This window comes from Halorussus marinus (genome assembly GCF_004765795.1).
GTDB lineage: Archaea > Halobacteriota > Halobacteria > Halobacteriales > Haladaptataceae > Halorussus > Halorussus marinus.
Map to the genome: position 1 here is coordinate 108,458 of NZ_SBIV01000004.1, position 111,858 is coordinate 220,315.

A 111,858-nucleotide genomic window follows, 5' to 3' on the forward strand; every position below is an offset into this window, starting at 1 on the left:
GCGAGCGAACGGCACCGCGGGAGGGTCGCGGACGGCCGAAACCGCGTGGAGGGCCGATTCGGGGAGGCCGACGAGCCGACCTCCGTCTATGCAGTCACCCCGGGACCTGTTCAATACTATCCGCATACTACCGATAATATTGACTGTAAACTGACACCGAATAGTATCAATACTATCTATACTATCGTTCGGCCCGCGACCGAACGGCCAGCGGTGCTCACGACTGGGTGAGGACGTGGCGGAACGCCCGGAGCGCGTTCGCGCCGGTGTCGGTCAGCGTCACCTGCTTGCGACGACCGACCTCCTCGACCGCGATGTAGCCGTCCTCGAGTAGCGGTTCGATCACGTTCGCGTTCAGGAGCGCGAACTTCGCCTTGTCGTTGGCGGGGGCGTTCTCGGCGACGAACGACAGGTCCGCCTCCTCGGCGTGCTCGATGATGTCTTTCTTCTTGGCGGTGTACGCCTCGGTGTTCGCCTCGTCGAGGAACGCCATGACCGCCACCTGATCGGCGGTGGGCGACTCGATGGGATAGGACGGCAACGCCTCGTCGTCGCGGTAGCCGTAACTCTGGCGTTCCCCGCGGTCGGCGTAGGGGTAGCCCTCTGGGTGGACGTAGTAGGCGGTCGCGTCGGTGCACATACACGCCATCGCGGTCCCGACCGCCGAGAGCTTCGAGCCCGTCGAGACGTTGACCCGGACGATGTCGCCGCCGTGTTCGGCCACCAGCGTCGTCACCACGCCGAGCACGTCGTATATGTCGAAGAGGTCGACCGACCGCGATCGGACCGAGACCCCCAGATCGGCGAGTCGCTCGCGCACCTCGTCGTGGTACTCCGGCGCGTCGGTGCGGTCGTCGTGTTCGAGGAGGTAGAGGACGTCGACGTCGTACTTCTCGGCGGGACCGACGATCCGGTCGTCCTCGTAGCCCAGCGGCGCGACGTGGACCTCGTCGATGGTGTTCATGCGGGATTCGTCTTCGTTGGGACGGCCGCGACGCTTAAGCCTCGCTGTTTCGTCCGGCCCCGACCCCCGGTCACGCGATGTCGCGGCTGGTGTCGATCCGAACCGACTCGGCGAGCTCCAGCTTGATCGTCTCGGACAGCGCGCGCCCGCCGCGGAACTTCGGCACCGCCAGCCGGGTCTCGACGGTGTCGCCCGAGTACTCGGTGTGGAGCTGGAACACCACGTCGGCGACGTGCTCGGTCACGTCGCGGGCGTCGGGCACCGACCGGCCGTCGAGACAGTGGAGGATCGCGACGCTCCGGGTGTTCGCGAGGTGGTTGCGGAGGTCCGCGAGGAAGTTGCGGTAGCGGCTCGTCTCCTGGCGCTCCAGCAGGTCGACGGGGTCGACGACCAGATTCGAATCCTCCGAGAGCCGCCGGAACAGCCGCTGGGAGTGGTCAAGCGGCGCGTCGCCGGGGACGTGGCGCACGTCGGGCGAGCCGGTCGGGCCGGGCGTCCGTTCCAGGGTCTCGATCACGGCCGCCTCGTCGCGGTCCGTCGAGAGATAGAGGGTCGGGCGAGACGACGTGAACTCGTAGAGCAGGAGCTCGGCCTGACTCGCCGGAGGCGCCGAGAACGCGACGACGCTTCCGGCCGGGAGCCCGCCGTCGAGCTTCCGGTCCAGCACGTCGATGCCCGTCGAGAGCCGGCGTGACACGTACGTTCAGCCCGACGCGCACAGATCATAAGTATTTGGGCTGGAGCGCTGACACGAGCCGGTCGTGGGCCGCCCGGACGCCCGCGTCGTCGAGCGGGTCGGCGTCGGGTCGGCAGTCCACGGTCGGAACGACGCCAAGCACCTCGCAGTCGAGCAGATCCTCGACGCCCGGGGGCGCCCGGGGGTCGACGGCGTCCGACCCCGACTCGCCGGCCCGGGAGACGACCGCGCCCGCGATCGGCGTGTCGAGTTCCCGGGCCATCGCCGCGGTTTTGGCGGCGTCGCGCAGGCAGGCTGGCTCGGGCGTCGTCACCACGAGCGCGGCGTCGACGACCCGAAGCGGCGCGACCGCGTCGGGGCCGGCGCCCGCCGGCGAGTCGACCAGAACGGTCGAGGATTCGCCTCGCAACCGCGCGAGCTCGGTCGCGCCCGGCGCGTCGGCGGGCCGGGTCTCGATCCCGGTCTCGGCGGCCGGGAGCACGCTCACACCAGCGGGCACGCCGGGCGCGCTCGCGGCCCCCGCGACCAGCCCGGCGGGCCACCCCGCCGCCACCGCGTCGAGACAGGGCCGGCGGGCCACCTCGGCCATCGCGTGGAGGTCGGGCATCTCGCGGTCGGCGTCGACCGCGAGCACCGGCGCGCGCTGGCGGGCGAGCGCGCCCGCGAGTCCCAGCGTCGTGGTCGTCTTCCCGCATCCGCCCTTACCGCCGGCGACGGCTAACATGACGGGAGGTGGGCGCGGCTTCCGGTTTGAACGTTCGGGGGCGACTCCGGGGACGGTCGCCGCGTCCGCCGCCCCCGAGAGGCGGACGGACGCCCGACCCCGCGGCGATTCAACAGGCGCAGTAGTACTGCTGGGTGCCGAACTCGGTCTGGAGCAGTTGGTAGGCCGGTCCCGGGTCGGACGGGCGGTAGACGCCGGTCGTGAGGTCCTCGAGCGACTCGAACGCCCCGGAGGCGATCGCGAGCCACTCCTCGCGGCCCAGCACGTCCGCGAACCCCTCGTCGCTCCCGAGGAGCCGAAGGTAGTCGGCGAGATACGCCCACGTCGCGTCCCGAATTTCGTCGGGTTCGTAGGACTCGCCTACCTCGTCGGCGTAGGCCGCCAGCGGGAGGTTCGCGCCCGCCTGCACGGGCAGGGAGATCCACTTCCACGGCCGGGTGTTCACGTCGAGCAGAACGTACTCCTCGCGGTCGCCGTCGTAGACGAATTCGGCCTCGCTGATGCCGTAGTAGCCCGTCTCCTCTAGGACGGCGAGCGCGTTCTCCTCGACCTCGGGGGCGTCCGCGCGCTGGACGACGCAGGAGGTGCCGTACCCCAGCGGGTACCGGACCCGGGCGTTGCCGACGACGCTCACCGGAGCGCCCGACTCGGGGACGTAGGACGCCAGCGAGCAGTCCTCGCCACGCACCGCGGGGACCTTCTCCTGGGCCATCACCCGGATGCCGGCGTCGGCCGCGTTCTCGACCACGTCGAGAAACTCCGCGCGGTCGGCGACCTCGACGACGTTGGTGCCGACCGCCTCCTCGAACTTGCGTTTCAGGGCGGGCTTTACCACCAGCGGGAAGCCGAGCAGGTCGGCGGCCGTCTCGGCCGGGACGCTCTCGCGGGTGCTGGCGGCCCCGGCCGCGCCGCCGGTCTCGGCCGGGTCGGTCTCGGCGACTCGGTAGGTCTCGGGGTACGGGACCCCGAGGTCCTCGGCGACGCCGTACAGCGACTCCTTGTCGAGCACCGCGTTGACCGTCTCGCGGTCGGCGAACGGGAGCGCGACGCCGTCGGGGTCGCTCCGGGAGAGGGCGTGGACCCACTCGTCCATGCACCCGAACGCGACCGGCTCGTGGTCGAGTTCGGCCGCGAGCGCCTCGACGTCCTCGCGGAAGCCGTCCTCGTCGTCCAGCGGGTAGGTGACTCGGCCCGCGAAGTCGACCGCGTCGGAGTAGGGCGCGACCCCCTTCCCGTTGCGGTCGATGGCGATCACGGGCACGTCGCGGGTCTTGAGCGCCCGCGCGACGCTCAGCCCGGTGACGTGGGCGTTCGCGACGATCGCGGGCGGTCGGTCGAAGCTGGCGTCCGCGAGCGCGTCGCGGAGCCCCTCGAACGAGCGGAAGCTGTCTGCCATACCCGCCCTTGTCGCTTGTCGGGCTAAAAGACCGCCGAGTCGGCAAGCGACACCGCTACGTGTGACGTTTCGCTGTCGGGTACACTTTTAAAGCGGCAACGTAACCCGAATCCATGGACGAAATCATCGGTGATCCGGGACTGACGGACTTCGACGCACGAGCGGGGTTCGAGGCGGTCCGAGCGGCGGCGGACAGCGACCTGCGCGCGTTCGTCGAGTACGACGGCGAGTCGTACAACCCGGTGTTCATCGCCGAACGCGTCGTCGAGAAGCACGGGGACCCCGAGGAGGTGGGTGAGTTCGCCGACCGACTCCACTTCAACTACAAGCTCGATTTCGCCGAACGCGAGATGTACGAGGACCTCTACGAGCCCCTCGGAAGCATCACCGCCTTCGCGGTGTATCTCACCGACCAGACCATCGTCCGGTACGTCGACGAACGGGAGGGGATCTACGTCTCGGTCGACGGCGAGACCCACGCCGACGAGGTCATCGAGGCGCTGGCCGACGCGCTGGGAGACCGGCGATGACCGCGCCGGTCTCCGAGGAGATCCCGAACGCCAGCAACGTCCTCATGCTGGCGCCGTCGCTGACTCCCGAAGACGGCGATCTCCACCACGATCTGCTGGCCACCCGGACCCTCGCCGAGGAGAACGTTCTGATACTTACGTTCGGCCGGGCCGACCGCTGGATCAGGGAGTTCCGAACGAACTACGACGAAAACCCCAACGAGATCGCCATCATCCAGATCGACGAGACGCTTCGGCGCTCTCGTCCCCACCCCGACAACGTGTCGGTGCGGACGGTGAGCCCGACCGACCTCACGGGGGTCGGAATGGCGGTGAGCGACGTCATCGAGGACTGGGCCGATCGGGACGCCCAGACGGTCGTCTGCTTCGACTCGATCACCGACTTCCTGCAGTACGCCGATCGCTCGACGCTGTACCGGTTCCTCCGAGTCGTGACTCGCCGGTTCGACGCCGCCGGCGGGTTCGCACACTTCCACATGAACCCCCACGCCCACGACAGGCAGACGATCGCGACGCTCAAGTCACCGTTCGACGCCGTCGTCGAGGCGACCGACGCCGGCGACGTCTCGGTCACGACTCGCTACTAAGCGGGGATTCGGTCGACGACGGTGTCCTCGTCGACCACGAGGTTGTACGCCTCCTCGTCGTCGTTCCACAGCGCCAGCACCTGTTCGAACGACAGCAGGTCGCCGTAGTCGGCCGTTCGGAGGTCGGCGTTCAGCGCGGTCTCGTTGGTGAGCACCGCGAAGTGGTCGCTCGACTGACTGCCGTCCCCGATCTTGAACAGGGGGTTGCGGTCGCCCTCGGCGAGCGAGTGGCTGAGCTTCACCGCCACCAGATCGATGCGCTCGGTGACGTGGCGCTCCATCTCGGCCATCTTGGCCGACCAGTCGGAGTTGGCCTCGAACTCGATCCGGCGCCGCCCGTCGGGCCGGAGGATCGAGTAGGCGAACTGGACGTCGACGTTGACGAACTCGCCGGTCGCGCCCCCGGCCTCGTCGAGTCGGCGCTGGAACGTCGGCACGTCGAGGTCCGGCTTCACGTCGAACGACCACCCGCGGTCGGTGGGACGCTCGCCGGGCCAGAGCCGGAGGGTCGGCGAGTACACCGCGGCGCGGTCGGCGTCGTCCGCGACCGCGCGCTCGACGGTCCGGAGTCCGATCGCGGTCTCGCGGTCTGCGGGCTCGATCGCGAGGACCGCGCCGTCGGCCGCGAGCGCGTCGAGATACCGATCGACGACCGCCTCGGGGTCGCCGAGTTCGTTGAGCACGTTGGCGAACACGATCAGGTCGTAGGGCTCGCCGTCGCCGTCGGGGTCGAACGCCTCGGCGGTCTCCCGGAACACGGTCGGGTGGACGTTCCGCCCCGCGTCCGCGAGCAGGCGGTCGAAAACGTCGGCCGCCGGGCTGGGCTCGACCGCGTGGTACTCGACCAGCGCGTCGTCGGGCAGGTAGTCCCGAACCCCGAGCGCGGGGCCGCCGACGCCCGCCCCGACGTCCAGAATCCGGAGTCGTCGACCGAGCAGGCCGGTCTCGGCGAGCTCGTCGAGGACGTACTGGACGACCGCGTAGTTGTCCGGGAGGTGGTAGATCGCGTACGCGAGCGCCGCGTGCTCGTCGTACTCGACCGGCTCGTTCCGGAAGTACTCGTCTTTGAGCCGGCGGATCGACTCCCGGAGTCGGTCGCCCGACTCCCCGCGGTGCCAGTCGGGGCCGAACCGCTCGACCAGCAGGTCTTCGAGGTCGCGTCCCGCCGACTCCGGGAACGCCTCGACCCCGCGGAACGTCGGCCGGACGGGGTCCTCGCCCACCGGCTCGAACATGCCGTCCTCGCGCTCGACGAGGCCGAGATCGAACGCCTCCTCGCTGAGCGTCCGGCGGACGACCGCCGGGTGGGGCTGGCCGTCGACGTACTCGGAGACTTCCTCGGGATCGATCGGGCGGACGTTCCGGAGGTACTTGGCGTTCTCGCGGATCCGCTCGCGCTGTTGGGGGTTCATTCGTCGCCCTCCGGCGTCGCGTTCGCGCTCGCTTCGCGATACAGGTCGGCGAACGCCTCGGCGTCGGCGTCCGCGAGCCGCCGAGCGGCGTCGGCCACGTCGTCCGCGCCCTCGAACCTCGATTGGATCTCGGCGTACACGTCGGGGTCGTTGCCCGCGACCTGCCCGACGACGTCCGCGAGCGCCTCGAAGACGGGCGTCGTCAGCCCCTCCGGAACCTCGTCGGCCGCGAGCGCGAACGACAGGATCGCGGCGTGGGCGCTCGACTGGACGGTCGACATCGCCTCGTCGTGCTCCGCGGCCGTCGTCTCCACGAGGTCGTTGCCCGCCGCCCGCAGGTCGTCGAGGATCGCGTCGGTCGCGGGTCCGGGCGCGTCGGCGACCACGGCGACGTTCCCGGGGGCGTTGGCCGCCCCGAACAGCGGGTGGAGGCTGACCCGTTCGCGGTCGGGGGCGTGGTCGACCATCGCGGCTACCGGCCCGGCCATCGCGCCGGTCACGTCGAGCATCGCCGACGCGGCGCGGTCGGCGTGGTCGGCGATCGCCGACTCGGCGGCCGAGATGGGGACCGCCAGACAGACCGCTTCGAAGCGCTCGTCGGTCGAGAGTTCGACCGCGCGCCCGCCGACCGCCTCGGCGGCCGCCGTCGCGACCGCGGGGTCGGCGTCGGCGAACGCCACGTCGGCTTTCACCGTCTCGCCGAACCACCGACCCATCTCGCCAGCGCCGACCACGAGTACGTTCATCGGTAGCCGATAGCGACCGCGGTCTCAAAAGCAGTTCGCTCCTACAGCGGGCGGCTCATCTCCAGCTCGCCGAGTCCGGACTCGGTCACGGAGAACTCGGCTCGGCGGTAGAGGCTGACCGCCGGCCGGTTCCCGCGCCGGACCGACAGCCAGACTCGCTCGACGCCCGCCGCCTCGCCGCGGCCGAGTAGCGCCTGGAGGAGCGCGGTTCCGATCCCGGCCGACCGGTAGTCGGGGTGGACGAACAGCGCGAGTTCGTGGCCCGGCCCGCCGGCGAGCAGGACGCCGTGGCCGACCGCCCGACCGCCGTGGGTCGCGACGACGCCGATGCCGTCACAGATGGTATCGAGCCACTCGCGCCGGCGGTCGGGGTCGGCCGGCGGGATGCCCTGCGCCCGCCCTTCGATCCCGAACGCGTCGTACATCGCCGCCAGCGCCTCGCGGTCGCCATCGGTCGCTACGCGGCACTCGACGGTGCGGCCGGCCGCGTCGGTGATCGTCCGCGGCGGCGACCTGCGGAACTGCCGGGAGTCGGTCTCGTCGGCGTCGGCCGGCGCGTCGGGGTCGACGCCGGCGTCGACGTCGGCGTTCGCGCTCATCGGTCACCGCCCGACTGGAGCCGAAGCGGGTTCTGGACCGGTCGATCCGGGCTGTACGGGGCGAGACGGGGTGGGCGTCGTCCCATTGCGCTCGGGACGAGGACGCGACCCTGCTTAAAGATAATGATCTTTCATGATAAAACACCTTATACGCCCTTAGTTCCAGGGTGCGGCGTCCGGATCCACGATGCGTTCCTCGCGGTCGATGTCGTCGATGCGGTCGACGTCGTCGTCGTCGAGGTCGACGCCGAGGCTCAGCCAGTTCTCCCGGATGTGGTCCTCGCCGGCCGCCTTCGGGATCGCGGTCACGCCCTTCTCGCGGAGCCACGCGAGGCTGACCTGCGCGGGGGTCGCCTCGTGTTTCTCGGCGATCTCTTGAAGCACCTCGACGTCGTCGACCGCCCCGCGCGCGATCGGCGAGTACGCGACCAGTTCCACGTCGGCGTCGTCCTGCGCGCAGAACTGCTGAAGCTCGGTCTGGGCGAGCAAGGGGTGCATCTCGACCTGATTCGCGAAGATGGGCTCCTCGGAGACCTCGATCGCCTCCTCGAGCAGTTCGACGGTGAAGTTGCTCACGCCGATCTCCTCGATCAGGCCCTCCTCGCGGAGCTCCGCGAAGGCGTCGAGCGTGTCGGTGGCCTCGTAGTCCCCGGTCGGCCAGTGGACGTACAGCAGGTCGACGTAGTCGAGCCCGAGCCGATCGAGGCTCTCCTCGGCGTTGGTGAGCACCTGATCGTAGTCGAGGTTCTCGGGGCTGATCTTGGTCGCCACGAACAGCTCCTCGCGATCGACGTCGGCCTCGGCGATGGCGTCGCCCACCGCCTCCTCGTTGTGGTAGCCCTCCGCGGTGTCGACGTGTCGATACCCCGTTTCGAGGGCGGTCCGGACGCTCTCGACGCACTCGTCGTAGTCGTCCATGTCGTACGTGCCGAGCCCGAACATCGGCATCCCGTGAGTCGACGGCGCCTCGACGGCCTCGACTTCCTCGGGGATCTCGTCGGCCGCCGCACCGGCCTCGATCGTCTCCTCGCCTTCCTCGCTCTCCTCATCCTCCTCGCTCTCCTCCTCGCCGGTCCCGACGGCGTTTTTCGCCTCTCGAGTCACGTCCTCGACGTCGGGCCCAGAGGGCGCAAGCTCCCCGGAGCCGCCGTCTCGGCGCCGCCCGACGAGAAAGCCCGCGAGAAACGCCACCCCGAACGGGAGCAGTCGGCCGAGTAGGCCGCGTCCGTCGTCAGATTCGTCGTCCTCTCGGTCCCCGGTCTGGGTCTCTTCTCCGAACATACCCTCCGTTCGAGGAGGGCGTACTTCCCGATTGTGGCGGATCGGGGCCGAATCCGCCGGTTCCGGCCTCGACCCCCCTACTCGGCGACGAACTCGACGCCGAGGACCTCGAACCGCGCGCCGCCGTCGTCGCCCTCCGTGGCGTTGACCCGCCACCCGTGGGCGCTCGCGACCTGTTCGACGATGCTCATCCCGAAGCCAGTCCCCTCGTCTGCGGTCGAGTAGCCGGTCTCGAAGATCTGACTGGACTCCTCGCCGGGAAGGCCTCGACCGTCGTCCTCGACGTAGAAGCCCGCGTCGCCGGGGAGTTCGCCGACGGTGATCGTCACTCCCTGACCCCCGTGTTCCACGGCGTTCCTGAAGAGGTTCTCGAGCAGTTGCCCGAGGTGACTCTCGTCGGCGCGGATCGACCGTTCGGCCTCGACGACGACCGTCGCGTCCCGGGTCGCGACGTTTCCCCAGCACTCCTCGACCGCGGCGTCGAGCGCGACCGCATCCATCTCGACGGCGGACTCGCCGGCCTGCGCGATCGCCAGCAGGTCCCCGATCAGCTCCTCGATGCGCTCGTGGGCGCCCTCGACCTCGTCGAGGTGGTCGCTGTCGCACTCCTCGCGGGCCATCGCCAGCCGCCCCTGAGCGACGTTGAGCGGGTTGCGGAGGTCGTGGCTGAGGATGCTGGCGAATTCGTCGAGCCGGTCGTTCTTCCGGCGCAGTTCGCGCTCGCGGTCGAGTCGCCCGAGCGCCTTTTCGGTCTGGCTGACCAGTAGCTCGGCGAGTTCGAGGTCGGTCGCCCCGAAGCCGTCGGGGCGTTCCGAGACGAGCGCCAGCGCGCCCCGACCGTCGACTGGAACCGCGAGCGCCGAGCCGACGGCCGACTCGGAGTCGTCCGCGACGGCGCGGGCCGACTCGCCGGTCCGGTGGGCCTCCCGGGCCGCCTCGATCCCCGTGTGAGCGGCGTCGGCGCCGTCCGAACCGACGGTTCCCGACCCGGCGACCTGCGAGAGGCCGTCGTCCTCGGCGAGGTAGACCGCCGCCGCGTCGAACTCGAGGAGGCTCTCGGCCGCTCGGACGGTCCGGTCGCAGACCGCCTCGGGCGTCTCGCAGGTCAGGAGGTCGGTCGCGAACGCGCGATTCTCCTTGAGCCGGCGCTCGCGCTCCTTGCGAGCCGAGACGTCCCGGCCGGTCCCGACCAGCCCGGCGAGCTCGCCGTCGATGTCGGTCAGCCGCGAACCGGTGAACTCGTAGGGGATGCGATCGCCGCTCGCGGTCCGGAACTCGGCCTCGACGGTCGTCTCGCCCGTCGTCAGCGCGTCGTCGATAGCCTTGCGGATGCGGTCGCGCTCGTCCGGCGCAAAGAACTCGATGGCCGCCATGGTAGCGATCTCCTCGTCGTCGTACCCGGACACGCGCCGGAAGGTGTCGTTCCACCGCTCCATTCCGCCGTCGGTCCCGACGACGTAGTAAAGGTCGTCGATCGTGTCGAGCGCCTGATCGATGAAGGCCCGCTCTTCGCGGAGTTCGCGGGCGCGCTCGATGCTGTCGAGCGCCGTCGTCGCGTGGACCGCGACGATCCGAGCGAGCGACACGTCGGTCTCGTCGAACGCGCCGACTTCGCACGTCCCGATTATCAGGACGCCGCGGTCGCCGAGCGGCAGGATGATCTCGCTTCTGACCCGGGTCGAGTCGGCGGCGCGGCCGGGCGCGGTCGAAACGTCGTCGTAGACCCGGGGCTCGCCCGACTCGAAGACCTCCCCGGCGATGCTGTCGTCGGGGTCGAGCGCCGGCATCGACTCGCCGCCGGTGAGTTCGTTCGCGGTCTCCGACCACGCGACCGGCATCAGCCGGCCCGTCTCCTCGTCGTAGATGTGGACCGCGTTCGCCCGCATATCGAGGATGTCCCGGACGGCCTCGACCGCGACCTCGCCCACGTCGGCCTCCGTCTCGGCCGTCATGAAGATCTGGGCGGTCGAGTGGAGCTTCTCGATCGCCCGCTTGCGCTGGGCGTTCTCGGTGACGTCCCGAACGGTACAGACGAGCTTCCCGTTCGCGGTCGCCACGAGCGCGTGGTCCTCGACGAACGTGGTCCCGTCGGCCCGGAGCCCTGTCGTGGTGCCGTGCCAGTAGCCGTCCGCTTCGACCGCCGGGAGGATATCGTCTCTGGCGGCGTCAACGTCGTCCTCGACGTACAGCAGGTCCCAGTGCTCGCCGATCAGCTCGTCGGGCTCGTAGCCGTACAGGTCGGCGTACGCCTGATTGACGTAGGTGAACCGGCCGTCGTCGTCGAGGATGCTGATGCCCTCCCGGGCGGTCTCGATGGCGTCGAGGTGACGCCGGCGCTCGCGCTCGGCCCGGGTGCGGTCGACGGCGTTCCGGATCCGGTTGGCGAGGATCGCGTACTGGTCGGTCCCGGTCTCCTTCTGGAGGTAGTCGGTCACCCCCGCGGAGATGGCCTCGGAGGCGATCTCCTCGCTCCCCTTGCCCGTGAACAGCACGAACGGGACGTCCGGGTCGCGCTCGCGGACGGCTTCGAGGAACTCGATGCCGTTCCGGCCCGGCATGTCGTAGTCCGAGACGATGCAGTCGACGTCGGTGTCACCGAGCCGATCGAGGCCGGCGGCGGCGTCGGGTTCGGTGACGACGGAGAGACACTCGTCTTCGCGCTCCAGAAACCGCGCGACGAGCGCGGCGAAATCGGCGTCGTCGTCGACGTGTAACACCCGGACGGGGTCTTCGGAGTCACGCATGGTCGGTACTCGATTTTGAATATGCGTTAGACAGAAACGTGATAAGTCCCCGGGTCTCGTCGCGCGGCCCGTCGCTCACTCGGGTCGCAGACGGATCGGGTAGTCGGTCAGGTTCTCGTAGCCGTCCTCGGTCACGACCGCGAGGTCCTCGATCCGGACGCCGCCGACGGCCGGGTCGTACAGTCCCGGCTCGATGGTGACGACGTGACCCGGCCGGAGTTCGCCGCCCTCGGGCCCGATCCGCGGCTCCTCGTGGACGTCGAGCCCGATGCCGTGGCCGGTGCTGTGGATGAATCCGGTCTCGGCCGACGGGTCGCTCCGGAGAGTGTCGTAGCCCTTCGCCTCGAAGACGTCACAGACCGCGTCGTGGACCGCCGCGCCGGTCGCGCCGGGTTCGAGCGCGTCGAGGGCGGCCTCGAACGCCTCGCGGGTGTCCTCGAAGCGCCGCCACACCGCCTCGCTGGGCTCGCCGACGACGAACGTCCGGGTCATGTCGCCGTGGTACTTGGTCGCCTTGTCCCGCGGGAAGATGTCGATCACGATCGGCTCGCCGGCTTCGAGCGGTCCGCTCCCCCGGTCGTGGGGGTCCGCGCCGTCCGCCCCGCCCGCGACGATGGTCTCGTCGAGCGCACAGCCGTGGCGCAGGAGCGTGACCTCGATCTCCTCTTTGACGCGCTCGCTCGTGAGCGCCTCGCCGTCGCGGTACAGCAGGCCGTCCTCGACGGTCGCCGAGGCCAGCAGTTCCTCGGCGGCCGCCATCGCGGCCTCGTTGGCTCGCTGGGCGTCGTGGACGTTCTCGACCTCCGCGTCGGTCTTGGTCGCGCGGATCTCGGTCACCACGTCGGTGTCGAGCACCGTCACCTCGATCCCCGCTTCGCGGAGGTCGTCGGCGGTGCCGAGCGGGAACCGCTCGGGCGCCGCGACCGACTCGACCCCGCGATCGGCGAGGAAAGCCGCGACCGCGCGGTGTTTCGCCCCGGCTCGACCGTGCTCGTCCACGAGCGCCGGGTAGTCGTAGTCCGCGAGCCGAGCCACCTCGTCGGCCCGGCTCTCGGTCCTCGCGCGGCCGTACTCAAGCCCCGAGACGAGCAGTGCGGTCTCTTCGGGCGTGTACAGCGTGACGAACGGGTCGGGAGCGTCGAACCCCGAGAGGTACAGCTGGTCGGCCTCGTCCGAGTCGGCGTCGAGCAGGTAGCCGCCGGCGCCCGCGTCCGCGAGCGCGTCCGAGAGCGACGAGAAGTCGGGTGCCATACCAATCGCGTGTCGGGCGAGCGTCAAAACGCTACGGGTTTCGGCGCCGGCGCCGACACGGGCTCGGGGTCGGTGGTTGCCGACCGCTCGAATCGAAAGCTACTCGTCGGCGCCTTACGACGCCCCCGATCATGTCAGACACCGATCGGGACGGGCGGGCGCTCGAACTCGCGCTGGCGGTCGTGGGCCTCGTCGCAGTGCTCTATAGCCTCCTCATCGCGGCGCGACCGCTCGCCGGGGTGACCGTCGTCGCGTGGCTGTTCGGGGCGTACCTCGCGTGGCGGTCGTTCGGACTCGCGGTGCGGTTCGTCGTCGCCGTCGAGCGGATCGCCGACGCGATGGAAGCGCGGGCCGACGAGTAGCGACCGCCGCCGGCCACCAACAACTAACCCGACCGCCGGCGTACGCGGGGCCATGACCCTCACCGTCGGAGTTCTCGGCTACCGGTTCATGGGGAAGGCCCACGCGAACGCGATGGCGCGACTCCCGATGTTCTTCCCGGACGCCCCGGACGTCGAGCGGGGCGTCCTGATCGGCCGCGACGAGTCGGCCCTGCGGGCGGCCGCCGATCGGCTCGGCTTCGAGCGCACCGCGACCGACTGGCGCGAGGTGGTCGGGGAGGTCGACGCCTTCTACAACCTCGGGCCGAACCACGTCCACGCCGAGCCCTCTATCGCGGCGCTGGAGGCCGCCACTCCGGTGCTCTGCGAGAAACCCCTCGCGAACGACCTCGACGGCGCCGAGCGGATGGCGGCGGCCGCGGCCGACGCGGAGGTGCCGACCGCCGCCGCGTTCAACTACCGGTTCGTCCCGGCGCTCCGGTACGCGAAGAACCTGATCGAAGACGGCGAACTCGGCGAGATCAGACACTTCCGGGGACGATACCTCCAGGACTGGCTCGCCGACCCCGAGGCGCCGTGGTCGTGGCGCAACGACGAGGAGCTCGCGGGGAGCGGCGCGCTCGGTGATCTGGGCGCCCACACCGTCGATCTCGCGCGGTTTCTGGTCGGCGACGTCGAGCGCGTCTCGGGCCACCTCCGGACGTTCGTCGACGAGCGTCCGGTCGAGGACGAGGACGCCGGACCCGACGAGACCCGATCGGTCACGGTCGACGACGCCTACTCCGCGCAGGCCGAACTCGACGGCGGCGCGATGGCGACGTTCGAGGCCTCGCGGGTCGCCGAGGGCCACAAGAACGACCACACCGTCGAGGTCCACGGCTCGGAGGGGAGCCTGCGGTTCTCGCTCGAACGGCTGAACGAACTCGAAGTCCTGCGCGACGGGGCTCGGGGGTACGAAACCATTCTGATAACGGACGCCGAGGACCCCTACCTCGACCACTGGTGGCCGCCGGGACACGTCCTGGGGTGGGAACACACCTTCGTCCACGAGAACTACGCGTTCCTCTCGGCGGTCGCGAGCGCGGCGTCGGGGACCTCGCGGAGCGACGAGGCCGCCGACGCGTACCGCCCGAACTTCGCCGACGGCCTCGCGGTCCAGCGGACGCTGGCCGCGATCGAGGAGAGCCACGAGCGCGGCGAGTGGGTCGACGTCGACGCCGGTCGGTGAGTCAGAACTCCCGGACGCCCTCGTCGGTCACGACCGAATCGAGCAGGTCGGTCGGAGTCGCGTCGTAGGCGGGGTTCTCGACGTCGAAGCCCTCCGCGGGCTCTAAGAGGACCTCGCTTGGCGACCGGAAGTCGTTCTCGAACCGGAACCCCTCGCCGACCAGCTTCGCCGACGACCCGACGACCGTCACCGGCACGTCGACCTCGGCGGCGGTCGCGACCAGCGGGAACGTCCCGATCCGGTTGTAGAGGGTGTCGTCGACGATGCAGTCCATCCCGAGAAACACCCGATCGCACTCGGGCAGGTAGTGGCCACAGGCCCCGTCGACGACGAGATGGGTGTCGACCCGGTCGTACTCCCCGAGGACGCGAGCAGTCTTGCGACCCAGATACCGGGGTCGGGCCTCGGTGACGTAGACGTCGAGGTACGCGCCGTCGGCGACCGCGCGCTCGATCGACTCCAGCACGGTCGAAGAGTAGTCGTGGGTCAGGATCGTCATCCCGTCCTCGACGTACTCGACGGCGTTGCCGGCGGCCCGGCGCTTCGCGGTCTCGACCTGCTCGACCACGTCCTCGATCGCGTCCCGGAGCCGGCGCTTCGCGGCGTCGACCGACTCGGCGCCGTCGCCGACCATCGAGACGATGGCGCGCTGGGTCGTCACCAGCGAGGCGTGAGAGGGGTTCGCGCGCCGGAGCGCCGAGGAGTTGCGTTCGAGCGCGCGCTCGAACTCCTCGGCCGACGCGAACTCCCGATCGCAGAGCTCTTCGAGCGCGCGGGCGGCCTTCACGGCGACGACGGAGGAGCTGTGGGTCTGCATCTCGCGGATCTCCTCGACCGTCTCGTCTATCATATCTCGTACGTCTCCCCTCGGGAGGATAGGCTTTCCGGGACTGCTCGTCACGGCCCGAACCGACCGCGATGGCCGCCACGTTAAGTAGTCGCCGCCCCTACGTCCGCTCGATGCCAGATGTCCGGTACTACTGTCCGCGATGCGGGGCCCTCTGTGCCCTCGAACGCGACGCGTACCTCGCCGACAAGTGCGTGACGCCCGAACCGTTAGAGGGCTGGGAGTACGCCGGCGCGTACGAGGACTTCGAGGACGCGGACGGCGTCGAGATCGTCTGTGGCGGTCCCGAGACGAACGGCGAGGGGTGTGGCGGGGTGTACTACCTGAGCTTCGTCAAGTTCGAGGACGGCGAGGAACTCGACCCCCGCCGGGCCGCGGCGTTCCGGCCGCCGTCGCCGTCGATCGACGGCTCGGACTCCGAGAGCGGCCAGCGCTTCGACTTCGATCCCTGACCGAGACGGCGGGTCGCCGCCCGGAGCGAGCTAAATCAATTGACACGCCGAGAAACGGTTATTGTGGTTCGCGGTGAATCGCGTGCTATGACCGAAGAGGGAGGCACGTCGCCGCCGGACGCCGAGGACCCCATCGTTCACCGCGAGCTGTTCGAGGGCGAACGACCGGCGTCCGAGGAGGCCGCCGAGATCGAAGTCGCAGAGATCATCGCCGACCTCGAAGGGCGCGAACCGACCGACATCTCGGCGCTGTACGACACCATCGACCACCTCGTCGAACACCTCTTTTCGAACCCGCCGCCAATCGAGGCGCAGGCCGAACTGACGTTCACCTACGAGGGCTACCGGATCTGTCTCTTTCAGGACGGTCACGCCACGTTCATGAAAGTCTCCGAGTAGCCGGTCACCCCTTGATGTTACACACCGGGAAGGTCCGTGCGACCTTGTCGCCGATGCCAAGCGCGTCCGACACCCGGACGACTTCGTCGACGTCCTTGTAGACACCGGGCGCCTCCTCGGCGACCGTCGCGCCGCTCTGGGCCTTGACGTAGATGTGTTCCTGTTCGAGGTCGTCCTGTACGTCGCCGCCCCAGTAGTCCTGTTTGGCCTGCGTCCGGCTCATGGTTCGGCCCGCGCCGTGGGCGGTCGAGCCGAACGTGCGGTCCATCGACTCCTCGCCGCCCCGGAGGACGTAACTGCCCGCACCCATGCTTCCGGGGATGATGATAGGCTGGCCCACGTCGCGGTAGGCCTCCGGCACCTCGGGGTGGCCCGCGGGGAACGCCCGGGTCGCGCCCTTCCGGTGGACGTAGAGTTCCCGCTCCTCGGTGTCGGTGGCGTCGCCGCCCGACGCCGGACGACCGTCCGACCCGATCCCGACGGTGTGGGTCTCCTTCTTGGCGATGTTGTGGGCCACGTCGTACAGCAGATCCATCCCCAGCGTCTCCCAGTCGGCGTCGAAGACCTTCTCGAACACCTGCCGGGTCCGGTGGGTGATGAGCTGGCGGTTCACCCACGCGAAGTTGATCGCCGCGCACATCGCGCCGTAGTAGTCCTCGGCGAGCTGGCTCCCGGCGGGCGCGGCCGCCAGTTCCTTGTCGGGGAGCCGCGACAGCAGGCCGGCGTGGGCCTTCTCGATGTCCCGGAGATACTCGGTACAGACCTGATGGCCGAGCCCCCGGCTCCCGCAGTGGATCAGGACCACGATCTGACCCTCTTCGAGGCCGTAGGCGTCGGCCACCCCGTCGAGATAGGTGTCGGTCACGCGCTGGACTTCGAGGAAGTGGTTGCCCGACCCGAGACTGCCGAGCTGGTTCTTCCCGCGGTCTTTGGCCTTCTGGGGCACCTTCGCGGGATCGCTGTCGTACCGGACGCCCTCGTCCTCGCAGTGGGCGAGGTCCTCGCGGACGGCGTAGCCCTCTTCGAGCGCCCAGTCCAGCCCGCGGTCGAGGACCGCCTCGACGGTGTCGATGTCGCCCTCGACGATGCCGCCGCCGCCGAGCCCGGACGGGACGTTCGCGAACAGGGCGTCGACGAGTTCTTCCTCGCGGCCCCGCAGGTCGTCGTAGGTGAGGTCGGTCCGCACCATCCGGACGCCGCAGTTGATGTCGTAGCCGATCGCGCCCGGCGAGATACACCCCTCCTCGGCGTCGATGCCCGCCACGCCGCCGACCGGGAAGCCGTACCCCTGATGGCCGTCGGGCATGCAGATGGCGTGGTTTCGCACGCCCGGCAGGTGGGTGGCGTTTCGGAGCTGTTCGAGCGTCTTGTCCTCGGAGATCTCATCGAGCAGGGACTCGCTGGCGAGCACGCGGGCCGGAACGCCCATCTCGCCCGTCGCGGGGATCTCCCAGACGAACTCCCGAACCTTGTGGAGCGTCACGTCGCCGGCGTCGTAGGTGGTCATACTCCTCAGTTAGTCGTCGGGCCGGAATACGTTTCGCCATCGGTCTCGCGCGCCGACGAGTCGGGCCCACCCGGTCGCGAGCGACCGGACGATATCGGTCGGGATCAGAGGTCCCCGTCGGCGCGGACCGGCCGGCTCACACGTCGAAGACGACGTACGCGCGCCAGCCTCCGTCGGTCTCGGCCAGTTCCATCTCCGAGTACGTGACGGCCTTGACCTCGCGGGCCGAGACCGCCGAGAGCGGGACGCCGCGAGCGCTCGCGTCGGCGACCCACTCCCCGTCGGCCGCCCGGACCGTTACCTCGTTGTCGACGGGCAGGACGGCCCGGACGTCGCGCTGGTAGATGAGTTCGTCGAGGTAGTCGAACAGGAGCGCCTCGCGGGACTCGGCGCGGACCGACAGCTCGAACCGGTCGCCGGTCGCGGGCGGCGCCTCGCACATCGCGGCCGCGAGGCCGTCGCCGGCGGCGGCGAAGACCGCCCCGAGCGACTCGCCGGTCGCCTCGACCGCCACGTCCGCGGTGTGATCGCGGAGTCGGTAGCTCATACCCCGAGCGACGGACCGGGCGGGCAAAGTCGTTCGCCATTCGTCTCGGTCGCGTTCGGGTCGGTCGCGGGCGGTGGAATTATATTGACCACGAACATACCCGGAGCTAGTGAGCGTCAACGTCGATATCGAAATCGCCCGTCCCGGCGACGAGAGCTACGTCGAGGAGGCGTGGCAGCTCAAAGAGCGCATCCGGGACGGCGAAGACGTGCTCAAACAGCGCCGGGGGTTCTTCGTGGACGCCTACCGGCGCTCGACGGTCCATCTGGTGGTCTCTCGGGAGGGCGACGACGAGCGCCTGATGGGGTTCGCGGCGGTCCGGCGGGACGGTTACATCCTCTTTCTGGCGGTCGCACCCGAGTCCAGAGGCGAAGGCGTCGGCAAGCGACTGGTCGGTCGGGTCGCCGAGAACCACGACACGGTCACCTGCCACGCCCGCGCGTCGAACCAGAACGCGCTCGGGTTCTACGAGCATCTGGGGTTCGAGGTCGAGCGCCGCATCGACAACTACTACGAGGACGGCGGCGACGCCTACTACCTGAAACTCGGCCGGAGCGGCGGGCTGACCGAGAAGCTCTCGGAGTTCGTGCGGGGCTGACCGCCGGGCCTCGGCCCCGAAAGAACAAGCCTTTAATCGTCGGCTTGCCTCACTCGTAGCCGATGGAAGAGCGCACCCGAGCGTACCTCCGAGGCCGGTTTCGCGACCACTACCGCCGCGCCGAGGTGTCGGCGCCGCCGGCCCCGCAGGCCCGCGAGTGGGGGTACATCCCGTGGACCACCGGGCCGACCACGATGGTCCGCCACCAGTCGCTGCTGGAGCTCGGGGAGCTCTCGGACTTCCTCCGGCGCGAGCGCCCGCGCCACGTCTACTTCTCGGCCGGGCGCTACGACGACCCGGGCGCCGACGAGATGGACGACAAGGGGTGGCGCGGGTCGGACCTCGTGTTCGACATCGACGCCGACCACCTCCCGGGGGTCGACCCCCAGCGGGACGGCTACGGCGAGATGCTCGCGGCCGGAAAGGACGAGCTACTGGCTCTGCTGGACCTGCTGGAAGCCGACCTCGGCTTCGAAGACGTCACGGTCGTCTTCTCGGGCGGTCGGGGATACCACGCCCACGTCCGCGACGAGGGCGTCCGCGACCTCGACCGCGATCGGCGCCGGGAGATCGTCGACTACGTCCGGGGCGAGGGCGTCGACCTCGACGCGATCCAGCGCACGGAGATGGGCGGCACCGCGACCCGGAGGGTCCTCAAGACCGACGGCGGGTGGGGCCGGCGGGTCCACCGGCGACTGCTCGGCCTCGCCGACGACCTGCTCGCGATGGACGAAGCCGACGCGCTCGACCGGCTCCGGGAGTTCGACCGGATCGGCGAGGGCCGGGCGAAGACCATCCTCGGGGCGGTCTCTGAAGACTACGAGAAGCTGGCGAGCGGCAACATCGAGCGGGGCGGCCCCGGCATCCGTCAGCTCGCGAAGGTGATGACCGGCGAGGTCGTCGCCGACGAGTCGGCCGCGATCGACGAGCCGGTGACGACCGACGTCCGGCGGCTGATCCGACTGCCGGGGAGCCTCCACGGCGGGACCGGGTTCGAAGTGACGCCCATCCCCCGCGAGGAGGTCGAGGCGTTCGACCCGCTGGTCGATCCCATCCCGGAGACGTTCGTGGGCCACGACGTGACCGTCGAGGTCACCGACCCCGGCACGGTCGAACTCGACGGCGAAAGCTTTAGGCTCCCGGCGGGAGAGGTATCGGTCCCCGAATACGTGGCCGTGTTCCTGATGGCGCGCGGCCGGGCCGAGAAGGGTCGAGAATGAATCTGGACGAACTCCGCACGGTACAGAACAAAGAGCGTTCGAAAGACAGCCTCCAGCACCTGCGCGAGTCGTTCTACGCCGAGGTCGGCGAGTACATCGCCGACCTCAAGGCCGAACGCGAGCGCGCCGCCGAGCGCGCCGAGAGCCAGTTCGACGACCCGGAGGTCAACCGCCTCACCGACGAGATCCACACCGCCGAGGACGTCGTCGAAGCGGTATACGAGCGCCGGGTCGGGAAGGTAGTCAAGCGCGCGAGCCTCGCCGCCGCGGGGATGCCCGCCGACGAGGAGGGGCTGACCGCCGAGGAGCAAGAGCTGTTCACGTCGCTGGTCGAGGAGATCGAGGCCAACAAGGCCGAGGTGCTCGACATCCTCGCGGGCGAGAGCGACGCCGCACGGGCCTCGGCGGACGCCGACGCCTCGCCGGTCACCGACTCGACCCCTCACAGCGACCCCGCCGAGCCCGACGACGCCGACACCGAAACGGACGTGAGCGCCGCGGACCTGATGGGCGGGGGCTCGCCGGTCGACGACGAGCCGGCGAGCGCGGCGCCGACCGACGACTCCGACGGTGACGACCCGCGACCGGCCCCCGACGAGGCGGCCGCGGTCGCGGGCGCGCCCGACGGCCCGGAGGTGGACGCGCTCGACGACCGACAGGAGGCCGACAGCGACCCCGACGACTCCACGGACCCCACCGAGGGGCTCGACGACCGCACCACCGTCCGCATCACCCGCGACGTGGGCGAGATCTTCGGCGTCGACGAGCGCACCTACGAGCTCGCCAGCGAGGACGTGGTGACCCTGCCCGAGGAAAACGCGGGGCCGCTGGTCGAGCGCGGCGCGGCAGAGCGACTCACCGACGTTTTTTAGCGGGGTCCTCGCTCGCCACGCTCGCTCGAACCCCGCCAAAAACGTCGATGGAAACGCCTCGCGTCGCTCGGCGTCTATCGTGCAACTCAGACGATCTAGCACCCATACGTCCTATCCGATCGTTCTCAGAGTAGCAGTTGGGAAGTACAGAGCGTGGACTCACTGTTGTGCGTGACATCATCATCCGCGAGTCTCGAACCGGAACGAAGCCCTCGGACGACTCTCGATTTCAATCCGGTTGCAAACCGTCAGGCAGGGTTTTTCTTCAACTCTGTGCCGGACAAATTCTCCGTATTCGGCACGACCACCGCAAAGACATCTCGAATATGATAGAAGCGGCGTGGTACGTTCGCGTTTCGAATTCACCAAACAAGGCAAGACAGCCCCGCCTTTGAATTTAGAGGCTTTGTTGGATTCCTATCTTCAGAGACAGCTCTACCTGAAATAGCCGGCCGATGAGAACTGCCCCTTGGCCGCCGATGATCCGACCACTTCAGAATACTAAGTACATACTACTGGCTTTGTTGAAGTCCTCAGCAGTTGATAGTTTTACACCCCAATTGCTCAGTACAGAGGGTCGTCTATCGTGGGTCAAACATATAGTAGACGATTACCGTCGTAACTCCCATCATCACTGCGTGGATGGCGGTCACTCCCTGAAACAGCAGACTCCCAGCGAATACCCCGAAGAAGCTCGCAATACCAACTGCGATGGCAAATTTTAGTCGGGGGAGATCTTCGACCCACGCTTCAAACTGGTAGTATGATTGTAGCGCCATCGCCGTGATGTTGTTTGAACAGTAGCGTATAAAATCGTATGCTGATACAGGTCGGATCAACAAGCCGTTTCAGGCGAAGATATATCTGAAGAATAGGATTTCAACAGAGCCATACTACTAGCTACTGGTAGCGCTCGGCGATGCTTCCTGCCGTCGTACACCGTAATCCGCCGCGAGCGAACGGAGTGAGCGCGGACCAAGGAGCCCTCGAAGTCACGCGCCGGAGGCGCGTGACTGAGGGGGTGACAACGTGTTTTTCATGAAAGTTTTCCAAGGGAGGGCGCGTTTATGCGCCCGACCGCTGGAAACGTTTCATTGGAACGTCCGACCCAGCTGGTCCTGTTCGGTCTCGGGCTCGGCGGTGTCGAACTGCTCTTCGATTTCCTCGTAGCGCTCTTTGGTCTCCTCGGTCACGCTCGGGGTGACCTCGGTGAGCGCCTGCTCGAAGTGTTCCTTGCTGACCCGGACGTTCCCGACGCTGTCGCCGATGTCCTCGGGATCGACGCTGTGGATGAACTCCCGGGACGCGGCCATCGAGGCCTCGCGGGCGACCGCCTCGATGTCGGCGCCGACGTAGCCCTCGGTCTCGGCCGCGAGCCGATCGAGGTCGACGTCGTCGGCCACCGGCTTCTCGCGGGTGTGGACCTCGAAGATCGCCTTCCGGGCGTCCTCGTCGGGCACCGGGACGTGGACGTGCCGATCGAGCCGACCCGGGCGCAACAGCGCCGAGTCGATCAGGTCCGGCCGGTTCGAGGTCGCGATCACGACCACGTCTTCGAGCTCTTCGAGGCCGTCGAGCTCCGTCAGGAGCTGGGAGACCACGCGTTCGCCGACCTGCGAGCCCCCGCCCTGTCCGGAGCCGCGCTCGGTGGCGATCGAGTCGATCTCGTCGAAGAACACCACGGTCGGGGCGTTCTCCCGGGCCTTGCTGAACACCTCGCGGACGCCCTTCTCGGACTCGCCGACCCACTTGCTGAGGAGTTCGGGGCCCTTGATCGAGATGAAGTTGCTGTCGGCCTCGTTGGCGACGGCCTTCGCCATCAGGGTCTTGCCCGTGCCCGGCGGGCCGTACATCAGCACGCCCTTGGCGGCCTGCATGTCGAGTTCTTCGAACACTTCGGGGTACTCGAGGGGCCACTGGATGGTCTCGCGGAGGCGCTCTTTGGTGTCTTCTAGACCGCCGACCTGATCCCACGAGACGTCGGGGACCTCGACGAACACCTCGCGGAGCGCGGAGGGCTCGATGCCCTTCAGCGCCTCCTTGAAGTCGCGCTCGGTGACCTGGAGCGAGTCGAGCACGTCGGCGGAGATCTCGTCGGATTCGAGGTCGATCTCCGGCCGGATCCGCCGGAGCGCGTTCATCGCCGACTCCTTGGCGAGGTTCTCGAGGTCGGCGCCGACGAAGCCGTGGGTGTTGTCGGCGTACTCCTCGAGGTCGATGCCCTCCGCGAGGGGCATCCCGCGGGTGTGGACCTGCATGATCTCGAGGCGGCCGTCCCGGTCCGGGACGCCGATCTCGATCTCGCGGTCGAACCGACCCGGGCGCCGCAGGGCGGGGTCGACCGCGTCGATCCGGTTGGTCGCCGCGATCACGGTGACGTCGCCGCGGGATTCGAGCCCGTCCATCAGCGACAGGAGCTGGGCGACCACGCGGCGCTCGACGTCGCCGCCGGCGTCCTCGCGCTTGGGCGCGATGGAGTCGAGCTCGTCGATGAACACGATCGCCGGGGCGTTCTCCTCGGCGTCCTCGAACACCTCGCGGAGCTTCTCCTCGGACTCCCCGTAGTACTTGCTCATGATCTCGGGGCCCGAGATGGTCTGGAAGTGGGCGTCGATCTCGTTGGCGACCGCCTTCGCCATCAGGGTCTTGCCCGTGCCCGGCGGGCCGTGGAGCACCACGCCCTTCGGGGGCTCGATGCCGAGCCGCTGGAACAGCTCGGGATGGCGCATCGGGAGCTCGATCATCTCCCGGACCTGTTCGAGTTCGCCCTCGAGGCCGCCGATGTCCTCGTAGGTCACGCTCGGGGTGCCCTCCCCGCCGGCGCCCCCGGCCGCCCCGACCTCCTCGGCGGGACGTTCGCTGACGTTGATCTCCGTCGAGTCGGTCACGACGACCGTCCCCTCTGGGTCGGTGTTCGCGACCTTCAGGGGAATCGACTGGCCCGATCCCATCCCCATCAGCCCGAAGCCGAACGGGACGTTCTGGCCCTGCGTGATGGCCTGTCCGCTCAGCTTGTCGCGGATGTGGGGCGCGATGTTCCCGCGGATCTGGAGGTTCTGCGGGAGCGCGATGGTGACCGAGTTGGCCGGCTTCACGTCGGCGGGTTCGATCGTGACCTTGTCGTCGATACCGACGCCAGCCTCTTGGCGGAGCTGGCCGTCGATCCGGACGACGCCGCGACCCTCGTCTTCGGGGTAGCCGGGCCAGACCCGGGCGACCGCCCGGCCCTGCCCGCGGCCCTCGATGACCACGTAGTCGCCGTTCTCGACGCCGAGCTCCTGCATCGAGCGCCGATCGACGGCCGCGAGCCCGCGGCCGGCGTCTTTCTGCTTCAGCGGCTTTACTGTGAGCTTCATTGTTCCACCTCGATACTGAGGACGCCGTTGGTGATAAACACTTCCGCCCCGCTGTCGGGGAGGTCGAATTCGAACTGCCCGGACGCCTCGTCGTCGTCCACGACGACGATGGCCACGTCGTCGAGCACGTCGACTGCGGCGTCTCCGTCGACGCCGAGGTCGACCGCCAGCACCGCCTCGTCGCCGTACTGGTAGTGGCGGGCGAACACGTCCTCCCGTTCCGAGATACGTTTCAGTGACATCTTGATTCCTAACTCAAGGTTAGTGCCACTAATATATAAATGTTTCTCCGACGAATCGCAGTAAGGCGCCGGTCCGTCCGAACAATCCTCGAATTGCGGTTCCGGCGCGACTCCGACCGGAGGTTTTTGTCCTCCGCACGCGAACGCAAACGCATGCAACACGTCACCCACCACGGGCGGACGACCGGCTACCGGGTCGCGGACCGCGGCGGCGACGGCTCGCCGCTCCTCTTGGTCCACGGCTCGGGCGGGACCCACGAGGTCTGGAAGGGCCAACTCGCCCGGCTCTCGGGCGAGCGCCCGATCGCCGCCCTCGACCTCGGGGGCCACGGCGAGTCCGAGGACTTCGACGCCGACGCCGGGTGGGAGACGCTCTCGGCCTACGTCGACGACGTGGCCGCGGTCGCCGACGCGGTCGGCCCGGCGGCGCTGGTCGGCAACTCGCTTGGCGGTGCGGTGGCGCTCCAGTACGCGATCGGGCGCGACCACGACCTCGCCGCGTTAGCGCTCGCGGGCACCGGCGCGAAGCTCCCGGTCCTCTCGGACCTGCTCGAGTGGCTCGACTCGGACTTCGAGCGCGCGGTCGAGTTCCTCCACGGCGAGGACCGACTGTTCCACGACGCCGACTCGGAGTACGTCGATCTCTCGACGGCGGCGATGCACGGGGTCGGTCGTCGGGTCACCGCCCGGGACTTCCTGACCTGCCACGAGTTCGACGTCCGGGACCGACTCGGCGACATCGCGGTGCCGGCGCTCGCGGTCGTCGGCGAGCACGACAAGCTGACCCCGCCGGAGTACCACGAGCGACTCGCGGCCGAGATCCCCGACGGCCGGTACCGCGAGATCGACGACGCCGCTCACCTCGCCATGCTGGAACGACCCGCGGCGTTCAACGACGCGCTCCGCGAGTTTCTGGCCGACGAGGACGTCTGACCGCGGCCGGCCCCGCGTCGTCGCGTTCCCGTCACCGACAACGGTAAAAACGGACGGCGTGTAACGCGAACGATGACCGACACAGCCGAGTTGGGCGACGGCGGCGGCGAGGGCTCGGTCCGCGTGGTCGGGACCGCCCACGTCTCCGCCGACAGCGTCGCGGAGGTCCGGGAGGTCGTCGAGACCGACCGCCCCGACGTGGTCGCGGTCGAACTCGACGAGGGCCGCTACCGCCAGATGCAGGGGGAAGTCGCCGACGACATCGAACCCTCCGACCTGCTCGGCGGCAACACCGTCTTCCAGTTCATCGCCTACTGGATGCTGTCGTACGTCCAGACTCGGATGGGCGACCAGTTCGACATCGAGCCCGGCGCGGACATGGAGGCGGCGATCGAGGCCGCCGAGCGCGTCGGAAGCGAAGTGGCGCTGGTCGACCGTGACATCCAGACCACCATCCAGCGGTTCTGGGCCCGGCTGTCGTTCACCGAGAAGCTCCGGATGGTGTGGGAGCTGTGTCTCGCGATGATCGGGTTCGGCGGGGGCGAGGAGGCCGAGGAGTTCGACGTCGAGGAGCTCACCGACGGCGACGTGGTGACCGCGATGATGGAGGAGTTCCGCCAGTTCTCGCCGGGCGGCGCCGAGGCGCTCATCGACGAACGCGACGCCTTCATCGCCCACCGTCTCGTGGCGCTCCGGGAGGCGGGCCACGAGGTGGTCGCGGTGGTCGGGGCGGGCCACCAGCAAGGCATCGAGAACTACCTCCTGAACCCCGAGACGCTCCCGCCGATGGACGACCTCGTCGGGACCGCCTCCGGTCGGCGGTTCTCGCTGTTCAAGGCGTTTGGCTACCTCGTGGCGATCGGATTCGTCTCGTTTTTCGTCCTGCTTTTCATGGCCGGCGTCCGACAGGGGTTCCTCCTCGAAGTGTTCGCGGCGTGGTTCCTGTTCAACGGCGTGATCTCGTTCAGTCTGGCGAAGGTCGCCGGCGCCCACTGGTCGAGCGCGGGCGTCGGCGGCGCGGTGGCGTGGCTGACCAGCATCAACCCCCTGCTCGCGCCGGGGTGGTTCGCCGGCTACGTCGAACTCAGACACCTCTCGGTCAACGTCGGGGACATCGCGACGCTCAACGAGCTCATGAGCGACGAGCAGACGCCGATCCGCGACCTGCTGGGCCAGATGCTCGACGTCCCGCTGTTCCGGCTGATCGCCATCGTGGCGATGACCAACGTCGGGAGCATGATCGCGACCGTCCTGTTCCCGCTGGTGGTGTTGCCGATGCTGAGCACGCAGGTCGGCGGGATGGCCGAAGTGACCCAGCTGATGGTCGAGGGCGCGCGAAACAGCGCCGACCTGATCGTCCGGACGTTCACATGAACATCCGATTCAGCGGCCGGGAAGTGCGCGACCTGCTCGTGGCGTGGGCCGCGTTAGGGCTGGCGTTCACGTTCTTCTTCGAGGGACCCGGCATCGTCCGAGCGCCCTCGGCGATGGCGGGCGCGCTCGTGTTGAGCCTCGTTACGGCGGGAGTTGGCTTTCTGCTCCACGAACTCGCCCACAAGGTCACCGCGATCCGATTCGGGCAGGTCGCGGAGTTCCGGGCCGACTACGGCATGCTGTTTCTCGCGGTCGCCGGCGGGCTCGCGGGCTTTCTGTTCGCCGCGCCCGGCGCGGTCTACCACCGCGGTCGGGCGACCCACCGGGAGAACGGCCTCATCGCGCTCGCCGGGCCGCTGACCAACGTGGCGCTCGGCCTGCTGTTCGTCCCGGTGCTGTTCGCCGGGCCTCTCGTCGGGGCGTTCGCCGTCGAACTCGGCCGGCTCGGGGTCGCGGTCAACTTCCTGCTGGCGGGGTTCAACATGATCCCGTTCGGCCCCCTCGACGGCAACACGGTCAAAGAGTGGAGCCTGTCTGGGTTCCTCGCGGCCGGCGTCCCCTGCTTCGGGCTCGCGCTCGCGGCGCTGTTCCTGTTCTGAGCCGGGTTACCCGGCCTGCAACACGATCTCCTCGGCGGTGCTCTCTTCGATCGCGGCCTCCTGAAACGTGTAGTCGGCGGCGTCCTCGTCGCCCCAGTCGAGGTACCGCTTCACGCGGTCGTAGTCGCCCGCGTCGGGATCGACGTGCGCGACTCCCTGATCGACCTTCCGTACGACCCCGAGCAGTTCGCCGTCCGGTCCGACCACGCGCTTGCCCTCGTCGTCCTGGGTCAGCGTCGGTTCCATGGCGGTACCGCGACGGCGAGCGCCAAGAGTACTGTGGGCCCAGACTGGGAGGACTCGACGGGGCGGTCCGCAAGCGGTGGAACTTTACTCGCGCGCCCCGGCCCCTCGACCATGAGCGACGACGAGCAACTCACCTACGCGGACGCCGGGGTGGACATCGAGGCCAGCGAGGCCGCGACCGCCGCGCTGGTCGGCGCGGTCGGCGACATCGACGAGAGCGAGTACGCCGGACTGCTCGACATCGGCGACCGGTATCTCGCCCTGGCGACCGACGGCGTCGGCACCAAACTCCTGGTGGCCGAGGCGCTCGGCGACTACTCCACCGTGGGGATCGACTGCATCGCGATGAACGTCAACGACCTCGTGGCGTCGGGGGTCGAACCGGTCGCGTTCGTCGACTACCTCGCGGTCGACGAGCCCGACGAGGGCTTCTCCGAGCAGGTCGGCGAGGGACTCTCGGCGGGGGCCGAGACGGCGGGAGTCGCGCTCGTCGGCGGCGAGACCGCGGTGATGCCCGAGGTGATCGAGGGCCTCGACCTCGCGGGAGCGTGCGCGGGGCTCGCGCCCAAAGACGCCGTCTTCCCCGGCGAGGCCGCGGTCGGCGACGCGATCGTCGGCTTTCCCTCCAGCGGCATCCACTCGAACGGGCTCACCCTCGCTCGGGAGGCCGCCACGCGCGAGCACGACTACGACGACCCGTTCCCGCTCGACCCCGACCGGACCGTCGGCGAGGTGTTGCTGGAGCCCACCCGGATCTACGCCTATCTGCTCGAACACCTCCGCGAGCGCGAGGTCCACGCCGCGGCCCACGTCACCGGCGGCGGCTGGACGAACCTCTCGCGGATGGGCGAGCGCCGCTACGAGATCGACGACCCGTTCGACGCCCAGCCGGTCTTCGAGTTCGTCGCGGACGCGGGCGGCGTCGACGACGAGGAGATGCACCGGACGTTCAACATGGGGACCGGCTTCGTCGTCGCGCTCCCCGAGGCCGACGCCGAGTCGCTGGCCGCCGAGACCGACGGCCGCGTGATCGGCGAGGTCCGGGAGGGCGACGTGGTCGCGATCCGCGGACTGGAGCTGTAGCCGGGCGGTCCCGCGGCCGGTCCGCCGGGCCGGCGACGCGTCCGACCCACAAAGAAGATATCGCGGGGCCACAAATCCCCGCCGAGATGACCGAGTTCGTCCGTCGGCAAGCCGTCGGGCTGGCGGTGCTCGCGGGCGTCGCGGCCGCCAGCCTCCTCGCCGGTCCGGACCGGCTGTTCGAGACCGCCCGGGCGGTCGCCGACCGGCCGGCGGCGTTCGGCGCGCTGTTGGCGGGGGCGTACCTCGTCCGGCCGCTTTTCGCGTGGCCGACCTCGCTGGTCGCGGTGCTGGCGGGCTACGGCTTCGGGCCCGTCGCGGGCTTTCCGATCGCGCTCGCGGGCACGACCGCAAGCGCCTGCCTCCCGTTTCTGGCGGCGCGCTACGTCGGCGCGGACTCGGGGCTGATCGCGCGACTCGGCGACTCGGCCGACCGGTTCTTCGCGGCCACCGGCGACCTCCGCGGGATGGTGATCTCCCGGCTCCTGCCCGCGCCGTCCGATCCGGTCTCGGCGACCGCCGGGCTGTCGGGCGTCTCCCCGTCGGCGTTCGTCGCCGGGACCGCGGTCGGCGAGATCCCGTGGACCGCCGCCGCGGTGCTGGCAGGGGGGTCGCTCGAACGGCTCGTCGCGTCGGGAGCGAGCGCCGTCGGCTGGGAACTCGTCGCGGCGGCCGGGGCCGTCGGGGTCGCGCTGCTGGCGGGGCCGGCCTACCGCGCGGTCGCCGCGCCGTAGAGTCGGGCCGAATTTGGAACGGAGTCGGTACCGAGCCGGTCGGAGTCCGAAAAACGCCTATTTGGGCGGCGCCCGTCTCTCGTCTCATGTTCGTGAACGCACACACTCGCGGGACCGACCGCGGGGGACCGATCGCTCGCGGTCGCGGCCGACGGCGGAGGCGGGGACGGTGACCGACTCCGAAACGACCCGCGGTCGGCTCCGGGCCTTCGCGGTCGCGCTGGCCGGCGGGGTCGCGGCGGTCGGCGGCTCGTACGCCGCGGCGGGGCTCACGCCCGCGTTCGCGGCCGCGCCGGTCAGCGCCGTCGTCGTCGCCAACACCCCCGACGCGGTCGTGACGTGGTCGATCCAGACGCTCGGCGATCTGGGTCATCAGCTCGGGTTCGCGCTGGCGCTGGCCCTCACCGTCGGGCTGTTCGGGGCGGCGGTCGGCGCCGCCGGCGCGCTCGCCGACCGGTTCGGTCTGCCCGGGTGGCCGTTCGCGGGGCTGGCGGCCGTCGCGGTCGCGTTCGGGCTGTCGGGCGCGCTGGGTCCCGGACTCGCGGCCGGCGCGGGCGCCGCCGCCGTCGTCGCGGCCGCCGAGTTCGGCGTGAGGACCGCCCCCGATCGCTCGGCGGTCCGACGGCGAGTCCTCCGGGCCGCGGCGGCCTCGGCCGCGATCGGCGGCGTCGGGGTCGTCCTCGGGTCTCGGCGGGGCGGCGACTCGACGGGGGGGTCGCCCGCCGCCGACGTCAGCGCCGACGTGCGCGAACTGCTGACCGAGGCCGACGGGAAATCCCTCGACGTCTCCGGCATCGAGCCGCTGGTCAGTCGCGACTTCTATCAGGTCGACATCAACAGCGTCGATCCCGACCTGAACGCCGAGAGCTGGTCGCTCCGGGTCACGGGCGCGGTCGACGAGCCGCGGGACTTCGACTACGAGACGCTCACCGGAATGGACGCCGAGGACCGCTTTGTCACTCTCCGGTGTGTCGGCGAGTCGCTCAACGGCCAGAAGATGGACACCGCGGTCTGGACCGGCGTGGCGGTGACCGACCTGCTCGGCGACCTGCCCGGGGAGTGTTGCGTGATGGCGCGTGCGGCCGACGACTTCTTCGAGGAGTTCCCGCTGGCGGCGCTCGAAGACGCCCTGCTGGCCTACGAGATGAACGGCGAGGCGCTCCCGCGGGGCCACGGCTATCCCGTTCGACTGCTGGTGCCGGGCCACTGGGGCGAGATCAACGTCAAGTGGCTCACCGAACTCGAAGTGCTCGAGGAACCCCAAGACGGCTACTGGGAGAAGCGCGGGTGGCACGGCACCGGCCCGGTCGAGACCGTCGCGAAGCTCCACGCGGTCAATCACCTCGATGACGGTCGCGTTCAGGTCGGCGGGCACGCCTACGCGGGCACACGCGGTATCGAGCAGGTCGAAGTCTCGACCGACGGCGGCGAGACGTGGACGACGGCGCGACTCTCGGACCCGCTCGCCGAGACGGACGCCGGCGAGGGCGAGTCGTGGTCCGGCCCCGACGTCTGGCGCCAGTGGGAACACACCTACGACCCCGACGGACCCCACGAGGTGGTCGTCCGTGCCACCGACGCCACCGGGACCCTCCAGCCCCGCGAGGAGAGCGAGGCGTTCCCCAGCGGGCCGACCGGATGGGTGTCCCGGCGTGTCGAGCCATAAATATATCCGCGCGCGAGGGCCATACGCGAGTGACTGGCAGATGGACAAGGCGCTCTGGTATCTGCTCACGGCCACCCGCGGCGGAGAGAACCGCGTGCGGATCATCCAGGCGCTCTCGGAGCGCCCGCGCAACGCCAACCAGCTCGCGGACGCTCTCGACGTCCGATACAAGACCGTCCGCCACCACCTCGACATGCTGGCCGACCACGGGGTGGTCGAACCCGGCGACAACGACTACGGGAAGCTCTACTTCCTCACCGACGAGTTCGAGCGACACCGGGAGGCATTCGAGGACATACTGGACCAAATCGAATGACAATGATACAAGCAGCTAGCGCGCTCGCGGTCGTGAACATCCTCCTGCTCGGTCTGCTGACCGGCGTCTGGATCCGCAACTACCGCACGTTCGGCACCTCGCTGATCGCCGGGCTCGTCGCGTTCGGCGCGGTAATGCTCGCCGAGAACGTGGTCGCCCTCTACTTCTTTTTCAGCATGAAGATGCTCTACTCGGGCGACCCGACCGTCCAGCGGGCGGTGTTGGTGCTTCGCGGGATGCAGGTGATCGCGCTCGGGTTCCTGACGTGGGTGACCGTGAAGTAGCGTAGTCGCGGCCGGCCGAGGTTCGGGTGCGGACGGGAGTGCCACCCGCCGGGCGGGTCGGGCTACTCAAGCGGTTTGGGTTCGTCGTCCTCGAAGTACGGCACGTTCAACTCTTCGCCGTAGTAGTACAGTTGAAACCCGAGACCGACGACGAGCGCGACGCCGAACCACACCGGCGAGATCCCGCCCAGCCCCGCCTCGAGCGTGATGTCGCCAGACAGGGTCTGGCGCCAGAGGGGGACGACCGCGGCGATCAGTCCGGCGCCGAGCGCGGTCGCGGCGCCGGTGACGATGAGTTCGTAGAACTTGAGCGCGAGGATAGCACCGAGTAGCCCCGCCACGATCGCGGCCACGACGTAGTTTTGCATCTGCTGGGTCTGTAACTCGGGACGGGTCGCCAGCTCGGCGGCGGCCGCGGTCGGCCGCGCGCGCAGACTGTTCGCGAGCGTGCCGGCGAACTGCCCGCCCGTCAGGAAGACGAACGCCGACCCGCCCGTCGAGACGAATCCCGCGATCACGACCGTGAACCGGGTGAAGAACGGAAGCAAGACTCGTCCGGCCACGGCACCGACGACGACCACGAGCAGGAGTTCGACGGCCTGGGACTCCAAGGCCATCGTCGCCGTCGTCCGGGACGACTGGAACCACCACGCGAACGCTCCGACGAGTCCACCCGCGATCCATCCGAGCCACGCGAGGAGTTCCTCGGCGAGGGCGTATCCGAAGAGGCAGAACGCGATTCCGATGACTGATACGAGGCCCAGGATTGCGAGCGCTGGTGGGTCGGCTGAGAGCATCTATTTTGGCACATACCAAAATCAATATATAAATCTTTCTGAGGTGCTGAGCGATCGCTCCGCACTCGCTCAGTAGAACGTGTCGGCGCAGTCCATGATCACGCCGTGGTTCGGACAGACGTACTTGCAGTGGCGGTGGTACATCGGTTCCTCGCAGATCGGACACGGGCGCCCGCCCGCCTCGGCGGTCGACTCGCTCGCCGCCCGTCGGTCGGCGGCCGTCCGGTCGGCCGACGCGCCGTCGCCCGCCGCGCTGGCCTCGCCCTCGTCGCTCATGGTATCACCTCGGTCGCGCGGGGTATTCACCCTTTTCCACCGAGGCGGGCGCGCGCGATCAGATAACCGCCCCACGTCCAGCAGACGGCCCCGACCGCCGCGGCGAGGACGTGGACCGCCGAGACCCAGTGGGGGAGCGCCACCACGTCCCGGGCGCCCGCGAGCACGAGCCACAGGATCGGGACCTTGCGGTCGAAGAACCCGCGGTCGCTGGTCGCGTCGGCGTCGTACGGTTCGAGGCCCTCGGTGTCGGCGGGCTGTTCGCCGTGGGGGAGCTTGTCGGCCTCGTAGGGCAACGACGGCACGTCGTAGCTCGCGACCAGACTCCCGTCGGCCGTCAGCTCGACCACCCGGTTGTTCCGGGTGTCGGTCACCAGGGTGTTGCCGTTCGGGAGCCGGTCGGCGTCCCGGGGCCAGTCGAACGGGATCCCCCCGACCCCGGAGACCGACCACGCCACCTCCCACTCGCCGGTCGACTCCTCGCGGTGGAGTTCGACGACGCGGTGGTTCTCCGAGTCGGCGACCACGATCGCGCCCTCGCCGATCCAGTGGGGGTTGTGCTGTCGGTTCAGCAGGTCCTCGTCACCGTCCTCGTTGATCACCTCGACGACGCCCTCGCCGCGCTCGACGACCAGAAGCTGGTTCTCGTTGCGGATCGAGACCAGAAACCGATCGTCGCCGACGTAGTCGACGTCGTTGAGGTGGAGCCAGTCCTCGCTTCGTGGGTCCGGAGGCGCCTCGTAGTGGTCGCTCGCGTTCCACGTCCACTCGCGGTCGCCCGACTCGGGATCGTAGACGAAGATGCTCTCCCACTCCATGTCGGCGACGAGGACGTTCCCCGACGGGAGCATCTCAGCGTCGTGGACCTCGCTGTTCCTGCGGGTCTTGACCGGGTAGCTCCGCTCGGAGACCACCGCGGGCTCGGGGACGGGATCGATGATCCTGACCCCGGTGCGCTTGCACGGCGGGTCGTAGGGCCCGCAGTCGTCGTACCCGCCGGCCGCGAACGTCGCGAGCACCGTGCCGTCGTCGAGCGACTGCACGTTCTGGTAGCTGATGATCCCGCCGAGGCTCCACTCGACGGTCCCGCGGCCGTCGAGGGCGGTCACGTTGCCGTTCGGGCCGGGGCCCTGGACGCCGACGAGCAGCGTCGTGTTATCCGGGTCTCCCGCGTCCGAGAGGCGGTCGGTGTCGGGCGCGAGCGCCCAGCTCACGCCGAACGTCGCGACGACTACCACGGTCCCCGCGGCGAGAACGAGCAGGCCCCGCCGGGACGCGGTCATCTTCGACACGAAAGCGCCTCCCGGCCCGAGTCGTGTGCGTCCATCGGCGTGGTCGTACACGACCGACGACCGTAACGTCTCTGGTCAGTCGGCCGAGAAACGGGCGCTAGAAACGGAGTAAGGCCTCGCTACCGCGGTCTCAGCACTCGCTCCAGCCACAGGACTCGCAGGTCTTGCACCCCTCGGAGTAGTACAGCGACAGCGAACCGCAGTCGGGACACTCGGGGCTCTCGCCCGAGTCGATGATGGCCTGCTGGTCGGCCTCCTTTTCGGTGGCCGCCCCGTTCGCGTCGGCGGTCGGGGCGGTCGTCCGGGCGCCGCCGTCGGTCTCGGGGGCGGTCTCGCTTTCCTGGACCTCGTCTTCGACCTCGCTCAGGTTCTTCTGCTGGGGGTAGGCCTTCTCGACCTCGCCGTCGAGGTACCGGCGCAGCGCGGTGCCGATGGCGTCGGGGATGGAGTTGATCTGCTCGCCCTTGTCCCAGGCGACCTTCGGGCTCCGGATGCCCTGCAGTTCGTCGGCGATCTCCTGGGGGTCGACGCCCGACCGGAGCGCGGTCGAGATGGTCTTGGCGAGCGACTCGGTGAACGACGCGGTGAAGCCGCCGGAGTTGCCGATGTTGGCGAACAGCTCGAACGGCCGGCCGTCGTCGTCCTCGTTGATGTTGACGTAGAGCTTGCCGTAGCCGGTGTCGATGCGCTGGGTGATGCCGTGGAGCACGTCGGGGCGCGGGCGCTTCTCGGCGTAGGGCTCGGCCGCTTCGCCGTCGGCGGCGCCGAGGATGGACTCGACCTGCTGGTCGAGATGTGCCTGGACCTCGTCGCTCTCGACGAAGCCCTCGATACCGCCGAAGACCTCCCGGATCTGCTCGACGAGCGCCTCGGCGGCCTCGCTCTCGTCGGCGAACTCCTTGTTCTCGGCGCGGGTGGTCAGCACCTGCTTCGAGCGCGTGCCGTCGCGATAGACGGTCACGCCCTTGCCACCGTTCTCGTAGATGTACTCGTACACTTCCCGCATGTCCTCTTTCGTAGCGTCGTTGGGGAAGTTACAGGTCTTCGAGATGGCCGAGTCGACGCCCTCCTGGCAGGCACACTGGACCGCGGCGTGGTCCTTGCCCGCGAGGTCGCTGGTGACGACGAACAGCTCGCCGATGGCGTCCGGAACGGTGTCGAGCCCCTCGACGCCGTCGAACTCGTTTGCCGCCATCTGGTCTTGGGCCTCGCGCTTGACCGCTTCGACGTCGATGTCGTTGTCCTCCAGCGTCCGGAGGAAGTAGTCGTCGAACTCCACGAGCATCTCGTCGCCCTGCACGTCGTCGGAGACGTTCTTGTAGTAGGCGACGTTGTAGATGGGCTCACAGCCGCCCGTGGTGTTGCCGACCATCGAGGTGGTGCCGGTCGGCGCGATGGTCGTGGTGTTGTGGTTGCGCATCGGGAAGCCCTCGGCCCACTCGTCGGCGTCGAGGCCGGTCTGCTTCTCGAACCACTCGCGGTACTCGGTCGGGTTCGCGTACTTGCTGTCGGCCCAGTCGTTGAACGGGCCCCGCTCTTGGGCGAGCTCGTGGGAAGTCCACTTGCTCTCGTTGTTGATGTACCGCATCAGCTGGCGGGCGATCTCGTTGCCCGCCTCGGAGCCGTACTCGACGCCGAGCTGGATGTACAGCTGGGCCAGCCCCATCACGCCGAGTCCGATCTTGCGCATGTCCCGGACCTTCTGTTCGATCTTCTCGACCGGGAAGTCCGACATCGTGACGACGTTCTCAAGGAACCGGGTGCCGTACTCGATCCGGTGGTCGAAGTCCTCCCACGCCATCGACTCGGCGAGGAAGGCGTCGACCGCCTGCTCGAAGCCGTCGTACTCGTCGCCGTGCTCGTCGTACCAGACCCGCCAGTCGGGCGCCTCCTGATCGGCCAGCGTCGAGAGGTTGATGTGACCGAGGTTACACGCCTCGTACTCCTCTAGGGGCTGTTCGCCGCAGGGGTTGGTCGCGAGGATGCGGTGGTCGGGGTGTTCCTCGACGTCGAACGAGTGTTCTTTGTTGACCCGTTCGAGGTAGATGACGCCGGGCTCGCCGTTCTCGTGGGCGCCGTCGATCATCCGGTTCCAGATGAGCTCGGCGGGGACCGACAGCTCCTCGCCGACCTCGACGTGCTCGCCGAGGTCGAACATCTCGTAGAGCTCCTTGGTGTGTTCGGTCGCGACGTGGGGTTCGCCGGTCCGAGGGTTGGTGAACGTGAACTCCTCGTCGTTTTTCACCGCCTCCATGAAGTCGTCGGTCACGCCGACCGAGATGTTGAAGTTCGAGAGGTGGCCCTCGGCGGCGTTCCGGAGGTGCTTGGGGACCCGGCCGTCCTCGTCGATGAGCTCGCGGGCCTCCTCCAGAGCGTCGACGAAGGAGTTGTGGGTGTAGTCGTCGGGGTCGTTGAGCCGGAGGGTCCGGGCGAGGCTCACGTCCTTGTTCTTGGCGTGGATGAACTGGATGACGTCGGGGTGAGAGACCCGCATGACGCCCATCTGGGCGCCCCGACGGGCGCCGCCCTGCGCGATGGTCTCGCACATCTGGTCGTACGTGCGCATGAACGTGATGGGGCCCGAGGCGATACCGCCCGTGCTCCCGACCGCGTCGCCGTATGGTCGGAGCCGCCAGAACGCGTAGCCCATGCCGCCACCCGACTGGAAGACCTGCGCGGCCTCCTTTGCGGTCTGGTGGATGTCGTCGATGTCGTCGTCGGGCGAGTCGACGAAGCAGGCCGACAGCTGTTGGAGCTCGTCGCCCGCGTTCATCAGCGTCGGCGAGTTCGGCATGAACGAGAGGTTCGCCATCAGGTCCTCGAACTCCTCGCGGACGTCCACGACGTGGGTCCGGATCTCCTCGGGGAGCTCGGGGACGACGGTGTCGTACGCGAACTTGTTGACGTTGTACACCGACAGCTCGGTCTCGGCGTCGTCCTCGACGGTCGTACCTTTCCCGAACACCTCGGCGGCGAGCTCGTCCCGACGGGGGTGGTCGGGCTTGAGCTGGTCGGGCGTGACGGTGACCGTCTCCTCGCGCTTGTCGGCCTCGTAGACGGCCTCCGCCAGCGCGATGTTCTTCGCGACTCGGGGAAACAGATCCTCTTGTTCCTCGATGAGGTCGCCGTCCGCGTTCTTCCGGAGGTACCGGGCCGGAAGGATGTTGTGGTAGGCGTTGTCGGTCAGTCGCTGTTCGATCGTCTCGCCATCGGTCCGTTTGATGGGTAGCGTGAGTTCGTCGGCCGAGAGTTCGCCCGCGCCGCTCATGCGTGGGCCACCTCGGGTGTCTGTCCGGCGATTCCGGTCTCTGCGAAACGTGTCTTGCGATTCATTCGTGACGGAGATTCCATTCTAAGTCCTCCCAAATAACGCTTTGCTTTCCTGCTTTCGTTACTCCAACTGTACTTGTACTGCGATGCCTCTGGCGGAAATTGTAGCCGATCGCGAGTGGTCCGTGCGCCGACACGCGGGCCGGAACTCGCGGCGTCTTCGCGTCTACCTCACCTTGGGGGCGGGGCATAATAAGAGTATGTAGACCGGAGCGAAAGTGGTCAGAATCCGGACCGGATCGGCGTCGCTCGGCGTCGTACGCCCGCAGTCGCTGGGTTTTTCGACCTGTCGGGATACTCGGCCGGCCGACACGTTTACGGTGTCCGGGTCTCGTCTTTCGGTCATGATAGCTCCGGTCGCCGAACTGGTCGCGACCCCGGTCGGCAAACTCCTCGTCGGACTCGTGGTCCTCGCCGCGGTCGTGCTCGTCGGTCGAATCGTCCTCAGCGTCGCGTGGAAGCTCCTGCTCGTCGCCATCGTCGTCACGGGCGCGGTCTACACGGCGGGCGTCCTGCTGTAGAGAGGGGTCCGACCGGCGGGGCTGTCGGGGCACCGCTACGCCACGCCGTCGAGGAAGTTCCGGATCACGTCGTGGCCGACCGCGGTCAGGACGCTCTCGGGGTGAAACTGAACGCACTCGATGGGATGCTCGCGGTGGCGCACGCCCATCACCAGCTCCTCGCCAGCGTCGGACTCGCTCGCGTCCGACGAGTCGACCGACGCGTCGGTCCCGGCGGACCCGTGATACGTCGTCGCGGTCACCTCGAAACACTCGGGAACCTCGGTGGCGATCAGCGAGTGGTACCGGCCCGCCCGGAACCCCTGATCGAGTCCCCGGTAGACCCCGCGACCGTCGTGGTCGACCGGGAACGCCTTGCCGTGGATCGGCTCGGGCGCCCGTCCGACGGCCCCGCCGTAGGCGTAGACGGCGGCTTCGAGCCCGAGACAGACCCCGAGCGTCGGCACGTCCGGGCTCACCTCCCGGAACACGTCGTTGGTCACCCCGACGTCGCGGTCGTTGGCCGGGTGGCCCGGTCCGGGCGAGACCACGATCGCGTCCGGGTCCGCCTCGCGGACGTCGGCCAGCGACGCCGTGTTCCGGACGACCTCCGTGTCGGCGTGCTCGCTCGTGTACTCCACGAGGTTGTACGTGAACGAGTCGAAGTTGTCGACGAACAGCACGTCGGTCATCGGCTCACCTCCGGCGGCGTGGCGGTCTCGATCCGCCTGAGCGCGGTCAGGACGCCGTCCATCTTCTGTTCGGTCTCCTCGTACTCGGCGGCGGGGTCGCTGTCGGCGACGATACCCGCGCCCGCCTGCACGGTGACCCGGTCGAGGTCGTCCCCGACCGCGTCGTGTTCGACCGTCGCAGTCCGGATGACGATGGCGAAGTCGGCGTCGCCGGTCCACGAGTAGTAGCCGACGCCGCCGCCGTACAGCCCCCGCGGCGAGCGTTCGAGGTCGTCGATAATCTCCATCGCGCGGATCTTGGGCGCGCCCGACAGCGTGCCCGCGGGGAACGACGCCCGGGTCGCGTCGAAGGCGTCGGCGTCGGCCGCCAGCCGGCCGGTCACGGTGCTCTCGATGTGCTGGACGTGACTGTACTTGAGCACGTTCATGAACTCGTCGACGCTGACGCTACCGGGCTCGCTCACCCGTCGGACGTCGTTGCGCGCGAGGTCGACGAGCATGGTGTGTTCGGCCCGCTCCTTGCCGTCGGCGAGCATCTCGCCCGCGAGCCGGCGGTCCTCGACCGGGCTCGACCCGCGCGGACAGGTGCCCGCGATGGGGTTGGCCATCACCTCGTCGCCGCGGACCGACACCAGCGTCTCGGGGCTCGCGCCCACCACCGTCAGGTCGCCGTGGCCGAGCAGGTACATGTACGGCGAGGGGTTCACCTCCCGGAGCGCCTCGTAGAAGCCGAGCGCGTCGATCTCGCCGTCGAGTTCGCGCTTGCGGGAGATCACGCCCTGATAGATGTCGCCGTCGAGGACGTGTTCTTTCGCGGTCCGGACCGTGTCCTCGTACTCCTCGCGCGGGCCCGCGGTCTCGCCCTCGCGGACGAACCCGCCGGTCTCGGGGGCGTCGGCCGCCCCCAGGCGGTCGGCCACGCGATCGGCCTCGGCCCTGAGGTCGTCGTACACCGCGCCGGGGTCGTCGTCGGGGCCGACGACCGGCGTGAACACCAGCGAGACCGTCTCGGCGAGGTGATCGAACGCCAGCGTCTTGGTGTTGAGCACGAACTGGGCGTCCGGGAACCGCGAGTCGGGGCGCTCGACGCCGACCTCGTCGAGCCAGAGGTCGTAGACCGCGTCGTAGGCCAGAAAGCCGACGAGCCCGCCGTCGAACCGCTGGCCGTCCCCGTTCTCGAACCCGCGGCGATCCGCGTCCGGGAGCGCGGTCCGGAGCGCCTCCAGCGTCTCGCCCGACCGCGCGGGCGAGACGTGCGCGGCGGCCCGGCCACCGAGCGACTCGACGCGCACGTCGTCGGGGTCGACGGTCACGACGGCGTCGGGGTCGTACCCCACGTACGAGTAGCGGGCGTGGCGCTCGCCCGACGAGTCGGGGGAAAACGCCCCGTCGGGATCGCTGGAGGCGGTCTTCTCCGCGCTCTCCAGCAGGAAGGCGTACTCAGAGCGGTCGGTCTCGGTCGAGCGCCCGGTCAGCGCGGCGTACGCCGACAGGGGTGCGGTCTCGACCCCGAGTTCGGTCCCGACGCGCACGACCGCGGGATCGTCGCCGCTCGCGAGCTCGACGAACCGCTCTCGGTCCGGATTCATGGCTTGGGGGCCGGCTCGGCGCGCTCGGCGTTCGTCACGAACGACGCGACGGCTTCGGGGTCTTTCCGGCCGCCCGCGGTCTCGTCGGGGTCCTCGCGCTCGACGCCGCTGGCGACGTCGACCGCGAAGGGATCGACCGCCCGGACGGCCGCCCCGACGTTCTCGGGGGTCAGCCCGCCCGCGAGCACGACCGGCGAGTCGAGGTCGGCCGCGACGTCGGCGGTCCGGTCCCAGTCGTGCGTCCGGCCGGTCCCGCCCGCGCCGTCGGCGTCGACCGAGTCGACGAGCAGCGCGTCGGCCACCTCGTCGTAGCGCCGCGCCCGCTCGGGATCGGCGGCGTCGACGGTCTTGAGCACCTTCGCGTCGACGCTAGAGGTCAGGTACGCCAGATCGCCGACTTCGAGGTCGCCGTGGACCTGGACGGCGTCGACGCCGACCGTTCGGGCCAGTTCGGCCACCGACCCGGGGCTGTCGGACATCGTCACCAGCACGGTGGTCACGAACGGCGGGGCCGCGGCCGCGAGGTCGGCCGCGACCCTGGGGGCGATCTCCCGCGGGGAGTCGACGGGAACGTCGACGAGGAGTCCGATCGCGTCGGCGCCGGCCTCGACGGCGGTCCGGAGGTCCTCGCGTCCGGTGATCCCGCAGATCTTCGCGCGGGTCATGCCGTCACTGGCTCACAGAGCTGTTCGAGCTTCTCGGTCGCGTCGCCGTCGTCGATCGCCTTCGCGGCGCGCTCGACGCCGTCTTCGAGCGAGTCGGCCTCACCAGCGACGTAGATCGCCGCGCCCGCGTTGGCGAGGATGATGTCGCGTTTCGCGCCGGTCACCTCGCCCGCGGCGATGCCCCGGAGGTCCGCGGCGTTCTCCGCGGGACTCCCGCCCGCGACCTCGGCCACGTCGTGGCGGTCGAGCCCGAAGTCCTCGGGAGCGAGGGTGTACTCCTCGATCTCGTCGCCCCGGACCTCCGCGACCGCGGTCTCGTCGTGGACCGCGATCTCGTCCATGCCCGAGCCGTGGACGACCAGCGCGCGCTCGACGTCCATCTGCGCGAGCGATCGGGCGAGCACGGGCACGAGGTCCGGATCGTAGACGCCGACGATCTGGCTGTCGGCGCCCGCCGGGTTGGTGAGCGGGCCGAGCACGTTGAACACGGTCCGCATCCCGAGTTCGCGCCGCGGGCCGATGACCGCCTTCATCGCGGGGTGGAAGACGGGCGCGAGCATGAAGCCGATGCCGTCGGCCTCGATGGCGGCCTCGACCGCCGGCGGTTCGGCGTCGATCTGGACGCCGACTTCCTCTAGCACGTCGGCGCTCCCGGACGACGAGGACACCGAGTAGTTGCCGTGCTTGGCGACCGGAACGCCGGCGCCGCTGGCGACGATCGCGCTCGTGGTCGAGACGTTGATGGTCGAGTAGTCGTCGCCGCCGGTGCCGCAGGTGTCGACCAGCGGCGACCGGTCGGGGTCGATGGTCCGGGCGGCGTCGCGCATCCCCCGTGCGAACCCCGCGATCTCGGTTTCGGTCTCGCCCTTCGCGCGGAGGGCGGCGAGCAGTGCGCCGATCTGGGCCTCGGTCGCGTCCTCGAAGACGGCGGCGGCCGCCTCGCGGGCCTCCGCGAGCGTGAGATCCTCGCCGTCGGTGACGCGTTCGATGTATGTTTGCATTTTAAATCACCAATGTACGTCTTCGTCTTACGATGAACATAATCGTACATCTACTTAAGGATGTCGGGGTCGGCGGCTCCGCGACGACGCGCCGAATTGCGGCGGGAGACGACCTAATCTTCGACCTTTAGGATCGGCGGCTCTGAAATCGCCCGCCCGCGTCGTAATTCGAAAGGTTCATTTATACCCGCGGACAACGAGTGGATGCGTTCGAGATAGGCCGCATGGGTTTGTGGTCTAGTTGGTTATGACACCTCCTTGACATGGAGGAGGCCGGCAGTTCAAATCTGCCCAAACCCACTCCCCTTCGTTTTACCGGGATTCCCCGCTCGTACGGAGTCTCGTGCATTCGGCTCCGAACACCGACCCACTGCGATCACTCGATTTATTGAGTCGGTGTCCGTATCCGAGAGCGTGTCCTCCACCACACGCCGTTCGGTGCTCGCGGCGCTCAGTTCGGCCGCCGTCGTCGCCACCGCGGGGTGTTCGTCGATTCGCTCGGACGACCCCCCGGCTGGGAGCCTCCGGTTCGTCAACGATGACGACGTCCCGCACACGATCACGATGGGAGTCACCGGCGTCGGCGACGAACCCGGCGACGGCGCCGGAATGGTAGACGGCGACCCCGTCGTCCCGCCCGCCCAGCGAAATCTGACCGCTGGCACGTCGATCGAACCGGGCGAGAGTTCGACCTACGAGAGCGTCTTCACGGAGCCGGTCTGGTACGCGGTCCGGTTCACCGTCGACGGACGGGAACCCGAAAACCAGACGGGCGTGACGGCGTTCCGCCCCTCCCCGACCGACAGCGCGGCCGGGAACACGTTAGCGGGGAAGATCTACGAGTCGGGCGAGTTTTCGTGGATCGTCAGCAGTACCGACGACGCCGGTTCGTTCGGCGAGTAGGCGGACTCCTCGCGGGACGACGTGAACTCCGCTGCGAAGACGCGACGACCGACCTGTATAGCTAAGTGACACAACCGCCAAGGACTCGCATGGCTTCTCGACTCCGAGGTGCCACCGGTTTGGCGGTCGGTCGGGTGCTGAGTGGACTCGCAGTCCTGTCTGCGGGCGTCGCAGTCGCGATTCTCGCGTTCCCCAATCCGCTCGCGGACGTGTTCTTCACCGGGATCGTAGCGCTCGGCGTGGTTTTCGCGCTCGTCGGCGCGTTCGGCGCGTGGACGAACCGGACCGCGTTCGCCTGGGCGGGCGCCCTCCTGCTTGCGGGACTTTCGGTCGCGGGACTGATGTCGATCGGGTTCGTCCTCGCACCCGCCGCAGTCTTCCTGCTCGGCGCCGCGCTCTGCTCGCAACTGGCCGGCCCGCGGATCGATGTTCGCGAGGCGATCGTCGCCGATCCGCCGACGGTATCGGAAATAGCTCTGAAAGCCCTGATCGGCACCGTTTCGGTCGCCGCCGGAGCGGGGGCGGGATACGCCGGCGCCGTCAGACGGGATCTGTTCGGGGCGTGTGCGACCGAAACGCTGGAGTGTGCGCTCGCGAAGGCGAACTGGGCCGGGATCGGAACGACCCTGCTCGGCGTGGTCGCGATCAGCCTCGGAGCGTGGCTCGTCTGGAGACAGATCTACGTATCACGCGTGCTCGCATCGGCGTAGATCGAATCCGACCCGCGTTCGCGTGTCAGCGGCCGGTCGACGAACGCGGCGCCTCGGGGGAATCAGAACCGAAAGCGAGGGCAAAGAAAGGGGACGGAACGACTGCAGGGCGGCAGGAAGCGCGTCGGTGGGTACCGGGGGACGGTTTCGGGTGGTGGGACGCTCTGCCGCCACCGGAAACGTGATTCTATTCTAATATATGTCTTTTGTCTCGTTCACGGCGCTCGCGACCGACGCCGCCGGACAGAGCCACCGCAGATCTACTTCCGAAACGGCGTCGACGGCTCTCCGGTCGGTCCGACGCGTCGTCGGCCCTCACGTCGGGGAGTCCACCGTCGGTTCGGCGTCCGTCCCGGGGTCGTCGGGCGTCTCGGGGCTCGCGGTCTCGAATGTCAGACAAACGACGCTCCCTCGCGGGTCTCGCTCGCGAAACGACACCTCGCCGTTCGACTTCGCGACGATCCAGCTCACGAGCCAGAGTCCGAGCCCGCTGGTGTGATCGAGGGGCGTCTCGTAGCCGCGTTCGAGCACGGCGACCTCCGCGTCCGGGATCCCCGGCCCGTTGTCCGCGATGCGGACCTCGACGGCGTCGTCCCCGGCGTCGGCGATTTCGACGTCGATCTCGGGCGACTCGGCGTCGTTGTGCTTGGCGGCGTTGTCGATCACGTTTCTGAGCGCGGATTCGACCAGCGAATGGGCGGCGACCCGACACGACTCACACGCCGGCCCGTCAGTTCGAACCCCCGAATAGTCGCGTTCGACCCGTTCGAGCTCGGCCTCGATGATGTCGGCGAGGTCGACGACCGTAGTCTCGTTCAGTTCGCTCTGGAGGACACACTCGATGTCGCGGATCTGTCTGCTCATCTCCGCGAGATCGGCCGCCTGATCCCGGATCGTCGCGGCGCTGTCGGCGTCGTCTTCGATCGCGCTCTCGGCCAGCAGTTCGGCGTGGCCCTGAATCACGTTCGCGGCGTTCCGCAGATCGTGGCGAAACACCCGGTTGAGAACGGTGAGCTGGCGGTTCAGTCGAGTGGCCTGATCGCGGGCGGCGGCCAACTGTTGCTCGCGGTCCGCACGCTCTAACGCGGTCCGGGTGTTCGCGGCCAGAATCTTCGCCAGCGACACGTCGGCCTCGTCGAAGGTGCCGACGTCGGTCGAGCCGATGTTGATCACGCCGTGGTCTCCGAGCGGAAGGATGATCTCGCTCCGGATCGGCGTGTCGCTCCGGTGGCGCTCGGGCTGGTCGCTCACGTCGTCGAACACCATGACCTCGCCCGTTTCGAACGCCCGCCACGACAGGCTCGTGCCGGCGGTGTAGGTGGGCACGTCGGAGATCAGATCGGTCCCCTCGTCGGTGACTGCGACCGGTTTCAGCGCATCCTCGTCGTCGTCGTAGAGCCAGGCACCGCTCACCCGCAAGTCCAGAATGTCGCGGGCGGTCTCGACCGCGCGGGTCGCGATCTCCTCGCGGTCCCGGAGCCGAACCAGATCGCGGGTCGCCGTGTGGAGATCGTGGAGCGCCCGCTCGCGCGTGGCGATCTCGGCCCGCTGGCGGTGTCGCTGGGCGTCGTAGAGCCCGATGACGAACCCGATGAGCGCGCCGACCGACGCCGCGCCGAGAACCACGAACTCCTGATCGACCATCCGGACGCCGTGGGCCTGCTGGGACCGGATCGTGAGCACCGCACTCGAACTCAGTGCGCCGACACACACGATACACCAGGCCGCGATCCGGTTGGCGGTGGCGGCGCCGACCGACCGCCGCCACAGCCAGACGCCGCCCGCGAACACCCCCAGACTGATGAGCGCCGGGAAGACGACCCCGAAGAGGATCGTCCGGGAGGACTCGGCCGAGTGGGTCGCGTGGACGAGATGAGCCAGACACAGGCCGCCCCCGAGAGCCAATATCACGGCTAGCCCACCCATAGAATCGAAGGCCCTTCTCATTAAAACACACACTGGATCGGGGCGATTTATACCTTCGGGACCAGACAGTCCCAGCGGTCTCGTTCGCCGTCGGCCGACTGCCGGCCGATCGATCCGGTCGAAGCGTCTCGTCGCTACGGGGCTCGAACCGGCGGCGTTCGGGGTATCAGTCCCCGACGGAGGGCGTGAGCCACCCCGAGGAGAGACCCTCCTCGCGGAGATGCCACCGCTGTTGGAGTCGGCCGTCCGCGACCCGGAGTTCGACGACCGCGTCGAACAGCGGCGCGAGCCCCCGAACGCGTTCGGAGTCGTACGCGACCGGAAAGTGGAAGTGAGCCATCGCCTGCGCGCTCCGGATTCGACCGATCAGTACGTGGAGGAACCGAAAGCGGGCGGCGTCGTCGCGCGCCGAGGACAGCGGGACGAGCGAGTCGAAGCAGATGCGCAGTTCCGCGGGCGAGAGCCCGCCGGTGGCCGCCTCGAAGGCCTCGATCTCGCGGGCGATCGCGATCCCGAGCTCCGAGAGCTGACCGCGTTCGACCCGGACCGGCTCGATGGCGTCTCCGGACGGTTCGGACGGCACACTCGACGCGGCGCTTCGGGACGGAGCCGTCCACGAGACCAGACTGGTCCGGTCGGGATCGGGCGGCGTCGAGAGGCGATCGCCGAGAATCGGACCGTCGGGGGTCGTCGAGACGAACAGGCGGCGCCGATCCGCGACCGCCTCGTCGCCGAGCATACAGTTGCAGGCGTCTCTCGCCACCGAATCGGGCACGTTACCGACGACGAGAAGCGACGAACCGCTTCGCTTGAGCTCCCGGAGCTTCGAGACGAACGCGCCGCGGTCGGGGTCAGCGAGCCCGCCGATATCGCCCCGAGATGTCATTACGTTACGGTACTCGGACTGCATAAATGAATGTTTTGTCTGATGTCACCCAACGGCACACTACTGATCGACCCCGACCGATCTCACCGAGCGTCCGACCCGTCGGACGCCGACAGTCGGACTGTCGGGGCGGTCGAATTTATACGCGCGCCGCCCGTCGACATACGGTATGAGTTCTGAGGAGCGACAGACCGTCGAAGACGTAATGTCGACGCCCCTGGAGACCGTCTCGAAGGAGGCGACCGTGATGGAGGCCACACGCCGAATGCGCGACGAAGAGATAAGCGCGCTCGTTGTTCCGACCACGCCGCGGTCGATCATCAGCAGCACGGACGTCCTCGACGCCGTCGCCGACGGGCGCGACGTCGCCGAGTTGCGGGTGTCCGACGTGATGACGACCGACGTCGAAATCGCCACTCCGGACCTCTATCTGGAGGAAGTCGCCGCGATGATGACCACGTACGGTATCAAACACCTCCCGGTCGTCGACGACGACTACGTCGGGATGGTCTCCTCGACCGACATCACGGCCGCCCTCTCGTAGCGCCGCGAGGGCCCGGCAGTTCGGAGGATCGTTCAGGCGCCGTCGCCCGCGCCGCGGCCCACGTCGCGCTCCCGATCGCAGACGCTTCGGAGTCGCTCGTAGGTCTCGGTGGCGACCGCCCCCGGGCTCACGCAGTAGACGCCGCGGAGATCGCGGGCCCGCACTCGGTTGGTGAGCGTCTGGAAGAACCGCGATACGCGCGACTCGTCGGCGTACATCAGGAAGACGCCCAGCGCGTCGACGAACACCCAGCCGCGACCGGGTTCGAGGTGGCCGACCGCGTCGGAGAACCGCATCCCGACGCCGGTGAGGTCCCCGGGCCGAACGTGATCGGTGGTCCAGAGATCGCCGTCGTACTCGGCCGCGGTCGGGGTGACCGGCACGACGCCGACGTCGGCGGGATCGTGACCGTCGCGTTCGAGTCGCTGGGCGATCTTTCTGGGGTGGTCGCGGGCCGCGACGACGAGGAGGTTGTCGTAGGCGCGCTCGGGGAGCGCCGCGAACGGGGACCCGTTGGTCGGCGCCCGGACGAGCGTCTGTGTGCCAGCGGAGCCAAAGCGCTCGACGACCGGGTCCGATTGCCGAGACGACCCCGAGGGCACCCCGTCGGCCATGGTCAGGACTCCTGTATCTCCGGTGGTGTTTCGCCCGCGCCGGCGGCGTGACGGGTGACGTACGTGTGTGCGATCGCGACGCTGGCGTAGGCGGCGACGACGATCGTCGCCACCAGTACGTCGCCGACCAGCGAGAAGGGGGGCAGACCGAGCCACGCGCCCGTCAGGAGGCCGATGCCGCCGACCGCGAGGCCGAGATACCAGTTACACCACGGGATATCGGGCTGGGCGTCGAGATCGAGGTAGACGTCGAGCTGTTCGGCCGCGCCCGAGAGCTCGACGATGCCGCGGTTCTGGTTGTACTCGACGATGCCTGCCTCGTCCAGTTTCGGGAGGTGGGACTGGTAGAGTGCGGTGTACACCCGCTTGCGCTCGGCGGCCGAGATCGCTCCGATCGTCGTGTCGTTCTCCCAGGCCGCGACCTGCTCGGCGAGCTCCGAAAGCTCGACCGAGTCGTCGGCGCGTCGAAGGTAGTGAAGGGCGTACCGGCGACGGCGGTTCTTGAGAACGTCGAAGACGAGGTCTCGGGAGAGCTCGGGGACGGTCTGTTCGTCGTCGTCCGACGACTGCTCGTCGGGGACCCCGCCGCCGGCGATAGCCGCCTCCTGCGGGTCGGGAGCCTCCTCCGGTTCGGTACCTCCGGTTCCGGACGAGTCACCAATGGTGCTCATTACTCTGCCACCCCGTGGTCGTAACCCAGCATGGATTCAACACATCGCCGGGATTAGCCTTTGTTATTCACCATTTACCGGTTTGCAACCTCTGCTTACAGACCGTTGCATTCGCGTTCCACCCCGGAGCCGTCTTGCGGTAACTGGTGGTTACGAAAGCTGTCGGGTGATTGTCGACGCCGGAAGGGGTGTCATAGGTTCTCGTGGATGGCGAGCACGAGCGCCGGGACGACGATCATGAAGATGTGCTCCTCGATCGGGATCCCGAGCAGTTCGACGCCGGTCCGAAGCGGGATCGCGAAGACGCCGATATGAAGCGTGTACCAGTCCCACACGTACGCGATAGGGTAAAGCACGACGATCGTACGGGCGGCGGACGCGAGCGCCCGCGCACGATAGAGGAGCCATATCGCGACAGTTCCCCACACGATCTCGGTCGCGAGGTAGGTGTACGGGCCGAACGCGGCGCCTATGTCGGGAATCACGCCGAGTAGTTGGGCCCGTACCGCCAAAAATCCCGCTGCCGGCATGAGACAACTTTCAAGACCGTCGCGCGTGAGGTTCGACACGAGATGGATATCTCCGACATCGCGACCACCGAGTACGTCGAATTAGAGGCCGAATCGAACGTCGGGAAAGCCCGATCGATCTTCGAGGATCAGAACCCCAAAGGAATCATCGTCACGAAGGCCGGCAGCTACGAGGGCGTCGTCACCCAGAAACAGCTCCTCCGATCGCACATCGAGGACCACACGAAGGTCGCGACCCTGACAAAGTCCGCACCCAAAGTCGAACGCACCGACAACGTCCGGGACGTCGCCCGGTCGCTCATCGAGGGCGGCACCAAGGTCGCGCCCGTGTTCGAGTCGGGCAACCTCTGGGGCGTGGTCGACGAGGACCTCATCCTCGAAGCGGTCCTCGAAAACCTCGACACGCTGACCGTCGAGGACATCTACACCGAGAACGTCATCACGATCGACGAGGACGCCACGCTCGGGCAGGCGATCAATCAACTCCGCGAGCACGGTGTCTCGCGGCTCCCGGTCGTCGACGAGGACGGCTTCCTTGCGGGCGTCGTTACGACCCACGACGTGGTCGACTTCGCGACCCGCAACGAACAGCGCATCACCGGCGAGGGCGACCGCGCCGGGGACCTCGACCGGATGCTCGACCTCCCGGTGTACGACGTGATGTCGAGTCCGGTCGAGACGACCACGCTCGGCGAGTCGGTCCGGGACGCGGTCGAGCAGATGCTCGACAACGACTTCGCGGGCCTCGTGGTCACCCCCGAGGACGACGACCGCGTGGTCGGCGGGGTGCTCACCAAGACCGACGTACTGCGCGCGCTGACCTACACCGAAGAGGAGGTGATGGACGTCCAGATCACGAACATCAACCTCCTCGACACCATCGGTCGCGAGGACATCCGGGAGTCGATCGCCGAGATCGCCGACAAGTACCAGCAGATGCAGGTACGCCACGCCCACGTCCGGTTCCACGAGCACAAAGAGAAGCTCCGGGGTACGCCCCTGCTCCAGTGTGCGATCCGGCTGCGGACGAACCGCGGGCAGGTCGCGGGGTCGGGCGAGGGCTACGGCGCCGAACAGGCGTTCAGCGTGGCCCGCGACAAGCTCGAACGTAACGTGCTCGAGATCAAGGGCATCGAGAGCGACCGCGAGTACGAGGGCCAACTCCTCCGAAAACTCGGCGAGCTCTGAGAGGCCGCCGCCTATTCCGGTCGCGGTGCCGCCCGCTGTAACGCGGTCTCCGCGACGTTGCCGCCGTAGTCGCCGCTTCTGGACAGCGAGTCGACGATGAGCCCGAGCAGTTGGGCCTGCTGGGCGTCGAGGTCCCGGATCCGGTCGTCGACCGCCCGGGTGTGTTGGTCCATCTCGCGGACGTGCTCGCGGGCGTCGTTCGCGAGCTCGGTCGCGTCCCGTTCTTCGTCGAGCAACAGCGCGTCCATCGCGGTGTTGACGATCTCGGCGGCGTCGTCGTGGAGGTCGTCGAGTCCGGCCGCCACTTCCTCGGGGATTTCGCCGAGCTGACGGGCGTGCTGGGCCATCTTCGCGGCGTGGTCGGCGATGCGTTCGAGCTGTCGGGCGCTGGAGTGGTAGTCGAAGCAGGTCTCTCGGGAGACCCCGAGCTCCTCGGCGGCCTTCGGCGTCCGAAGGGTCGCCCGGAAGATGCGCGAGACCATAAACCACAGCCGGTCGACGTCGTCGTCGCGCTCGATGACGTCCTCGGCGAGCGAGTCGTCGTTCTCCCGGATCGCGGTCACCGCGTCTTCGAGCATGCTGAGCGCGATGAGTCGCATGCGCGTGACCGCGTTGTGGACCGAAAGCTCCGAGGAGTCGAGCAGGTCCTGGATGACGACGCGGTCGCCGGTCTCCTCGATGACCTCGAGTCCGACGAGGCTCTGGGTCGCGTTCCGGATCGCCTGACGCTGGTCGGCGTCGATGCGCCCCGACTCCAGCACGATGACGTCGAAGCCGCTGACGTACATCGTCATCACGGTCCGGGTGAGGCTCTCGCCTCGGAGGTCGGTGATGTCGAGGGTTCCCTCGGACTTCTCGTCGGAGTCGCGCGAGGTGACGACCAGCGAGTCGTCCTGCGGGTAGAACGCCAGTCGCTCGCCCGCCTCGATCCCGTTCGCGGTCGCCCAGTCTTTCGGAATCGAGACCGTGAACGTCGAACCGCCGGTCACCTGCACCTTTCGGGTCTCCATATCGGGAGAATTAGTAGCACGAGCCATAAATCTACCCGTCTCTATATACTGCTCGCCCGACCGGGATAACTGCCCGATAGGTCGAGCGACCAAACCGACAGATAGCCGGATAAAGCCCGCCAAAACGGGCTTCAGTGCCGAGTAACACCTCCCTACTCGCAGGTAGGTCGCGGCATCTCACTCTCGAAAACACCCATGTCACCGTGACTCAACAAAGAACTATATAGAAATCATAGTAGGGTATTTACACGGATCGGCTCCTCCGAGTAAGTGATGACAGAGTCAGGGTTCCTTTCACGGCGGGCGTTTCTGGCGGGTACCGGTGCGACCGGTGCGGCGGCGCTCGCCGGCTGTATCGGCGAGACCGGCGGCTCCGGCGACGACGGCTCAGCGGAGACGACCGAGGGCGGACAGAGCGTCTCGGGCGGTATTACCATCACCGGGAGCAGTACGGTCTACCCCGTGTCGGTCGCGATGGCCGAGGAGTTCGAGAAGGCAAACAGCGAAGTCGACATCTCGGTCGACCCGACCGGGACCGGCGGCGGGTTCGAGAACCACTTCTGTCCGGGGAACTCCGACATCAACGGCGCCTCGCGTCCGATCACGGACGCCGAGGAGGAAAACTGCAACGAGAACGGCGTCGATCCCCGGCAGTTCCAGGTCGCGAGCGACGCACTGACCGTCGTCGTCAACAAGGACGCCACCTGGGTCGACAGCATAACCTTCGAGGAACTCGCACAGATCTGGCGCCCCGACGGGGCACAGCAGTGGAGCGACGTTCGAGACGACTGGCCCGACAAGCCGCTCGAACTGTACGGCCCCGCCTCGACGTCGGGTACGTTCGACTGGTTCACCGAGAACGTCGTCGGCGAGGCCGGCTCACACCGCAGCGACTACGAGGCCACCGAGGACGACAACAACATCGTCGCCGGCGTCGAGGGGTCGCCGAACGCGATGGGCTACCTCGGGTTCGCCTACTACCAGGAGAACAGCGACCGCGTGAAGGCCGTCAGCGTCGCCGAGGGCGACGCTTCGAACGCCGTCGAGCCGACGCTCGAAAACGCCAAGTCCGGCGACTACCCGATGGCCCGCCCGCTGTTCGTCTACCCGGCGGCCGGCTCGATTCAGGAGAAAGACCAGGTGTACGAGTTCCTGAAGTTCTACATCGAGCAGTCCGAGACCGACATCGTCACCGAGATCGGCTACGTCCCCGCGAGCGCTGACCTGCGCGACGACAACCTCGAGACGCTCGAGGAGATCCGCAACGAGTAGCCGCCTGCGGGAAATCACCTACCTTTACCACATCCACCGTGAACAACGAATCGATGAGCGAGGAACCAGCGCGACCGGCGTTCGCGGGCGAGAACCGCACCCGGTCGGCCAAGGAGTCGGCCATCAAGTGGTTCCTGTTCGTGTGCGCGGCGCTGTCGGTGTTCGTGACGCTCGCGATCGTCGCGACGCTGCTGTTCGACGCCATCGAGTTTTTCACCAGAGTTTCGCCGTTGGCGTTTTTCACCGGCACGAACTGGAGCCCCAAGATCGGCGAGGCGTTCGGCGTCCTCCCGCTCGTGACGAACACGCTGGCAGTGACCGCGCTGTCGGCGTTGGTAGCGATTCCCGTCGGGACCGCCTCGGCGGCGTACCTCAGCGAGTACGCGAGCGATCAGGTCCGATCGGTGCTCAAGCCCGCACTGGAAGTTCTCGCGGGCATTCCGACCGTCGTCTACGGCCTGTTCGCGCTCGTGTACGTCACCCCCGCGCTCCAGGCGGTCGGGATCCCGGTCGGGACGTTCAACCTCCTCAGCGCGTCGATCATGGTCGGCGTGATGATCATCCCGATGGTGTCGAGCCTCAGCGAGGACGCGATGAGCGCGGTCCCCGACTCGCTCCGGCAGGGCGCCTACGGGCTCGGCGCGACGAAGTTCGAGGTGACGACGACCGTCGTCGTCCCCGCCGCGGTGTCGGGCATCTTCTCGTCGTTCATCCTCGCGCTGTCCCGGGCGATCGGCGAGACGATGATCGTGGTGGTCGCCGCGGGGATGAGCCCGCAGTTGGTTCCGAGCCCGTTCGGCTCGATCCAGCCGATGACCTCCGCGATGGTCCAGCTCGCGACCAGCGACCTCGCGGGCGGAACCGCCGCCTACTACGCGCTGTTCGCGATCGGGCTCACGCTGTTCGTCATCACGTTCTCGATGAACGTGGCGAGCAACTGGGTGGCGTCGCGCTACCGGGAGGAGTACGAATGATCGACGCGACTACCGAGGTGATTCGATAATGGCGACCGAGCGTTCGACCCGCGACGGATCGTGGTACGGCGACGGTGAGGGAGTGAACCAGCTTCGCGGACAGCTGTTCAAGTGGGGCTGTCTGGGCGCGATGCTGTTCGGCATCGTGATGGTGTTCGTGTTGCTCGCGTACGTCGCGATCGACGCGATCCGGCCGCTCACCGCCGATCCCGGGTGGCATCTCACCTTCTTCCTCACGCTGGTCGCGCCGACGAGCGCGCTTCTTGGCTACTACGGCTTGCGGGACCGACGATCGGGCCTCGTGGGCGCGATCGCGACCGCGTTGCCGGCGTTCTGTCTGCTGGTCGGGGCCGGCATCTCGCTCCTGCTCGTCGACGTGTTCCGGCCCATCGAGTGGTTCGGAACCGCGGTCGCGCTGGTGGTCGCGGTCGGCGTCGTCTACGTCCACCGGCGGCTCCGGACCGAGCCGGCGGCGTTCGAACGTCCGATCGTCACCGTCGGGGCGCTGGTTCTCGCGGTCGTCGGCGTTCCCGGTGTGGTGCCCAGCCTGAGCCAACTGTTCCGTAACGCCCCGATCGCGCTCAACCCCGCGACGATGTTGCTCTACTCGTTTGCGGTCCCGGTCGCGATTCTGACCGGCCTCGCGATCGCCCGGCGCCGCGAGAGTCGGCGCGACGGTCTGATCGCGGCGGCGCTCACGGTGGTCGGCGGCGTCCTCGCCGTGATCGCGGCGCCGGCGGTCGGGATCGACGACTACCTGCTGATCGTGCTCAGTCTGTCTATCGCGGCGCCGACCGCCGTCTACGTCGAGGGCGTGGTCAGAGAGCGCGACCACCTCGTCGGCCTCGCGCTACCGATCGTCGCGTACGTCGGGACGTTTCTCGGCGCGGCGCTCGTCGAAGCCTACGGGTTCGCCGGGCCGGAGGCGTGGCTCGACTGGCAGTTCCTCACCAGCGCTCACTCGCGGTTTCCACAGGAAGCTGGCATCTACCCCGCGCTCGTCGGCTCGATCATGATGATGCTGGTCATCGTCGTCTCGGCGTTCCCGGTCGGGGTCGCGGCCGCGGTGTACCTCGAAGAGTACGCGCCCGACTCCGGTACGGTCGGTCGCGTAGTGGGGCTCATCGAGATGAACATCGCCAACCTCGCCGGGGTCCCGTCGGTCGTCTACGGCCTGCTCGGACTCGCGCTGTTCATCCGGTACGCCGACATGAACACGGGATCGGTCATCGTCGGGGGACTCACGGTCGGCCTACTCATTCTGCCGATCGTCATCATCTCCTCCCAAGAGGCGATCCGGGCGGTGCCGAACTCGATGCGACAGGCGTCCTACGGGATGGGTGCGACCAAGTGGCAGACGGTCCGGAACGTGGTGCTCCCCGAGTCGATCCCGGGCATCCTGACCGGCACCATCCTCGCGTTCGGTCGAGCCATCGGCGAGACCGCGCCGCTGTTGATGATCGGCGCCGCGGCGGTCGTGTTCAGCCCGCCGGGCTCGTTCGCCGAGAAGTTCAGCGCGATGCCGCGCCAGATCTTCGCGTGGTCTCACGAGCCGAGCGCGGAGTTCCGGTACGGCGTCCTCGCGGCCGGCGTCGTTACGTTGCTGGTCGTACTGCTGTCGATGAACGCCGCGGCGATACTCATCCGGAACCGCTATCAACGGAGGTCATAAAATATGAGCAACGAGAACATGACGGCTCCAAACCCCGAGACAGAGGCTGAGAACGACGACGATGCGGTCTCGCCGACGCCGGGGTCCGGAGCGGTCGACGCCGGCGACCTCGAGACGGCGACCGCGTCGAGTCGGACGGTCATCGAGTCGCGCGACCTCGACGTCTACTACGGCGAGACGCAGGCGCTCGACGACGTGAGCATCCGGATCCCCGAAAAGCAGGTAACCGCGATGATCGGCCCCTCGGGCTGTGGGAAGTCGACGTTCCTCAGGTGTATCAACCGGATGAACGACCTCATCGACGCCGCCCGGATCGAGGGCGACTTGCTGTTTCAGGACAAGAACGTCTACGACGACGACGTCGACCCGGTCGCGCTCCGGCGACGCATCGGGATGGTGTTCCAACAGCCCAACCCGTTCCCAAAGAGCATCTACGACAACGTCGCCTACGGGCTCCGACTCCAGAACAAGACCGAGAACCTCGACGAGAAGGTCGAGCAAGCCCTGAAGGGCGCCGCGCTCTGGGACGAAGTGAAAGACCAGCTCGACGAGTCGGGGCTGGATCTGTCGGGCGGTCAGCAACAGCGCCTCTGCATCGCGCGAGCCATCGCGGTCGACCCGGAAGTCATCCTGATGGACGAGCCCGCGAGCGCGCTCGACCCGGTCGCGACCTCCCAGATCGAGGATCTGATCGACGAACTCGCCGAGGACTACACGGTCGTGATCGTCACCCACAACATGCAACAGGCCGCCCGTATCTCGGACAAGACCGCCGTGTTCCTCACCGGCGGCGAACTCGTGGAGTTCGACGACACCCAGAAGATCTTCGAGAACCCCGAACACCAGCGGGTCGAAGACTACATCACCGGGAAGTTCGGATAGACCCGTTTGCCGCCGGCACGCTCGGGGGTTCTCGGTTCGCTCGCCCAACGGGTTGGCGGCGTGACTGGCCGATCGCCATTGGTAGTCGACGTAGCGCAGGGAAAACTACAACACGAAGACACGCGACACTCGAACCATGCCACGAAAGGATTATCAACAGCAACTCACGGAGCTCCGCGAGAACGTCCTCTACATGAGCGAGGTCGTCATGGAGCGACTCCGGATGGGACTCGACGCCTTAGAACAGAAAGACGACGAGCTCGCGTGGGAGGTCATCGAGGGCGACGACGAGGTCAACGAGCTCTACCTCGAACTCGAACAGGAGTGTATCAACCTGCTCGCGCTCCAGCAGCCGGTCGCCAGCGACCTCCGGACGATCGCGGCTTCGTTCAAGATCATTACCGACCTCGAACGCATCGGCGACCTCGCCACCAACCTCGGCGACTACTCGTTACAGGCCGATCAGGACGTGTTCCCCGAGGTCGACATTCAGGAGCTCGGATCGCTCACCCTCGACATGATCGAGGACGCGATGATGGCCTACGACGAGGAGGACACAGACGGCTGTTACGAGATCGCCGAGCGCGACGACGACCTCGACGCGCGTTGCGAACGGGCGAGCGAACTCGTCGTGCGCGACCTCATCGAGACCGAACTCGAGGAGAACACCGAAGAAGAAGTCGAGACGCTCCTCCAAGACGTCTCGCGGCTCCTGTTGACGGTCAGGGACCTCGAACGCATCGGCGACCACGCGGTCAACATCGCGGCCCGCACCCTCTACATGGTCGAGAACGACGACGAGCTCATCTACTAGAGCCTTTTCGTGCGGGTGCGCCGGAAGGCAAACCGCGTCTTCCGAGTCTTGGCTCGCTTCGATCGCCAAGACGCCCCGAGAGACACACCTTGCAAAGCGTTCATGAAAACGCGTCGTCACCCCCTCAGGCGGCCTACGGTCGCCTTCGAGGATTCCTCGGTCCGCTCGCTCGGACTCCGGCCTCGCTCGCGGTACCACTGCTCGAACTCCCAGAGAGACACGACTGCGTGAACGCCGCGAGAGACAAATTTCGACGACACCGGGAACTCCGGCGACGCTACTTCACGCGTCGGACACCGCCCACTCGCCCGTGCTCGACCCGAGCATGACCTTGGTGTACCACCCCGAGAGGCGCGCGAGCCCGTTGAGCAGGTGGAGCGACGCCACGCCGAGCAGGACGCCGCCGCCGGCGACCGCGAGCGCCTCCGAGAGGGTCGTGACCTGCCACGACCCCACGCTGACGACCGTCTCGACGCCGACGAGGATCTGTCGCCACGCCACGTACAGCGACGGGTGGAACTCGATCGGCGCGTCGGTCACGACGCCGACGTACACGCCCGGTTGCTGGTAGACGAACGGGACCGCGAGCAGACTCGTCGCGGTGACCAGCAGGGTGGTGACAACGACGAACGAGACCACGCCGATGACGAACTTCGAGCCGAGGTAGACGAGCGCCTTCCACGTCCCGACGTCGATCACGAGTCGCTTTGCGCGCTCGATCAGCGACTCCGGCGTCGGCCCACTGGCGGTCTCGATGTGGACCCCGAGCAACAGCGTCGCCAGTTCGCGCTCGACGGCCGCCAGACCGGTCGAGACGGCGAGGACCGCGAGCAGTATCGGGATGCCGATCACCGTGATCGCCAGTCCGACTCCCAGCGACAGCCCGATCGAGAGGAACACGAAGTAGACGAGCCCGAGCGGGAACGCCAGGACGAGATACAGCAGGTTCCGGTAGGTCTGAAGCCGGAGCGGGACGCCAAAGACCGACCGGAGGCTGTCGGTGACACTCGCCGAGCGGCGGTTCGATGCCATCCCAACTGGCCGAACAGTCACGCCCGATTACAATAAGTATTGCGCTGGGTCGCCGAGCCAGCGAGTCCCGGTGAGCTTTAACTGTCGGCCGTTCGAACGACTCGACGGACGGAGATGGAATGGCCGCCCGAGGACACCGGTCTGGGCCCGCGCGGCGACGGGAGGTCGCCACCGTGAGCGACGCCGCCACCGCGGTGTTCGACCTGCTCGACGATGAGTACGCCCGGGCCATCCTGATCGAGACTTACGACGAGGCGCTGTCGGCCGAGGCGCTGGCTGAGGCCTGCGACGCGTCGCCGTCGACCATCTACCGGCGGATCGAGCGACTCGAAGACCAGCGGCTCCTCGACGCCGAACAGCGCCTCGATCCCGACGGCCACCACTACAAGGTGTACGGCACGAACCTCCAGCGGGTCACGGTCGAACTCACCGCCGAAGGGTTCGAACTCGACGTCGACCGGGCGGAGGACCCGGCCGACCGGTTCACCCGGCTCTACGAGGGGTTCAAAGGATGATCGGGGTCGTACTCCAGACCGCGGTCGGCGGCTCGGAGACGGTCGTCGTGCTCGCGCTCGCGGGTCTCTTGCTCGCGACGGGCCTGTCGGCGCTCGTGGTCGCGAAGCTGATCCGGGGCTACCGCCGGAACGGCACCCGACTCATGCTGTATCTCGGGGCCGGCCTCGGCCTGCTGGTGACCGCGCCGATGGTCCTCCGGCTCGTGCTGTCGAACCTCGTGGTCGTCTCGCCCGCCACCCGGTCGCTCGCCACGGCCGGGCTCGAACTGCTCGGCCTCGCGGCCATCCTGTACGCAATCTATGACCCCTGATTACGTCACCCTCGCGTCGGCGCTGACCGCGGCCATCGGGCTGGTAGTCACGTATCAGGCCGCCCGGGGGTACCGGCGCCACGCCAGCGAGGCGATGGGCCTGCTCGCGGTCGGCGTGGCGTGTTTCACGGCGATTCCGTTCGTTCTCACCGAACTGTTCGCGCCCGCGCTGGCGTGGTCCGACGGCCTGACGCTTTTGTCGGTCGTCACGGCCTACAACGTGGGGCTGATCGCGATCCTCTACTCGCTTCGATAACCACACTAAACTCTTTCGCCGAGTCGCTCGGCGGGCGACCGCCGACCCCGGTTTATGGATTCGGCTCGCATAGTCACAATCGAGGTGACACGATGACGACTTCGCTCAGGGACGCCGCGGTCGCGTTCGTCGGCGTCCCCGCACGGCCCCAGACGTATCGGAACCTGCTGTACCTCGTCCTGGCGTTCCCGCTCGGGCTCGGGTACTTCCTCGTGCTCGCGACGGGGTTCTCGCTGGGGACGGGGCTCGCGATCACGGTGGTCGGCGTCCCGATCCTGCTGGCGACGCTGGCCGCCGCCCGACTGCTCGCGAACGTCGAGGCCGAGCTCGCGAACCGACTGCTCGGGGTCGAGGCCGCCAGCGCGGCGCTCGACACCTCCGACGGCGCCCTCGCGGTCGCCAACCGGCTCGCGACCGAGCCCCGGACGTGGCTCGGCGTGGTGTATCTCGCCGGGAAGTTCGCGTTCGGCGTCGCCGCGTTCGTCGCCCTCACCGCCGCGCTGTCTGTTTCGGCGTCGCTGCTCGCCGCCCCGCTGACCTACTCGTCGTCCTACCACGTCGGCGCCCGGTTCGGGACCCTCTCGGTCGGGCCGTTCGAGTCGGGCGCGCTCGCCGTCGACGCTCTCCCCGAGGCGGTGGGCGTCGCACTCGTCGGCGCGTTCGTCGCGCTCGTCTCGCTCCACCTCCTCAACGGGCTCGCGCGCGCCTCGGGGCTCGCCGCCGAGGCGCTGTTGGGCCCTTCGACGACGAAGTGAGCGTCCCGATCCCGCTGGTGCGTTCGACCCCCCATCCCGCTGACGCGGTCGACTCTCCATCCCGCTGACGCGGTCGACTCTCCTTTCTGCCGGCCAACTCGGTCCGGTGTGCCGCCGGCTGACGCGACATCACACACGTCGGCGGTGACGGTACTCGATCCGAAAAACAGCGCTCGAAAGCGTCGGTCGCGATCGGCTCAGTCCAGCGCGGTCACCGACACGTCGCCGTTGTCCGAGCGCAGTCGTAACTCGGCGTCGGCGTCTTCGGGGCCCGCCTCGGCGTACTCGTCGGTCCGCGTCGCGACGTCGAACGGTCCGTCGATCGATACGTCGCCGCGGTCGGTCCGGAGCACCAGTCGGGCGTCGACGTCGGGCGAGACCGCCGCCTCGACGTCGCCGTTATCGGTTTCGACGCTCGTGTCGCCCCGGACCGAAGGGATCTCGACGTCGACGTCGCCGTTTTCCGAGGAAGCGCCGTCGAGGCCGCCGACGTTCCGAGCGACGGCGTCGCCGTTCTCGGTCTGGGCGGTGACGTATCCCGAGATACCCCGTGCCTCGGCATCGCCGTTGTCAGTCTGGACGGTGACCTCGCCGTCGACGTTTCGCGCGACGGCGTCGCCGTTCCGGGACTCGACGGTTGCGTCGCCGGTCACGCCACGGACGTCGGCGTCGCCGTTGCGCGTCCGGACGGCGTCGACGGTCACGCCGTCGGGGATGTCGGCGGTCACGTCGACGGCGGGCGTGCCCTGGAACCACGAACCGTCGTCGTCGGTTCGGGCTTCGACGCGGACGGTGTCGCCGTCCCTGCCGACGTCGACGCTCGCGTCCGAGAGGTCGGCGAACACCGAGCCGGACTTCTTGACGGTTTCGAGCCGCGGCGACCCCGATCGGACGGTCACGTCGCCGTTGTCGGCGTCGATCGCGAGCGAGTTGCCGTCGCCCACGTCGAACTCGTGGGTCTCTTCGAGGCGCTTGCCGACGAACGGCGTCGCGCCGGTACAGCCCGACAGGCCGACCAGCGCGGCGCTCGCGCCGGCCGCCAGAAATCGGCGTCGATCGGTTGTTCTGGTCATGTACGTCGACCTACACGGGGAGACACCTTAAAATCGGAAACGCGGTCGCCGGCCGAGCGAACGACCCGAAGAGTTATTTACTGGAAGCCGATGCGTCCGCCCCGACGACCCTCGCTGGGGCCGGACGAGCCGCCCTTGAACTCTTCTTCCATCTGGTCGTAGTAGTCGAGCAGGTCCTCGGTGATGGTCGGCCGGACGTTGTCCATCGCCTGCCGGAAGTGACTCATCCCGACCTCGGTGGCGTCGTCGTCCTCGCGGAGCGCCTCGATCGCCGCCTCCCGGGCGATCGATTCGAGGTCGCTCCCCACGTAGCCGTCGGTGATCTCGGCGAGCTCGCGCAGGCTCACGTCGGGCGACAGCGGTGTGTCGTCCGTGTGGATCTTCAGGATCTGCTCGCGGCCCTCCTCGTCGGGCTGGCCGATCATCACGAGCCGATCGAACCGCCCCGACCGGATCAGCGCGGGGTCGATCATGTCCGGGCGGTTGGTCGCGCCGATGACCATCACGTCGCCTTTCTCTTCGAGGCCGTCGAGCTCGGTCAACAGCTGATTGACCACGCGCTCGGAGACGTTCGAGCCCATCTCCTGGCTCCGGGAGGGCGCGAGGCTGTCGAGCTCGTCGAAGAAGATGACGGTCGGGGAGACCTGCCGGGCCTTCCGGAACGTCTGGCGGATCGCCTTCTCGGACTCGCCGACCCACTTCGAGAGGAGCTGGGGCCCCCGGACCGAGATGAAGTTGGCGTTGGTCTCGTTGGCGACCGCCTTCGCCATCAGGGTCTTGCCAGTCCCGGGCGGCCCGTAGAGCAACACGCCGCTGGGCGGGGAGATGCCCATCCGCCTGAACTTCTGGGGCGAGGAGAGGGGCCACTCGACGCTCTCTTTGACCTGCTGTTTGGCGTCTTCGAGCCCGCCGACGTCGTCCCACGACACTTTCGGAAGCTCGACGAGCACCTCCCGCATCGCCGAGGGCTCGACCTCGTTGAGCGCGCCGTTGAAGTCCTGGCGCTTGACGATCATCCGGTCGATGAGACTCGGCGGGATGTCCTCCTCGTCGAGGTCGATCTCGGGGAGGTAGCGCCGAAGCGCCTTCATCGCCGCCTCCTTGGTCAGACTCTCGATGTCCGCGCCCACGAACCCGTGGGTGTCGTTGGCGAGCGAGTCGAGCGCCACGTCGTCGGAGAGGGGCATCCCCCGGGTGTGGATCTGGAGGATCTCCTCGCGGCCCGTCTCGTCGGGCACGCCGATCTCGATCTCGCGGTCGAACCGGCCCGGGCGCCGCAGTGCGGGGTCGACCGAGTCGACGCGGTTGGTCGCCGCGATGACGATGACCTGCCCGCGGGATTCGAGCCCGTCCATCATCGTCAGCAGTTGGGCGACCACGCGGCGTTCGACCTCGCCGGTCACGTCCTCGCGCTTGGGCGCGATGGAGTCGAGCTCGTCGATGAAGATGATCGACGGCGACTCCTCGGTGGCGTCCTCGAAGATCTCTCTGAGTTGCTGTTCGGACTCGCCGTAGTATTTCGAGATGATCTCGGGGCCCGCGATCGAGAAGAAGCTCGCGGACGTCTCGTTGGCGACCGCCTTCGCCAGCAGGGTCTTGCCCGTACCCGGCGGGCCGTGGAGCAGGACCCCTTGGGGCGGCTCGATCCCGAGCTTCTTGAAGATCTGGGGGTGTTTCATCGGGAGCTCGACCATCTCCCGGACGCGCTGAATCTCGTTTTCGAGCCCGCCGATGTCCTCGTAGGTGATGCCACCCCCGGTCTTCTCGAAGCCGCTGATCGGCTCCTCGCGGAGTTCGACCTCGGTGTCCTCGGTGATGAGACAGACTCCGTCTGGCTCGGTCTCGACCGCGATGAGCGGGATCGCCTGTCCGGGCGACCGCATGAACGGGTGGTTGGTCGATGACATCACGGGGACGATGTCGCGTTCGACCACCGGGCGCTTGAGGATCTGGCGCTTGACCATCCCGGCCGCATCGGAGCCGAACTGGACGCTGGCCTCCTCGGGCGGGGCCAACACGAGCTTGTCGGCCTTCTCGGCGTCGGCCTTCCGGATCTCGACGCGCTCGCCGATTCCCACGTCGGCGTTCTGGCGGGTGAACCCGTCGATCCGGACCGTGTCGGTGTTCCAGTCCTGCCGGTCGGCGCGCCACACCTTCGCCGCGGTGGTGTCGCCGCCTTCGATCTCGATGATGTCGCCCGGGCTCAGCTTCAGGTGAAGCAGCGTGTCCGGGTCGAGGCGGGCGATGCCGCGGCCCGAGTCGTTCGGGTACGCCTTCGCCACTTCTAGTTGGACTTCATTCATGATTGGGAGACGCGAAGATTGTTTCTGGATCCGCGCCCGTGAGGGATAAGTCCTTTGCTGTCGGGAATATCGGCCGTCGCGCGGGGACGACGGGCCGAAGCGGTCGAGTTCATACTATGCGGTAAGATACGATTTCGCGCTACAAAGCCGTTTGGTGTGGGGCCGTCTCTCGGGCGGCGCCCGACAACCCCGGTCTTTTTCGCCGCGAGCGCCCCACGTCTCGGCATGAAGACGCTCGCATTCGACGGCGGAATGGGCGCCAGCGGCGACATGATACTCGCCGCCCTGCTCGCGGCCGGCGCGGACCGCGATGCGCTCGCGCCCGTCGAGGAAGCGCTGGACGTCCGGTACGAGGTGACCCCGACCGAGAAGAACGGGATCTCGGCGACGGGCGTCGCCGTCCTGCTAGACGGCGGCGAGGGCCGCGAACGCGCCGGAAACGGACACGTAGACGAGGACGACCATCGCGACCACGACCACGACCACGACCACGACCACGACCACGACCACGACCACGACCACGACCACGACCACGACCACGACCACGACCACGACCACGCGGAGGGGGCCGGCCCGCTCCGGACCTACCCGGAGGTCGTCGAGATCGTCGAGTCGATGGATCTCTCGGACGGCGTCGAGGCCGACGCGCTCGCGGTCTTCGAGCGCCTCGGGGAGGCGGAGGCGAGCGTCCACGGCACCGACCTCGACTCGACGCACTTCCACGAAGTCGGGGCCGACGACGCCATCGCGGACGTGGTCGGCGCGGCGCTACTCCTCGAGGACCTCGATCCGGATCGAGTGGTCGCGACGCCGCTGTCGACCGGCGGCGGCACCGTCGAGATGAGCCACGGCGCCTACCCGGTGCCGACGCCCGCCGTGGTCGAGATCGCCGAGCGCGCCGACTGGTCGCTCCGGGGCGGCCCGGTCGAGGCCGAACTGCTCACGCCGACGGGCGCGGCCGTTCTCGCGCACTTCGCGGAGGGCGTCGGCGAACTCCCGTCGCTCCGGATCGACTCGTCGGGCTACGGCGCGGGCGGGTACGACTTCCCCGAGCATCCGAACGTGCTCCGGGCGCTGGTGGGCGAGAGCGACGCCGAGCGCGGCGGCCGACTCGTCCGCGACGACGTGGCGGTGCTCGAAACGAACCTCGACGACGCCCCGCCCGAGATTCTCGGCGGCCTCCAGGAGTCGCTCGCCGAGGCCGGCGCACGGGACGTCTCGATCGTCCCGCTGACGATGAAGAAGTCCCGGCCCGGCCACCTCGTGAAGGTCGTCTGCAAGCCGGCGGACGCCGAACGGGTCGCGCGGCGGCTCGCCGAGGAGACCGGCACGCTCGGCGTCCGACAGGCCGGGGCGACCCACCGGTGGATCGCCCGCCGGGAGATCGAGTCGGTCGCGGTCGAGATCGACGGCGAACGGTACGCGGTCGACGTGAAGATCGCCAGCGACGACGACGGCGCGGTGTACGACGTGAGCGCCGAGTACGACGACTGCGCCGCGGTCGCGCGAGAGGCAGACGCGCCGGTGCGCGAGGTGATGCGTCGGGCCGAGAGCGCCGCGAACCGGCGGTAGGGGGACGACGCCGCCGTCGCGCGGTTCCGTCGCCGAAACGACGAGACCGACGGAGCGTGATTCTCTTGACAGTCGACCGAACCCTCGGCCCCCGTGTGAGTCTGCCGTAGACGCGGCGGGGTCGCCGACACCCGGAGGTTTATACGCTCATCAGACAGCGTAGTACGCATGACCGGAAGCGGCACCGTCGAACGGATTTTCACCGCGCCCGAGGCCGAGGCGGAGATGGAAGAACGGACCGACGTCGAGGCGATCGCCGGGAGCGGACTCCGGGGCGACCGCTACTTTCGCGAGATCGAGACGGGGACTTTCGTCGAGTGGGACGCCGACGAGGACCGCCACGACGGGTACGACCTCACGCTGATCGAGCGAGAGGCCGTTACGGCGATCGAACGCGAGGCGGGTATCGAACTCGCGCCCGGGGAACACCGACGGAACGTCGAGACCCGAGAAGTCGCTCTCAATCATCTCGTCGGTCGCCGATTCCGAGTCGGTGACGCCGTCTGTCGAGGGGATCGGTTGTGCGAACCGTGCGCTCACCTCCAGCGGATCACCCAAGACGGCGTGTTGCAGGCGCTCGCTCACCGGGGCGGGCTCCGAGCCGACGTTCTCGAAGACGGGACGATCCGCCCCGGCGACGCCATCGAACCGCTTGACTGATCCGTCCCCGTCCGGCCGGGATCGGCGAGTGCGACACGGGGCGCGGGTCTACGGGAGCGCGGTCCGGAGGTCCTCGCGGAGGTCGTCGGCGTCTTCGATGCCGGTCGAAACCCTGACCAGCGTCTCGGGGATCTCGGCGGTGGCCGACCCGTGGCTGATCTCGTCGGGGAGCATCAGCGACGGGACCTCGACGAGGCTCTCGACGCCGCCGAGGCTGGCCCCGGGCGTGAATATTTCGAGGCCCTCGACGAACGCCTCGAGTTCGACGAGCGTGCCATCGAACTCGAAGGAGAGCATCCCGCCGTACCCCGACATCTGTTCGGACGCCAGATCGTGTTGGGGATGGCTCTCTAGACCGGGGTAGCGGACGCGGGCGACCCGGTCGTGGTCCTCGAGGAGGCGCGCGACCGCCATCGCGTTTTCCTGGTGGTGTTCCATCCGCGCCGGCAGGGTCTTGATGCCGCGCGCGACGAGGTAACAATCGAACGGCGAGAGGACGTTTCCGAGCCCGATCCGTTGGGCAAACGCCAGTTTCTCGAAGACTGCGTCGTCGTCGGTGACGACGGCACCACCGATCGAGTCCGAGTGGCCGTTGAGGTACTTGGTGGTGCTGTGGACGACGACGTCGGCACCCAGTTCGAGCGGCGCCTGAAAGTACGGGCTCGCGAAAGTGCTGTCGACCCCGAACGGGACGCCGCGGTCGCGGGCGATGTCTGCCATCGATCGGACGTCACACAGACGCACCAACGGGTTCGTCGGTGTCTCCGCCCAGATCAGGTCGGTGTCCGAATCGACCGCCGCGGCGACGTTGTCCGGGTCGCGGGCGTCGACGAACTCCACGTCGACCCCGAGATGGCCGGCGACGTGTTCCGTGAGCAGTTTTTCGGTGCCGCCGTAGACGGAGTCCGACGAGACGACGTGGCCGCCCGGCGGGACCAGCGACAGAACCGTCGTCGAGATGGCGGCCATCCCCGAGGCGAACGCGAGTCCGTGCTCGCCGCCTTCGAGACGGGCCAGCTGGTCTTCGAGGGCCGCCCGGGTGGGGTTGCTCTCGCGCGAATAGTCGTGTTCGTTGGCATCGTCGCCGTCTGCCCACCGAAAGGTGCTCGAGAGGTGTACCGGCGGGACGACGTCACTCGTCGGGCGTTCCTCGGACCTCCTCGCGGTCTCGGCCGCCCCGACGGCGATCGTCGCGAATCCGTTTTCGTGGGAACTGTCGTTTCGTGTCATAGGTGGATCACCGTTCGCCCAACTCGCACGGAGTCGGCCACCGCTGCGGTTGGTTCGTCCGTGGAAAGAGTGTTCGGTAGCACGACATAGAGGTGCAGGTCGGGGCGAAATTGGCCAGTGACGACACACCGCGACGTGCATCGGGGTGTCGGTCGGACCTCCCACGGGAGTCTCAGTCCGCTCGCCCGCGTTCGGGTCGGCGTCCGAACGCGCAGTCCCGGTCGGGGAACCGTCACGTCGCGTCGTCCTCGCGGTGCTCGCGCATCGCCTCTTCGAGGGTCAGCTCTCCGGACGCCACGCGGCGCGCGAGTTCCTCGTCGATCTCGCGGTTGTCGTCGGCGCGCTCGCGCGAGCGGTTCTGGATGACCGTCAGCTCGCCCGGCGTCGGTTCGACTTCGCGGCTCTCGACGCGCTCGCCGTCGAGGCGCGCGATGTTCACCGCCGCGAGCACGTCGCCCATCCCGCGAGCGCCGGTGCCGAGGTACGGGGTCGTCCCGGTCTCGTCGACGAGCTCTACCGGCACGTCTTCGAGCGCTCGGATCAGCTTGCCGCCCTGTAATCTGGCGCCGTCGCCGATCCGGACCACCGGATCGACCGCGTCCGTGACTTCCTCTCGAACCACCTCTGCTACGTCGCCCAGCGGGACGTGGAAGGCCGCGACGACCATCTCGCCCGACAGCACCGCCACGCCGGGTCGAGTTCCCGGGTCGATCCCGACGACCGTCCGGCCGCCCTCGCCCCGCAAGAGCGCCAGCGCCTCCTCGACGGCCCGGCGGGGGTCGGCTGGGTCGGCGATCACCGTCCGGACGTCGGCGTCCGACTCCGCCGGCACGCTTTCGTCGTCGTCGGCTCGGACGAGCACGTCGGCGCTGTCGGGGGGGTCCGCGCCCGGTTCGACGGTGGTGAACGTCACGCCCCGGTCGCGAAGCTCGTTGACCACGCCGTGGTACAGCTCGAAGTCCTCGGTGGCGACGACGACTGTCACTCGCGAGTGTTCGATCCCGAGGGTCAAAACTCGTCCGCTCGGAATCCGGAGGCTTTTGCCCGGGTGGGACCAATCGGCGGGCGTGAACAACGAGGCCATCCCGACCGGGTGCGGGCCGCTCGACGACCTGCTCGACGGCGGGTTCGAGCGCGGGACCGTGACGCAGGTGTACGGCCCGCCAGCCGCGGGCAAGACGAACGTCGCGCTCGGGGCGGCGGTCGAAGTCGCCGCCGCCGGCGGGACCGCGGTGTACATCGACACCGAGGGGCTGTCGCTCGCGCGGTTCGAACAGGTCGCCTCGGCGAAGGCCGACGACGTCGAGGAGTTGACTTCCCGCATCGTGATCGAGGAGGCCTACGACTTCGAGGACCAACAGCAGGCGGTCCGGGACGCCGGCGAGTTCGCCGAGCGGGCGGATCTGGTGGTGCTCGACAGCGCCACCGGCTTCTACCGGATGGAGCGCTCGGAGGACACCGAGGGCGGGGAGGCGCTCCGGAAGGTCGCGAGTCAGGTCACCCACCTGCTGTCGCTGGCGCGCAAACACGACCTCGCGGTCGTGTTGACGAATCAGGTGTACACCGACCCCGACAGCGACCGCACCCGGCCGCTCGGGGGCCACACGCTCGAACACTGGACCGGCACGGTCGTCCGGATCGACCGGTTCCGGGGCGGGAACCGCCGGGCGACCCTCGAAAAACACCGCGCGAAGCCCGCGGGCGAGACCGCGCAGTTCGAGATCACGGACGCGGGGCTGTCGGGCGTCGAAGAACGGGTGTAGAAGCGAGTTACTCGACGAGGACGGCGTTCACGTTGCCGGTCTGGCCGGGTCGGGACGTGACGCGGGCCCGACCCTCGCTGGTCTCGATGACCGCGCCCTTGGTGACGATGTTCCGCCGGACGTAGTTGGGGTTGGCGGCGTTCTCGACGACGTCTTCGATGTCGGCCTCGACGGTCTCGCCGTCGATCGCGACGCTCGCGACGTTCGTCGACAGCGCGCGGACCTTCTGGGTGTTGCCCCGGGAGTCGAGGGTGCGGAACTTGGGGTCGCCGACCGTGGTCTCGGTCGGTTCGCGGCCCAGCTGGTGCTTTTTCTTCTTCTGCGCCGGGCGGAGTCGGCCGCCGGTGCGCTTGCGCGTCGAGTGTCCTTGGTCTTTCATACCCGTGAAATCGGCGAGCGCACACTTATATATCTCGGTTCCGCGCAATCGGCGGCTCCGGGCCGGCCCGCGGACCGACAGCTTTAGGCCGACCACGCGTCCGATTCGTACCGATGAGTCTCCGACGCGCAGTCGCGGCCCCGTTCAAGCAGAAGGGCCGCGAGCGCCTGCCAGAGAGCGAGCTCGTGGTCGCGCTGTCGCTGGACCGCGATTGGTTCTCGCCCGATCAGGCCGAGCGGCTGGTCGACGTGGCGACCGGACAGGGACTGCTCGACCGCCGGGACGACGGCGTCGTCGCGGGGTTCGACCCCTCGGCGGTCGAAATCCCCGACGGGTTCGTCCCCGACGAGTCGGTGCTTCAGGAGCAGTCGACGTTCGAGCGCCTACTCGATCAGGTGGTCGCGGCCGGCACCGAAAAGCAGACCGCGGTCGCCGAGATCAACGAACTACAGGGCGACCTCGGCGTGACAATCGAGGCCGCGGCGGTCGTGTACGCCCGCCGGCGCGGCGTCGACGTGCGCGAGGCGGCCGCCGACGCCCGCGAGGAACTGAAAGCCGAAGGGTAATTCCGCCCCCGCTCGTACCGTGCGTATGGTCGAGGAGCGAACCACCGACGGCAAGCGTATCGCCCAGTTGCTCGCCTCGGAGGTCGACGGCCGCGAGGATTCGGGACTGTCGGCGCTCGACGTCGCCGACGCCGACCCAGACGTCGAGGGGTCTGCCGACGGCGAACTCGCGTACCGCATCGTCAGCCACGCCGGCGACGAGACCGTCGCCTTCGCGGCGGTCTACGCCCACGAGGACCGTACCAGAGTGGAGTTTCAGGCGGGCGTCGACGCCGCGGCCGAGGCCGCCGCGGACGCCGGCCTGCGGGTGCGACCGAAGGCGGTCCGGCCGCCGCGAACCGTCGTCTTCGTCGAGGACGGCGCGGCGGTGAAACGCGCCACCGACGCGGTGGTCGCGGCCCTACAGGCTCTCGAGGAGACCGGGTAGCTCGGCCGCGAGCCGATCGCGTTCGACGTGGGCGTCGGCCGCCGGCGCGGGGTCGGGGCCCCCGTCGAAGACGACCTGTATCGCCGCCATCCCGGCGGCCTGCGCGCCGTGAACGTCGGCCTCGGGGTCGTCGCCGACGTAGACCGCTCGCTCGGGGGCGACCCCGAGTTCGTCGAGGATCGCCGCGAACGCGCGCTCGTCTGGCTTGCCGGCGTCGAGTTCGCCGGTCACGACCGTCGCGTCGAACGCGTCCACCCACTCGAACGCTTCGAGTTTGCTTCGCTGGGCGCGGGTCGACCCGTTCGTGAGGAGTCCGAGCCGATAGCGTTCGCGCAGGTCCGCGAGCAGGCCCGGGACCCCCTCGACCGGCGCGAGCGCGTCGCCGAGCGCCTCGCGGTAGGCCTCGGCGAGCGCCGCGGGATCGGCGTCGCTGTCGGCCGCGTCGAGGATGTCGGCGAAGATCGGCGTCCTGCTCTCGACGTCGAGGTAGTCGGCGTGGACATCTAGGTAGGTCGCCCGGTCGATTCGGGGCGCGCCGACCGCCTCGGTCGCGTCGTCGAGCACCTCCTGGCGGGGGCGATCGGGAACGGTCAGCGTGTAGTCGAAGTCGAAGACGACGGCGGTGACGGTCACGCCACGCTCTTGGACGGAGTCCGACTTGATACCTGCGGAGAGCAAGAGCCATGAGGGCCCGCGGGCAACTGTCGGCGTGACCTGTTTCGACCGGCTTCGGAACCGGATACGCGAGACCGGCGGCGGCCTCGCGGTCGGGCTGAACCCCGAGCGTTCGCGGCTCCCCGCCGACTGTCGCGAGTACGACTACCCTCGGCGGGCGTTCACCCGCCGCATCGTCGACGCGACCAGCGACCGCGCGGCGGCTTACACCCTGAACCCGGCGTACTACGCCGACGCCGACGGTCGGGTCGCGATGGCCGAGACCGTCGCCTACGCCCGCGGACGGGGCGTGCCGGTCATACTCGACGGCAAGTGGACCGCGATCCGCGGGTCGCGGGTCGGTCTGCTCGATTCGGTGGACGCGGTGACGGTCGCGCCAGCGGTCGGCGTCGGCTCGGGCGCGCTCGGCGACGAGGCGCTCGCGCGACTTCGAGACACCGAGACGGCGGCGTTCGCGGTCTGCCGGACGCCCAACGCGGGGGCGAGCGACCTCCAGGCGCTCGCGGTCGCCGGCGAGAGCGACCCCGAGGAGACGGTAGCCGAGCGGGTGGCCTCGCGGGTCGCCGAACGGGCGGCCGACGCCGAGACCGCGATCGGACTGCTGGTCGGCGGCCCGAGCGAGACGCTCGAACGGCTCCGCGAGCGCGCCCCGGACCTGCCGTTTCTCGCGGTCGGCGAGACGAGCAACGACCCCGACGTCGCCGACTACGTGACTCCCGACGACGCGGGCGAGCCGGGCGTCGGCCTCGTGGAGGCCGGCCGGGAAGTCATCTACGCCGGCGAGGCCCCCGGCGCCGCCCCCAGCCGCGATCGGGACCGGGACGCCGACGCGTACGCCGCCGCGGCCCGGCAGGCGGCGGGACGACTCAGCCGCCGGCTTTAAAAGCGCATCACGTCCTCGTCGTCGAGATCGTCGGGTACCGTGGTCGCGCGCCCGTCGTCCCCGTCGGTCGAAGCGCACTGGACACAGAGGTCGAACCGCTCGCTCCAGTGGTCCTCGCAGGCGAGAGTCCCGCAGTTCGGACACGAGTGGGCCGCCTCGTTGCGCTCGCAGATCTGACAGAGGCCGGTGACGCTCATGGCGAGTACGTACGACGCCCGGCCCAATGAGTGTGTGGGCGACCCGCGATTCGGGCGTCGTCTCAGCGCGCCGACGACTCGATGACATCGGTGTCAGCCGGTGGCGCCAGTGTTGCCGAGATTATATATCGGTTCCGAATAGAACTACGTTCCGTGACGAAACCCAGTAACCGATCGAAACCTGAATCGCGCCCACGGACCCTCGAACCAGACGCCCGATCGCGGGAGGTGTCGGTCTGATGGCGGTCACCGGCGTCGAAGGGATCGCGCTCCTCGTCGGTCGCGTCCTGTTCGGGGGCGTCGTCGCGTTCATGGGGTTCAACCACTTCGTGCAGACCGAACAGATGACCGGATACGCCGAGTTCAAGGGCCTCCCCGCTCCGACGCTCTCGGTCCTCGGGTCGGGGGCCGTCCTCGTCGCCGGCGGCCTCGGCGTTCTCGCCGGCGCGTTTCCCGTCGCGAGCGCGATCGCCGTCGCGGCGTTCCTCTTACTCTCGGCGGTGACGATGCACGACTTCTGGGCCGTCCCCGACGACCAACGGCAAGACGAGATGACCCAGTTCCTCAAGAACGTCGCGCTGGCCGGCGGTGCTGTCGTGGTCGCGGCGGTCGGCACGCAGGCGTGGGCGTACGACCTCGGCCTCCGTCTCCTGTAACGCCGCACGACTGTTCTCAAAATTCGTTCTCGGGTCGGGACGGAGCGAGCAGTCCGACGCGGCGAATCGCAGGGCGGACGGATCGAAATGCCGTCAGTCGTCGGCGACTTCCTCGCGGAGCGTCCCCAACTCGGCCATCCGCTCGGCGTGGGCGTTGTGCTGGTGGATGGACTCGTCGTTGCTCTGTTTCATCGTGACGACCGCGTCGTCGGGGAGGTCGGGGAACTGGGCCACCACGCCCTCGGCCATGTCGCGCACGCAGTCCTCGACAAACTTCGCGTTGGCGTGGGCCTCGAAAGTCATGTGGTCCTCGTCGGGACGCTTCGCGAGGTTGTAGATCCGCGCGCTCATCGAGTCGCGGGCCACCTCGATCAACTCCAGGAGGTTCACCTCGGGCGCGCCCTCGCTCTCGACGGTGAGCGTCGCGTGACCGCGCTGGGAGTGGCCCGCTTGGGGGACCTCCCGCAGGAACTCCCGCACCTCCTCGTCACCGACTCCGAGGTCCTCGAGTTTCCGGCGGGCGGTCTCGCTCATCATCCCCTGCGAGCAGGGACAGACGGTCATGCCGGTGACCCGCGCGCCGATCTTCTCGCGGGTGCCCTCGTCGGTGGCGGTCGCGCCCGCGAGGATGTCGACGGTCGCCTGCGTCGGGCGCTCGCTCGCCGGGGTCTCGTCTTTGATCATGTACTCGGCCTCCATCTGGACCTCGGCCTTGGAGGTGTAGTCGTGTTTCTCGAGGAGGCGCTCGGCGGCCTCCCCGCAGACGTCCTCGACGCGATAGGTGGGTTCGGTCACCGCGTCTTCGAGGATCTCGTCGACGACTTCCATGTTGCGACTCATGTCCGCGCCCTTCCGCCAACTCGGCAGGTCGACCAGCACTTCGAACTCCGCGGTCAGCACGATCGGCCGCTTGTCGGGTCGCGCGAGTTCGACCAGCTTGGTCACGCCCGTCACGCCGACCCGGTTCAGGCCGACTTCTACGTCCGGCTCGGACGCCTGTACGTCCGGCAGTTGCTCGTCCATTACCCGAGGATAGCGAGCGGGGCTGATTAGGGCTTTCCCTTTCGGAAAAGTCAGTCGAGCTTCCCGAGCGCCTCGAAGAAGTCGCTCGCCGGTTCGGCGATCCGGGCCGGCTCGTCGGCGACGCCAACTCGGACCCACTCGGGGGTCTCGATCCGCTTGCGGGTGCTGTCGCCGCTGACGAAGCCGTGTTCGGCGTCGGCCGCCCGAATCTCGACCTCGCTGTCGCTCGGGATCACCAGCGGCGCCATCGACTCGGCCGCGCACATCTCGGTCACGATCAGGGCGTCGACCTCGGGGTGGACCACCGGGCCGCCCTCGCTGAGGTTGTACGCGGTGCTACCGGTCGACGTCGAGACCAGCACGCCGTCGCCCCGACCGCCGGCGAACAGCCGACCGTCGACCCTGACCTCGTACTCGATCCCGTTGCCGTGGCCCCGCTGGGCGCCCTGGACGACGATCTCGTTGAGCGCCGGCGGGAGCGTCCAGTCGCCGTCGCCGTCGGCGATCAGCCGGGGCGCCTCCCGGACCGGGATCGATCCCGATTCGCGGTAAACGGCGACCACCGACTCGACCGTCTGGACCGCCTCGCGAGGTGCGACGCCGTTGAGGAATCCGACCTCGCCGAGGTTGACCCCCAGAATCGGCGTCGAGCCCGCGCCGCGGGCCGCAAAGAGGAACGTCCCGTCACCGCCGATCGAGACCACGAGGTCTGTGGCGTCCATCTCGTCGACCGGCCGACCGTCGCCGTCGACCGTCGCGGCCGTCGCGGCGTCGAGCCAGACGGTCACGTCGTCGGGCAGCGTTTCACGTATTCGTGCGGCCAGAAAGGCGGCGCGGGAGTTGCCCTTCTGGGCGACGATACCGACTTTCATCGATGGCACTTCTCGCCCGGTCGGCAAAAGTCCGCCGACACCGAGAAACATTCAAATGCGGTCGGTCCGACGTGTCACACATGTTCCCGCGCGCTCGACGGTCACGGAGGTGGACGGCGTGAGCGACGACGACTGGTTCGAGCGCGCGCTCGACGAGGCGTCCGACGAGGAGACCGACGACTCCGAGTCCGAAGACGGCGAGCGCTCGGCCGACGCCGAGGCGCCCTCCGAGATCGGAGACCGGGAGAATGCAGGCGCCGACCCGGGCGGAATCGAGCGCGAGGCAGACCGCGGCGAGTCGGAGTTCGGCGGCGACGCCGACACGGACGCCGGATTCGGCACCGATTCCGGGACGGACACCGGGTTTGGCGACGCCGGCGGCGCCGACGGATTCGGGGATACGTCCGAGACTGACCCCGGATTCGGGGATGATGCCGACACGGACTCCGGGTTCGGCCCAGACGCCGAGGGCGGTGACGTCGTCGGCGACGATCGGGACGCCGGGGACGGCCCCGACGGCGAAGCCGACGGGTTCGCGGACGCCGACCCCTACGAGGCCAGCGACGACGAGGGGCTGTTCGACGAGGACTTCAGCACCGCCTTCGAGAACGCACCGGGCGGCGGTGGCGCCGGCGGCGACACGGAGTTCGGCGACGCCGGCCTCGGCGACGCCGCCCCCGAGGGGTTCGGTGGCGACGACGCCGGCTTCGGGATGGGCGGTGGCGGCGGGTTCGGCGAGACCGACGAGCCGTTCGAGGAAACCGAGTTCGACGAGGAGTTCGAGTCGTCGATCCCGCGAGTGGACGTCGGAATCGAGGGCCTCGACAGCATGATTCAGGGCGGGGTGCCCGAGCGGTCGCTGTTGACCACCATCGGGTCGGCCGGGACCGGCAAGACCACGTTCGGGCTCCAGTTCCTCAACGAGGCGCTCGAAGCCGGCGAGAACGCGGTGTTCATCACCCTCGAAGAGAGCCGCGGTCGGATCATCAACACCGCCACCGAGAAGGGGTGGTCGTTCGACGACTACGAGTCGGAGGGACGGCTCGCGGTCATCGACCTCGACCCCATCGAGATGGCGAACAGCCTCACGTCGATCCGAAACGACCTCCCGCGGCTCATCGAGGACTTCGGCGCGTCGCGGCTCGTCCTCGACTCGGTGTCGCTGCTGGAGATGATGTACGACGAGCAGGCGACCCGCCGCAACGAGGTGTACGACTTCACGCGGAGCCTCAAGCAGGCGGGCGTGACCACGATGCTCACCAGCGAGGCCAGCGAGGAGAACTCCTACGCCTCCCGGCACGGCATCATCGAGTATCTGGTGGACGCGGTCTTCATCCTGCGGTACATCCGATCGAGCGACGACTTCCGGGAGACGCGGCTCGCGGTCGAGATTCAGAAGATTCGGGACGCGAACCACTCCCGGGAGATCAAACCCTACTCCATCACGAACGACGGCATCAGCGTCTATCGGCAGGCGAATATCTTCTGAGGCGACCTGTTGCTGTCTTTGCGAGCACCGGTTCGGAAGCCCGGCGGTCTTCGGGTGCGGGCGGCGCCTGCACGCGCGGCCCTTGCAGACGCTCGATCAAAAACACCGGGAGAGCGTAGTGGTGAGAGGGGTTGGCACGGACGCTGAGCGCGTCTCGCCGGGGGCGGCGCGACTCGCGGAGCCCGTCGGACGGCGACAGCGAGGCGTAGCCTACCGCACGACCGTCACCGGCTTCGTCGCGCGCCGGACCACCGTCTCGGCGACGCTACCGAGCAGGATTCGCGAGACCCCCGATCGGCCGTGGCTCCCCATGACGATCTGGTCGATTCCTTCCTCGTCGGCGTACTCCACGATGACGCTGGCGGGGCGGCCCATCTCGGTGACGGGGTTCAGGGTGACGTCGTACTCGTCGGCGGTCTCCTGTGCTCCCTCGAACAGCGATTCGCTCTGCTCGCGGGCGTTCTCGTACCACTCCTCGGAGCCGCCGGGCATCCCCACCGGGGCGTTGTAGCCGGCGTCGATGGGGTCGATGACGTTGAGCACGGTGATCGTGTCGTCGGCGAACTCTTCGAGCGCGAAGTTGAGCGCGGTTCTCGACTGCTCGGAGCCGTCGATCGGGACGAGTATCTCTTTGCTCATGGCCACGGGTAGACACGGCGTTCATTTAACTCTACATGTCGCCGTCGCGAGTCGAGAACGGCGACAGGCCCGGGCGGGGAGTCGGCTTCGCTCGCCCGTCGGGTCGCTCCGAGAGAGCGGCGTTGGGCGCCTCGCTACTCGCGGTTTCACCGCTCGTGTTCCCGTGAGCCGGCCGGCTCACGCTACTCCCGGCCGTGTTTGGTCACGCACTTGGGCAAGCCGGTGATCTCGACCGGCTCGGAGTTGTCCGGCGAGTAAACCACCATCTGGCCCTTCTCCATGTACGGCACTTTCCCTTCCAGCTTCGAGGGGATGTTGACGCTCTTGATCGCGTCCTCGTCGCCGAGGTTCAGCACGATCGTGGTGTTGATCTGCTTGAACACCGCCTCGTGGATGTCTTGGGGGTCCTGGGTGATGAGAAACAGGCCCAGACGCTCCTTGCGGCCCTGCTTTGCGGCCTCGGTGAACTTCCCGATGACCTTCCGGGCCTGCACGCTGTCGGCGTCGGTCAGGAAGTTGTGGGCCTCGTCCATCCCGACCACGAGCGGCGTCTCCTTCACGCGGTCGTACCGGGGCGCGTTCGAGAGCTTCTCGTCGACGAGCAGGCTGGCGAGCGCCAGCACCACCACCTCGGTCGCCCGCGAGTCGTTGACGTGATAGGTCGGCACCACGGTGAGCCCGCCGGGCCGGACGAACCGGCGTATCTGGTCGGTGATCGGTCGGGCGTCCTGATCGAACACGTCGTGGAACGCCGAGCCGATGACCCGGCGCTTGACCGCGTCGTAGGTGGCCTCGTGGACTCGGCCCGACTCGTCGAGTTCCTCGCGGAGCGCGGGGTCGTCGACGTAGTCGACGAACTGCCGGTAGGTCCCCGAATCGCCCGCCTGCTCGAAGAAGCGCTCGATGAGCAGTCTGAGCGCGTTGTACTGATTGTCGTTGAGGCTCGCGCCCGCGACCAGCCACGGCCGGCGCCGGACCATCGAGAAGGGGATGGTGAACTCGACCTGCTCGGCGCGGTGGTGGTCGGCGGCGTAGCCGCCGGCGCCGACCTTCGGCACGAACGCGACGGTGTCGTCGTGGCCGCCGCAGGCGACGCCCTCTCGCTCCCACCGGCGGCGGTCGGCGTCGGTCACGTCCGGGTTGTCGTCGTGCATCTGGGCGTACTCGTCTTGGGGGTCGAACTGGACGACAGCGGCCCGGCGCTCGGCGCCGTCGGCCATCTCGTAGCGGCGCTCCTCGCCGAGGAACTGCCGGAGGACGTTCTTCGCGCCGTGGGTCTTGCCCGACCCGGTGCCCCCGGCCACGAGGGTGTGACGGAACACGAGCGGATCGCCGTCGCCGTAGTCGTCTTTCAGCCGGTAGTCGATCGTGGGCGGCTCGGCGGCGGTCCGGACCTTCTCGCCGCCGACCGAGAGGTGGCCGAGGAACACGCCGTCTTCGGGCATCTTGAGCCCGGTCTTGATCTCGGGCTTGTCGTCGGCCTGCCGGACGACCGCCTTCGGCTTGGGGACCCGGTCGGTCATCCGGCGCTTGAGCTCGCCGTCGTCCGAGTAGAGGACCGCGACCGGCTCCAGCGTGGCGAGGAGTTTGTAGTCGGTCTCCTCGATCTCCTCGCGGCGCATCGCGCGCTTGGAGTGAATCTCGGTCGCGTCGTCGACGCGGTACTCCTGCTCGTACGAGAGCGCCGAGACGCGACAGAACAACTTCTCGTCGTCGGGGTAGGGCGCGAGGAGGTAGGTGCCGACGCGCACGTCGTCGCGGTTGTCGGCTGTCACGTACGCCCGGAGGTGGGTCTCGTCGGACTCCTCGCTGATACGGAGGCCGTCGGCCGCCGAGAGGGTGCCGATGCCGCGGTCGCTCCCGACGGGGTCGGGCTCGATCCGCTCGAACGTGTCGCCCTCGTCGGCGGCGCCGTCCGCGGGATCGGACCCGGAGGCGTCGCCCTCGAAGCTCTCGAAGTCGCCGAGGTCGGTCATCGTTCCCGACGACGAACCCCTCGGTCAAACACGTTTCGCCGTCAGTCGCGCTCCTTTTACCTCCGGGCGCCCTATCGGAGGCCATGTTACTCATCCGCGGCGAAGGCGGGGGGACGACCCTGACGGGGACGCTGTACGAGCGCGGGGAGCGCGCGCCGCGGTTCAAGGGCGCGCCCGACGAGGACGCCCCCTACGTGTGGGTCTGCGACGAGTTCTACGAGGTCGAGAGCGGCGGGACCGTCCAGAAGGTCAACGGCGAGGAGGTCAACGTCGCGTTCGAGTCGCCGATGCCCCGAGGGTTCGACACGAAAGAACAGGCGACCCAGGCCGCCCGCGAGCACGTCAAGACCCAGTTCGCCCGCATCGGGGTCGATCCCGAGGACGTGACCATCACCGTCGAGAAGTCCGAACACGAGGCCGCCGAGCCACAGTAGTCGGGTCCGCGCGGGCCAAGCCTATTTTTGCCGGGCGACCCAAACGCCGGCGTGAAGCTATCCACGACGCTGATCGCGGTCGGCCTGCTGTTGATCGTGCTCCCGATCCCGATCCTGCCGCCGTTCGTCGGCGCGACGGTCGGGGTCGTCCTCCTGCTCGGCGGGCTCGGCCTGCGGCTGTTCGGCCTCTGAGCCCGGCCGCGGGGCGGCGACCATTTATCTCGGCTCGGCCCGAACCGGGAGCCAGACAGTGACGCTCGCTCTTCCCGACGACGTCCGCGAGGAGATACTCGCACACGCCCGCGAGGGCGCGCCCGAGGAGGTGTGTGGCATCCTCGCGGGCAGGCGCGACGGCGACGACGCGGAGGTCCTCGCGCGCCATCCGGCCGCAAACGCCGCCGCCGACCCGCGGACGCGCTACGAGATCGCCGCGCGCGAACAGCTCGAACTGCTGGAGGCGATCGACGAGGCCGGCCGCGAGGTGGTCGGGTTCTACCACTCGCACCCGCGCGGGCCGGCCGAGCCGAGCGCGACCGACGCCGCCGAGGCGACCTGGCCCGGCCGGTCGTACGTCATCGCCGTCCCCGGAGAGTCGGGCGGCGGCGAGGCCGACGATCCGACCCCGAGCGCTCTCAGATCGTGGCGCTGGACGGGCGAGCGCTTCGTCGCCGAGGACGTCCGGTCGACCGAGGCCTCGGACCCGGACGCCTGAGCCGTTGAGGTACAGTTTTACCCCCGGAACCCCACGCTTCGACTATGCAAGCCGTCCAGTTCACCGACCACGGTGACCGCGACGTCATCGAGTACGGCGACTTCCCGGACCCGACGCCGGACCGCGACGAAGTGCTCGTGGACGTGAAGGCGGGCGCGCTCAACCACCTCGACGTCTGGACCCGGAAGGGGCTCCCGGGCGTCGACCTCGAACTGCCCCACGTCCCCGGTAGCGACGCGGCGGGCGTCGTGCTCGAAGTCGGCGAGGACGTGACCCGGTTCGAGCCCGGCGACCGGGTGGCGCTGTCGGCCGGCGTCTCCTGTGGCCACTGCGAGTTCTGCCGGCACGGCGAACACTCGCTGTGTGAGAACTACCACATCATCGGCGAACACGTCCGGGGGGTCCACGGCGAGATGGCCGCGGTGCCCGCCGCCAACCTCGTCTCGGTCCCGCAGGGCGTGTCGTGGAACGTCGCGGCGGCCGCCCCGCTGGTGTTCCAGACCGCGTGGCGGATGCTGGTGACCCGGGCGGACGTCGACCCCGGCGAGAAAGTCCTCGTGCTCGGGGCGTCGGGCGGCGTGGGCCACGCCGCGGTCCAGATCGCCGACTACCTCGGCGCGACCGTCTTCGCGACCGGGAGCACCGACGAGAAACTCGACCACGCCCGCGAACTGGGCGCCGACCACGCGATCAACTACGCCGAAGACGACTTCGCCGACCGGGTCTACGACCTGACCGACGGCCGGGGCGTCGACGTGGTCGTCGACCACGTCGGCGAGCAGACCTACCCCGACTCGCTCAAGAGCCTCGCGAAGGGCGGTCGACTGGTCACATGCGGGGCCACCACCGGTCCGAACCCCAACGCCGGGCTCAACCGCATCTTCTGGAACCAACTGTCGGTGATCGGCTCCACGATGGCGACCCGCGGCGAGGTCGACGACGTGCTCGAACTGGTGTGGGACGGCGAGTTCGAGCCCGCGATCAGGGAGGTCCTGCCGATGAGCGAGACCGCCCGCGCCCACGAACTGCTCGAAGAGCGCGAGGGGTTCGGCAAGGTCGTGGTCGTCCCGGACAGCGAGTACGGCCGCCAATGAGCGACGACACCTACACCCACCGGCCCGGCGCCGTCGAGGGCGGGGACGCCGACGCGGAGGTCTCCGACCCCGCCGCGCCCGTCGAGCGAGGTACCGAGGAGTGGGACTGGCGCGGGTGGGTGCTGGTCGGCGTCATCGTCGTCTGCTTTCTGGTGGTCCCGGCGACGATCCTGCTGATCCCGCCGGGCGGGCCGTTCAAGGCGGCCTACCTCGTGTTGCCCCTGCTTCCGGCGTTCCTGCTCGGCGCGACCGCGGTGTGGTCGGCCCAGCGCTCGTCCTGACGTATCGGTGTCACTATCGACGGTGTGCGGCGTTGTTTTAAGGTGCTGTCGGCCGAACGCCGACGTATGGTCGATTTCCAGTCTCGCGACACGAGCCGCGGCTTCGACGACGGGGACGACGAGAGCGATCCGGACCGCGAGGAGCCCCACGGCGAGGAGTCGGGCGACGACGAGAGCCACGACCACCACGATCACGACGACCACGACCACCACGCCCACGACGTCGAGTCGCTCGGGGCCGCCGTCGTCACGGTGTCGTCCTCGCGGTCGCTCTCGGACGATCCGGCGGGCGACGCCATCGTCGCGGCGTTCGAGGCGGCGGGTCACAGCGTCGTGAGCCGCGACCTGATCGGCGACGACTACGACGGCGTCCAGGGGTCGGTCAACGCGCTGGTCCGGCGCGGCGACGTCGACGTGGTCGTGACGACCGGCGGGACCGGCGTCACGCCCGACGACGTGACCGTCGAAGCGATCGAGCCCCTGTTCGACAAGCACCTGCCCGGGTTCGGCGAACTGTTCCGTTCGCTGTCGTTCGAGGAGATCGGGACGAAGATCGTCGGCACGCGTGCGGCCGCGGGGATCGCCGAGGGGACGCCCGTCTTCTGCCTCCCGGGGAGCGAGAACGCCGCCCGGCTCGGTGCAGAGGAGATCATCGTCGAGGAGGCGGGCCACCTCGCGGGGCTGTCGGATCGCGAGTAACGCGATTCGGTAAGAATCGCGAGAAGACGAGCGGGGAGAACCGACCCGCGAGTAGCGCGATTACGTAGGAATCGCGAGAAGACGAGCGGAGCGACAGATCAGTCGAAGTCCCGGCGCATCGCGATCTCGAACCACGGGCACAGCCGGAGCTGGCGGTACCACTCGGGGTGCTCGTGGAGGCGCTCGTAGGGCACCCACATCAGGCCCGCGACCTCCGCCTCGTCGGGGTCGAGCGAGACGTCGTCGAGAGTGAGCTTGAGGACCGCACAGACCTCGTGTTCGACGCCAGCGTTCTCGAAGTAGCGCTTGTACTCGAAGCGGTCGGTGACCCGGAGGTCGTCGTACTGGTCGGGCGTGATTCCGAGTTCTTCGTCGAGGCGCTGGCGGGTGGCCTCCTCCTGTGACTGACCCTGCACCGGGTGGGAGGCGACGGTGCCGTCCCACCACGTCCCCCACAGGCGCTTGTCGGGGGCCCGCTGGGCCAGCAGGATGTTGCCCTCGCCGTCGAACACCAGCGAGGTGAACGCGCGGTGGCGCGTGCCGTCGCCGGTGTGTGCGTCGAGGCGGTTGATCGTCTCCTGCTCGTTGTCGTCGGCGTCGACCGCGACGACGTGCTGGCGGGCGTTCTCGTGCTCTGCGGTCTCGGGCGCGTCGGCGTCCGGGGCCGTGTCGTCCGTGCTCATTGGACGGCCATTACCGTGGGTCGGTAAAACGCTCTTCGATAGTTCGCGGCGAAACGCGCGCGACCGCCGCGAACGACCGTACTCCCGGGGACCGTCGGCGCGCCCGTCGCTCCGGGGCGAATTCGAATTTCGAAATTTGGCCCCGGAACTCGTAATCTATCGTCGGATTTATTACGATGAGCGAACTCTCTCCTACCAACGAATGACCGAGGAGACCACAGCCGACGGACGGACGATCCTACTCATCGGCAGCGGACCCATCCAGATCGGGCAGGCCGCGGAGTTCGACTACTCCGGGGCGCAGGCCTGCCGCGCGCTCCAGGAAGAGGGAGCGCGAGTCGTGCTGGTCAACTCGAACCCAGCGACCATCATGACCGATCCGGAGATGGCCGACGAGGTGTACATCGAGCCGATCACCACCGAAGCCATCGCCGAGATCATCCGGACGGAGAACCCCGACGGCGTCATCGCGGGGCTCGGGGGCCAGACCGGGCTGAACGTCACCGCCGAGCTCTCCGAGGAGGGCGTCCTCGAAGCGCACGACGTCGAGATCATGGGCACGCCCCTGGAGACCATCTACGCCACCGAGGACCGGGACCTGTTCCGCCAGCGGATGGAGGAGCTTGGCCAGCCGGTCCCGGCGTCGACGACCATCGCGCTCGACGAGGGCGAGGCGGTCGCCGATCTGACCGAGGAGTCGCTTCGCGAGCGCGTCGAGGCGGCGGTCGAGGCGGTCGGCGGCCTCCCGGTCATCGCCCGCACCACCTACACGCTCGGCGGATCGGGCTCGGGCGTCGTCTCGGAGATGGACGAGCTCTTCGACCGCGTCCGGAAGGGCCTGCGGCTCTCCCGGAACAGCGAGGTGCTCATCACCGAGTCGATCTCCGGGTGGGTCGAACTGGAGTACGAGGTGATGCGCGACGCCGGGGACTCGACGATCATCATCTGCAACATGGAGAACATCGACCCGATGGGTATCCACACGGGCGAGTCGACGGTCGTCACGCCCTCGCAGGTCATCCCCGACGACGGCCACCAGGAGATGCGCGACGCCGCCCTCGAAGTGATCCGTGATCTGGGCATTCAGGGCGGCTGTAACATCCAGTTCGCGTGGCGCGACGACGGCACCCCCGGCGGGGAGTACCGCGTGGTCGAGGTCAACCCCCGCGTCTCGCGGTCGTCGGCGCTCGCCTCGAAGGCGACTGGCTACCCGATCGCCCGCGTGACCGCGAAGGTCGCGCTCGGCAAGCGCCTCCACGAGATCGAAAACGAGATCACCGGCGAGACCACCGCCGCCTTCGAGCCCGCGATCGACTACGTCGTCACGAAGGTGCCCCGGTGGCCCAAAGACAAGTTCCCCGACGTGGACTTCGAGCTGGGCACCGCGATGAAGTCGACCGGCGAGGCGATGGCGATCGGCCGGACGTTCGAGGAGAGCCTGCTGAAGGCGCTTCGCTCCTCGGAGTACGACCCCGAGGCCGACTGGGCCGAGGTCGACGACCAGACCCTCGAAACCGACTACCTCGAAGCCCCGACGCCCGACCGCCCGTACGCGATGTTCGAGGCGTTCGACCGCGGGTACACCGTCGCCGAGGTCGTCGAGCTCACCGGCATCTACGAGTGGTACGTCGAGCGCTACCGGAACGTCGCCGACGCGGCGGTCGCGGCCCAGGAAGGCGAGTTCGAGTCCGCCGCCGAGGCCGGGTTCACCGACCACGAGATCACGGCGCTCGCGGGCGGCGAGTTCGAGGACACCCACTCGTCGTGGCTCCCCGCCGAGTCCGACGACGGCGCGGCCACCGACGGCGCGGGCGTCACGGTCGACGACGTCGAGGCGGCCGCCCCCGACCGGGACTTCAAGCAGGTCGACACCTGCGCGGGCGAGTTCGCGGCGTCGACCCCGTACTACTACTCCTCGCGCCGGCCGGGCGCCGGGCTCGGCCGCGACGAGGTGCAGGTCGACCCCGACGTCGAGAGCGTGGTCGTGGTCGGCGGCGGCCCGATCCGGATCGGACAGGGCGTGGAGTTCGACTACTGCTCGGTCCACGCGGTCCGGGCGCTCCGCGAGCAGGGCATCGAGGCCCACGTCGTCAACAACAACCCCGAGACCGTCTCGACCGACTACGACACCTCCGACGGACTGTTCTTCGAGCCGATCACCGCCGAGGAGGTCGCGGACGTGATCGAGGCCACTGGCGCCGACGGCGTGATGGTCCAGTTCGGCGGCCAGACCTCCGTCGACATCGGCGAGCCCCTCGAAGACGAGCTCGCGCGCCGGGAGCTCGACTGCGATATCCTCGGCACGTCGGTCGAGGCGATGGATCTGGCGGAGGACCGCGACCGGTTCAACCGCCTGATGGACGATCTGGGCGTCGCCCAGCCCGAGGGCGGCTCGGCGACCAGCGAGGCCGAGGCGCTCGATCTCGCCCACGACATCGGCTACCCGGTACTCGTCCGGCCCTCCTACGTGCTCGGCGGACGCGCGATGGACGTGGTCGGCGACGACGAGGAGCTCAAAGAGTACATGGCTGAGGCGGTCAGGGTGAGCCCCGACAAGCCGATCCTCATCGACGAGTTCCTCGCCGACGCCGTCGAGCTCGACGTGGACGCGGTCGCCGACGGCGAGGACGTGCTGATCGGCGGCATCATGGAGCACGTCGAGTCCGCGGGGGTCCACTCGGGCGACTCCGCGTGCATGATCCCGACCCGGGCGCTCGACGAGGCGACCCTCGGCCGGGTCCGGGACGTGGTCGAGGACATCGCGGTAGCGCTCGACACGGTCGGCCTGCTGAACGTCCAGCTCGCGGTCCAAGACGGCGAGGTGTACGTGCTCGAAGCCAACCCGCGCTCGTCGCGGACCGTCCCGTTCGTCTCGAAGGCGACCGGCGTCCCGATCGCCAAGCTCGCCGCGAAGGTGATGGCCGGCGAGTCGCTGGCCGCCCTCGATACCGACGAGCAGGTCCCCGAGCAGGTCAGCGTCAAGGAGGTCGTCCTGCCGTTCGACCGCCTGCCGGGGTCGGACCCGCGGCTCGGTCCGGAGATGAAATCGACCGGCGAGGTCATGGGCACCGCCGACACCTTCGGGAAGGCCTACGACAAGGCTCAGGACTCGACCGGCAAGCCGATTCCCGGCGAGGGAACCGCGCTCGTCGACCTGACCGACGACTTCGGCGAGTACTTCAGCACCGAGGAGTTCGCCACCCACTTCGAGGTGGTCACCCCCGACCAGTTCGCCGACGACGCCGCGGCGTGGACCGACCGCGCGAAGGAGGCTGTGCGGTCGGGCGACGTCGACCTCATCGTCTCGCGCAACCGCGACGTGCTCGAAACCGCGGTCGAGGAGGAAGTGACCTACTTCTCGACGGAGGCCAGCGCGAGCGCCGCGCTGGAGGCCCTCGACGCCCGCGAGGAGCCCCTCGACGTACTGCCGGTCGGGGACCGCCCAAAGCAGGTCCGCGAGTGGGGTCGCTGACCGCTCCGGCCGCTCACGTCCCGACGCCCGGGACCTGTTTTTGACATTCGAGTAGCTGTGCCGCCCGGTCGGCTTTCGCCAACAGGACTTGCTTCAGGGTCGGCGGGTTCCGGATTCGGGTGTCGTCGAGAACGTTTTCGGGGAGCGCCAGCGTCCCTTCGGGGATGTCGTCTTCGCCCCGGACCGCGAGGTGGTGGCTGTCGACTTTCATCACGAGCGGGTTGTCGAGCCGTTCGACGCCCTCGCCGGTCGCGTAGAGTTGCTCGTTGATGTGTTCGTGCTGGTCGCGACGCATCGCGGCCCGGTCGCCGTCGTGGGGTTCGACGTAGAGCCGACCCAGGTAGTAGCCGCTCGAAAACTCCTCGAACATGAGACACGCTAACGTATCCCACGATAGGACATAAACGTTTCGGATAGATTTATATAGTATTGCAATAACAGATTTTAATCGTTCGCCCGCGTCGGTCCGAGGTCGCCGCGATCCGACAAGACCTTTGTCGCTGGCGGTCCGCGAGTCGGTATGGCGATCCCCGACCGCTACGCCCGGACGTTCCTCGAAGACGGCCCGAACCTCGCGTGGCTGCTCTCGGTGAACGTGCTGGCGATGCTGGTCGGGGTGCGTTTCTACGTCGAGACGCTCCCCGAGGTGCCGATCTACCTCTGGCCGCTGTACGCCGACTCGCCGGCGGCGCTGTTTCTCGTCACCCTGTCGCTGGCCACGTTGGTCCCGAATCTGGGCCGTCGACTCGACGCCGCGCCCCGGAACCGGCCGCTGGCGTACCTCCACACGTTCGCGTTCGCGTGGCTGGTCAAGTACGGCCTCTGGACCGCGGTCTCGCTCAATCTCGGGTTCGGCGCGTACTTCGGGCCGCCGTGGGACCCCGACGCCCTGTGGTCGTACTGGTTCATCGTCCTCACTCACCTCGGGTTCGTCGCCGAGGCGTACCTGCTTCCGCGCTACGGCGCGACGACGCGGGGGGCACTGGCGGCGACGCTGTTCGCACTCCTCGCGAACGACGCCCTCGACTACCTGCTCGGGTTCCATCCGCCCCTGCGGTACGAACCGGGACTGGTACTACCGGTGGCGACGGTCGGGCTCTCGGCGCTCTCGGTCGCCGCGGCGGCCCGTGCGTTCGACCGCCTCGGCCCCGACGACAGACCGAGCGCGTAGACGACATCTAATCGGGTTTTAAACTCTAATACGCCGTTTTGGGCGCTAAAAGCCGAATATGAACGGAACGAACGAATGTCTGTATTTTTAAACGGCGGCGCTATATGACGACCCGATGAGTGCCTATCGAGCCGTCCTGTTGGCGCTGGTCGTCGGCAGTTCGCTCGCGATCGCCGCCCCGGCGACAGCGGCCCCCGACCTGAGCCCGGACTCCCCCGACCCCGTCGGCTCGGCGACCGCCGACCCGCCGGTCGCCCAGAGCGACGACGGAAACGAGAGCGAGAGCGAAAATCAGTCCGCGAGCCCGTCGCTGGGCGCGGATATCTCCTCGTTCATGCAGTCGAGCGCGGCCGAGATGAGCGGTGCGGTCGAGACCGGCATGTGGTCGGCGTCGTTCAACGCGACGGACAACGAGACCAAGCGCAAACGGCTGGTGGAGCGTCGGACCGGCGACCTGCGCGCCGAGCTCGCGGACCTCCGCGATCGGAAGGCCGAACTCGAATCCGAGCGCGAGGCCGGCAACCTCAGTGGGGCCGCGTACAAGGCGCAGGTCGGCCAGTTGGTCGGACGGATCAACGCGTTGCAGTCGACGATCGACGCCACCGCGCCGCGAGCCAGACAGGCCAACGCCGACGTGGACGCCATCGCGGGGCTCGAAACCGACGCCCGGAACCTGACCGGCCCGGCGGTCGCCGCGGTCGCCCGGAACACCTCCGGCGTCGGCGTTCCCGGCCCGCCCGACGACGTCGGAGGCGGTCCGCCCGAGGACGCCGGCATCGACGACTCCGGGAACGCAAACGAGAGCGCCGCGTCCGCTCGATCGGGGACCGACGGCGCTTCGAACGGCGAGGGCGATCCCGGGCCGCCAGAGGACGGCGGTCCCGAGGCCGGCCCGAGCGAGGAGAAAGCGGTCGCGGATCCGAGCGACAACCGGACCGACGCGGCGGGTCCCGACAACGGTGCCGACGGCGAGGCGTCGGGTGAGGAAGGGGCCGACGGCAAAGCCGCCGGCGGAAACGGGGAGAAGGGAGCCGACGGCAAAGCCGCTGGCGGAAACGGGGAGAAGGGAGCCGACGGCAAAGCCACGACGACCGACTCGCCCGACGAGACGAGCCAGCGCGCGAGGACCTCGATCCCGGATGGCGCCGACGATTCGACAACCGAGACGGGGAGCCCGCCAAAAACGACGGCGGTCGAGTGATCGCCGGCGGGGCGAAATCGAGAGACACCCTTTTGAGCGCGCGATGCCTACCATCGCCCCTGAATGGACTCCGCCGAGCTACTCGACATCCTCGGGAACGAGAACCGACGGCGCATCCTCCGTCTGCTGGCGCGCAAGCCGTGTTACGTCACAGAAATCAGCGAGTACCTCGGCGTCAGCCCCAAGGCCGTCATCGACCACCTCCGGACGCTCGAAGACGCCGGGCTCGTCGAAAGCCGCACCGACGACCAGCGCCGCAAGTACTTCAGCATCTCGCGCAACCTCCGGCTCGAAGTGAGCGTCTCGCCCTACGAGTTCGGGATGAAAAGCGCCTACCCCGCGAGCGCCAACCTCGACGTGAGCACCTGCCGGTACGTCTCGCTGAACGTCCAGTTCGAGGACGACGCGGGGGTCGAGCCGGAGGAGGGCGCGGCGATCGACGGCGAACGACCCGACGACACCGCAGGGGACGCGGGAGAACTCGGGCCGCCCGAGGCGTCCGACGCGCAAACCCACGAAACGCCCGCCGACGCCGAGGGGCCGACCGACCTCGCCGCGGAGCTCGATCGGCTCCAACAGCTCCAGAGCGAACTGTCGCTGGCCCAGCGGTGGGTCCACGGCCGCATCGCCGACGTCCAGACCCGGCTCGGCGAGGCGCTTGACGCCGACGGCGAGGACCGAATCCACGCCCAGGTGCTCGCGGCGGTCGCGGGCGGGGCGAGCACCGTCGGGCGGGTGAGCCGCGCGGTCGAGGCGCCCGAACCGGTCGTCGAGGACTGTCTCGGCGAACTCGAAGCGCGAGAACTGCTCGAACGCACCGACGACGGGTGGACGCTCGCCGATTAGATGTCCTGAGTCAGTCCCTCGCGGAGGTCCCCGCCGAAGTGGGCGCCGAGCCCGCCCGCGATCGCGCCTGCCCCCGCGCCGACGGCCGCGAGCGGAACGCCCGCGCCGCCGAACGCGGTCAGCGCGAGGTGACTGAGCACCGTCGCGAGCCCGGCCGCGAGCGCGCCGGCGGCCGCCGATTCGAGGACCGTGCCGCGCTCGACCGCGAGTCCGAGCGCGAACGCGCCGGCGAACGCGCCCACGAGCCCGGCGAGGCTGTCGACGAACGGAAGCGGGATGAAGGCGTTGCCCGCGAACAGTCCCGCCCCGACGAGCAGGACGGCGTACACGAACGTCCGCGGCGAGAAGACCCCGCCCGCACGCCGTTTGAGCCGCTGGCGGGTGGACGGCTGGGGGCTCTCGGCATCGTCGTCCAGGGGGGCGTTCAGGTCGTCCGCGACGGCGTCGCGGGTGCGCTGGTCGGAGCGCTGGGGCATACGAGTGGGTGGAACCCGGACGCTAATGGGTCTTTGGTCGGTCCGGGCGAAAAGATGGTTTCAAGTCCGGCCCGCCGGTACTCGGTGATATGAATCCCGGCGATCGCGTCCGCGTCGAGCGGGCAGACCAGACCTACGAAGGGGTACTGCTCCCCTCCTCGACGGCCCAGAACCTCGTCGTCAAACTCGACGGCGGCTACAACGTCGGCGTCGACCGCGACGCCGCCGACGTGGACGTCCTCGAAACCGACGTGTACGACATCGACTCGGGCGGGGCCGACGACGGGTCGGCGGTCGAGTTCGACGACGACCTCCCGACGATCTCGCTCATCTCGACCGGCGGCACCATCGCCTCGACGATCGACTACCGGACCGGCGCGGTGACCGCCCAGTTCGACGCCGAGGACGTGCTCCGGGCGGTGCCCGACCTCGCGGGCCGGGCGAACTACCGCGGGCGCGTGGTCGCAAACATCCTCAGCGAGAACATGACCACCGACGTGTGGCAGGACCTCGCCCGCGCGGTGGCCGAGGAGATCGAGGCCGGCGCCGACGGCGTGGTCGTGATGCACGGTACCGACACCATGCAGTTCACCGCGTCGGCGCTGGCGTTCATGCTCGATACGCCCGTCCCGGTGGTGTTCACCGGGAGCCAGCGATCGGCCGACCGGCCCTCCTCGGACAACGTGATGAACGCGGTCTGTGCGGTCGAGGCCGCCAAGGCCGACGCCGCCGAGGTCATGGTCTGTATGCACGCCTCCGAGAGCGACGACGTCTGTGCGCTCCACCGCGGGACGCGGGTCCGGAAGAACCACACCTCCCGGCGAGACGCCTTCGAGACGGTCGGCGCCGAACCGCTCGGCACGGTCGCGTACGGCGACGACGTCGAGGTCGCCTTCGACGGCGAGTACGCCGAGCGCGGCGGGACCGACCTCGCGATCGAGTCGGCGCTCGAATCCGAGGTGGAACTGCTGAAGTTCACCCCCGGCACGGACGAGTCGGCCCTCGACGTGGCCGAGGGCAAGGCGGGGCTCGTGCTCGAAGGCACCGGACTCGGGCACGTCCACTCCGACTGGGTCGATCGCATCGCCGAGCTGGTCGACGACGGGACGACGGTCGTGATGACGAGCCAGTGCATCGAGGGCCGGGTCTGTGATCGGGTGTACGACACCGGCCGAGACCTGCTCGACGCCGGCGTCGTGGAGGGCGAGGACATGCTCCCCGGCACCGCCAAGGTCAAACTGATGTGGGCGCTCGCCAACAGCGACGACCCCGCGGCGACCGTCCGCGAGCCGATCGCGGGCGAGATCACCGACCGGTCGGTGCCGTGGGAATGAGCGGCGCGGCGATCCAGCTCCGGCCGGCCCGCCACGACGACTACGAGGACGTGGCGGCGTTCACCGCCGAGACGTGGCCCGATCGGGACGGCGGCGACTACATCCCGGACGTCTACCACGACTGGATCGACGGCGAGGACCGCCACACCGTGGTCGCCGACGCGGGCGACGAGATCGCGGGCATCGTGCAGGCGGTCGCGCTCTCGGAGTGGGAGGCGTGGGGTCAGGGGATGCGGGTCAACCCCGCGTTCCGCGGGCCCGGGGTCGCCAACCGCATGACCGAGGCGCTGTTCGACTGGGCGCGCGACCGGGGCGCGACCGCGATGCGAAACATGGTGTTCTCGTGGAACGAGGCCGGACTGGGCCAGTCGCGGGCGATGGGTTACGACCCCGCGACCGAGTTCCGGTGGGCCCACCCCGAGCCGGACCCCGACGCCGACCCGGCCGCCGAGATCACGGCGAATCCCGACGCCGCATGGCGGTTCTGGACCGACAGCGACGCCGGAGAACACCTCCGTGGGCTCGCGCTCGACCCCGAGGAGACGTGGGCGGTCTCCCGGCTCACCCGCGAGCGCCTCGCGGCCGCGGCCGACGACGACGGTCTGTTCGTGGTTCAGAACGGCGGAACGAAGGGGTTCGCACACCGGGTCCGGAAGTACGACCGCGAGACGGACGCGGACGGGCCCGAGACGTGGGTCGAGTACGGCGTCGCCGCGTGGGCCGACTCCGCGAGCGCCGAGGCGCTGTTCGAGGCGCTGGCTCGCGACGCCGCCGACCGCGGCGCGGACCGCGTGCGGGCGCTGATCCCCGAGACCGTCCGGACCGTGAGCGACGCCGCGTACTGTCGAGTCGACGTGGCCGACGACCCCGACTTCGTGCTGGCGGCCGATCTGACCGCCTAGTCGTCGGCGCGTTGCTTTCCGTCGCCGGTCTGGAGCTCGCGGTCCGACACCTCGATGTCGGACTCGTCCCAGTCGAACTCGTCGAGTTCGCTCCCGCGTTCGAGGACGAACGGCCCCGACGCCAGCGTCCGGAGGGTCACCGTCATCGCCCGGAGGACGAAGGCGGTCAGCATCACGTACGGCGTGAGCGCGATCGTGTACGCGACGGTTACGAACACCGCCAGTGGCGTCAGCGTGAGAAACGTCACCTCCGGAAAGAGGTTGCTGTCGAGCGCGAGTAACACGTAGGAGGTGACGACGATCGTCGGCAACGAGACGTACAGTAGCCTGCTCGACAGCCGGGCGAACTCCCGCTTGTAGTACAGCGACTTGAAGTACTCCCGGCCGGTGGCGTATATCTTGAGCGACTCCACGAGGTCGTCGATCGCCGCCTGCTGGTCGTCGGTGAGTTCCTCGCCGTACGTTCGGTCGAACCGCCGGGCGACGTGGAGTTGCCACGAGTAGTCGTAGTTGAGCCCGGCGAGCAACACTTTGAACGACCCGAACCGGGCGCCGCTCAGGATCTCGCCGGCGCGCTCGGCTTCGGCGGTGACTTCGTCGGCGAACGTCCGGGCGTCCTCGGCGAACTCCTCGCTCTCGCCGTCGGCGGCGATGTCCGCGATGGTCGAGGCCTGCTGGTCGATGATCCGGAGGATGGTCCGGAGGAAGTCGGCGGGGCGGGCCGGGCTCACGTCGGACTCGATGAACTCCTCGATCTCGCCGCGGTAGTCGATCGAGCCGTCGATGCGCTGGCGCTGGGATTCGATGTCGGTGATCTCCTCGGACAGGACGATCGAGGTGACCGACACGACGACCGAGACGAGCAGGATGGTCCCGCTCAACAGCGTGTTGAAAAGCGTCTGGGCCGTGTTGGTGTCCTGCAACAGCGAGTACATGTCGACGGGCCGGATCATCGACAAAACGATTAACCCCGTCAGAACCCCGAGCAGGAGGCCGGCAGTCACCGATTCGCGGCGCCCCTCGAGCAGGACCCAGTGGCTCACGCGCTCGCGGAGCGTGTCCGGCTCGCCGTCCCCGCCGGGGACGATCGAGTTGAGCGACCGATGGTTCTCCATCACCGACTCTACCGACGACCGCCCCGGATCTCCGGACCCCATTCCGAACGTAGTATCACCCCGCGGTGCTAAGGCCTTCTGGCTGATTCACCCGCCGCTGACCGGCGGGAACAGCGCGAGTTCGTCGCCGGCGTCGAGTTCGGTGTCCAGTCCGTCCTCGGCGGAGACGTTCGTCCCGTTTCGGAGGACGTTGATGTGCTCGCGGAGGTCTCCGTCGTCGTAGATGCGGTCTTCGAGCGCCGGGTGGTCCTCGACCAGCGCCGAGAGCGCCGCCCCGACCGTGTCGCCGGGTTCGGCGTCGACCGCGATCTCCTTGCCGCCGGTCACCTCGGCGAGGTCAGCGAACAGCTTCCACTTCATGGTCGGCCCGAGGGACGGGAGGGCAAAGAGCGTTGCTGGTCGGTCGGTCCGTCGCGCCGCCACGAGCGGGGTCTGCCCGTCGCGCCGGCGCCCCCGGTCGACCGCGCTACCGGCCGAGGTCCTCGTGGGCCGACGAGAGGTGCCGGGAGGCCAGCGCCGCCAAAAGCGATAGCTCGCCGGCGAGCGCGCCGACCGCGATGATCTCGGCGAGCGCGTCGGCGTTGTCCCCCGCGGGGTCGCCGCCGCCCCGGAGTCCGAGCACGTCGAGGGCCTCCGACTGGGTCGGGAGCTTGGTGCCCCCGCCGACCGTGCCGACTTCGAGGCTGGCGAGGCTCACGCTGGCGTACAGCTCGTCTTGGCGGGCCTCGACGGTGGTGATCGCGTTCGAACCCTCCACGACCTGCGCGGCGTCCTGGCCGGTGGCGAGGAAGGCGGCCGCGACCACGTTCGCGGCGTGGGCGTTGAACCCCAGACTGCCGGCCTTCGCGCTCCCGACGAGGTTCTTTCGGGTGTTGGCCTCCTCGATGGCCTCGGGCGTGGTGTGGAGTCGCTCCTCGACGGTCTCGCGCGGGATCGTCACGTCGGCGGTCACGCTCCGGCCCCGACCCTCGACGGCGTTGATCGCGGCGGGCTTCTTGTCGGTACAGAGGTTCCCCGAGAGCGCGACCAGCGACGCCGGCGTCTCGTCTTCGACGACCTGTGCGGCCTCGCGGGTCGCGATGGTGGCCATGTTCATCCCCATCGCGTCTTTGGTGTCGTAGACGAACCGCAGGAAGACCGAGTCGCCGACCACGTAGGTGTCCACGTCGAGCAGTTCGCCGTGGCTGGTGGTCGACTCGGCGGCCTCCCGGAGGCGCTCGCGGTGGTCGCCGACCCACGAGACGACCTCCTCGGCCTCGGCGACGCCCGACACCCGGAAGACGGGCGCGCGGGTCATCCCCGACTTCGTCACCCGGGCGTCCGCGCCGCCCGCGGTCGCGACGACCGAACAGCCGCGGTTCACGCTCGCGACCAGCGCGCCCTCGGTGGTCGCCAGCGGGAGGTAGTAGTCGCCGTCGGCCGACCCGCCGGCCACCGCCACGGGGCCGGCGACGCCCATCGGGATCTGGGCCGCCCCGACCATGTTCTCGACGTTGGCGTCGCTGGCCTGCGCGGCGTCGATACCGTAGTCGCCGACGGCGTCGAAGTCGGCGTCGGTCTCGGCTTCGAGCAGGCGGCGACGGGCCGCCGCGGCCGTCTCGGCGTCGACCCGGTCGTCCAGTTCGTGGAGTCGCAACTCGCCCGTGCGGACGCGTTCGGCGAGCGCCTCGGGATCGCCGGCCTCCGCGTCGGAATCGGCGTCGGTCATACCCGGGTGGTCGGCCGGCCGGCCCCTAACAGTTCCCATTCACGGCGCGCCGGCGAGTCGCGATTATAAATTATACTTTTGAGAGTTCTTGCTGGGTCAGCTCGCGTCAGGTCAGGGCCGAGGATTCTTAGGGAGTCACAGACAGCAGACTGAAAGCTGATAGCACTGAACGAGTCGTTCGGCATGCGAACGATTCTATGACACCGCGGTAAAGACGGGGAAAGGCGTGAAAGCCGTTAGGAAAGAATTGAACTATACCTGCCAGAAACACGGCAGCATGGCAATGAAAGAGGGCGGTTCGACGGCAGAAAAAGACTTCTCACAGCCTATTTCGGGAGGAAAAGAACTACCAGAGGACGAACTCTGGGACGTCCTTACAAAAAACCTCCGTCAGGTGATGGAATCGACGGGTGCGGCGATGCGTATGCTCGATTTGAATTTCAACGTCGTGGTCGAGAACGAGCAGATGAAAGAACTGGGCGGCGTAGATGCCGAGGAGAGCGAGTTCGTCAAGTGCTACGACCAGTTCTGTAATCCGGAGGTGTGCGGAACTGGAAACTGTACACTGAAACAGATCGTCGATGAAGAGAGCGAAGAGATCCGCGTCGAGGTAGAAAAAGAGAGTTACGACGGGCGTGTCATCCCAACAGAACTAGTCGTCAGGCCGATCTATGACGCCGAAGGCGATATCGTCGCTATTAGTGAGACGTTCCAGGATATTTCAGCTCGTAAGACCGCCGTCAGCGATATCAAAACGGCTGTTGACGATCTCGAAGAATCGTCGGAGGAAGTGGCCGAAAACTCCCAAACGATCAGCGACCAAGCGTCCCACCAACTTGAGTCGATTACCGAGATCTCCGAAGAGATCGCCTCGCTCACCGCAACGGTCGAGGAAATCGCCGCGACAACAGATCAGGTCGAATCCACCAGCCAGCGAGCCCGTGAAGAAGCTGAATCCGGGAAGACCGAAGCCGAAGAAACGATCGATATCATGGAAAGTATCGAGCGCGCGGCGGCCGACGTGACCGCAGATATTCGCGACCTCGACGAGAGCGTCCAGCAGATCGACGAACTCGTCGATGTTATCAACGACATTGCCGACCAGACGAACATGCTCGCGCTGAACGCCTCGATCGAAGCAGCCAACGCAGGTCAAGCTGGCGACGGCTTTGCAGTCGTCGCTGATGAGGTGAAATCGCTGGCCGAGGAGTCACAGCAACGCGCATCTGAGATCGAATCGATCGTCACTGATGTCCGGGAAAACACTTCCGAGACGGTCAAGAGCCTCGAAGAAACCAACGACGTTGTTCAGCAGGGTGCAGAGAAGATAGAAAGCTCCAGCGAGACGTTCACGCAGATCGCTGACGTCGTCGAAGACGTATCTGACGGCGTCACAGAGGTCGCGGATGCGACGGACGATCAAGCCGCAAGCACCGAAGAGATCGCCAGTATGGTCGACCAGACTGCGGCGGACTTCGAACGGGTCGTCGACAAAGCAGAGGCCATCGCAGCCGCAAACGAACAACAGACCGAGCGTATTCGAGATATCAGTGCCGACGTGGATTCGATGGACTCGCTCGACGTGCAGAGCGAACTGTAAAAGTTCTGTTGCTATAGCGGTCTAGTCAAGTATTGTGAGTGATTTGAATACATCTGGTGGTGGCCGCGTATCTCAGTTGCTCTCGCGACGAATTCGAGACAGTGCGTGACTGCCTTGACGAAATCGAACCCGTGGCCACGTCCGACGAACGAGCGGCTACTCAGGCCGTATCGATACGGCGTCTACGGACTGCACTGCTCCGTTGAATAGCAGTGGTCGTGTAGATAAGTGAACTGAGTCACACTGTGAGTGGCTGTGAAAGGAGGTCTCAAATGTGGTGTCGCTTCACCCTCTCACAGGGGGCTATTCAACAGGGCCCCGCCAACAGACATCGAATGGCTGTCGGTTCTACCAGTGAACTTCGAAAGTCGTCTCGGGGCCGTCGTCATCGACCCTCGCGTGGGCGTATTCGGCTTCGAAGTGTTGGGCTGTGCCTTTGAGAAAGCCTTTCTCCCACTGCGTCGGGTAGGGTGTCGTCGAGGTGATCTCGGCTTGGTTCTCACCCGTCTTTTCGTACGTGTACTCGCCCGGTGCCTGGCGGTGTTCGGTTTCGTACATTTCGGGGAGGTGGTTCAGTCCCTCGTGTGGCGAGTCGATAGTCGATGTCCAATCGAGAAACCGCGGCGTGGACTCGCCGATCTTAGCCAGGGCGCTCTCGCCGGTGTTGCGTTCGACCGCCGTCAGTACGTGGAGAAACTTCGCAAGTGGATACCACTCGTCGGGTTGGGGATCGGGTCTGTCGATTCCCTCCTCGTCGAGCATATCCCGCATCCGACTCTGATACACGGACATCACTCCGTCGATGCAAACCTGTACCATCTCACCGCGTACGGTACCACTCGGCTCGTTGGCTGTGAGTGTCATTAGAAATCGCCCTCCTTGAGTGCAGGCTCAGTGGCCTTCTCTACTGGCGCCGCGTCGTCGGCCGCCCATTCCGTCCACGACCCGTCGTAGTTGACAGCATCGACACCGAGGAGTTCCGAAAGAACGAACCACGTGATCGATGAGCGCTCCCCGATACGGCAATACGCGACCGTGGATCTGTCCGGGTCGATGTACTCGCCGTAAATCTCTCGGAGTTCCGACTCTGACTTGAATGTGCCATCGGCGTTGACCGCTTTTCCCCACGGGACGTTTGCCGCGGTTGGAATGTGACCCTCGCGATCGGTGGTATTCGGGATCTCCGCTGGTGGCTTTTCACCACGGTACTCCTGTGGGTTTCGGACGTCGATAATCGGCCTGTCTCCGTCGAGACTATCCATGATGTCTTCTTTGTACCCGCGGATGTCTTCGTTGGTCCCGTCGATCTCGTATTCGCGGGACGGGTACTCGACGTCGCCCTGCGTCTGTTCGTAGCCTTCGAGTCGCCAGTGCCGGCGGCCACCATCCAGCAACTGGATGTTGTCGTGCTGGTAGTAGTTAAGCACCCAGTAGGCGTGGCCGGCGAACCAGTTCGCTTGGTCGCCGTAGACGACGACCGTGGTGTCTCGCGTGATTCCCAGATCGCCGAACAATGATTCGGCCTCGCTCGGAGCAACGACGTTGCCGCCGAGCCCGTCGATGATGTCTTCTTCCCAGTCGATCTGCACGGCCCCCGGTATGTGCCAGTCGTCGTACACGTCCGGGTCCATATCGACTTCGACGAGCCGATAGTCGGGGTCGTCGGTCCGGAACCGGTCCAGGTGGTTACGAACCCATTCGGCCGATCGTACCGCGTCACTGTCGAGATGAGATGTCACAGGCAGAGATACTCAGTATCGGTACAAGTAACCGCCAACATCTTCTCAGAAAGTGAAAACTGCGTTCTTAATATTAATGCTCGTATTCTCATATACATAGTCGATCAACGAGCACGCCCACCGTCCGACGCACAGTCCGATCTTTCCTCTGTGATTGCGCGAGTGCGATAATCGGGCGAGAGCACCAAGCCCAATAACAGCCGAGCCCGTCTCAGAAACCGTCCGGAATACGGAATCTGCGCTAACAACTACTGCTACAGTAGCCGGTACTCCCCGCGGCTCTCGGTGACCTCGCCACGGCGGACCAGTTTACCGAGCGCGTCACGGACGTAGTCGGCCGGGACGCCGCGCTCGTCGGCGTACGCGATCACCTCGTCTTCGGTCGGTCGGTCGAGCGCCCGGAGCGCGTCGAGGACGGTGTCCTTGCGCGAGCGTCCCGAACCGGCCGTTCGGTTTTCGGCTCGCTCGCCGGCGGCCGCCACTTCGTCGGCGTCGATTCCCGAGGCTTCGAGGAACGTCTCGTCGTCGACGACCGCCTCCTCAACGCGGGCCTCCATCTCCGAGAACGAGTCCAGTTGCGCGAACGACTCGCCCTCGCCTTGCCGGTTGGCGAGCATCGACGCCCGGACCTCCCGAGCGTGATCCTCGTCGTCGGTCTCGACGAACTTCTTTAGCTTCTCGAACTTCCTGCGCGTGCCACACCGCGGGCACTCGGTCGTCTCGGGCCGGCCCTCGACGAGCTTGAGCGCCCCGCAGTCGCTACAGCCGACGACGGCGTACATACCTCTCCGTCGGGCGCGTTCGTACCTGAATCTTCGGGACCGCCCCCGGTCAGAGTCGACAGTCGAGGGAGAAAAGCGCCCGAACGCCGCGGGCGTGCTCGTGTCCGAACGACTACTCTCTTCGGGGCGTATTTTAGGAATATAAGTGCGTACGCGTCCCACACGCGACGAAACGGCAGGCCTTTTATCCTCCTCGCTCGCACGTTTGAACGTTCATGAGCTACGACAAGGTAGACGTCCCCGAAAGCGGCCAGAAGATCACCGTCGAAGCGGAAGGCGAGGAGGGCCTCCACGTCCCCGAGGACCCGATCATCCCCATCATCCACGGCGACGGGATCGGACAGGACGTCGGCCCGGCCGCCCAGAAGGTACTGGAGACGGCCGCCGAAGCGACAGGACGCGAGGTGAACTGGATGCGGCTCTACGCCGGCGAGAGCGCCCGCGAGAAGTACGACGAGAACCTCCCCGACGAGACCGTCGAGGCCATCCGCGAACACCGCGTCGCGATCAAGGGCCCGCTCACGACGCCCGTCGGCGCCGGGTTCCGGTCGCTCAACGTCGCGCTCCGCCAGACCCTCGACCTCTACGCGAACGTCCGACCGACCTACTACCTCGACGGCGTCCCCTCCCCGATGAAGGCGCCCGAGGAGATGGACATGGTCACGTTCCGCGAGAACACCGAGGACGTCTACGCCGGCATCGAGTGGGAGGCCGGCACCGACGAGGCCGAGCAGGTTCGGGAGTTCGTCGAGGAGGAGATGGGCTTCGACGAGACGATGCACGAGGGTCCGATCGGGCTGGGCCTCAAGCCGATCTCCGAGAAGGGCAGCAAGCGCCTCGTCCGCGAGGCCATCGACTACGCGATCGAGAACGACCGCGACAAGGTCACGCTGGTCCACAAGGGCAACATCATGAAGTTCACCGAGGGCCAGTTCGGCGAGTGGGGCATGGAGGTCGCCGAGGAGGAGTACCCCGACGAGGAGGTCTTCGCCGCGCCCGACTCCCTCTGGGAGGAGCAAGACGAGGTCGACATCCCCGAGGACGCCGTGATGGTCGAAGAGCGACTCGCCGACGCGATGCTCCAGTGGATGCAACTCCGGACCGACGAGTTCGACGTGCTCGCCATGCCGAACCTCAACGGCGACTACCTCTCGGACGCCGCCGGCGCCCAGATCGGCGGGCTCGGCATCGCGCCCGGCGCGAACTTCGGCGACAACCGGTGTCTCGCCGAACCCGTCCACGGCTCGGCGCCCAAGCGCGCCGGCCAGGACATGGCGAACCCGACCGCGCTCATCCTCTCGGGGCGGCTCATGTTCGAGTACCTCGGCTGGGACGACACGGGCGAACTCATCCGTGACGCCGTCGAGGAGACCATCTCGTCGGGGACGGTCACCTACGACCTCGCTCGCCAGCGCGAGGACGCCGAGAAGGTCGGCACCAGCGAGTACGCCGACGCGATCTGTGAGAACATCGAGAAGTTGTCGTAGACCGTTTTCCGAGCGGTCGGTCGACGACGCCACGAACGGTTCCCGACCGTCCACAGTCTCCGTTTTTTGGGGTTCGCGCCCGAGAGCTACTCCTGCCAGTCGGGGTTCTCGCGGGGCGGACTGAACACGTCGACGCCGGTCACCGGCTCGTCGCCGCGGTTCTCGGCGGCGTGGGGCTCCTCGCCCGGGATCGCATAGGAGTCGCCGTCGGTGACTTCGATCTCCTCGCCGTCGACGACGAACGTGAGCGTCCCGCCGGTGAGGTAGCCGGTCTGCTCGTGGGGGTGGTCGTGCTCGGGGACCGTCGCGCCGGGCTCGATACGGAAGTGCTGGACGTTCATCTCGTCGCCGCCCGCGAGGATCGAGAGGTGGACGCCCTCGACGGCCTCGGTCGATTCCTCCTCGTCTGTGGGTACGACTTCCATACCGGCCCGACGCGGGCGAGCCACCTAAAGGTTCGAGTGGGGGCAAGGCCGAGTCCCGGCGAGGGACTCACTCGACGGGTTCGCGCCAGTGGACCGTGACGGTGTTCACCGCGAAGCTGTCGTCGGTCGTCTCGTCGCGGACCACCCGTATCGCGTTGGTCCCCTCCCGGAGTTCGGCGTCGGTGAGCAGGTCCTCCCAGTACTGCCAGCCGTCGGCCGGCGGCAGGTCGAAGCCGCTCAGGGGCTCGCCGTTCACCTCGATCTCGTGGCCGTAGGCCCCGACGCGGAACGCCCGCAGACCGAGGTAGGCGTCGGTCGAGTCCGCGGTCGGAACCTCGAACTCGTACTCGGGCGTGGCGTCGCCCACGTAGTCGGCCCACGGCACGTCGATGGCTTCCCGGTTCGGGCCGAGGTGCGCGCTGACGGCCACCGGCGCGTAGTTTGCGCGGTAGGACATGACAGGACCGACGCAGTCCGGCCACTAAATCGTGGGGGCCCGCCGACCCGACGCGGGCCGCCCGCCGAAATCCACAACAGTTGAGTACCCCGACTGAGCACCGCCGGCACCGTCGATGTCCCTCCCGCTCGACTGGCTCGTGGCCGCCGTCGTCGGCCTCGGCGCGCTCGCGGTCGGGGTCTGTGCCCACGAGCTCCTCCACGTCGTCCCGCTTCGGCTCCTCGGCGCGGACTACACCGTCACGCTCCTGCCGGGCGAAGCCAGCACCGAGACTCCCGCGCTCGCCGCGCTCCCCGACGCTCTCTCCGGGGGACTCGTCCGAGTCGAGGTCACCGATCTGCCGCCCGACGCCCCGGAGTGGGCGGTCCGGGTCGCCGCCGCGCTCCCGGTCGTGCTGGCGCTCCCGCTCGTGCTGGCCGCCGCGGGCGTCCTCCCCGACCCGACCGCGACCGGCGACCGCGTGGGAACCGCCCTCCTCGTCGCGGCGGGCGCGAGCGGCCTCCCGAGCCCGGCCGACTGGTCGGTGGTCTGGCACGGCGCGGCGGGCTACCGGGCGTCCGGCGCCGACCCGTCCGAATGAGAAACCCGTTTACCGCCCGAACCCCACGGATCAGATATGACCATCCTCGCCGACGCCCGCCGGGTCATCGAGAACGGCCCGGTGTGTGAGGCCTGCCTCGGTCGGTGTTTCGCCGACCGGAGCTTCGGACTGACGAACCGCGAGCGCGGCTCGGCCCTCCGGGTCGCGGTCGCGCTGGAGGACGACGACCCCTACGAGGAGCCGGGCGCGGAGTGTTGGGTCTGTGAGGGCGAGAGCCGGCGGTTCGACGCGTGGGCCCAGACGGTCGCCGACGCGCTGGAGGGCTGGTCGTTCGACACCTACCAGGTCGGCACCCGGACGCCCCCGCTGGTCGAGGAAAACGAGGTCCTGCTCCGGGAGTCTGCGGGCCTCCCCGAGGACGCCGGCGAGCTGTTCAAATCGGAGTTCAACCGCGAGGTCGGCAAGCGCGTCGGCCGGCTCACCGACACCGAGGTCGACTTCGAGCGTCCCGACGTGCTGGCGCTCCTGAACGTCGACCCCGAGCGCGAGGAGATCTCCGAGCACGCCGTCGAGGTGCAGGTGAACTCGGCGTTCGTCTACGGCCGGTACCGGAAGCTCGAACGCGACATCCCCCAGACGGAGTGGCCCTGCCGGGAGTGTGGGGGCTCGGGCAAACAGCTCGCGAGCGACGGCGGCGAGGAACCCTGCGAGTACTGTGGCGGGTCGGGGTACCTCTACGACGAGAGCGTCGAGGAGCTCACCACGCCGCCGGTCCGTGAGGCGATGGACGGCGAGGAGGCGCTTTTCCACGGCGCGGGCCGCGAGGACGTCGACGCGCTGATGCTCGACACCGGCCGGCCGTTCGTGATCGAGGTCAAACAGCCCCGAGTCCGGAGCGTCGACACCGACGCGCTCGAAGCCGAGATCAACGAGTTCGCCGACGGGAAGGCCGAGGTCACCGACCTCGCGCTGGCGACCCACGAGATGGTCGAGCGCGTCAAGGAACTCGACGCCTCGAAGACCTACCGGATGGACGTCGCGTTCGACGACGACGTGACCGAGCCGGCCCTCGAGGAGGCGCTCGCGGAGCTCGACGGGACGACGGTCGAGCAGGACACGCCTAACCGCGTCGACCACCGGCGCGCGAGCAAGACCCGGACCCGGACCGTCTACGACATCTCCGGCGACCTCGAAGGGCCGCGCCGCGCCGAACTACGGATCCACGGCGAGGGCGGCCTCTACGTCAAAGAGCTCGTGAGCGGCGACGAGGGCCGGACCACCCCGAGCCTCGCGGGCCTGCTCGGGGTCGGGGCGGAGGTCACCGCGCTCGACGTGCTGGCTGTCGAGGGAGAGGACGAGCCCTTCGCCGACCCCGAGTACCTCCGAGAGGCGATCTGACGCCGGCGACAGCGACTCTCGGCGTGGCGACTGACGACGAACGCGATCGGTTCCGACCCGACCGCGACCCCGGTACGCGGAGCCTAACTGCCTTTTCTCTGTCTCTGTGGGCGTGTAGCGGCCGGTACCCGTCGACGCACGGACGATCCCCGACCGCTCTCGGTTCGAGACGTTTCGTCTGCTCGACCCCGATTCCGTCGGTCGTTCGGTCGCTGTCAGTCCCCGCCTGAAACGACGTAGGAGCTCCTTGTGTGGCGCTCTCTGTCGTCCAGATATCACACAGCCGACTCATAACAAAGTCGGTACGTGTCGGCTCGGTGGACGATGGCACCGTATCGGCCGTTAGGCCCCGAGAAACGGAAGTTAAGCTCGGTCGGAGCGACGTTAGCTCTCGTTTTGTCGTCAGTTAGCCGCCTCGTACGCGTGGCGGCGCGGGGACGCGAAACCGGCGGCCGGTCGGCGCCCGCACAGACACATGAGTCCACACACACCACGAGCGGGAGGCGTCGGATGAACAGTACGCGAAACGCGGCTCGGTTGCTTGCAGTCGTCTTCTCGGTGTTGCTGGTGACGTCGGCGGCCGGGGGCGGCGCGCTGTCGGTCATCGGGACCGCGCAAGCACAGGAGGCCAGCGACGTGTTGTATCGCGTGAACGCGGGCGGCGACGCGGTGGAATCGCCGAGCGGTCCCGACTGGTCGGGGACCGGCGACCAGTACGTGACCGGCGGATCCGCGTACGGGGACTACTCGGGGACCGTCTCTCTCGACGGCTCGGTCCCGGCGGGGACGCCCACGGAGATATTCGGCACCGAAGTGTACGGCGACCAGCAGTGGACCTTCTCGGAGAACGTCCAGAGCGACCAGCAGTACGAGGTCCGCCTGTACTTCGCCGAGGTCTACCACGGCGTGTCCAACGATAACGGAGCGGGCGCGCGCGTCTTCGACGTCGCCATCGAAGACGAGACGGCACTGAGCGCCTACGACATCTTCGAGGAGGTCGGCGCGGAGACCGGCGTGATGAAGTCGTTCACGGTCACCCCCTCGGACGGCTCCATCGACGTCAACTTCACGACGATCGAAGACAACGCGAAGGTCTCGGCCATCGAGATCGTCGAATCCGAACCGGAGCCGAACGCGCTCGGCGGGCCCTCGAACGTCGACTTCGGAACCGTCCTCACGGGCGAGTCGGCGACCGAGACGGTCACGGTCACGAACCTCGGCGACGACGGCGACCCGGCGATCGACGTTTCGGGCGTCTCGGTCACCGGCGCGGACGCCGACGCGTTCTCGGTCGGGTCGGCGTCCCAGACGACGCTCGCCCCCGGCGAGTCTGCCGACCTGCCGGTGACGTTCTCGCCCGCGGACGCGCAGGCGAAGCAGGCCACGCTCGAAGTCGCCCACACCGGCGACGACTCCCCGCTGGCGATCGACCTCGCCGGCGAGGGTGCGAGCTCGGCGAACCCCGCGTTCTCGAAGAGCACCTTGCAGGGGTTCAGCGCGGGTAGTCCGACGGCCGTCGACTTCGGTCCCGACGGTCGGGCGTACGTCTCCACGCAGGGCGGGACGGTCTACGCGCTGAACGTCACCCGGACCGGCGAGAACAGCTACGCGGTCGAAAACGAGGTCGAGATCGGCGCGATCGAGGCGATTCCGAACCACGACGACGCCGGCGACTACACCCCCGGCGAGACCGACCGCCAGATCACGGGGCTGACGGCCGCCGGAACCGCCGACCAGCCGGTCGTCTACGTCTCCTCGTCGGACCCCTCGATCGACGTCGGGCAAGACGACGACGACACCGACACCAACTCCGGGGCGATCTCCCGGCTGACGCTCACGCCGGGGAGCGACGGCGTGCTCCAGACCGGCGAGATCGACCACGACGTGCTGGTGATGGGCCTGCCTCGCTCCGAGGAGAACCACGCCACCAACGGTCTGGACCTCTCGGCGGACGGCGAGACGCTGTACGTCGCCCAGGGCGGCCACACCAACAAGGGCGCGCCCGGCGACAACTTCGGCCACACGCCCGAGTACGCGCTCTCGGCCGCGATCCTCGAGATCGACCTCGCCCAGATCGAGGCCGAGTATCAGGCCAAGAACCTCCAGAGCTACGACCCACAGGGCGCCAGCCAGTCGTACCCCGATCTGGAGTTCTACTACGCCGTTCCGACGATTCAGAACGACGACGCCACCGACGGCGACGACCTGCCGTTCGGCGGCAACGACGGGATCAATCAGGCGAAACTCGTCGAGGGCAGTCCGGTTCAGATCTACTCGCCGGGCTACCGGAACCCCTACGATCTGGTCGTGACCCAGACCGGACAGGTGTACGCCGCGGATCACGGGCCAAACGGCGGCTGGGGCGGTCAGCCGGCCGACGCGGACGGCGCCGTCACGGCCGACGCCGCGTCGGTGACCAACCACCCCAACGAGGCCGGTAGCTTCTCGACCAGCGACCAGCTCGCGAAGGTCGACGAGGGCGACTACGGCGGACACGCCGCGCCGATCCGGGCGAACCCGACCGGCGCGGACATCTACGACGCCGACGGGGAGATGGTGTTCGACATCACCGAGTCGAACTCCCCCGTGGCGCCGAGTCAGGTGAACCCGGTGGAGGCCGACTACATTCCGCCGACCGGCGGCTCGCCCGACCCGGGCGCTCCCGCGGGCACCGCCAACACGATGGAGTTCGAAGACGGCCAGCACGTCCTCTTCGGCCCGACGGGCGGTCTCGACGAGTACACAGCCTCGAACTTCGGCGGCGCGATGGCGGGCGACCTCCTCCAAGTCGAGCTCAGCGGCGACGTCGAGCGCGTCGAACTGAGCGCCGACGGCGAGACGGTCGTGAACGTCGAGACCATCTTCAACACCGGCGGCCCGCTCGGGATCGACGCGGTCGGCGACGACGGCCCGTTCCCGGGCACCGTCTGGACCGCGAACCACGGCGGCAACGACGTCACCGTCTTCGAGCCGGTCGACTACGGCGACACCGGTGGCGGCGACGGCGAGCAGTGTACCGGCGCCGACGACGCGACACTCGACGAGGACGGCGACGGCTACGACAACGCAGACGAGATCGACGCGGGCTCGGACCCGTGCTCGGCGGCCTCGACGCCCGCAGACTTCGACGGCGACGGGACCTCGAACCTCAACGACCCCGACGACGACGGCGACGGGCTCGACGACACCGAGGACCCGTTCGCGCTCGACCCGGCAAACGGCCTCGAGACGACCCCGCCGGTCCAGCACGACCTCTCGGAGCTCAGCCTGTTCGGCGAGAACGGGCAGGGCTGGACGGGGCTGATGACCAACGGGAGCGACTACCGGGAGCGCTACGACCCGACCCAGATGACGGTCGGCGGCGCAGCCGAGGTCCTGACGGTCGAGGGCGTGCCCGCGGGCGACGCCTACGCGGACACGAACACCCAGCAGTACGGGTTCCAGTTCGGCGTCGACCCGCCCGCGGAACCGTTCGTCGTCGAGACGACGGTCGCCTCCTTCCCGGAGAATCCCGAGGACTTCCAGTCGGCCGGCGTGTTCGTCGGCACCGGCGACCAGTCGAACTACGTCAAGCTCGTCGCCGCGGCCAACGGCGGCGACGGCGGCGTCGAGTTCGCGCAGGAAGTCGGCGACGAGTTCGAGGGGGAGATGACCGACGAGAGCGCGGTCACGGGGAACGACGTCACGCTCGGGCTGACGGTCGACCCGACGACCGACCCGGCGCCGGACAACGATATCGACGAGGTCGCTGTGACAGCCGAGTACGAGGTCGACGGGACGACCGCCGAGGTCGGAACCGCCGCGATGCCGGCGAACTGGCTCGACACCGCGGACGGCGTCGCGCCCGCGGTCGGCGTCGTCTCGACGTCGAACGGTGCGAGTTCGACGTTCGACGCGACGTGGACCGATATCTCGGTCGAGTACGTGACCCCGCCGAACGAGGCTCCCGGCGCCGCGTTCACCTACTCGCCGAGCCAGCCGACCGCGACCGAACAGGTGGCCTTCGACGCGTCGGGATCGAGCGACGCCGACGGCTCGATCGCGAGCTACGAGTGGGACTTCGACGGCGACGGCGAGACCGACGCGACCGGCCAGAGCGTCACCCACGCGTTCGACGCGGCGGGCGAGTACGACGCGACCCTGACCGTCACCGACGACGAGGGCGCGACGAACGCGACGATCAAGACCGTCGCGGTGGCCGAGCCGGAGACCGAGACGCTCGCGGAGGCGGTCGCGAGCTACGGCGAGGACGACGACTCGACGATCAGTCTGGCGGAGATCCAGACCGCCATCAACTGGTGGTCGACCGGTGCAGAAGTGCCCAACACCGGCGGGGAGACGTTCTCGCTTGAGGAGATCCAGCAGTTGATCAACCTCTGGTCGACCGGCGCGACCGTCGGCGACGGGTCCGACGGCGGAAGCGAGCAGACCGGCTCCGCGCTGGTCGAGATCACGCCCGACTCGGGCGTCGAGACCAGCACCTACGGCGGCGATACCTATCAGGTCACCAACACCGGCGAGAAGAACATCACGTCGGTGTCGTTCGACCTGAGCAGTTCGTCCCTTCCCGACATGGTGTTCGACCCGCAGGGCACCGCGGGCGATCCGACCGGCGAGGGGCTCAACGTCGCCAGCGACGGCGGTACCGGGATCGTCACCGAACCCGGCACGGGCGAGGCGTTCGCCGCGCCGCACAACGGCCAGAACGCCGACGACGGCTACGACGTGATGACCGTCGAGTTCGACGACTTCGAGCCGGGCGAACAGGCGACCTTCTGGGCCGACAACGACCCGACCACGATCAAAGGCGCGACGATCGCCTCCCAAGAGGCCGGCCCGGTTTCGGGGCTCGAACTCGCGCGCTCGACCGTGACGGTGACGTACGCCGACGGGACGACCCAGACCACCCAGCTGATGGGCGACGGGAGCGCCGGCGGCGCGACCGCCGTCGTGAACGCCACCGAGGCCCCCGCGCCGACCGTCGACGTGGCGGGCGTCTCGCTCGACGACGCCGCGCTCGAGGACTACCACAGCGCGGCGACCGTCTCGGAGGCGAGCCAGACCGTGGCGGTCTCGGGCCAACCCGGCGAGACGGTCACGCTGGTCCGGGTCGAGGCCGAACTCGCGCTGAGTAACGTCCCGGACGCCGACGGCGACGGCGAGCCGGGGTACGACGTCGAACCCTACGAGGCGAACAACGCCCAGAACGTCGCGTACTACACGGCGACGATCGGGTCCGACGGGACCGCGACGATCCCGGTGACGCTGACGAACACGACCGGGGACGGCGACGACGCGGGCTACAACTACTTCGTGGCCGCCCACGGCGAGGCCGCCGGCGACATGGGGCTCGCGTCCGACGTGGTCGTGCTGAAGTACGACCAGAACGCCGGCGACGGCGGCGACGCCGGCGGTGGCGGCGACACCGTGTTCGCGCTGAACGCCGGCGGCTCGGCGTACACCGCCGCCGACGGGACGGTGTACCAGGCCGACACCAACTTCGACGGCGGCACCGCGTACGATACGACCGAGCAGATCGGCGACACGCAAGACGACCCGCTGTACCAGACCGAGCGGTACGGAAACTTCACCTACGACGTCCCGCTCGAGGACGGCGAGTACGAGGTCACCCTGCAGTTCGCCGAGATCTTCCAGGGCGTCGCGGCGAGCGACTCGCCCGACTCGACCGGGCCGACCGACGGCACGAACGAGAACGACCGCGTGTTCGACGCCTCGATCGAGGGCGAGGAGGTCCTGTCGAACTACGACATCTTCGCGGAGGTCGGGCCGCTGAACGCGACCGAGGAGACGTTCACCGCGACCGTCTCGGACGGCGAACTGTCAGTCGAGTTCAGCACCGTCTACGACAACGCGAAGGTGAGCGCGATCGAGGTCGCCGAGGTCGACGACGGCTCCGCCACCAACGCCGCGCCGACGATCGACTCGATCGCAGACCAGACGCTCACCGTGGGCGACTCGACGACCGTTCCGGTGAGCGCCGACGACGCCGACGGCGACGACGTGTCGGTGTCGGTGACCGGCCCGGACTTCCTCACGCTCGCGAACGGTGAACTGACCGTCGCCCCGCAATCGGGCGACGCCGGCACGTACACCGTCGACGTCACCGCCGCCGACGGTAACGGCGGAACGGCGACCGAGACGTTTCAGGTGACCGTCGAGCAAGCGGCCGGCGGCGACGCCAGCTCGGCCGACTTCGCGGTCAACACCGGCGGCGCCATCGACGCGAGCACGTACGGCGCGGGCTCGTTCGAGATCACCAACACCGGCGACGGGCAGATCGCGTCGGTCACCTACGACCTGAGCTCCGCGGCGTTCCCCGACGTAGTGTTCGATCCCGAGGGGACCGCGGGCGACTCGGGCGCAAAGGGCTTCACGCCCGACGGCGGCGCGAGCGCGGTCGACCCCTCGGGGTCGTTCGCCGCCCCGCACAACGGCCAGAACGGCGAGGACGGCTACGACAAACTCGCCATCGACTTCGACGACTTCGAGGGCGGCGAAACGTTCGCCTTCTCGGCCGACGTCGACCCGACCAGCATCAAGAACGCCGACGGGACCGGCGCGGCGGGTTCGGTCTCGGGGCTGGAGCTGTCGGGCGCGACGGTGACCGTCGAGTACGCCGACGGGGCGACCCAGACGACCCATCTGTTCGGCGACGCGAGCGCGGGCGGCTCGCAGGCCACCTCGAAGGCCGACGCCGCCGGCGCGCCGACGATCGGCGTCGAGGCCGTCTCGCTCGATTCGAGCGCGCTCGACGACTATCACAGCGCGGCGACCGTCTCGGAGCCGACCCAGACCGTGACTGTCTCCGGGCCGGCCGGCGGGACCGTCGAACTGCTCCGAATCGAGGGACAGCTCGAACTCGCCAATCAGGCCGACGGCTACGATCTGGAGGCCTACGAGGCCAACACCGCCGAGAGCGTCGCGTACCAGACCGTCGAACTCGACGCCGACGGGCAGGCCGCGGTCGAGGTGTCGCTGACCAACACGTCGAGTAGCGGCGTCGAAGGCGGGTTCAACTACCTCCTCGCCGCGGTGGAGGACGGCGGCGACACCGGCCAGCCCTCGAACGTGGCCGTGCTGAAGTACGACCAGAACGCGGGCGCCGACGACCCCGACACCGCGGGGCCGCAGGCGCTCCACCGCGTGAACGCGGGCGAGAGCGCGACTATTTCTGCGACCGACGACGGCCCGAACTGGACCGGCGTCGCGAACGCGAGTTCGCAGTACCTCGCCTCGGTCGCAGAGGAGGACGGCGGGACCTACTGTGGCGGCGACGCCCTCACGCCCGACGACACCGTCCCCGAGTCCACGCCCGACGGCGTGTGGAACTGCGAGCGCTACGGGGACATGTCCTGGGAGTTCCCGGTCGACCCCGGTCAGGACGTCGAGGTTCGACTCTCCCTCGCCAACTCCTACCCGGGCGCGAGCGCGCAGGGCGACCGGCAGTTCAACGTCTCCATCGAGGGGTCGCAGGTCCTGACGCAGTACGACCCGGTGGCCGACGTCGGACACGCGACCGCCACGACCAAGAGCGTCACCGTCACCGACGACGGGGACGGCACCATCGCGGTCGACTTCGAGCAGGGCGCCGCCGAGAACCCGGAGGTCAGAGCCATCGAGATTCTGACGGTCGAGGACGGCACCGACGGGGGGAGCTGACGATGCGAGCGACGATCGACTCCCGGCCTCGGCCGAACGCCGGCCGACGGTCGCCCGAGCCCGATGCGAGCGGTCCCGAGCCGAGCGCACGCCCGACGATCGCCGACGCCAGCGCCCCGCCGACGCCGACCGCGCTCGTCGGGACGGCGGCGAACCACTCGATCGCGACACCGCGCGTCGCGATCACACCTCACACCACCGCGGAGGGTGGTCGACAATGAACACGAAAAACACCCAGAGGTCAACGCGGTTCACCGCCGCGAGCCTCGCGTTGCTGGTCCTGCTCTCGGCGTTCGCGCCGGTGGGGATCGGCGGCGCCCAGCAGGCAGGCGTATCGATAGCTCAATCGGTCGAGGGCGACGCGACGGTCGCGCCCGGCGACGTCGTCACCGTCGAGGCGACGGTGACTGCACCGGGCCTCAACGGCCCGGCCATCGACGTCGGCGCGCCCGACGGCTGGACAGTCACCAGCCAGTCGGCCGACGGCGGAAACTTCAAACCCGCCGAGAGCCAGTGGGTCTGGCTCTCAGGCGACCACACGGTGACCTACACCGTGGCGGTCCCCGCCGACGCTTCGGAGGGCGATTACGCCCTCTCGACAGAGGGTTCGGGGATCGTCCCGGACACCGGCGAGCGCGTGACCGAAACGACCGAGACGACGATCACGGTCCAGCAAAACGAGGCGCCGAACGCGGACGCGGGGAGCGACCAGACCGTCGAGGAGGGCGCGACGATCAGCCTCGACGCCTCGGGATCGAGCGATCCCGACGGCGACGACCTGACCTACGCGTGGACCCAGACCGGCGGTCCCAGCGTCTCGCTGACCGGGGCCGACACCCCCACGCCGTCGTTCGACGCGCCCGACGAGCCCCAGCAGACCCAGACGTACGCCTTCGAGGTCGCGGTCTCGGACGGTCAGACGACGACCACCGACGCGGTGACCGTGACGGTCGAACCGGTCGACGATCCGCCGACCGCCGACGCGGGCGACGACCAGACCGTCGCGGAAGGGAGCACGGTCCAGCTATCCGGGTCGGGAACCGACGTCGACGACGCGACCCTGTCGTACGCGTGGACTCAGACCGGCGGTCCCGACGTCTCGCTGAGCGACGCCGACGTCCCGGCGCCGTCGTTCACCGCGCCGGACGTCGAGAGCCCGACCGACGTCGTCTTCGAGCTGACAGTCTCGGACGGCGAGACCGCGGTCGCCGACGCGGTGACGGTCACCGTCGAGCCGACCGCGCCCGCGAACGAGCCGCCGACCGCCGACGCGGGCGACGACCAGACGGTCCCGGCGGGTGAGACAGTCGCGCTCGACGCCTCGGGATCGAGCGACCCCGACGGCGACGACCTGACCTACGCGTGGACCCAGACGGGCGGTCCCAGCGTCTCGCTGATCGGGGCCGACACCCCCACGCCGTCTTTCACCGCGTCGGGCCTCGACGGCGACGCGACGCTGACCTTCGAGGTCGAAGTCGGCGACGGGCAGGCGACCGACACCGATTCGGTGGCCGTGACCGTGACCGCGAGCGCCGACAACCAGCCGCCGACCGCCGACTTCGCAGTCGACCCGAGTTCGCCCGTCCCGGGCGAATCGGTCAGCTTCGACGCCTCGGGGTCGAGCGACCCCGACGACGACCTGAGCTACGAGTGGACGATCGAGGGTGCCACCGCAGGTCCCGAGGAGTCGACGCTACTCGACTCGGACTTCGAGAGCGGGTCGCTCGCGACCGACGGGTGGACCCACGACGCAATCGAGAGCGGTGCCACCGCGGGCGTCGACGACGCAACCGCGAACTCCGGGAGCCAGTCGGCCTCCCACTACGGCGGTGAGGGCGCGCTCGTCTCGCCCGCGCTCG

Annotated in this window: 111 protein-coding genes and 1 tRNA gene (1 of these 112 running past the window's edge); 58 read left to right on the forward strand and 54 right to left on the reverse strand. The window is 68.5% G+C overall.

The window, feature by feature from the left end; genetic code table 11:
• Positions 1-217 precede the first annotated feature (217 nt).
• From EPY72_RS09680 to EPY72_RS09695, 4 genes are all read right to left on the reverse strand, one after another.
• The gene (locus EPY72_RS09680) at positions 218-964 is read right to left on the reverse strand and encodes an HFX_2341 family transcriptional regulator domain-containing protein (RefSeq protein WP_134669978.1); all 747 of its coding nucleotides are present in this window, start codon (positions 962-964) and stop codon (positions 218-220) included.
• Positions 965-1,034: 70 nt separating this feature from the next.
• The gene (locus tag EPY72_RS09685) at positions 1,035-1,661 is read right to left on the reverse strand and encodes an RAD55 family ATPase (protein ID WP_134669980.1); all 627 of its coding nucleotides are present in this window, start codon (positions 1,659-1,661) and stop codon (positions 1,035-1,037) included.
• A gap of 25 nt (positions 1,662-1,686) precedes the next feature.
• Complete coding sequence (locus tag EPY72_RS09690; RefSeq protein WP_135806288.1) at positions 1,687-2,385, reverse strand: MinD/ParA family ATP-binding protein; 699 nt, start codon at positions 2,383-2,385, stop codon at positions 1,687-1,689.
• 109 nt (positions 2,386-2,494) lie between these two features.
• Complete coding sequence (locus EPY72_RS09695; RefSeq protein ID WP_135806289.1) at positions 2,495-3,781, reverse strand: carboxylate--amine ligase; 1,287 nt, start codon at positions 3,779-3,781, stop codon at positions 2,495-2,497.
• 113 nt (positions 3,782-3,894) lie between these two features.
• On the opposite strand from EPY72_RS09695, the gene EPY72_RS09700 reads away from it, so the two are divergent.
• Positions 3,895-4,311: a DUF7522 family protein gene (locus EPY72_RS09700; RefSeq protein WP_135806290.1), complete on the forward strand. Its 417-nt coding sequence runs from the start codon at positions 3,895-3,897 to the stop codon at positions 4,309-4,311.
• Complete coding sequence (locus EPY72_RS09705; protein WP_134669986.1) at positions 4,308-4,898, forward strand: DUF7504 family protein; 591 nt, start codon at positions 4,308-4,310, stop codon at positions 4,896-4,898. The genes EPY72_RS09700 and EPY72_RS09705 overlap by 4 nt, the downstream gene beginning before the upstream one ends.
• On the opposite strand, the gene EPY72_RS09710 is transcribed toward EPY72_RS09705, so the two are convergent.
• From EPY72_RS09710 to EPY72_RS09735, 6 genes are all read right to left on the reverse strand, one after another.
• Entirely contained in the window at positions 4,895-6,310 is a 1,416-nt protein-coding gene (locus tag EPY72_RS09710; RefSeq protein WP_135806291.1) for a small ribosomal subunit Rsm22 family protein, read from the reverse strand. The genes EPY72_RS09705 and EPY72_RS09710 overlap by 4 nt on opposite strands.
• A complete protein-coding gene (locus tag EPY72_RS09715) occupies positions 6,307-7,056 on the reverse strand; it encodes a prephenate dehydrogenase/arogenate dehydrogenase family protein (RefSeq protein ID WP_135806292.1) in 750 nt (249 codons plus the stop codon). Before EPY72_RS09715 ends, EPY72_RS09710 begins: the two co-directional genes overlap by 4 nt.
• Positions 7,057-7,097: 41 nt before the next feature.
• Positions 7,098-7,655, reverse strand: a complete 558-nt coding sequence (locus EPY72_RS09720) for a GNAT family N-acetyltransferase (protein WP_135806293.1) — start codon at positions 7,653-7,655, stop codon at positions 7,098-7,100.
• Positions 7,656-7,811: 156 nt separating this feature from the next.
• On the reverse strand, positions 7,812-8,603 hold the full coding sequence (locus tag EPY72_RS09725; RefSeq protein ID WP_135806430.1) for an aldo/keto reductase: 792 nt from the start codon (positions 8,601-8,603) through the stop codon (positions 7,812-7,814).
• A 410-nt stretch (positions 8,604-9,013) separates the two neighbouring features.
• Complete coding sequence (locus EPY72_RS09730; RefSeq protein ID WP_135806294.1) at positions 9,014-11,680, reverse strand: PAS domain S-box protein; 2,667 nt, start codon at positions 11,678-11,680, stop codon at positions 9,014-9,016.
• Between the two features lie 75 nt (positions 11,681-11,755).
• Positions 11,756-12,931, reverse strand: a complete 1,176-nt coding sequence (locus EPY72_RS09735; protein WP_135806295.1) for a M24 family metallopeptidase — start codon at positions 12,929-12,931, stop codon at positions 11,756-11,758.
• A 131-nt stretch (positions 12,932-13,062) separates the two neighbouring features.
• On the opposite strand from EPY72_RS09735, the gene EPY72_RS09740 reads away from it, so the two are divergent.
• Both EPY72_RS09740 and EPY72_RS09745 read left to right on the forward strand, forming a co-directional pair.
• Positions 13,063-13,293 (forward strand): DUF8066 domain-containing protein, encoded by a 231-nt coding sequence (locus tag EPY72_RS09740; protein ID WP_135806296.1) that lies wholly within the window; start codon positions 13,063-13,065, stop codon positions 13,291-13,293.
• A gap of 52 nt (positions 13,294-13,345) precedes the next feature.
• Complete coding sequence (locus EPY72_RS09745) at positions 13,346-14,500, forward strand: Gfo/Idh/MocA family protein (protein ID WP_135806297.1); 1,155 nt, start codon at positions 13,346-13,348, stop codon at positions 14,498-14,500.
• A gap of 1 nt (position 14,501) precedes the next feature.
• On the opposite strand, the gene EPY72_RS09750 is transcribed toward EPY72_RS09745, so the two are convergent.
• Positions 14,502-15,350 carry an eIF2B alpha/beta/delta subunit family protein gene (locus EPY72_RS09750; RefSeq protein WP_134670000.1) on the reverse strand — a complete coding sequence of 283 codons (849 nt, stop codon included), beginning with the start codon at positions 15,348-15,350 and terminating at the stop codon, positions 14,502-14,504.
• A 110-nt stretch (positions 15,351-15,460) separates the two neighbouring features.
• Here EPY72_RS09750 and EPY72_RS09755 point away from each other — a divergent pair, with 110 nt between their 5' ends.
• A complete protein-coding gene (locus EPY72_RS09755; protein ID WP_244605556.1) occupies positions 15,461-15,799 on the forward strand; it encodes a DUF7969 family protein in 339 nt (112 codons plus the stop codon).
• 87 nt (positions 15,800-15,886) lie between these two features.
• The gene (locus tag EPY72_RS09760; protein WP_134670002.1) at positions 15,887-16,198 is read left to right on the forward strand and encodes a HalOD1 output domain-containing protein; all 312 of its coding nucleotides are present in this window, start codon (positions 15,887-15,889) and stop codon (positions 16,196-16,198) included.
• A gap of 4 nt (positions 16,199-16,202) precedes the next feature.
• On the opposite strand, the gene EPY72_RS09765 is transcribed toward EPY72_RS09760, so the two are convergent.
• Both EPY72_RS09765 and EPY72_RS09770 read right to left on the reverse strand, forming a co-directional pair.
• The gene (locus EPY72_RS09765; RefSeq protein WP_135806298.1) at positions 16,203-17,705 is read right to left on the reverse strand and encodes an RtcB family protein; all 1,503 of its coding nucleotides are present in this window, start codon (positions 17,703-17,705) and stop codon (positions 16,203-16,205) included.
• Between the two features lie 136 nt (positions 17,706-17,841).
• A complete protein-coding gene (locus tag EPY72_RS09770; protein ID WP_134670005.1) occupies positions 17,842-18,252 on the reverse strand; it encodes an archease in 411 nt (136 codons plus the stop codon).
• A gap of 109 nt (positions 18,253-18,361) precedes the next feature.
• Here EPY72_RS09770 and EPY72_RS09775 point away from each other — a divergent pair, with 109 nt between their 5' ends.
• The 3 genes from EPY72_RS09775 (at position 18,362) to EPY72_RS09785 (ending at position 20,942) form a co-directional block, all read left to right on the forward strand.
• A complete protein-coding gene (locus tag EPY72_RS09775; RefSeq protein WP_134670007.1) occupies positions 18,362-18,850 on the forward strand; it encodes a GNAT family N-acetyltransferase in 489 nt (162 codons plus the stop codon).
• Positions 18,851-18,912: 62 nt separating this feature from the next.
• Positions 18,913-20,070, forward strand: a complete 1,158-nt coding sequence (gene priS, locus EPY72_RS09780; protein WP_135806299.1) for a DNA primase small subunit PriS — start codon at positions 18,913-18,915, stop codon at positions 20,068-20,070.
• Positions 20,067-20,942, forward strand: coding sequence for a DNA replication complex subunit Gins51 (locus EPY72_RS09785; RefSeq protein ID WP_135806300.1), 876 nt, complete (start codon positions 20,067-20,069; stop codon positions 20,940-20,942). Before priS ends, EPY72_RS09785 begins: the two co-directional genes overlap by 4 nt.
• Positions 20,943-21,523: 581 nt before the next feature.
• On the opposite strand, the gene EPY72_RS09790 is transcribed toward EPY72_RS09785, so the two are convergent.
• The 3 genes from EPY72_RS09790 to EPY72_RS09800 form a co-directional block, all read right to left on the reverse strand.
• A complete protein-coding gene (locus tag EPY72_RS09790; RefSeq protein WP_134670013.1) occupies positions 21,524-21,721 on the reverse strand; it encodes a hypothetical protein in 198 nt (65 codons plus the stop codon).
• Between the two features lie 312 nt (positions 21,722-22,033).
• Positions 22,034-24,298 carry a CDC48 family AAA ATPase gene (locus tag EPY72_RS09795; RefSeq protein ID WP_134670015.1) on the reverse strand — a complete coding sequence of 755 codons (2,265 nt, stop codon included), beginning with the start codon at positions 24,296-24,298 and terminating at the stop codon, positions 22,034-22,036.
• Positions 24,295-24,540 carry a DUF7127 family protein gene (locus EPY72_RS09800; protein ID WP_134670017.1) on the reverse strand — a complete coding sequence of 82 codons (246 nt, stop codon included), beginning with the start codon at positions 24,538-24,540 and terminating at the stop codon, positions 24,295-24,297. Before EPY72_RS09800 ends, EPY72_RS09795 begins: the two co-directional genes overlap by 4 nt.
• Positions 24,541-24,693: 153 nt before the next feature.
• Here EPY72_RS09800 and EPY72_RS09805 point away from each other — a divergent pair, with 153 nt between their 5' ends.
• The 3 genes from EPY72_RS09805 to EPY72_RS09815 all read left to right on the forward strand — a co-directional run bounded on the left by EPY72_RS09805 (position 24,694) and on the right by EPY72_RS09815 (position 27,446).
• Positions 24,694-25,473, forward strand: a complete 780-nt coding sequence (locus EPY72_RS09805; protein WP_134670019.1) for an alpha/beta fold hydrolase — start codon at positions 24,694-24,696, stop codon at positions 25,471-25,473.
• A 72-nt stretch (positions 25,474-25,545) separates the two neighbouring features.
• Complete coding sequence (locus tag EPY72_RS09810; RefSeq protein WP_134670021.1) at positions 25,546-26,847, forward strand: TraB/GumN family protein; 1,302 nt, start codon at positions 25,546-25,548, stop codon at positions 26,845-26,847.
• Positions 26,844-27,446, forward strand: a complete 603-nt coding sequence (locus EPY72_RS09815) for a zinc metalloprotease (protein WP_135806301.1) — start codon at positions 26,844-26,846, stop codon at positions 27,444-27,446. Before EPY72_RS09810 ends, EPY72_RS09815 begins: the two co-directional genes overlap by 4 nt.
• A gap of 6 nt (positions 27,447-27,452) precedes the next feature.
• Here EPY72_RS09815 and EPY72_RS09820 read toward each other — a convergent pair whose 3' ends face one another.
• A complete protein-coding gene (locus EPY72_RS09820) occupies positions 27,453-27,692 on the reverse strand; it encodes a PRC-barrel domain containing protein (RefSeq protein WP_134670025.1) in 240 nt (79 codons plus the stop codon).
• A gap of 111 nt (positions 27,693-27,803) precedes the next feature.
• Here EPY72_RS09820 and purM point away from each other — a divergent pair, with 111 nt between their 5' ends.
• From purM to EPY72_RS09845, 5 genes are all read left to right on the forward strand, one after another.
• A complete protein-coding gene (gene purM, locus EPY72_RS09825; RefSeq protein ID WP_135806302.1) occupies positions 27,804-28,775 on the forward strand; it encodes a phosphoribosylformylglycinamidine cyclo-ligase in 972 nt (323 codons plus the stop codon).
• 86 nt (positions 28,776-28,861) lie between these two features.
• Positions 28,862-29,506 (forward strand): TVP38/TMEM64 family protein, encoded by a 645-nt coding sequence (locus tag EPY72_RS09830; protein ID WP_135806303.1) that lies wholly within the window; start codon positions 28,862-28,864, stop codon positions 29,504-29,506.
• 169 nt (positions 29,507-29,675) lie between these two features.
• Positions 29,676-31,172 carry a molybdopterin-dependent oxidoreductase gene (locus EPY72_RS09835; protein WP_135806304.1) on the forward strand — a complete coding sequence of 499 codons (1,497 nt, stop codon included), beginning with the start codon at positions 29,676-29,678 and terminating at the stop codon, positions 31,170-31,172.
• Between the two features lie 40 nt (positions 31,173-31,212).
• Entirely contained in the window at positions 31,213-31,488 is a 276-nt protein-coding gene (locus EPY72_RS09840) for an ArsR/SmtB family transcription factor (protein WP_134670033.1), read from the forward strand.
• Complete coding sequence (locus tag EPY72_RS09845; RefSeq protein ID WP_134670035.1) at positions 31,485-31,772, forward strand: DUF8036 family membrane protein; 288 nt, start codon at positions 31,485-31,487, stop codon at positions 31,770-31,772. Before EPY72_RS09840 ends, EPY72_RS09845 begins: the two co-directional genes overlap by 4 nt.
• A gap of 62 nt (positions 31,773-31,834) precedes the next feature.
• Here EPY72_RS09845 and EPY72_RS09850 read toward each other — a convergent pair whose 3' ends face one another.
• The 4 genes from EPY72_RS09850 to EPY72_RS09865 all read right to left on the reverse strand — a co-directional run bounded on the left by EPY72_RS09850 (position 31,835) and on the right by EPY72_RS09865 (position 37,405).
• A complete protein-coding gene (locus tag EPY72_RS09850) occupies positions 31,835-32,569 on the reverse strand; it encodes a hypothetical protein (RefSeq protein WP_134670037.1) in 735 nt (244 codons plus the stop codon).
• Positions 32,570-32,638: 69 nt separating this feature from the next.
• Positions 32,639-32,728, reverse strand: a complete 90-nt coding sequence (locus EPY72_RS20130) for an HVO_2523 family zinc finger protein (RefSeq protein ID WP_303646390.1) — start codon at positions 32,726-32,728, stop codon at positions 32,639-32,641.
• Positions 32,729-32,871: 143 nt separating this feature from the next.
• The gene (locus EPY72_RS09860) at positions 32,872-34,128 is read right to left on the reverse strand and encodes an aryl-sulfate sulfotransferase (RefSeq protein WP_135806431.1); all 1,257 of its coding nucleotides are present in this window, start codon (positions 34,126-34,128) and stop codon (positions 32,872-32,874) included.
• A gap of 139 nt (positions 34,129-34,267) precedes the next feature.
• On the reverse strand, positions 34,268-37,405 hold the full coding sequence (locus EPY72_RS09865) for an adenosylcobalamin-dependent ribonucleoside-diphosphate reductase (protein ID WP_135806306.1): 3,138 nt from the start codon (positions 37,403-37,405) through the stop codon (positions 34,268-34,270).
• Positions 37,406-37,811: 406 nt separating this feature from the next.
• Between EPY72_RS09865 and EPY72_RS19400 the strand changes: the two genes are divergently transcribed.
• Positions 37,812-37,988 carry a DUF8029 family protein gene (locus tag EPY72_RS19400; protein ID WP_167599420.1) on the forward strand — a complete coding sequence of 59 codons (177 nt, stop codon included), beginning with the start codon at positions 37,812-37,814 and terminating at the stop codon, positions 37,986-37,988.
• A gap of 35 nt (positions 37,989-38,023) precedes the next feature.
• On the opposite strand, the gene trpG is transcribed toward EPY72_RS19400, so the two are convergent.
• The 4 genes from trpG to trpD are packed head-to-tail and all read right to left on the reverse strand — an operon-like array spanning position 38,024 to position 41,914.
• Positions 38,024-38,659 (reverse strand): anthranilate synthase component II, encoded by a 636-nt coding sequence (trpG, locus tag EPY72_RS09870; protein ID WP_135806307.1) that lies wholly within the window; start codon positions 38,657-38,659, stop codon positions 38,024-38,026.
• Positions 38,656-40,248, reverse strand: a complete 1,593-nt coding sequence (trpE, locus tag EPY72_RS09875; protein ID WP_135806308.1) for an anthranilate synthase component I — start codon at positions 40,246-40,248, stop codon at positions 38,656-38,658. Before trpE ends, trpG begins: the two co-directional genes overlap by 4 nt.
• The gene (locus EPY72_RS09880; protein ID WP_135806309.1) at positions 40,245-40,913 is read right to left on the reverse strand and encodes a phosphoribosylanthranilate isomerase; all 669 of its coding nucleotides are present in this window, start codon (positions 40,911-40,913) and stop codon (positions 40,245-40,247) included. Before EPY72_RS09880 ends, trpE begins: the two co-directional genes overlap by 4 nt.
• Complete coding sequence (gene trpD / locus EPY72_RS09885) at positions 40,910-41,914, reverse strand: anthranilate phosphoribosyltransferase (protein ID WP_134670049.1); 1,005 nt, start codon at positions 41,912-41,914, stop codon at positions 40,910-40,912. The genes EPY72_RS09880 and trpD overlap by 4 nt, the downstream gene beginning before the upstream one ends.
• 226 nt (positions 41,915-42,140) lie before the next feature.
• Here trpD and EPY72_RS09890 point away from each other — a divergent pair.
• From EPY72_RS09890 to EPY72_RS09900, 3 genes are all read left to right on the forward strand, one after another.
• A tRNA-Val gene (locus EPY72_RS09890) sits at positions 42,141-42,214 on the forward strand.
• 114 nt (positions 42,215-42,328) lie between these two features.
• Positions 42,329-42,817, forward strand: a complete 489-nt coding sequence (locus EPY72_RS09895) for a hypothetical protein (RefSeq protein WP_135806310.1) — start codon at positions 42,329-42,331, stop codon at positions 42,815-42,817.
• A gap of 119 nt (positions 42,818-42,936) precedes the next feature.
• Positions 42,937-43,527, forward strand: coding sequence for a hypothetical protein (locus EPY72_RS09900; RefSeq protein WP_135806311.1), 591 nt, complete (start codon positions 42,937-42,939; stop codon positions 43,525-43,527).
• A 315-nt stretch (positions 43,528-43,842) separates the two neighbouring features.
• Here the strand turns inward: EPY72_RS09900 and EPY72_RS09905 are convergent, their stop codons facing one another.
• Positions 43,843-45,438 (reverse strand): sensor histidine kinase, encoded by a 1,596-nt coding sequence (locus tag EPY72_RS09905; protein WP_168216019.1) that lies wholly within the window; start codon positions 45,436-45,438, stop codon positions 43,843-43,845.
• 181 nt (positions 45,439-45,619) lie between these two features.
• Positions 45,620-46,339, reverse strand: a complete 720-nt coding sequence (locus tag EPY72_RS09910) for a DUF7504 family protein (RefSeq protein ID WP_135806313.1) — start codon at positions 46,337-46,339, stop codon at positions 45,620-45,622.
• A 169-nt stretch (positions 46,340-46,508) separates the two neighbouring features.
• Here EPY72_RS09910 and EPY72_RS09915 point away from each other — a divergent pair, with 169 nt between their 5' ends.
• Entirely contained in the window at positions 46,509-46,883 is a 375-nt protein-coding gene (locus tag EPY72_RS09915; protein ID WP_167599422.1) for a CBS domain-containing protein, read from the forward strand.
• A gap of 32 nt (positions 46,884-46,915) precedes the next feature.
• Here EPY72_RS09915 and EPY72_RS09920 read toward each other — a convergent pair whose 3' ends face one another.
• From EPY72_RS09920 to EPY72_RS09930, 3 genes are all read right to left on the reverse strand, one after another.
• Entirely contained in the window at positions 46,916-47,497 is a 582-nt protein-coding gene (locus EPY72_RS09920) for a DUF7504 family protein (protein WP_135806314.1), read from the reverse strand.
• 2 nt (positions 47,498-47,499) lie between these two features.
• The gene (locus tag EPY72_RS09925; protein WP_135806315.1) at positions 47,500-48,168 is read right to left on the reverse strand and encodes a DUF7344 domain-containing protein; all 669 of its coding nucleotides are present in this window, start codon (positions 48,166-48,168) and stop codon (positions 47,500-47,502) included.
• Between the two features lie 191 nt (positions 48,169-48,359).
• On the reverse strand, positions 48,360-48,653 hold the full coding sequence (locus tag EPY72_RS09930) for a lycopene cyclase domain-containing protein (protein WP_134670061.1): 294 nt from the start codon (positions 48,651-48,653) through the stop codon (positions 48,360-48,362).
• A gap of 87 nt (positions 48,654-48,740) precedes the next feature.
• Here EPY72_RS09930 and EPY72_RS09935 point away from each other — a divergent pair, with 87 nt between their 5' ends.
• Positions 48,741-49,886, forward strand: a complete 1,146-nt coding sequence (locus tag EPY72_RS09935; protein ID WP_134670063.1) for a CBS domain-containing protein — start codon at positions 48,741-48,743, stop codon at positions 49,884-49,886.
• Between the two features lie 11 nt (positions 49,887-49,897).
• Here EPY72_RS09935 and EPY72_RS09940 read toward each other — a convergent pair whose 3' ends face one another.
• Positions 49,898-50,896 carry a phosphate uptake regulator PhoU gene (locus tag EPY72_RS09940; protein WP_134670065.1) on the reverse strand — a complete coding sequence of 333 codons (999 nt, stop codon included), beginning with the start codon at positions 50,894-50,896 and terminating at the stop codon, positions 49,898-49,900.
• 273 nt (positions 50,897-51,169) lie between these two features.
• On the opposite strand from EPY72_RS09940, the gene EPY72_RS09945 reads away from it, so the two are divergent.
• The 5 genes from EPY72_RS09945 (at position 51,170) to phoU (ending at position 56,510) form a co-directional block, all read left to right on the forward strand.
• Positions 51,170-52,168, forward strand: a complete 999-nt coding sequence (locus EPY72_RS09945; protein ID WP_134670067.1) for a PstS family phosphate ABC transporter substrate-binding protein — start codon at positions 51,170-51,172, stop codon at positions 52,166-52,168.
• A gap of 53 nt (positions 52,169-52,221) precedes the next feature.
• Complete coding sequence (gene pstC / locus EPY72_RS09950; RefSeq protein WP_134670069.1) at positions 52,222-53,142, forward strand: phosphate ABC transporter permease subunit PstC; 921 nt, start codon at positions 52,222-52,224, stop codon at positions 53,140-53,142.
• Positions 53,143-53,170: 28 nt separating this feature from the next.
• Positions 53,171-54,814, forward strand: a complete 1,644-nt coding sequence (pstA, locus tag EPY72_RS09955) for a phosphate ABC transporter permease PstA (RefSeq protein ID WP_134670071.1) — start codon at positions 53,171-53,173, stop codon at positions 54,812-54,814.
• A 3-nt stretch (positions 54,815-54,817) separates the two neighbouring features.
• A complete protein-coding gene (gene pstB / locus EPY72_RS09960) occupies positions 54,818-55,696 on the forward strand; it encodes a phosphate ABC transporter ATP-binding protein PstB (RefSeq protein ID WP_135806316.1) in 879 nt (292 codons plus the stop codon).
• Between the two features lie 136 nt (positions 55,697-55,832).
• The gene (phoU, locus tag EPY72_RS09965) at positions 55,833-56,510 is read left to right on the forward strand and encodes a phosphate signaling complex protein PhoU (RefSeq protein WP_134670074.1); all 678 of its coding nucleotides are present in this window, start codon (positions 55,833-55,835) and stop codon (positions 56,508-56,510) included.
• 282 nt (positions 56,511-56,792) lie between these two features.
• On the opposite strand, the gene EPY72_RS09970 is transcribed toward phoU, so the two are convergent.
• A complete protein-coding gene (locus tag EPY72_RS09970; RefSeq protein ID WP_134670076.1) occupies positions 56,793-57,542 on the reverse strand; it encodes a sensor domain-containing protein in 750 nt (249 codons plus the stop codon).
• Positions 57,543-57,661: 119 nt separating this feature from the next.
• Between EPY72_RS09970 and EPY72_RS09975 the strand changes: the two genes are divergently transcribed.
• From EPY72_RS09975 to EPY72_RS09990, 4 genes are all read left to right on the forward strand, one after another.
• Positions 57,662-58,057, forward strand: a complete 396-nt coding sequence (locus EPY72_RS09975) for a helix-turn-helix domain-containing protein (RefSeq protein WP_134670078.1) — start codon at positions 57,662-57,664, stop codon at positions 58,055-58,057.
• Positions 58,054-58,368, forward strand: coding sequence for a hypothetical protein (locus EPY72_RS09980; protein WP_134670079.1), 315 nt, complete (start codon positions 58,054-58,056; stop codon positions 58,366-58,368). The genes EPY72_RS09975 and EPY72_RS09980 overlap by 4 nt, the downstream gene beginning before the upstream one ends.
• Positions 58,358-58,624 (forward strand): DUF7521 family protein, encoded by a 267-nt coding sequence (locus EPY72_RS09985; protein WP_135806317.1) that lies wholly within the window; start codon positions 58,358-58,360, stop codon positions 58,622-58,624. Before EPY72_RS09980 ends, EPY72_RS09985 begins: the two co-directional genes overlap by 11 nt.
• 92 nt (positions 58,625-58,716) lie before the next feature.
• Positions 58,717-59,379 (forward strand): sensor domain-containing protein, encoded by a 663-nt coding sequence (locus tag EPY72_RS09990; protein WP_134670083.1) that lies wholly within the window; start codon positions 58,717-58,719, stop codon positions 59,377-59,379.
• Between the two features lie 197 nt (positions 59,380-59,576).
• On the opposite strand, the gene EPY72_RS09995 is transcribed toward EPY72_RS09990, so the two are convergent.
• Both EPY72_RS09995 and EPY72_RS10000 read right to left on the reverse strand, forming a co-directional pair.
• Positions 59,577-60,452, reverse strand: a complete 876-nt coding sequence (locus EPY72_RS09995; RefSeq protein WP_135806318.1) for a DUF4097 family beta strand repeat-containing protein — start codon at positions 60,450-60,452, stop codon at positions 59,577-59,579.
• A 77-nt stretch (positions 60,453-60,529) separates the two neighbouring features.
• Positions 60,530-62,755 (reverse strand): CDC48 family AAA ATPase, encoded by a 2,226-nt coding sequence (locus EPY72_RS10000; protein ID WP_134670087.1) that lies wholly within the window; start codon positions 62,753-62,755, stop codon positions 60,530-60,532.
• 225 nt (positions 62,756-62,980) lie between these two features.
• Between EPY72_RS10000 and larC the strand changes: the two genes are divergently transcribed.
• Together larC and EPY72_RS10010 are read left to right on the forward strand one after the other, a co-directional pair.
• Positions 62,981-64,327: a nickel pincer cofactor biosynthesis protein LarC gene (gene larC, locus EPY72_RS10005; RefSeq protein ID WP_135806319.1), complete on the forward strand. Its 1,347-nt coding sequence runs from the start codon at positions 62,981-62,983 to the stop codon at positions 64,325-64,327.
• 168 nt (positions 64,328-64,495) lie between these two features.
• A complete protein-coding gene (locus EPY72_RS10010; RefSeq protein ID WP_135806320.1) occupies positions 64,496-64,987 on the forward strand; it encodes an MOSC domain-containing protein in 492 nt (163 codons plus the stop codon).
• Between the two features lie 48 nt (positions 64,988-65,035).
• Here EPY72_RS10010 and EPY72_RS10015 read toward each other — a convergent pair whose 3' ends face one another.
• On the reverse strand, positions 65,036-66,217 hold the full coding sequence (locus EPY72_RS10015; protein ID WP_134670093.1) for a trans-sulfuration enzyme family protein: 1,182 nt from the start codon (positions 66,215-66,217) through the stop codon (positions 65,036-65,038).
• A 232-nt stretch (positions 66,218-66,449) separates the two neighbouring features.
• Positions 66,450-67,202 (reverse strand): hypothetical protein, encoded by a 753-nt coding sequence (locus tag EPY72_RS10020; RefSeq protein WP_135806321.1) that lies wholly within the window; start codon positions 67,200-67,202, stop codon positions 66,450-66,452.
• An 82-nt stretch (positions 67,203-67,284) separates the two neighbouring features.
• Between EPY72_RS10020 and radB the strand changes: the two genes are divergently transcribed.
• The gene (gene radB / locus EPY72_RS10025; protein ID WP_134670097.1) at positions 67,285-67,980 is read left to right on the forward strand and encodes a DNA repair and recombination protein RadB; all 696 of its coding nucleotides are present in this window, start codon (positions 67,285-67,287) and stop codon (positions 67,978-67,980) included.
• A 7-nt stretch (positions 67,981-67,987) separates the two neighbouring features.
• Here radB and EPY72_RS10030 read toward each other — a convergent pair whose 3' ends face one another.
• The gene (locus EPY72_RS10030) at positions 67,988-68,359 is read right to left on the reverse strand and encodes a 30S ribosomal protein S8e (protein WP_134670099.1); all 372 of its coding nucleotides are present in this window, start codon (positions 68,357-68,359) and stop codon (positions 67,988-67,990) included.
• A 113-nt stretch (positions 68,360-68,472) separates the two neighbouring features.
• Between EPY72_RS10030 and EPY72_RS10035 the strand changes: the two genes are divergently transcribed.
• Together EPY72_RS10035 and EPY72_RS10040 are read left to right on the forward strand one after the other, a co-directional pair.
• Positions 68,473-68,925 carry a DUF2240 family protein gene (locus EPY72_RS10035; RefSeq protein WP_134670101.1) on the forward strand — a complete coding sequence of 151 codons (453 nt, stop codon included), beginning with the start codon at positions 68,473-68,475 and terminating at the stop codon, positions 68,923-68,925.
• Positions 68,926-68,950: 25 nt separating this feature from the next.
• A complete protein-coding gene (locus tag EPY72_RS10040; RefSeq protein WP_135806322.1) occupies positions 68,951-69,352 on the forward strand; it encodes a DUF7993 family protein in 402 nt (133 codons plus the stop codon).
• Here the strand turns inward: EPY72_RS10040 and EPY72_RS10045 are convergent.
• Positions 69,326-69,985, reverse strand: a complete 660-nt coding sequence (locus tag EPY72_RS10045; protein WP_134670105.1) for an HAD family hydrolase — start codon at positions 69,983-69,985, stop codon at positions 69,326-69,328. The two genes, EPY72_RS10040 and EPY72_RS10045, sit on opposite strands and share 27 nt — an antisense overlap.
• Positions 69,986-70,061: 76 nt before the next feature.
• On the opposite strand from EPY72_RS10045, the gene EPY72_RS10050 reads away from it, so the two are divergent.
• Complete coding sequence (locus EPY72_RS10050) at positions 70,062-70,910, forward strand: beta/alpha barrel domain-containing protein (protein WP_168216020.1); 849 nt, start codon at positions 70,062-70,064, stop codon at positions 70,908-70,910.
• Here the strand turns inward: EPY72_RS10050 and EPY72_RS10055 are convergent.
• Positions 70,907-71,107, reverse strand: a complete 201-nt coding sequence (locus EPY72_RS10055; RefSeq protein WP_135806324.1) for a hypothetical protein — start codon at positions 71,105-71,107, stop codon at positions 70,907-70,909. The genes EPY72_RS10050 and EPY72_RS10055 overlap by 4 nt on opposite strands.
• A gap of 239 nt (positions 71,108-71,346) precedes the next feature.
• Between EPY72_RS10055 and EPY72_RS10060 the strand changes: the two genes are divergently transcribed.
• Positions 71,347-71,763, forward strand: a complete 417-nt coding sequence (locus EPY72_RS10060; RefSeq protein ID WP_135806325.1) for a DoxX family protein — start codon at positions 71,347-71,349, stop codon at positions 71,761-71,763.
• A gap of 93 nt (positions 71,764-71,856) precedes the next feature.
• Here EPY72_RS10060 and mptA read toward each other — a convergent pair whose 3' ends face one another.
• Both mptA and EPY72_RS10070 read right to left on the reverse strand, forming a co-directional pair.
• Complete coding sequence (gene mptA / locus EPY72_RS10065) at positions 71,857-72,786, reverse strand: GTP cyclohydrolase MptA (RefSeq protein WP_134670114.1); 930 nt, start codon at positions 72,784-72,786, stop codon at positions 71,857-71,859.
• A 50-nt stretch (positions 72,787-72,836) separates the two neighbouring features.
• Positions 72,837-73,658: an NAD(+)/NADH kinase gene (locus EPY72_RS10070; RefSeq protein WP_134670116.1), complete on the reverse strand. Its 822-nt coding sequence runs from the start codon at positions 73,656-73,658 to the stop codon at positions 72,837-72,839.
• Between the two features lie 271 nt (positions 73,659-73,929).
• Here EPY72_RS10070 and EPY72_RS10075 point away from each other — a divergent pair, with 271 nt between their 5' ends.
• Positions 73,930-75,147, forward strand: coding sequence for a KaiC domain-containing protein (locus EPY72_RS10075; protein ID WP_455429243.1), 1,218 nt, complete (start codon positions 73,930-73,932; stop codon positions 75,145-75,147).
• Between the two features lie 210 nt (positions 75,148-75,357).
• Here the strand turns inward: EPY72_RS10075 and EPY72_RS10080 are convergent, their stop codons facing one another.
• Both EPY72_RS10080 and EPY72_RS10085 read right to left on the reverse strand, forming a co-directional pair.
• Positions 75,358-75,786, reverse strand: a complete 429-nt coding sequence (locus EPY72_RS10080; protein WP_134670120.1) for a universal stress protein — start codon at positions 75,784-75,786, stop codon at positions 75,358-75,360.
• A gap of 182 nt (positions 75,787-75,968) precedes the next feature.
• The gene (locus tag EPY72_RS10085) at positions 75,969-77,762 is read right to left on the reverse strand and encodes an ATP-binding protein (protein ID WP_134670121.1); all 1,794 of its coding nucleotides are present in this window, start codon (positions 77,760-77,762) and stop codon (positions 75,969-75,971) included.
• An 83-nt stretch (positions 77,763-77,845) separates the two neighbouring features.
• On the opposite strand from EPY72_RS10085, the gene EPY72_RS10090 reads away from it, so the two are divergent.
• The 6 genes from EPY72_RS10090 (at position 77,846) to EPY72_RS10110 (ending at position 80,982) form a co-directional block, all read left to right on the forward strand.
• Positions 77,846-78,196, forward strand: coding sequence for a DUF7113 family protein (locus tag EPY72_RS10090; RefSeq protein ID WP_134670123.1), 351 nt, complete (start codon positions 77,846-77,848; stop codon positions 78,194-78,196).
• A gap of 51 nt (positions 78,197-78,247) precedes the next feature.
• On the forward strand, positions 78,248-78,388 hold the full coding sequence (locus EPY72_RS19405; RefSeq protein ID WP_167599425.1) for a hypothetical protein: 141 nt from the start codon (positions 78,248-78,250) through the stop codon (positions 78,386-78,388).
• Positions 78,389-78,446: 58 nt separating this feature from the next.
• On the forward strand, positions 78,447-78,908 hold the full coding sequence (locus tag EPY72_RS10095) for a desampylase (RefSeq protein ID WP_135806327.1): 462 nt from the start codon (positions 78,447-78,449) through the stop codon (positions 78,906-78,908).
• Positions 78,909-78,952: 44 nt separating this feature from the next.
• Positions 78,953-80,002: a zinc-binding dehydrogenase gene (locus tag EPY72_RS10100; RefSeq protein WP_135806328.1), complete on the forward strand. Its 1,050-nt coding sequence runs from the start codon at positions 78,953-78,955 to the stop codon at positions 80,000-80,002.
• A complete protein-coding gene (locus EPY72_RS10105) occupies positions 79,999-80,283 on the forward strand; it encodes a DUF7977 family protein (RefSeq protein ID WP_134670129.1) in 285 nt (94 codons plus the stop codon). The genes EPY72_RS10100 and EPY72_RS10105 overlap by 4 nt, the downstream gene beginning before the upstream one ends.
• A 66-nt stretch (positions 80,284-80,349) precedes the next feature.
• On the forward strand, positions 80,350-80,982 hold the full coding sequence (locus tag EPY72_RS10110; protein WP_134670131.1) for a MogA/MoaB family molybdenum cofactor biosynthesis protein: 633 nt from the start codon (positions 80,350-80,352) through the stop codon (positions 80,980-80,982).
• Between the two features lie 98 nt (positions 80,983-81,080).
• Here the strand turns inward: EPY72_RS10110 and EPY72_RS10115 are convergent, their stop codons facing one another.
• A complete protein-coding gene (locus EPY72_RS10115; protein ID WP_135806329.1) occupies positions 81,081-81,665 on the reverse strand; it encodes an NUDIX hydrolase in 585 nt (194 codons plus the stop codon).
• Positions 81,666-81,867: 202 nt separating this feature from the next.
• On the opposite strand from EPY72_RS10115, the gene carB reads away from it, so the two are divergent.
• Entirely contained in the window at positions 81,868-85,137 is a 3,270-nt protein-coding gene (carB, locus tag EPY72_RS10120) for a carbamoyl-phosphate synthase large subunit (RefSeq protein WP_135806330.1), read from the forward strand.
• Positions 85,138-85,150: 13 nt separating this feature from the next.
• Here the strand turns inward: carB and EPY72_RS10125 are convergent, their stop codons facing one another.
• The gene (locus EPY72_RS10125; protein ID WP_134670136.1) at positions 85,151-85,507 is read right to left on the reverse strand and encodes a DUF5802 family protein; all 357 of its coding nucleotides are present in this window, start codon (positions 85,505-85,507) and stop codon (positions 85,151-85,153) included.
• Between the two features lie 150 nt (positions 85,508-85,657).
• On the opposite strand from EPY72_RS10125, the gene EPY72_RS10130 reads away from it, so the two are divergent.
• From EPY72_RS10130 to EPY72_RS10140, 3 genes are all read left to right on the forward strand, one after another.
• The gene (locus EPY72_RS10130; RefSeq protein ID WP_135806331.1) at positions 85,658-86,308 is read left to right on the forward strand and encodes a DUF1405 domain-containing protein; all 651 of its coding nucleotides are present in this window, start codon (positions 85,658-85,660) and stop codon (positions 86,306-86,308) included.
• Between the two features lie 115 nt (positions 86,309-86,423).
• A complete protein-coding gene (locus EPY72_RS10135; RefSeq protein WP_135806332.1) occupies positions 86,424-87,509 on the forward strand; it encodes a hypothetical protein in 1,086 nt (361 codons plus the stop codon).
• A gap of 63 nt (positions 87,510-87,572) precedes the next feature.
• Entirely contained in the window at positions 87,573-88,355 is a 783-nt protein-coding gene (locus tag EPY72_RS10140) for an ArsR/SmtB family transcription factor (RefSeq protein WP_134670142.1), read from the forward strand.
• Here the strand turns inward: EPY72_RS10140 and EPY72_RS10145 are convergent.
• Positions 88,352-88,831, reverse strand: a complete 480-nt coding sequence (locus EPY72_RS10145; protein WP_135806333.1) for a hypothetical protein — start codon at positions 88,829-88,831, stop codon at positions 88,352-88,354. The genes EPY72_RS10140 and EPY72_RS10145 overlap by 4 nt on opposite strands.
• A gap of 89 nt (positions 88,832-88,920) precedes the next feature.
• Here EPY72_RS10145 and gatD point away from each other — a divergent pair, with 89 nt between their 5' ends.
• Positions 88,921-90,165: a Glu-tRNA(Gln) amidotransferase subunit GatD gene (gene gatD / locus EPY72_RS10150; RefSeq protein WP_134670146.1), complete on the forward strand. Its 1,245-nt coding sequence runs from the start codon at positions 88,921-88,923 to the stop codon at positions 90,163-90,165.
• Entirely contained in the window at positions 90,162-91,067 is a 906-nt protein-coding gene (locus EPY72_RS10155) for a GNAT family N-acetyltransferase (RefSeq protein WP_135806334.1), read from the forward strand. The genes gatD and EPY72_RS10155 overlap by 4 nt, the downstream gene beginning before the upstream one ends.
• Here the strand turns inward: EPY72_RS10155 and EPY72_RS10160 are convergent.
• The 3 genes from EPY72_RS10160 to hmgA all read right to left on the reverse strand — a co-directional run bounded on the left by EPY72_RS10160 (position 91,064) and on the right by hmgA (position 93,890).
• Positions 91,064-92,224, reverse strand: coding sequence for a DUF7972 family membrane protein (locus tag EPY72_RS10160; protein ID WP_134670150.1), 1,161 nt, complete (start codon positions 92,222-92,224; stop codon positions 91,064-91,066). The genes EPY72_RS10155 and EPY72_RS10160 overlap by 4 nt on opposite strands.
• 45 nt (positions 92,225-92,269) lie before the next feature.
• On the reverse strand, positions 92,270-92,542 hold the full coding sequence (locus EPY72_RS10165; protein WP_134670152.1) for a ubiquitin-like small modifier protein 1: 273 nt from the start codon (positions 92,540-92,542) through the stop codon (positions 92,270-92,272).
• A gap of 106 nt (positions 92,543-92,648) precedes the next feature.
• Positions 92,649-93,890 (reverse strand): hydroxymethylglutaryl-CoA reductase (NADPH), encoded by a 1,242-nt coding sequence (gene hmgA, locus EPY72_RS10170; RefSeq protein ID WP_135806335.1) that lies wholly within the window; start codon positions 93,888-93,890, stop codon positions 92,649-92,651.
• A gap of 277 nt (positions 93,891-94,167) precedes the next feature.
• Between hmgA and EPY72_RS10175 the strand changes: the two genes are divergently transcribed.
• The gene (locus EPY72_RS10175) at positions 94,168-95,490 is read left to right on the forward strand and encodes a methyl-accepting chemotaxis protein (RefSeq protein ID WP_135806336.1); all 1,323 of its coding nucleotides are present in this window, start codon (positions 94,168-94,170) and stop codon (positions 95,488-95,490) included.
• Positions 95,491-95,838: 348 nt separating this feature from the next.
• Here EPY72_RS10175 and EPY72_RS10180 read toward each other — a convergent pair whose 3' ends face one another.
• The 3 genes from EPY72_RS10180 to EPY72_RS10190 all read right to left on the reverse strand — a co-directional run bounded on the left by EPY72_RS10180 (position 95,839) and on the right by EPY72_RS10190 (position 98,011).
• Positions 95,839-96,354 carry a hypothetical protein gene (locus tag EPY72_RS10180; protein WP_134670158.1) on the reverse strand — a complete coding sequence of 172 codons (516 nt, stop codon included), beginning with the start codon at positions 96,352-96,354 and terminating at the stop codon, positions 95,839-95,841.
• The gene (locus EPY72_RS10185) at positions 96,354-97,229 is read right to left on the reverse strand and encodes a sulfurtransferase (protein ID WP_244605559.1); all 876 of its coding nucleotides are present in this window, start codon (positions 97,227-97,229) and stop codon (positions 96,354-96,356) included. The genes EPY72_RS10180 and EPY72_RS10185 overlap by 1 nt, the downstream gene beginning before the upstream one ends.
• Before the next feature lie 254 nt (positions 97,230-97,483).
• A complete protein-coding gene (locus EPY72_RS10190; RefSeq protein WP_135806337.1) occupies positions 97,484-98,011 on the reverse strand; it encodes a DUF5817 domain-containing protein in 528 nt (175 codons plus the stop codon).
• A gap of 215 nt (positions 98,012-98,226) precedes the next feature.
• On the opposite strand from EPY72_RS10190, the gene icd reads away from it, so the two are divergent.
• Positions 98,227-99,498, forward strand: coding sequence for an NADP-dependent isocitrate dehydrogenase (gene icd / locus EPY72_RS10195; RefSeq protein WP_134670162.1), 1,272 nt, complete (start codon positions 98,227-98,229; stop codon positions 99,496-99,498).
• Between the two features lie 86 nt (positions 99,499-99,584).
• Here icd and EPY72_RS10200 read toward each other — a convergent pair whose 3' ends face one another.
• Complete coding sequence (locus tag EPY72_RS10200; protein ID WP_134670164.1) at positions 99,585-99,923, reverse strand: cupin domain-containing protein; 339 nt, start codon at positions 99,921-99,923, stop codon at positions 99,585-99,587.
• Between the two features lie 67 nt (positions 99,924-99,990).
• Positions 99,991-100,380, reverse strand: coding sequence for a DUF7383 domain-containing protein (locus EPY72_RS10205; RefSeq protein ID WP_134670165.1), 390 nt, complete (start codon positions 100,378-100,380; stop codon positions 99,991-99,993).
• 115 nt (positions 100,381-100,495) lie between these two features.
• Between EPY72_RS10205 and EPY72_RS10210 the strand changes: the two genes are divergently transcribed.
• From EPY72_RS10210 to EPY72_RS10225, 4 genes are all read left to right on the forward strand, one after another.
• Complete coding sequence (locus tag EPY72_RS10210) at positions 100,496-100,960, forward strand: hypothetical protein (RefSeq protein ID WP_134670167.1); 465 nt, start codon at positions 100,496-100,498, stop codon at positions 100,958-100,960.
• Between the two features lie 36 nt (positions 100,961-100,996).
• Positions 100,997-102,319 carry a tRNA pseudouridine(54/55) synthase Pus10 gene (locus EPY72_RS10215; RefSeq protein WP_135806338.1) on the forward strand — a complete coding sequence of 441 codons (1,323 nt, stop codon included), beginning with the start codon at positions 100,997-100,999 and terminating at the stop codon, positions 102,317-102,319.
• A 510-nt stretch (positions 102,320-102,829) separates the two neighbouring features.
• Positions 102,830-109,999: a malectin domain-containing carbohydrate-binding protein gene (locus EPY72_RS10220; RefSeq protein WP_168216021.1), complete on the forward strand. Its 7,170-nt coding sequence runs from the start codon at positions 102,830-102,832 to the stop codon at positions 109,997-109,999.
• A gap of 217 nt (positions 110,000-110,216) precedes the next feature.
• Positions 110,217-111,858: the 5' portion of a PKD domain-containing protein gene (locus EPY72_RS10225; RefSeq protein ID WP_135806340.1), read on the forward strand. 668 nt of this gene lie beyond the right edge of the window; 1,642 of the gene's 2,310 nt are visible here — the first part of the coding sequence; the start codon lies at positions 110,217-110,219; the stop codon falls past the right edge of the window.

Coding starts and splice junctions, on each gene's coding strand:
- EPY72_RS10040 (WP_135806322.1), top strand. CDS start 68,951: ATGGTCGAGGAGCGAACCACCGACGGCAAGCGTATCGCCCAGTTGCTC.
- EPY72_RS10175 (WP_135806336.1), top strand. CDS start 94,168: ATGGCAATGAAAGAGGGCGGTTCGACGGCAGAAAAAGACTTCTCACAG.
- EPY72_RS09800 (WP_134670017.1), bottom strand. CDS start 24,540: ATGTCACTGAAACGTATCTCGGAACGGGAGGACGTGTTCGCCCGCCAC.
- EPY72_RS10160 (WP_134670150.1), bottom strand. CDS start 92,224: ATGGGGTCCGGAGATCCGGGGCGGTCGTCGGTAGAGTCGGTGATGGAG.
- EPY72_RS09710 (WP_135806291.1), bottom strand. CDS start 6,310: ATGAACCCCCAACAGCGCGAGCGGATCCGCGAGAACGCCAAGTACCTC.
- EPY72_RS09700 (WP_135806290.1), top strand. CDS start 3,895: ATGGACGAAATCATCGGTGATCCGGGACTGACGGACTTCGACGCACGA.
- EPY72_RS09910 (WP_135806313.1), bottom strand. CDS start 46,339: ATGACATCTCGGGGCGATATCGGCGGGCTCGCTGACCCCGACCGCGGC.
- EPY72_RS09880 (WP_135806309.1), bottom strand. CDS start 40,913: ATGACCCGCGCGAAGATCTGCGGGATCACCGGACGCGAGGACCTCCGG.
- EPY72_RS10110 (WP_134670131.1), top strand. CDS start 80,350: ATGGTCGATTTCCAGTCTCGCGACACGAGCCGCGGCTTCGACGACGGG.
- priS (WP_135806299.1), top strand. CDS start 18,913: ATGGAAGAGCGCACCCGAGCGTACCTCCGAGGCCGGTTTCGCGACCAC.
- EPY72_RS10155 (WP_135806334.1), top strand. CDS start 90,162: ATGAGCGGCGCGGCGATCCAGCTCCGGCCGGCCCGCCACGACGACTAC.
- EPY72_RS10085 (WP_134670121.1), bottom strand. CDS start 77,762: ATGACCGACCTCGGCGACTTCGAGAGCTTCGAGGGCGACGCCTCCGGG.
- EPY72_RS09845 (WP_134670035.1), top strand. CDS start 31,485: ATGACAATGATACAAGCAGCTAGCGCGCTCGCGGTCGTGAACATCCTC.
- EPY72_RS10000 (WP_134670087.1), bottom strand. CDS start 62,755: ATGAATGAAGTCCAACTAGAAGTGGCGAAGGCGTACCCGAACGACTCG.
- EPY72_RS09695 (WP_135806289.1), bottom strand. CDS start 3,781: ATGGCAGACAGCTTCCGCTCGTTCGAGGGGCTCCGCGACGCGCTCGCG.
- EPY72_RS09945 (WP_134670067.1), top strand. CDS start 51,170: ATGACAGAGTCAGGGTTCCTTTCACGGCGGGCGTTTCTGGCGGGTACC.
- EPY72_RS09995 (WP_135806318.1), bottom strand. CDS start 60,452: ATGACCAGAACAACCGATCGACGCCGATTTCTGGCGGCCGGCGCGAGC.
- EPY72_RS09940 (WP_134670065.1), bottom strand. CDS start 50,896: ATGGAGACCCGAAAGGTGCAGGTGACCGGCGGTTCGACGTTCACGGTC.
- EPY72_RS10200 (WP_134670164.1), bottom strand. CDS start 99,923: ATGGAAGTCGTACCCACAGACGAGGAGGAATCGACCGAGGCCGTCGAG.
- EPY72_RS09740 (WP_135806296.1), top strand. CDS start 13,063: ATGTCAGACACCGATCGGGACGGGCGGGCGCTCGAACTCGCGCTGGCG.
- EPY72_RS09755 (WP_244605556.1), top strand. CDS start 15,461: ATGCCAGATGTCCGGTACTACTGTCCGCGATGCGGGGCCCTCTGTGCC.
- EPY72_RS09795 (WP_134670015.1), bottom strand. CDS start 24,298: ATGAAGCTCACAGTAAAGCCGCTGAAGCAGAAAGACGCCGGCCGCGGG.
- gatD (WP_134670146.1), top strand. CDS start 88,921: ATGAATCCCGGCGATCGCGTCCGCGTCGAGCGGGCAGACCAGACCTAC.
- EPY72_RS19400 (WP_167599420.1), top strand. CDS start 37,812: ATGATAGCTCCGGTCGCCGAACTGGTCGCGACCCCGGTCGGCAAACTC.
- EPY72_RS10210 (WP_134670167.1), top strand. CDS start 100,496: ATGTCCCTCCCGCTCGACTGGCTCGTGGCCGCCGTCGTCGGCCTCGGC.
- EPY72_RS10215 (WP_135806338.1), top strand. CDS start 100,997: ATGACCATCCTCGCCGACGCCCGCCGGGTCATCGAGAACGGCCCGGTG.
- EPY72_RS10035 (WP_134670101.1), top strand. CDS start 68,473: ATGAGTCTCCGACGCGCAGTCGCGGCCCCGTTCAAGCAGAAGGGCCGC.
- EPY72_RS10055 (WP_135806324.1), bottom strand. CDS start 71,107: ATGAGCGTCACCGGCCTCTGTCAGATCTGCGAGCGCAACGAGGCGGCC.
- mptA (WP_134670114.1), bottom strand. CDS start 72,786: ATGGACGAGCAACTGCCGGACGTACAGGCGTCCGAGCCGGACGTAGAA.
- EPY72_RS09860 (WP_135806431.1), bottom strand. CDS start 34,128: ATGACCGCGTCCCGGCGGGGCCTGCTCGTTCTCGCCGCGGGGACCGTG.
- EPY72_RS09990 (WP_134670083.1), top strand. CDS start 58,717: ATGACGACTTCGCTCAGGGACGCCGCGGTCGCGTTCGTCGGCGTCCCC.
- EPY72_RS09810 (WP_134670021.1), top strand. CDS start 25,546: ATGACCGACACAGCCGAGTTGGGCGACGGCGGCGGCGAGGGCTCGGTC.
- EPY72_RS10180 (WP_134670158.1), bottom strand. CDS start 96,354: ATGACACTCACAGCCAACGAGCCGAGTGGTACCGTACGCGGTGAGATG.
- EPY72_RS10140 (WP_134670142.1), top strand. CDS start 87,573: ATGGACTCCGCCGAGCTACTCGACATCCTCGGGAACGAGAACCGACGG.
- EPY72_RS09820 (WP_134670025.1), bottom strand. CDS start 27,692: ATGGAACCGACGCTGACCCAGGACGACGAGGGCAAGCGCGTGGTCGGA.
- EPY72_RS09730 (WP_135806294.1), bottom strand. CDS start 11,680: ATGCGTGACTCCGAAGACCCCGTCCGGGTGTTACACGTCGACGACGAC.
- EPY72_RS10115 (WP_135806329.1), bottom strand. CDS start 81,665: ATGAGCACGGACGACACGGCCCCGGACGCCGACGCGCCCGAGACCGCA.
- trpG (WP_135806307.1), bottom strand. CDS start 38,659: ATGACCGACGTGCTGTTCGTCGACAACTTCGACTCGTTCACGTACAAC.
- EPY72_RS09850 (WP_134670037.1), bottom strand. CDS start 32,569: ATGCTCTCAGCCGACCCACCAGCGCTCGCAATCCTGGGCCTCGTATCA.
- EPY72_RS09970 (WP_134670076.1), bottom strand. CDS start 57,542: ATGGCATCGAACCGCCGCTCGGCGAGTGTCACCGACAGCCTCCGGTCG.
- EPY72_RS10100 (WP_135806328.1), top strand. CDS start 78,953: ATGCAAGCCGTCCAGTTCACCGACCACGGTGACCGCGACGTCATCGAG.
- EPY72_RS10145 (WP_135806333.1), bottom strand. CDS start 88,831: ATGCCCCAGCGCTCCGACCAGCGCACCCGCGACGCCGTCGCGGACGAC.
- EPY72_RS09840 (WP_134670033.1), top strand. CDS start 31,213: ATGGACAAGGCGCTCTGGTATCTGCTCACGGCCACCCGCGGCGGAGAG.
- EPY72_RS10105 (WP_134670129.1), top strand. CDS start 79,999: ATGAGCGACGACACCTACACCCACCGGCCCGGCGCCGTCGAGGGCGGG.
- EPY72_RS10135 (WP_135806332.1), top strand. CDS start 86,424: ATGAGTGCCTATCGAGCCGTCCTGTTGGCGCTGGTCGTCGGCAGTTCG.
- EPY72_RS10190 (WP_135806337.1), bottom strand. CDS start 98,011: ATGTACGCCGTCGTCGGCTGTAGCGACTGCGGGGCGCTCAAGCTCGTC.
- EPY72_RS09925 (WP_135806315.1), bottom strand. CDS start 48,168: ATGAGCACCATTGGTGACTCGTCCGGAACCGGAGGTACCGAACCGGAG.
- EPY72_RS09830 (WP_135806303.1), top strand. CDS start 28,862: ATGACCGAGTTCGTCCGTCGGCAAGCCGTCGGGCTGGCGGTGCTCGCG.
- EPY72_RS10070 (WP_134670116.1), bottom strand. CDS start 73,658: ATGAAAGTCGGTATCGTCGCCCAGAAGGGCAACTCCCGCGCCGCCTTT.
- EPY72_RS09865 (WP_135806306.1), bottom strand. CDS start 37,405: ATGAGCGGCGCGGGCGAACTCTCGGCCGACGAACTCACGCTACCCATC.
- EPY72_RS09715 (WP_135806292.1), bottom strand. CDS start 7,056: ATGAACGTACTCGTGGTCGGCGCTGGCGAGATGGGTCGGTGGTTCGGC.
- EPY72_RS10220 (WP_168216021.1), top strand. CDS start 102,830: ATGAACAGTACGCGAAACGCGGCTCGGTTGCTTGCAGTCGTCTTCTCG.
- EPY72_RS09765 (WP_135806298.1), bottom strand. CDS start 17,705: ATGACCACCTACGACGCCGGCGACGTGACGCTCCACAAGGTTCGGGAG.
- EPY72_RS10010 (WP_135806320.1), top strand. CDS start 64,496: ATGACCGGAAGCGGCACCGTCGAACGGATTTTCACCGCGCCCGAGGCC.
- EPY72_RS10015 (WP_134670093.1), bottom strand. CDS start 66,217: ATGACACGAAACGACAGTTCCCACGAAAACGGATTCGCGACGATCGCC.
- EPY72_RS09935 (WP_134670063.1), top strand. CDS start 48,741: ATGGATATCTCCGACATCGCGACCACCGAGTACGTCGAATTAGAGGCC.
- pstB (WP_135806316.1), top strand. CDS start 54,818: ATGAGCAACGAGAACATGACGGCTCCAAACCCCGAGACAGAGGCTGAG.
- hmgA (WP_135806335.1), bottom strand. CDS start 93,890: ATGACCGACGCCGATTCCGACGCGGAGGCCGGCGATCCCGAGGCGCTC.
- EPY72_RS09680 (WP_134669978.1), bottom strand. CDS start 964: ATGAACACCATCGACGAGGTCCACGTCGCGCCGCTGGGCTACGAGGAC.
- EPY72_RS10130 (WP_135806331.1), top strand. CDS start 85,658: ATGGCGATCCCCGACCGCTACGCCCGGACGTTCCTCGAAGACGGCCCG.
- EPY72_RS09975 (WP_134670078.1), top strand. CDS start 57,662: ATGGCCGCCCGAGGACACCGGTCTGGGCCCGCGCGGCGACGGGAGGTC.
- EPY72_RS09720 (WP_135806293.1), bottom strand. CDS start 7,655: ATGAGCGCGAACGCCGACGTCGACGCCGGCGTCGACCCCGACGCGCCG.
- EPY72_RS10205 (WP_134670165.1), bottom strand. CDS start 100,380: ATGTCCTACCGCGCAAACTACGCGCCGGTGGCCGTCAGCGCGCACCTC.
- EPY72_RS09690 (WP_135806288.1), bottom strand. CDS start 2,385: ATGTTAGCCGTCGCCGGCGGTAAGGGCGGATGCGGGAAGACGACCACG.
- EPY72_RS09985 (WP_135806317.1), top strand. CDS start 58,358: ATGACCCCTGATTACGTCACCCTCGCGTCGGCGCTGACCGCGGCCATC.
- carB (WP_135806330.1), top strand. CDS start 81,868: ATGACCGAGGAGACCACAGCCGACGGACGGACGATCCTACTCATCGGC.
- EPY72_RS09915 (WP_167599422.1), top strand. CDS start 46,509: ATGAGTTCTGAGGAGCGACAGACCGTCGAAGACGTAATGTCGACGCCC.
- EPY72_RS10060 (WP_135806325.1), top strand. CDS start 71,347: ATGGCGGTCACCGGCGTCGAAGGGATCGCGCTCCTCGTCGGTCGCGTC.
- purM (WP_135806302.1), top strand. CDS start 27,804: ATGAGCGACGACGAGCAACTCACCTACGCGGACGCCGGGGTGGACATC.
- EPY72_RS10125 (WP_134670136.1), bottom strand. CDS start 85,507: ATGTTCGAGGAGTTTTCGAGCGGCTACTACCTGGGTCGGCTCTACGTC.
- phoU (WP_134670074.1), top strand. CDS start 55,833: ATGCCACGAAAGGATTATCAACAGCAACTCACGGAGCTCCGCGAGAAC.
- EPY72_RS10090 (WP_134670123.1), top strand. CDS start 77,846: ATGTTACTCATCCGCGGCGAAGGCGGGGGGACGACCCTGACGGGGACG.
- EPY72_RS09805 (WP_134670019.1), top strand. CDS start 24,694: ATGCAACACGTCACCCACCACGGGCGGACGACCGGCTACCGGGTCGCG.
- EPY72_RS09745 (WP_135806297.1), top strand. CDS start 13,346: ATGACCCTCACCGTCGGAGTTCTCGGCTACCGGTTCATGGGGAAGGCC.
- EPY72_RS09815 (WP_135806301.1), top strand. CDS start 26,844: ATGAACATCCGATTCAGCGGCCGGGAAGTGCGCGACCTGCTCGTGGCG.
- pstC (WP_134670069.1), top strand. CDS start 52,222: ATGAGCGAGGAACCAGCGCGACCGGCGTTCGCGGGCGAGAACCGCACC.
- EPY72_RS09790 (WP_134670013.1), bottom strand. CDS start 21,721: ATGGCGCTACAATCATACTACCAGTTTGAAGCGTGGGTCGAAGATCTC.
- icd (WP_134670162.1), top strand. CDS start 98,227: ATGAGCTACGACAAGGTAGACGTCCCCGAAAGCGGCCAGAAGATCACC.
- EPY72_RS09760 (WP_134670002.1), top strand. CDS start 15,887: ATGACCGAAGAGGGAGGCACGTCGCCGCCGGACGCCGAGGACCCCATC.
- EPY72_RS09785 (WP_135806300.1), top strand. CDS start 20,067: ATGAATCTGGACGAACTCCGCACGGTACAGAACAAAGAGCGTTCGAAA.
- EPY72_RS10165 (WP_134670152.1), bottom strand. CDS start 92,542: ATGAAGTGGAAGCTGTTCGCTGACCTCGCCGAGGTGACCGGCGGCAAG.
- EPY72_RS10080 (WP_134670120.1), bottom strand. CDS start 75,786: ATGAGCAAAGAGATACTCGTCCCGATCGACGGCTCCGAGCAGTCGAGA.
- pstA (WP_134670071.1), top strand. CDS start 53,171: ATGGCGACCGAGCGTTCGACCCGCGACGGATCGTGGTACGGCGACGGT.
- EPY72_RS09750 (WP_134670000.1), bottom strand. CDS start 15,350: ATGATAGACGAGACGGTCGAGGAGATCCGCGAGATGCAGACCCACAGC.
- EPY72_RS09705 (WP_134669986.1), top strand. CDS start 4,308: ATGACCGCGCCGGTCTCCGAGGAGATCCCGAACGCCAGCAACGTCCTC.
- EPY72_RS09980 (WP_134670079.1), top strand. CDS start 58,054: ATGATCGGGGTCGTACTCCAGACCGCGGTCGGCGGCTCGGAGACGGTC.
- trpE (WP_135806308.1), bottom strand. CDS start 40,248: ATGAATCCGGACCGAGAGCGGTTCGTCGAGCTCGCGAGCGGCGACGAT.
- EPY72_RS09735 (WP_135806295.1), bottom strand. CDS start 12,931: ATGGCACCCGACTTCTCGTCGCTCTCGGACGCGCTCGCGGACGCGGGC.
- larC (WP_135806319.1), top strand. CDS start 62,981: ATGAAGACGCTCGCATTCGACGGCGGAATGGGCGCCAGCGGCGACATG.
- EPY72_RS09725 (WP_135806430.1), bottom strand. CDS start 8,603: ATGCCGATGTTCGGGCTCGGCACGTACGACATGGACGACTACGACGAG.
- EPY72_RS10030 (WP_134670099.1), bottom strand. CDS start 68,359: ATGAAAGACCAAGGACACTCGACGCGCAAGCGCACCGGCGGCCGACTC.
- EPY72_RS09920 (WP_135806314.1), bottom strand. CDS start 47,497: ATGGCCGACGGGGTGCCCTCGGGGTCGTCTCGGCAATCGGACCCGGTC.
- trpD (WP_134670049.1), bottom strand. CDS start 41,914: ATGCAAACATACATCGAACGCGTCACCGACGGCGAGGATCTCACGCTC.
- EPY72_RS09770 (WP_134670005.1), bottom strand. CDS start 18,252: ATGAGCTACCGACTCCGCGATCACACCGCGGACGTGGCGGTCGAGGCG.